Source organism: Pseudomonas saponiphila, from assembly GCF_900105185.1.
Taxonomy (GTDB): Bacteria; Pseudomonadota; Gammaproteobacteria; order Pseudomonadales; family Pseudomonadaceae; genus Aquipseudomonas; species Aquipseudomonas saponiphila.
Genome location: NZ_FNTJ01000001.1, coordinates 1,098,157 through 1,211,874, shown reverse-complemented (window position 1 = coordinate 1,211,874; position 113,718 = coordinate 1,098,157). Strand labels below are relative to the sequence as shown.

Below are 113,718 nucleotides of genomic sequence, written 5' to 3'. Positions count from 1 at the left end.
CGTCACGCAAGACCGAGATCTCGCCACATTTCTGCACGGCGAAGGCCAGCCAGCTTTTCAGTTCCGCATCCAGCTGATCTTCCCGGGACAGGTCCACCGGGCTGTGCAGCAGGGAGCAGGAACTGCTGACCCAGAGGTTGTCGCCAAAACGCTCCTGGGCCACCTGCAACTGTTGCAGGGCCTGCTCCAGTTCGCAGCGCCAGACGTTGCGCCCGTTGACCAGCCCCACCGAAAGAATCTTGTAGGTCGGCAGCCGGTCCAGGACCTGGCCGAGTTGTTCCGGGGCACGCACCGCGTCGATGTGCAGACCGTCCACCGGCAGGCCCACCGCCAGGCCAAGGTTGTCTTCCAAGCCGCTGAAGTAGGTGGCCACCAGCTTTTTCAAGGGCGAGTACTGAAGGATGTGGTAAGCCCGCTCGAAGGCGCTCTTCCATTCCTGGGGCAGGTCGAGGGTCAGGATCGGCTCGTCGATCTGCAGCCATTCCACGCCCTGGGCCTTGAGCCGGTTGAGGATCTCGCCGTACAGCGGCAGCAGGCGCTCCAGCAGGTCGAGCTTGTTGAAGGCGTTGCCCTTGGCCTTGCCCAGCCACAGGTAGGTCAAGGGGCCGATGATCACCGGCTTGACCTGATGCCCCAGGGCATGGGCCTCTGCGACCTCGTCGAACAGCTGCTCCCAGCTCAGTTGGAAAGCCTGGTCGGCGCTGAATTCGGGGACCAGATAGTGGTAGTTGGTGTCGAACCACTTGGTCAGTTCCTGGGCGTATTGCGCCTGCCCCTGCTCGCCGCAGCAACCACCGGACGCGCCACGGGCCATGGCGAACAGGGTGTCCAGGGTCGGACGGCCCTGGGCATCGCGAAGGTTGTCGAAGCGCTCGGGAATCACGCCGAAGGTCAGGGAATGGGTGAGCACCTGGTCGTACCAGGCGAAATCGCCCACCGGCAACAGGTCGATGCCGGCGTCTTTCTGCAACTGCCAGTGCCGGGCCCGCAGCGCGCGGCCAATCCCCTGCAAGGCCGCCTGATCGAGGTCGCCCTTCCAGTGGGATTCAAGGGCTTTTTTCAGTTCGCGGTCAGCGCCGATGCGGGGAAAACCGAGGGTGTGGGCCAGGGCCATGGGAAAGTGCCTCCTTGTAAAAGATGGCGCTATTGTCGACAGCCCAAGCAACATGAGACAAACTCAACCTTTTCGTGTTGATCGCAAAATTTACTCATGGAGAAACTGGTGCTCGAAATCCGTCACCTGAAGACCCTGCACGCCCTGCGCGAAGCCGACAGCCTGGTTGAAGCCGCCGAACGCCTGCACTTGACCCAGTCCGCCCTGTCCCATCAGTTCAAGGAGCTGGAAGAGCGCCTGGGCATGCCGTTGTTCGTGCGCAAGACCAAACCGGTGCGTTTCACCAGCGCCGGCCTGCGCCTGCTGCAATTGGCGGACGCGACACTGCCCCTGCTGCGCGCCGCCGAACGGGACATCGCCCGCCTGGCCGGTGGCACCGCCGGCCGCTTGCACATGGCCATCGAATGCCACAGCTGCTTCCAGTGGCTGATGCCGACCATCGACCAGTTTCGTGATGCCTGGCCGGAAGTGGAGCTGGACCTGGCTTCGGGGTTTTCCTTCGCCCCGCTGCCCGCCCTGGCCCGGGGCGACCTGGATCTGGTGGTGACCTCCGACCCTGTGGAGTTGACCGGCATCACCTATGTGCCGCTGTTCACCTACGAAGCCATGCTCGCCGTGGCCAACCAGCACGCCCTGGCGAACAAGCCCTACATAGTTCCCGAAGACCTGCTGAACGAAACCCTGATCACCTACCCGGTGGAGCGGGACCGCCTGGACATCTTCACCCGCTTCCTGGAACCGGCGGACATCGAGCCGGCGCAGGTGCGCACCTCGGAACTGACGGTGATGATGATGCAACTGGTGGCCAGCGGTCGGGGTGTGTGCGGCATGCCGCACTGGGCCCTGCATGAATACAGTTCACGGGGCTATGTGAAGGCCAAGCGCCTGGGGGAAAAGGGCCTGTTCGCCACGCTGTACGCCGCGGTTCGCGCCGACATGCTGGACGCGCCCTACATGCGTGACTTCCTGCTGACGGCCAAGGACACCTCGTTCTCGACCCTGGATGGGGTCAGCGCGGTACGCTGATCCGCCGGGCGCCGCGGCCCGGGTCAAGCTTCGACCGGCACTTCCCGCCACATATGGATCTTGTCGAAATAATCCTCCTCCACGCGCACCGCCTGGGGTTCCAGACCGAACTGGACAAAGCCGCAGCGCCGGTACAAGGACAGCGCCGGGTCATTGCCCGCCGTCACTGTCAGTTGCAGCAGACGCAGTCCTTCGTACCGCGCCGCCTCGGCCAGCAGTTGCTGCACCAGTTGCCGGCCCAGGCCGCTGCCACGTTGCTCGGCCGTGACGTAGAGGCCGAACAGGGTCGCCTTGTGCCGGGCCTTTTCCCGCAGCTCGAAGGCCAGGCCGACGATCCCCGCCAGCCGTCCCTGGACAAAGGCTCCGAGGATCAGGTCCAGCTCCCCGTCCAGACGAGCGCCCCACCAGGCCAGGGGCAGTTTCTCGCGCTCCCTGACACTGGAGGTGAACGCCTGGGGATGGCGCGCGTAGGCTTCGAGCATCAAGGCCCGGTATTGCTCGGCATCGTCAGGCGTCAGTTGCTGAATCTGCAGGCTCATGGGGGGATCGTCAGTGCGTGCTATTCAGTTGGTACGGCGTTGTTCGAACATCAACCGCACCGCCAGCCCTGCCAGCACGAACCCCATGAAGTAGCGCTGTACCGAGAGCCAGGTCGGGTTGTTGGCGAACCAGGAGGCAATGCCCGCGGCAAACAGCGCGATCAGCAGGTTCACCGAAAAGCTCACGCTGATCTGGGTCATGCCGAGAATCAGGCTCTGGGCGAACACCGAACCATGCTCGGGGTTGATGAACTGGGGAAAGATCGACAGGTAGAACATCGCAATCTTGGGGTTCAGGGCGCTGGTCAGAAAGCCCATGGTCACCAGTTTGCGCGGCGAGTCCGCCGGCAGCTGCTGGGCTTCGAACGGCGAACGGGCGCCCGGCTTGAGCGCCTGCCAGGCCAGCCACAGCAGGTAAAGGGCACCGGCCCACTTGAGCACTTCGTAGGCCAGGGGCACCGCCATGAACACCGCGGTCAGCCCCAGGGCGGCCGCGAACAGGTGGACGAAGAAACCCGCCACGACACCCAACAGCGAAGTGACGCCGGCCTTGCGTCCCTGGCAGATCGAACGGGATATCAGGTAGATCATGTTCGGCCCGGGGGTCAGCACCATCAACAGCGACGCGGCAGCGAAGATCAGATAGTCGTGGAGTGGAATCATGGCAGTCCTTGGCAAACGGAGGGGTCAGGCGAGATCCGCCTGGGCCTGGCGATAAAACGGCAAGATCAGATCCCGTGTCAACGGCGCCAGGAACAAATCGCCATCGCCGGCCGGATCGATCCAGCGCACCTCCTCGATCTCTGCCGCTGGAAGCACCGGGCCGTTTATGTGGACCAGAAATACCTCGGCCTCTACCACATGCCCCGGCTCATTGGCCGCCGGTGCGGAAAACTGCTGCAGGTAGCGGGCCTTGCTCGGGTCGATGCACACCCCCAACTCCTCTTCCAGCTCCCGGGCCAGAGCCTGCACCGGCAGTTCCCCGGCCTCGATCTTGCCACCTGGCTGCATGAAGGCCTGGGTGCCGCGCTTGCGCACCAGCAGGGTCCGACCGTCGGCACCGATCAGCAGCGCGGCGGCAATACGAATGATGGAGGGAGCAGCAACGGAAAACGACGACATGGGAACCCGGGAGCCTTGAGAGTGAGGGCGCAAGGATCCCATGGCCGGCGGAGGGCCGTCATCCGCCGCCGACACTTTTCGACGCTTCATCGCCTTGCTTCAGGCCCTCATCGGCGTCTCCTGGGGCAGCTTGACGAACACGCTGTAGCGACCGCCCTCCATGGTTTCAAAGGCGATCAGCTTGTCCACCAGGGGCATGCTCAACACCTTGCCGGCGTTGAGCAGCAGCATGCCGTTGTCGGCATTCAGGTTGCGCGCCAGAACCATGCCCGCCTGCAGCTCCCGGGTGCTCAGTACCTTGACCGAAGGGTCGCCCAGGGTCACGTCGCTCAGGTACACCGAACACACCTGGATGAAGCCTTCCACCAGTTGCGGGTCGTACAGCCGACCGGCGTACTTGCGGATGAACACCAGGGCCTCGTCGCTGTTCATGCGACGTTCGAGGATCAGCCCGCACTGCAGTTCGACAAAGTCCACCGCCAGCTTGAGCAGCCGCGAGCCCAGGGGAATCGCCTCGCCCTTGAGGTGATCGGGAAAGCCGGTGCCGTCCCAGTGCTCCTGGTGGTGACGGATCAAACGCGCGGCATCCTGCACCGGCTCCAGGGTCATCAGCAGGGACTCGCTCTGCGCCGGATAGGCCCGATAACGCTCGCGCTCATGGTGATGCAGCAGATCGGCCGGGGTGATCATCATGCTGTCGCTCCAGCTCAGCTTGCCGATGTTGTGCAGGGCCGCGGCCATGGCCAGGTCGCGCTGGGCCACGGCGTCGATGCCCTGAACCTTGCAGTAGGCGCGCACCAGTTCGATGATCCGGCGGTTGGTCTGCTTGTCGCTGGGCAGACGCTGGTTCACCAGCAGCGAGAACAGCTCGGCGCCGGTGGCATAACTGTGCTTGAGCTCTTCATAGGCCAGATCAAGCATGTCGGCAGTTTGCTGCAACTCGGCGGTACGGGCCGCAACACGCTTCTCCAGCAGGGCGTTGACCGCCTTGAGCTCGCGATTCTGCTGCTGGGCCAGGGCTTCCAGGCGCTGGCGCTCGCGTTCGGAATGCTGATGGTCCAGGGCCTGGCGCAGGGTCAGCAGCAGCTCCTGGTCGTCCCAGGGCTTGCTCAGGTAACGGTAGATTTCCCCTTCGTTGATCGCCTTGGCGATCAGCTTCAAGTCTGGATCGCCGGTCAGCAGGATCCGCGTGGTAGCTGGGTAGTCCTGGTGCAGGCGCGCCAACAGGGTCGCTCCGTCCACCTGGGGCAGATGGGCGGCGCTGATCACCAGGTCCACTTCCTCGCGGGCCATCACCTGCAGCGCCTCGCTGGCATCGTGGGCCAGGTACAGGCGGTAGTCATGGGCGCTGAGCAGTTTGTGCAGGCGTTGCAGAACAGTGTCCTGGCTATCCACCAGCAGGACCCCAGGCAAGCGTGTGACTGTGGCAACGTTCAGTTCACCCATGAGACACCTCGGGTCACCATCGATGCACATGTCCTTGATGAGTGGTGCTGGCACCCTGATCCCTGTTGCCTGATTCAAGACTAGAAGAATTTCCAGTCCGAATGATGGCTTTTTAATGCCATCCATCCGTTGCCGCGTCCAGGCGCAGCCAAGAGCAGGCGCCGCCTTCAGGCAACGCCTGCCAGCCAGGCTCTCACTTGGCCGCTTTGCCGCTGGAGCCGAAGGAAGCGAAACGCTTGTTGAAGCCGGCGATACGGCCTTCGGACTGGGTCTTGCGCTGCTGGCCGGTGTACACCGGATGCGAGGCGCTGGACACGTCCAGGGTCACGTAGGGGTAGGTCTTGCCGTCGCTGTGGGTATGCGTGCGATCGGTGTCGACGGTGGAGCCGATGAGAAAGAACACGTCGGCGGCGGTGTCGTGAAACAGCACGGTGCGATAGTCGGGGTGGATGTTGGGTTTCATCAAAGTCTCCAGCGGCTGGGGTTAAAAAACTGTTATACAGTAACAATAAAATCCCACACAAACGAGAACTTATCGCAATAAGATCCTGCAACAATGGTCTAACGCCAGCCTTGATCCGCCGATTCAGGCTTGCCCGCACGGCACCGGCGGGCCAGTATGCTGGGCTGCAACGCTCTGACACAGCCGTGAATTCCTATAAGAAATACCCGCGCAGCTCACCGTCCCAGCCGTTCGGTGGCGCTGTGGATTACCCGCTATCAAGGCTACCGCTGCCTGATTGACCCGATGAATCCGAACCAAGGAAACCGTATGAGCCTGTCACTCCTGAGCCGCTACGCCTTCTTTGCTGCCTGCGTGATCTTCACCCTCGCCAGCCTGCCCTTTCTTGAACACGACTGGCTCTGGCCATTCACCCTGGTCACCGGCCTGCTGAGCCTGCTGGGGATCTTCGACTTGCTGCAAAGCCCGCACGCGGTGCGGCGCAACTACCCGATCCTGGGCAATATCCGCTACCTGGTGGAAGGTATCCGCCCGGAGATCCGCCAGTACCTGCTGGAGTCCGACAGCGAGGCCCTGCCCTTTTCCCGCGCCCAGCGCTCGCTGGTGTACTCCCGGGCCAAGAACGAAAGCGCCGACAAACCCTTCGGCACCCTGATCGACGTCTACCAGTCGGGCTTCGAGTTCATCGGCCACTCCATGCGTCCGGCGCCCCTGAGCGATCCCAGCAGCTTTCGCGTGACCGTCGGAGGCCCGCAGTGCACCCAGCCTTACTCGGCCTCGGTATTCAACATCTCGGCCATGAGCTTCGGCTCCCTCAGCGCCAACGCCATCCGCGCCCTGAACCAGGGCGCCAAGCTCGGCAACTTCGCCCACGACACCGGTGAAGGCAGCATCAGCCCCTATCACCGCGAGCACGGCGGCGACCTGACCTGGGAACTGGGCAGTGGCTACTTCGGCTGCCGCACTGCCGACGGCCGCTTCGACCCCGAGCGCTTCGCCGCCCAGGCGCAGAACCCCCAGGTACGCATGATCGAAATCAAGATGAGCCAGGGCGCCAAGCCAGGCCACGGCGGCATCCTGCCCAAGCACAAGGTGACCCAGGAAATTGCCGACACCCGCGGCATCCGCATGGGCGAGGACTGCATTTCGCCATCCAGCCACAGCGCCTTTTCCACCCCGATCGAAATGATGCATTTCATCCAGCAACTGCGTGAGCTGTCCGGCGGCAAACCGGTGGGCTTCAAGTTCTGCCTGGGCCACCCGTGGGAGTTCATGGGCATTGCCAAGGCCATGCTGGAAACCGGCATCCTGCCGGACTTCATCGTGGTCGACGGCAAGGAAGGCGGCACCGGCGCGGCACCGGTGGAGTTCACCGACCACATTGGCGCACCGATGCGCGAAGGCCTGCTGTTCGTCCACAACACCCTGGTGGGCCTGAACCTGCGGGACAAGATCAAGCTCGGTGCCAGCGGCAAGATCGTCAGCGCCTTCGACATCGCCAGCGTGTTGGCCATCGGCGCCGACTGGGCCAATTCGGCCCGCGGCTTCATGTTCGCCATCGGCTGCATCCAGTCGCAAAGCTGCCACACCAACAAGTGCCCGACCGGCGTGGCCACCCAGGACAACCTGCGCCAGCGTGCCCTGGTGGTGCCGGACAAGGCCCAGCGGGTGTACAGCTTCCACCGCAATACCCTCAAGGCCCTGGCGGAAATGCTCGCCGCCGCCGGCCTGCAACACCCTTCGCAACTGGAAGCCAAGCACCTGGTGCGGCGCATGTCGGCCACCGAGATCAAGCTGTTCTCCCAGTTGCACGTGTTCCTCAAGCCCGGCGAATTGCTCACCGGCGAGGTCAATGGCGAGTTCTACTCGCGCATGTGGCAACTGGCCCGGGCCGACAGTTTCGAACCCAACAACCAAGCCGCGGCTTAACCCCCATTGCCTGACGCTGCCCGGTTGCCCGGGAGCGCCGGGCGCAACCCAAGGAAGATTGCAATGCTCAAGGTCATCGCTGAAGACTTCATCCACCCCGAACACCTGGACACGGTGCGCCCGTGGTACGCCGAACTGGTGGAAAAAACCCGCCAGGAACCGCTGTGCATCGCTTACGATCTGTTCGTTGATCAGCAAGACCCTGGGCACTTCATTTTCGTCGAACAGTGGCCGGACCGCGCCGCTCTCGACGCCCACTGCCAGACCGAGCACTTCACCCGCCTGGTGCCGCAGATCAATGCCTTCCAGCGCCGCGAATGCCGTGTGTTGCTGATGGACGAATTCTAGAAAGCCCGACCCAGCCCTTGCTTGACCGGACCACCGAAAGCAGCCCAAGCCTCACTGACCTTTCGGAGATCCGCCATGCCCCTGCTGTCATTCGAATACCTGTCCCACCAGTTGCCGGCGCCCTGGCAATCCACGCGGGTGGGCCAGGTCGGCCCGGCCCGCATCAAGGTGCTGCGCATGGACGAGCAGCCCTACCCGGAAGAAACCCACGACTACAACGAAGGCCTGCTGGTGACCCAGGGCTGCCTGCGCCTGGGCATTGGCCAGGCTTGCGTGGAAGTCATGGCGGGCCAGATGTACCTGGTGGAGGCCGGCCAGGCCCACAGCGTGCTGCCCGGCAGCCACGGCACCCTGGTGATCATCGACGTCTAGCCTGTCCCTCATCGAATCAATCGCGGTAACCACCTGCCCCAAGGTCGGTCCGACCCGAGGGCCCATGCACGGAGAAGCCCATGCCTCGTCGTCTGTTCGCAGTGATCGCTCTACTGATGTCCTTCAACAGCGCCTTTGCCGGCGAACGCTGGCAGACCCTGCCGCCCACCCCCGCCCCGGTGGCCGGGGCCCAAGCCGGTTATGCCGAGGTCAACGGCATTCGCCTCTACTACAGCAAGCTCGGCCACGGCTCGCCGGTGGTGCTGCTGCATGGCGGCCTGGGCAATGCCGACTACTGGGGACTACAGGCCAAGGCCCTGGCCACCCGGCACACGGTGATCAGCGTCGACAGCCGCGGCCACGGGCGCAGCACGCGAGATGCCCGGCCCTATGGCTACGACCTGATGGCCGATGACGTGATCGCCCTGCTGGACCAGTTGCAGATCCCCCGCGCCGACTTCGTCGGCTGGAGCGACGGCGCGATCCTCGGCCTGGACCTGGCCATGCGTTACCCGCAGCGGGTCGGCAAGGTCTTCGCCTACGCCGCCAACACCCAGACCTCCGGGGTCAAGGAAGGCGTGGAGAACAACCCGACCTTCGCCGCCTACATCGAACGGGCCGGCCAGGAATATGCCCGGCTGTCACCGACGCCCAAGGAGTATCCGGCCTTTGTCGAGCAGATCGGCCACATGTGGGCCAGCCAGCCGAACTGGAGCGATGCCGACCTGGCACGGATCAAGGCGCCGGTGCTGATCGTCGATGGTGACCATGATGAAGCCATCAAGCGCGAGCACACCGAGTACATGGCAGCGACCATTCCCGGCGCCGGGCTCTTGATTCTGCCGAACGTCAGCCACTTCGCCTTCCTCCAGGACCCGGGCCTGTTCAACGCGGCCCTGGAGCACTTCCTCGACGAGAAATAGCCCGGCACTCGCCCCCGGTGACGGCCACGGATGCCCCCCTTAGCGGGGACATCCACGCCCGCAACAATGCATTTATGCATCATTTAATTGCATAAACGCATAAAACCTCTAAGGTTGTCTGCAGACCCGGTCAGCGCCGGCCATCGAGGCTGGCCTGGCGCAGCAACAGCTCGCCGGGTCCGGCTACTGACCGTAGCCGACACGTTACCGCGACCCAGCCGGAGGCTGGTTTTCATTCATGGAGGATGAACATGTTAAGTAGCAACCTGACCGCCAGCAGCGCTCTCCAGGCCTTGCCCCAGTGCCTGGCCGGTACGCTGCTGGAACCACAACTGAGCGAAGCCGACACCCACGCCGAAGCGGCGCCCCAAGCTGCTGTCCGGCTGAATTTCAGCGTGCAACCGCAAACCCAGAGCAACTGGTGCTGGGCCGCCCTGTCCGCTTCGGTCGGCAACTATTACGGCACCGGTTCCTGGACCCAATGCGCCGTGGCCAATGCCGAGCTGGGCCGCAACTCCTGCTGCAGCCAGCCCGGACCGTGCAACGTCTACGGCTACCTGGACTCGGCCCTGCGCACCACCCGCTGCTACGGCGGCATGCGCGAAGACCGGATGCAGATGCCGGCCATCGACAACCAGCTGGGCATGGGCCGCCCCGTGGGCCTGCGTTGTGCCTGGTACGGCGGCGGCGCGCATTTCCTGACGATCTTCGGCAGTGAAGGCGGCTACATCCTGGTAGCGGATTCGATCTACGGCTACTCGACCCGCGCCCTGAACAGCTTCCCCGCCTCCTACAACGGCGGCGGCCAATGGACCCACACCTACTTCACCCGGAAAAACTAGGAGGCGTCATGCAACTGACTTACCCCAAGGCGCCCGTCGATGGCGTCCAGCACCTGCGTTCGGCACTCCAGGCGGCCCTGCAGACCCAGGGGTTCGGCATCAACCGCGGGTTTGCCCGGGCCCGCGCCGGCAACCTGAAGCTGTCCCAGGCCTTTCGCGGCTACACCCTGGGCCTGGAGGACCTGGCCCAGGGCAAAGGATTGGCCGAGGCCAAGGCCGGTGACTGGCACTACCTGGTGTTCGATGCCGGGGTATCGATCGCCGATGCGCAACTGAGCGAGGTGGCCGGCAAGCTCGGCTTCTCGGCGCTGAACCACGGGGCGCTGGCGGCGTCCGCAGTCAGGGCCCTGGAACTTGCCGAGCAGGCGCCTCAACTGCAGGGCCAAAGCTATGAGCTGCGCTTGCTGTTGGTTCCGGCCCTGCAAATGACCGCGATCTGGCTGCACGGCGGCGACGCAGATCAGCTGATTCCCATCGAACCCACGCCGACCACCCTGGCCGCCCGCCAGCTCTACGGCGAGACAGCATTGCTGGCCCTGCTGACGGCCCCGGCACAACAGGCCAAGGCCATCTTCGACGCCGATAGCAGCGGCACCCTGGGCGGCTGACCCGGGCAAAAAAAATCCGGCGACCTTCGCAGGTCGCCGGATTGCGTGTCTCAGCCTTTCAGCCGGGGATGCTCAAGCCAGCCGCATCACCGCAGCGCCCCTCAGGACGCCGAGCGCACCGCCCCTTGCTGGACATTGGTCGGTTGCAGCTTGAACAGGTAGAACAGCACGGTCAGCAGCACCAGGAATGCCGGGCCGACGTACAGCGCCACGCGGGTGTCCGGGAAGTAGGCCATCAGCCCCACCACCAGCACCAGGAACGCCAGGGCCAGGTAGGAACTGACCGGGTACAGCCACATGCGGTACTTCAATGCGGCCCGCTCGCTCGGGCTCAGGCCCTTGCGGAACTTGAGCTGGGCCAGAAGGATCATCACCCAGGTCCAGATCGCACCGAAGGTGGCAATCGACGTCACCCAGACGAACACTTTCTCCGGCACCAGATAGTTCAGCAGCACGCCCAGCAGCAGGGCGAAGATCGACAGCAGCAGCGCGCGACGTGGCACGCCGTTGTTCGAGGTCTTGGCGAAGCCGGCCGGAGCCTGGCCGTTCTGCGCCAGGCTGTAGAGCATGCGCCCGGTGCTGAAGATGCCGCCGTTGCAGGACGACAGCGCGGCGGTGATCACCACGAAGTTGATGATGCCGGCGGCGGTCTTGATTCCCAGACGCTCGAAGGTCATCACGAACGGGCTGCCCTGGGTGCCGATCTCGTTCCACGGGTAGATCGACAGGATCACGAACAGCGCGCCCACGTAGAACAGCAGGATGCGCCAGAACACCGAGCCGATGGCATTGGGAATGGTCTTCTGCGGGTTGCGCGCTTCGCCGGCGGTGAGGCCGATCATCTCTACGCCCAGGTAGGCGAACATCACCATCTGCAGCGACATCAGCACGCCAGTCACGCCGTTGGGCATGAAACCGCCGTGGGTCCACAGGTTGGAGATCCCCAGGGCCACGCCATCGTTGCCGAAGCCGAAGGCAATGATGCCGACGCCGCCGATGACCATGGCGATGATGGTGACGATCTTGATCAGGGCGAACCAGAATTCGAACTCACCGAAGGCCTTGACCGCGATCAGGTTGATCGAGCCCATGCTCACCAGGGCCGCCAGGGCCCAGATCCAGCGCGGCACGTCGGGGAACCAGATGCCCATGTACACCGCCACCGCAGTGATTTCCGCGACACAGGTCACCAGCCACAGGAACCAGTAGTTCCAGCCGGTCAGAAAGCCCGCCAGCGGGCCCAGATAGTCTTGCGCGTAACGGCTGAAGGAGCCGGCCACCGGGTTGTGCACCGCCATCTCGCCGAGGGCGCGCATGATCACCAGGATCGCTAGGCCGCCGATGATGTAGGACAGCATGATGGCCGGGCCGGCCATTTCGATGGCCTTGGCCGAGCCCAGGAACAGGCCGACACCAATGCAGGCGCCCAGGGCCATCAAGCGAATATGCCGTTCACCCAGTTCGCGTTTCAGCGGACCGCCCTGAGCGGACTCGCCGTGGGGCAGTTGGTTGCCAACTGACATAGAGATACAACCTCATTTTGTTATTGGATTGAACCACCGAGCCTGCGAAGCGACAGCGGATAGCCGCCGCTTGCTCAACCGTGCCGGCCTTGTGGGACGGCGCGTCTGGTAGGACAAGACCTGCCAGATCAGCGGGGTGCGCAGTATAAAAAGCTCCCGACAGGGCTTTTCACTCTATAAGTAGCTAAATTCAGAGAGAAATCTCGGCAAAAAGCGCTTTTACAAAGAAGCATTACCTGCTTTTTGCCTCAATACCTCATTCCGAAAGGGCCCGGAGTATTGCACAGCCCTGGTGCATCGTCATGCCCCTACCTAGGGCGTATTTACCTACGCAAAGGCCCTCCCCACAGAAGCGGGACCGAGTCGTTTTCACAATTTCCTCACCCATGGCCGCCACCGACTAAGCTTCAGGCAAGTCCGATCAATCTGCGTGAATGGATCAATCGACTATGGGCGCTCTGTGGCAAACCGATTCGCGTAAAACCGCAGTGCCAGGCCACAGCGAGGACGAAGCGCCTTTACCCAAAAAGCCCCGAGCGCGCCGTTATGCCTGGCGCCTGTTCTGGCTGTTGCTGCTGATTGCCCTGATCGCCCTGGGGATGGCCGCGTCCCGGGAGATGCGCACCTCCAAGCTCCAGGCCCAGGAATTCAGCCGGCTGGCCAGCGACTTGAGCTACTCCCTGCAACCCGGTCCCAGCGATGCGGTGCTCTACCCAGGCGCCGGTCCCTTCGACCGTCGCCTGGGCTACAGCGCCCTGGGGGAATTCCTGCCGCGCCTGCTCAAGCGCGGCTACCAGATCGACGCACAGACGCGGTTTTCCGCAGCGTTGATGGACTACAGCAAAAATGGCTTTTTCGTGCCCTATACCGAAAAGATCCAGGCTGGGTTGTCCATCACCGATTGCCGCGCCGCGCCCTTGTACCGGTTCAATTATCCGCAACAGCTGTATGCCAGTTTCGCCAGCATCCCCCCGTTGATGGTGCACAGCCTGCTGTTCATCGAGAACCGCGACCTGCTGGATCCCAAGCTGGCCCAGGCCAATCCGGCGGTGGATTGGCCACGCTTCGCCAAGGCCGCCTGGTCCCAGGTGGCCAAGCTCGTGCACCTGCCGGGACAGACGGCCGGCGGCAGCACCCTGGCCACTCAGTTGGAAAAATACCGCCACTCCCCCGATGGCCTGACGCTGTCCGGGGGCGAGAAGATCCGGCAGATGATTTCCGCCAGCGTGCGCGCCTATCAGGACGGCCCGCAAACCCTGGAAGCCCGGCGCCGGATCGTCCGTGACTACCTCAACAGCGTGCCGCTGTCGGCCGTCCCCGGCCACGGTGAGGTGCATGGCATGGCCGAAGGACTGCGGGTCTGGTACGGCGCCGATTTCGATCAGGTCAACCGGGCCTTGAGCAGCACCGCCAACGATGCGCAAAGCCTGGCCCAGCGCGGGTTGGCCCTGCGCCAGGTGCTGTCGCTGATGATCGCGCAACGTCGCCCTTCCCATTACCTGGCCAAGGGCCGCGCAGAGCTGGCGGAACTGACCGACAGCCATATCCGCCTGCTGGCCCAGAACGACATCATCGACCCGGCCCTGAGCGCCGCCGCCCTGGCCAGCAAGGTCAGCTACCGCGACTGGCAGCAACAGCCGACGATCCAGCCGATCGAAACCAACAAGGGCATCAGCGTGGCCCGCAGCCGGCTGGCGGCGCTGCTCAACCGGCCCCTGTACGACCTGGACCGCCTCGACCTGTCCGCCACCAGCACCCTGCAGAGCGACCTGCAACGCCAGGCCACCGAGTACCTCAAGCAGTTGGCCGACCCGGCCTTCGCCGCGCAGATCGGCGTGCTCGGCGAACGCCTGCTGACCCCCACCAGCACCACCCAGGTGCGCTACAGCTTCACCCTGTTCGAACTGACCCCGGACGGCTCGCGAGTGCGAGTGCAGACCGACAGCACCGACCAGCCGTTCGATATCAACGAAGGCAGCAAGCTGGAACTGGGCTCCACCGCCAAGCTGCGGGTGCTGACCACCTACCTGCAGATCATCGCCGAGCTGCACGACAGGCATGCCGGACAAACCCCGGCCGAGCTGAAGAAGGTTGCGGTCAATGACCAGGACCGGCTGAGCCGCTGGGCCATCGACTACCTGCTGCAGAACAGCGACCGCAGCCTGCCGAAGATGCTCGACGCAGCCCTGGACCGCACTTATTCCGCCAGTCCCGGCGAAGCCTTCTTCACCGGCGGCGGGGTGCATCACTTCCACAACTTCCGCAACGAGGACAACGGCCGCAGCCCGACCCTGCGCGATGCCCTGCGCGAATCCATCAACCTGCCGTTCATCCGCCTGATGCGCGATCTGGTGCGCTACAGCACCTACGGCGGCGACAGCGCCAGCGCCGAACTGCTCAGCGACGACGCCAACCCTCGGCGCCAGGAGTACCTGGCGCGCTTCGCCGACCGCGAAGGCACGTCGTTTCTCCTGCGGTTCTGGAAGAAGTACCGCAACAAGGACACTCAAGCGCGCCTGGACACCTTTCTCGACGGCATGCATCCCACGGCGATCCGCCTGGCCGCGGTGCACCGCTACCTGCTGCCCGATGCCAGCCAAGAAAGCTTCAAGCGCTTTGTCCGGGCCCACATGAAAAACGCCAAGACCGGCGAAAAGCTCACCGACGAACGCCTGGACAAGCTCTACGCCAGCTATGGCCCGGGGGTCTACGACCTGCCGGACCAGGGTTACATCGCCAAGGTCCATCCCCTGGATCTGTGGCTGCTGGGCTACCTGATGAACAACCCCGACGCGACCTTCAGCCAGATCGTCAAGGCCAGCGAATTCGAGCGCCAGGAGGTCTACAGCTGGCTGTTCAAGAGCCGGCATCGCAGCGCCCGGGACAGCCGCATCCGCACCATGCTGGAGGTCGAGGCGTTTCTGAATATTCACCAGCGCTGGCAGAGCGTCGGTTACCCGTTCGACCACCTGGTGCCGTCCCTGGCCACCGCCATCGGCAGCTCCGGCGACCGCCCGGCGGCCCTGGCGGAACTGGTGGGCACCATTCTCAACGACGGTGTGCGCCTACCGACCCTGCGCATCGACAGCCTGCACTTTGCCGCCGGCACGCCCTACGAAACCCGCCTGAGCAATGACCCTGGCAAGGGCAAGCGGGTCATGCCGTCGGAAGTCGCTACGGCCCTGCGCGGCGCCCTGTCCCAAGTGGTGGATGCCGGCACCGCGAAGCGGGTGTCCGGCAGCTTCAAGCTGGCGGACGGCACCCCGCTGGCCATGGGTGGCAAGACCGGCACCGGCGACAACCGTATCGAAGCCATCGGCGCCGGCGGCCGGGTGCTGAGCTCCAAGTCCATCAACCGCACCGCGACCTTCGTGTTCTATATCGGCGAACACCACTTCGGCACCCTCACCGCCTACGTGCCGGGCGCCTCGGCACAAGCCTTCAAGTTCACCTCGGCCTTGCCGGTGCAGGTGCTCAAGGGCATGGCGCCGATCCTCATGCCCTACCTGCAGCCGGGCAGCAGTACCCAGTGCCAGGGCAGCCTCGCCCAACGCTGAATCCCGGCCCGCCGTTCACTCCTTGCTCCCCGACCAACGGCCACTGGGTCGCCAGTAGAAATACTTGCGCGCCGATTAAGATATATCTTAAGTTATGTCTAAATCGAAACGGAGAAAGAGAAAATGAGCGAGCGTCACCACCCTCCCCATCGCGAACACGGGGACAGCCATGAGATGTTCGAGCGTCGCCCCGGCCGCGAGCGCGGTGGCCGCGGGCCCCGGGTCTTCGCACCTGGCGACCTGAAACTGCTGCTGTTGGCGCTGATCGCCGAGCAGCCGTGCCACGGCTACGACCTGATCCGCCAGATCGAAAGCATGTTCGACGGCGCCTACAGCCCCAGCCCCGGGGTGATCTACCCGACCCTGACCTTCCTGGAGGAAAGCGAGCTGATCCAGGGCGATGCCGAAGGCGGCAAAAAGCGCTACAGCGTGACCGACGCCGGACGTCTGTTCTTACAGGAGCAAGCCATTGCCCTGGACGGCGTGCGCATGCGCATCGAGGTCAGCAAGCGTTCCCTGCGCGGGCATGATCGCCCCGCAGAAATCCACGAGGCGGTGCACAACCTGCGCCACGCCCTGCAGATGCACCACGGCCGCTGGAGCCCGGAAGAAATCCTCCGGGTCCGCGACCTGCTGAACAACACCGCCAAGGCCATTGTCGATGGCCCCCTCAGCCACCCTGCCCAGGAGAAAAGCCAATGACTGCCAGCCCAGAACTGTCCATTCACCGGGTCATGCACGAAATCAAGCGCCGGCGCCTGGAGGTCCTGCGCGTCGTCGACCTGACCCCGCGCATGCGCCGCATCACCCTAGGCGGGCCCGAGTTGGCCGGCTTCGTCAGCCTGGGCAGCGACGACCATGTGAAGCTGCTGTTCCCGCAGAACGCCGAACAGCAAGCCGCCCTGGAAACCCTGGTGCTGGGCCCGGGCAAGGACAGCGGCCCGATGCCGGCCATGCGTGACTACACCCCACGCCGCTATGACCTGGAGTTGGGCGAACTGGATATCGACTTCGTGCTCCACGGCGACGGCCCGGCGTCGACCTGGGCCGAACAGGCCACGCCGGGGCAGCACCTGCACATCGGCGGCCCCCGGGGCTCGATGATCGTGCCGGACATCTTCGACAGTTACCTGTTGATCGGTGATGAAACGGCCTTGCCGGCCATTGCCCGGCGCCTGGAGGAACTGCCGGCCGGTCGCCAGGTACTGGCGGTGATCGAGGTGCAGAACGCCGCCGAACGCCAGCCCCTGGACAGCGCCGCCGAGGTGCAGGTGATCTGGGTCGAACGGGACGGTGGCGAGCAGGATCTGCTAAGCACGGTGCGCCAGTTGCAGGTGCCCGAAGGCAAGCTGTACGCCTGGGTGGCCACCGAGAGCAAAGTGTCGCGCCAGGTTCGTCGAATCTTGCTGGATGAACACCGGCTCAACGACGAGTTCGTCAAGGCCGCCGGTTATTGGCGCCTGGACAGCAGCGAAGCGGAATAACCCCGCCTGACCGGAGGCGCTGGCTTGCCAGCGAAAGCGACCTCAAAGGCCCTTCCGCCGGCGATCCGGTTCCTACGGAATGCCCGGAACTGCATTTCCCTTGTAGGAGCTGGCTTGCCGGCGAAAGCGATCTCAAGTGCCCTTTCGCCGGCAAGCCGGCTCCTACAGAGGCCGGGATTGGCGCCTGCCCAGCCAGTGGTCCAGGCCCAGCAGCAACAGGGACACAAGAACAAATCCGGCCAATATCCCCAGGGCATTGAGCAACACCTGGGGATACCCCAGCTTGTCCACGGCAATGAAGGGATAGGGGTACAGCCCCAGCAGATTTCCGCGCAAGAGCAGGTAGGCGAAATACAGCACCGGATAGAGCATCCACAGACCGATGTGCTTGAACCGCAACTCGCCCTTGGGCACGCAACACCACCAATAGAGCAAAAACAGCAGCGGCATCACATCGTGCAGCAGCTCATCGGCCAGCCATTGCCAGCCCTGGGGATGCCACAGGTGCCGCAGCAGCAGGCTGTAGGCCAGGCCCACCAGCACAATGCTCGCCGCCACAGCGCCACTGACCGCGGGCCTGAGCATGAATGCCTGCCCCCGGGATATCCGCAGGTTCAGGGCGCAGGTCAGCACACTGGCCACCAGGGTGTTGCTGAGCACGGTGAAGAAGCTGAAGAAATTCACCAGGCCGCCCAACAGACTGGCGCCCACCTCCCAGCGCAGCAGCAGGATCAGGTACAGCTGGACGGTCAACCCGAACCAGCCAAGGATTGCCGCCACGGCAATCAGGCCGCGCCGAGTGAACAGCCCCCGCAGCGAGAAGCCAGCCATGGGGTTCCTTAAAGCGGGCGCTTGGTGCGTTGCAACTTGACGTAAAGCTTCTCGACCTTCTCCCGCGCCCAGGGCGTCTTGCGCAGGAAGGTCAGGCTCGACTTGATGCTCGGATCGCTCTTGAAGCAGCGAATATCGATGCGCTCGGCCAGCCCCGACCACTCGTAGTGCTCCACCAGCGCCTTGAGGATCTGTTCCAGGGTCACGCCATGCAGCGGGTCGGTGTGGGTGTCGGTCATGCCAGGCCTTTGCGGGAAGAAAATGGGAAAGCCGCGCACCTTAGCCGAGGGCATGCCCCCGCGCCAGAGCACTTGAATAACTGTAGCCGCCGCTTGCCTGTGCGGCGCTCGGGCATGAGAAGCAAAAAGTTCCTGGCTTTTCGCGATAAAAGAGATGTTATATTGTATCAATCAATAACAACTCACCCGCGTTCCGGGCCCCCCGTGTCCCGTCTGCTCTCTGACTCAAAGCGCCTAGCGCCCTGCTTGCCAAGGAATGACCGATGTCCCGTTCAGCCTCCCGTCCTTCTCGCTCTGTACTGTGGCGCCTGTCGCCCCTGTCCGCCGCACTGCTGCTCGCCTCCCAGGCCCATGCCGTGGAATTGCCCCCGCAAGTCATCACCGCCAACCCCCTGGGCAACACCGAGTTGGCCGCCCCGACCACCGTGCTGGAAGGCGATCAACTGACCCTGCAACAGAAAGGCAGCCTCGGTGAAACCCTGAACAAGCAGCCGGGTGTGTCTTCGTCCTACTTCGGCCCCGGCGCCAGCCGCCCGGTGATTCGCGGCCTGGACGGCGACCGCATCCGTATTCTGCAGAACGGCGTCGGCGCCCTGGATGCTTCGTCGCTGTCCTACGACCACGCGGTGCCCCTGGACCCGGTGAACGTCGAGCGCATTGAAATCGTCCGCGGCCCGGCGGCCCTGCTGTACGGCGGCAACGCCATTGGCGGGGTGATCAACAGCTTCGACAATCGGATTCCCACCGAAGCCATCGAAGGGATTCACGGCGCTGGCGAGCTGCGCTACGGCGGCGCCGACACCACCCGCAGCAGCGCCGGCAAACTGGAAGCGGGCGACGGCACTTTCGCCCTGCACCTGGACACCAACTCCCGGCAGTTCAACGATCTGAAGATTCCCGGCTACGCCCGCAGCCGCCACGCTCCGGCCAGTGAAGACGGCGACGGCAAGAAAGGCCGCCTGGGCAACAGCGACGGACGCCAGGACGGCGGCGCCATCGGCGGTTCCTACACCTGGGACGACGGTTATGCCGGCCTGTCCTACAGCAACTACGACTCCAACTACGGCTCCCCCGCCGAAGACGACGTGCGCATCCGCATGAAGCAGGACCACTACGCCTTCGCCTCGGAACTGCGCAACCTGCAGGGCCCGTTCAGCTCGCTGAAGTTCAACGCGGGCTACACCGACTACCAACACCGCGAGATCGAGGGCGGCGAAACCGGCACCACCTTCAAGAACAAGGGCTACGAAGCCCGGGTCGAAGCCCGGCACCAGCCCCTCGGCCCGCTGGAAGGGGTAATCGGCGCCCAGGTCAATCGCAACGAGTTCTCCGCCCTGGGCGAAGAAGCCTTCGTCCCGCAAACCGATACCAACAGCGGCGCACTGTTCGTCCTCGAAGAACTGCAAGCCACCGAGCGCCTGCGCCTGAGCCTCGGCGGGCGCCTGGAACACACCACCGTGGACCCGGACGGCAAAGGCAACCCACGCTTCACCCAGGCCGACAAGTCCAGCCGCTTCACCGCCGGCAGCCTGTCCTCCGGCGCGGTCTACACCCTGACGCCGGTCTGGTCCCTGGCCGCGACCCTGGGCTACACCGAACGCGCCCCGACCTTCTATGAGCTGTATGCCAACGGCGCCCACGTCGCCACCGGCACCTATGAAGTGGGCAACGCCAAACTGTCCAAGGAAAAAGCCGTGTCCAGCGACCTGGCCCTGCGCTTTGACAACGGCATCCACAAAGGCAGCGTCGGGGTGTTCTACAGCCACTTCTCCAACTACATCGGCCTCTTGGGCACGGGGCGAACCCTCAACGATGAAGGCGAAGAGGACGCGACGGGCATTGCGGAATACGCCTACTCCGGGGTACGAGCACGTTTTACCGGGATCGAAGCCCAGGATCGCTGGACCCTGGGGGAAAGCGCCTACGGCAAGTTCGCCCTGGAACTGTCCGGCGACTACACCCGGGCCAAGAACCTCGACAACGGCCAGGACCTGCCGCGCATTGCCCCGCTGCGTCTGAACAGCGGCCTGCTGTGGGAACTGGATCGCTGGCAGGCGCGCCTGGATGTGCAGCATGCCGCCAGCCAGGGCCGGGTGCCGGACCACGAAAGCGGCACCGATGGCTACACCACCTTTGGCGCCAGTGCCGGCTATCGCTTCGACATTGGCCATAGCCAGTGGCTGGCCTTCGTCAAGGGCGAAAACCTGACCAACCAGACCGTGCGCTACGCCAGCTCGATCCTGCGGGATATCGCCCCGGCCGCCGGGCGTAGTGTGGAAGTGGGCTTGCGGACTACCTTCTAAGGGCCCGGCTTGCCGGCGAAAGCCCTAGCGATAACGACGCGGGTCGGCCTCGATCAGGCTGGCCAGCTGAGTCAGGGCAAAACGCAACTCATCCCGGGTGGTGGGCGACATCAGGACCACGCGCACACAACGGGAGCTGACGCCGCGCTCCACCTGGAACTGGCTGCCGCTCATCACCAGAACTCCATTGGCCCGGGCCAGGGTGGCGAACTCATCGCCCGTCCAGGGCTCCGGCAAGGTCAGCCACAGGTGATAGCTGTGGGGCTGAGTCCGGATCTCCAGGCCGGCAAACACTTCCCGGGCAATCGCCTGGCGCACTGCCGCTTCGCTGCGCTGGGTCTGCACCAGCTTGCGATCCAACCCCTCGACAATCACGTTGCTGGCCAATTGCGCGGTCAGGGGCGACGGCATCCACACACTGCTGCGAACCATCGAGCTCAGCCGCGACAGCAGCTTCGGCGGGCTGTACAGATAGCCCACCCGCAACGCCGGCATGATCGCCTTGGACAGGCTGGTGAGGTACACCGAACGCTGCGGCGCATAGCTGGAAAGCGGCTTGATCGACGGATCGGTGGCAAGAAAGCCGTAGATATCGTCGTCGATGATCAGGAAATCGAACTCTTCGGCAATCGCCGCAATCTGCGCCCGGCGCTGGGGCGACATGATCGCCGTGGTGGGGTTCTGGCAACTGGCGACGCACACCAGCAACGCCGGTTTTTCCCGCAGGCACTGTTCGCGCAACGCCTCGGGAATCATCCCCTGCTCGTCCATCGCCACGCCCCGCAGGCGCCGCTCCAGGCCATGGGCCACGGAGATGATGCCCGGGTAAGTCAACGACTCGCAGAGCAGCAGATCACCGGCGTTGCTCAATGCGCTGATGGCCACCGTCAGGCCGTGCTGGGCCCCGGCCGTCAGCACCACCTGTTGCCAATGGACGTCGGACAGGGAATGGCGCAACCACTGGGCACCGGCTTCGCGATGGGCCGGATGGCCACCGTCGGGGGCGTAGTCCAGGGCGCGGCCGAAGTCGCTGCTGTGGGCCATGCCCACCAAGGCACCGCGCAACCAGTACTCCAGGGTTTCGCTGTAGGGCTTGATGATCGACAAGTCCAGGACGTCGGACTGGCCCAGGGACAGCGACGGCGCACTGGAACCTTCCGGCGATGCCAGCGGCGGCCGCGCCAGCACGTAGGTGCCACGCCCAACCTCCCCCTGCACCAGCCCGCGCCGCTGGGCTTCGCTGTAGGCGCGGCTGATGGTGCCGGGGGTGACATTCAGGGTTACCGCCAGCTCGCGCAAGGTCGGCAGGCGATCACCGTCGTTCAACAACCCGCTGCCGATATCCCGCGCCAGGGCATCGGCAATGGACAGGTAGACCGGCTGATTGAACTCGCTTAACTGGGGAACCCACATGGAGGCTGATGACCATCGGCTGCGTTGAGGTGGACCGGAGCATATCACAGGCGTGCATCGGCCTTAACATCGACTCATTCGACAAATTGATTCGATCCATGTACCAGCCCGCACACCAGAATTCGCTCAATAAGTTTTTACCGAACCTATAAACCTATACAAATCAATAACTTAAACACTTAACACCAGCGCTTTTGTGCACCCACATCGAGAAACGATTGGATCGATTCAATTCATTGAAATACACTCAGCCAGCGCCAACTCAATCGACTCAATTCCTTCCACCCCACGCCCAGTCGAGATGCCATGCACAGTCTCAGCAAGGACCTGTCCCTTTCCGCCGTGATCGCCGGCCTGATCGCCGTGATCATTTCCTACGCCGGCCCCTTGATCATCGTGTTCCAGGCCGCCCGCGAAGCCCATATGCCCAGTGACCAGGTGTCGTCCTGGATCTGGGCCATCTCCATCGGCAGCGGCCTCACCGGCCTGCTGCTGAGCTGGCGCCTGAAAGTGCCGGTGATCACCGCCTGGTCCACGCCCGGCGCGGCGCTGCTGGTATCGATGCTGCCCACGGTGTCGCTGCCCCAGGCCATCGGCGCCTATGTCGTGGCCTCGCTGATCATCGCCGTACTCGGCCTGTCCGGAGCCTTCGACAAGCTCATGAGCCGCCTGCCCAAGGCCATTGCCGCGGCCATGCTGGCGGGCATCCTGTTCCGCTTCGGCGCCGGGCTGTTCACTTCGGTCACCCTGCAACCGGCCCTGGTACTGGCGATGATCGCCGCCTACCTGCTGGGCAAGCGCTTCTCGCCACGCTACGCGATTCTCGCGGTGCTGCTGGTGGGCTGCGCCGTGGCCGCGGGCCTTGGCGAGTTCAATGGCGGCTCCATCACCCTGGCCCTGGCCGAACCGATCTTCATCGCCCCCGAGTGGAACTGGCACGCCATCGTCAACATCGGCCTGCCCCTGGCCCTGGTGACCCTGACCGGGCAATACGTACCGGGCATGGCGGTGATGCGCAGCGCCGGCTACACCACCCCGGCGCGCTCGATCGTGTCCTGGACCGCCATCACTTCGGCGCTGCTGGCGCCCTTCGGCTCCCACGGCATCAACCTCGCCGCCATCACCGCCGCCATCTGCACCGGTCGCGAAGCCCACGAAGACCCGAACAAACGCTACATCGCCGGGATCGCCTGCGGCCTGTTCTACATCCTCATGGGGATTTTCGGCGCGACCCTGGCCTCGGTGTTCGCCGCCCTGCCCAAGGAGCTGATTGCGGCCCTGGCCGGCCTGGCCCTGTTCGGCGCCATCAGCGCCGGGCTCAGCGGCGCCATGGCCGATGATAAACAACGCGAAGCCGCCCTGATCACCTTCCTGGTCACCGCCTCGGGCATGAGTTACCTCGGCCTGGCTGCGGCGTTCTGGGGGCTGATCTTCGGCCTGGTGGCGCACTTCGTGTTGAGCTACACCCGGCAGAAACACGCCCTCGCCGGGGCCACCGCGCCGCGCTGAACCTGCCGGGCCCGGCCACTGTTACCGAATCCGAAACGGTTCATGTCAATAAAAGCGCTTTCTCTCCAGGAGACGGCGCTTTATCCTTCGCACCCTGAAGCTGAAACGCTTCATCTTTCCTTTTGAAATCAGCGGCATGCCGCCTCGATCCGTCGCGATCAAGGCCACGCAGCCTGCCCTTGCTTCTGCCTATTCCTAGAAAAAGACCTGACTCGAATGCCTATGCCCGTTTTTCAGCGCTTAAAAGACAGCGCTGTCCTGACACCCGTTGCCCTGCCCAAGACCCTGAGCCTGCTCGGCGCCCTGGGGTTTGCCGCCTGCACCCAGGCCGCCCCGGCCTTCGACAGCGACTCGCCCTGGATGCTCGGCGACTGGAACGGCACCCGCACGGAACTGGCGAACAAGGGCTACGACTTCAAGGTCGACTACGTCGGCGAGATGGGTTCGAACCTGCACGGTGGCTACGACCACGACCGCACCGCGCGCTACAGCGACCAGTTCGCCTTCGGCAGCCACCTGGACCTGCAGAAGATCCTTGGCTGGAATGACGCCGAGTTCCAACTGACCGTGACCAAGCGCGACGGCGACAACATCAGCAACGACCGGATCAACGACCCGCGGGTCGGCGGCTTCACCTCGGCCCAGGAAGTCTGGGGCCGCGGCCAGACCTGGCGCCTGACCCAGATGTGGTACCAGCAGAAATTCTTTGACCAGAAGCTCGACATCAAGGCCGGCCGCTTCGGCCAGGGCGAAGATTTCAACAGCTTCCCCTGCGACTTCCAGAACCTGGCGTTCTGCGGCTCCCAGGTGGGCAACTGGGCCGGCAGCGTCTGGTACAACTGGCCGGTCAGCCAGTGGGCGCTGCGGGTCAAATACCACCTGACGCCCGAGGTCTACGCGCAGATCGGCGCCTATGAACAGAACCCCTCGAACCTGGACCGCGACAACGGCTTCAAGCTCAGCGGCAGTGGCACCCAGGGCACCCTGTTGCCGGTGGAACTGGTGTGGACGCCCAAGCTCAACGGCCTGGCGGGTGAATACCGCGCCGGCTACTACTACAGCAGCGCCAAGGCCGCTGACGTGTACAAGGACGGCAACGGCCAGCCCGCCGCCCTCACCGGCGAGGCCTATCGCAGCAGCTCAAGCAAGCACGGCCTGTGGCTGGGCGCGCAACAGCAAGTCACCAGCGTCGCCAGCGACCACTCCCGCGGCCTGAGCCTGTTCGCCAACGTCACCGCCCATGACAAAAAGACCAACGCCATCGACAACTACGTCCAGGCCGGCCTGGTCTACAAGGGCCTGTTCGATGCCCGGGCCAAGGACGACATCGGCTTCGCCCTGGCCCGGGTCCACGTCAACCCGGCATACCGCAAGAACGCCCAGGCCAGCAACCAGGCCCGCGCGATCTACGACTACGACAACCCCGGCTACCTGCCGCCCCAGGACACCGAATACAGCGCCGAGCTGTACTACGGCGTGCACCTGGCCAACTGGCTGACCGTGCGCCCCAACCTGCAGTACATCCGTCATCCTGGTGGCGTGAGCCAGGTGGACGACGCGCTGATCGGCGGGATCAAGATCCAGAGTTCGTTCTAAGGCCGCGAGGCAAAAAACGACGCCATTCACAGTTTTCAGCTGAACCAAGCCCGCGCCTGATCGTCATCTACAGTGAACAAGCGCGGGTCCACTCTTAACGTCACGGAGAACCACACTATGAGCACTGAGGGTGCTTCAAGTCCGAGCCGCCTGCTGCCAGGCCTGCTCGGGATCTTGCTGCTGCTAATGGGCCTGGCCTTACTGGCCGGGGGGATCAAGCTGAGCCTGCTCGGCGGCTCGCTGTACTACGTCCTGGCCGGTATCGGCCTGACCCTGACCGGCCTGCTGTTGCTGGCCGGCAAACGCGCGGCGCTGGGCCTGTACGCCGTGGTGCTGTTTGCCAGTACCGTCTGGTCGCTGTGGGAAATCGGCCTGGACTGGTGGCAACTGGTGCCACGCCTATCGCTGTGGTTCGCCCTCGGCGTGGTCCTGCTGCTGCCCTGGTTCCGCCGTCCGCTGCTGCGCAATGGCCCCGCGCCACTGGGCACCGCGGCCCTGAGCGTGTCCGTGGTCCTGGCCGGCGCTGCCGCCATCGGCAGCCAGTTCACTAACCCCGGGGAAATTTCCGGCGACCTGGGTCGCGACAGCACCGACATGGCCAGCACCGCCCCGGCCATGCCCGAAGGTGAATGGCAGGCCTATGGCCGTACCGAGTTCGGCGACCGCTACTCGCCGCTGAAGCAGATCACCCCGGGCAACATCGGCAAGCTGCAGGAAGCCTGGCGCATCCGCACCGGCGACATGCCGACCGCCAAGGACCCGGTGGAAATCACCAACCAGAACACCCCGCTGAAGGTCAACGGCATGCTCTATGCCTGCACCGCCCACAGCAAGGTACTGGCCCTGGACCCGGACACCGGCAAGGAAATCTGGCGCTTCGACCCGCAGATCCAAGGCCCCAACGGCGACGACTTCCGTGGCTGGGCGCACATGACCTGCCGTGGCGTGTCGTACTACGACGAAGCCAACTTCAAGAACACCGACGCCATCAGCCAGCCGGCCACCCTGTCCCCCGCGGGCCAGGCCATCGCCGCCAGCTGCCCGCGCCGCCTGTTCCTGCCCACCGCCGATGCGCGCCTGATCGCCATCAACGCCGACACCGGCAAGGTCTGTGAAGACTTCGGCAACAAGGGCGCCGTGGACCTCAAGGCCGGTATCGGCCCGTTCACCCCGGGTGGCTACTACTCCACCTCGCCGGCGGCCATCACCCGCAACCTGGTGATCATCGGCGGCCACGTCACCGACAACGAATCGACCAACGAGCCGTCCGGCGTGATCCGCGCCTTCGACGCCCACGACGGTCACCTGGTGTGGAACTGGGATTCGGGCAACCCCGACGAAACCACGCCGCTGCCGGAAGGCAAGACCTACACCCGCAACTCGCCGAACATGTGGTCGCTGGCCAGCGTCGACGAGAAACTGGGCATGGTCTACCTGCCACTGGGCAACCAGATGCCTGACCAGTGGGGCGGCAACCGCAGCGCGGGCGCCGAGAAATTCAGCGCCGGCACCGTGGCCCTGGACATCGACACCGGCAAGCTGCGCTGGAACTACCAGTTCACCCACCACGACCTGTGGGACATGGACGTGGGCAGCCAGCCGACCCTGCTCGACATGAAGACCGCGGACGGCGTCAAGCCGGCGCTGATCCAGCCGACCAAGCAAGGCAGCCTGTACGTACTGGACCGTCGCGACGGCACCCCGATCGTACCGATCCGTGAAGTACCGGCCCCGACCGGCGCGGTCGAAGGCGACCACACCGCCCCGACCCAGGCCCGCTCGGACCTGAACCTGCTGAACCCGCCTCTGGATGAAAAGGCCATGTGGGGCGCCACGCCGTTCGACCAGATGCTGTGCCGCATCCAGTTCAAGCAACTGCGCTACGACGGCCAGTACACCCCGCCATCGGTGCAGGGCAGCCTGATCTACCCGGGTAACGTCGGCGTGTTCAACTGGGGCAGCGTGTCCCTGGACCCGGTCCGTCAGTTGCTGTTCACCAGCCCGAACTACATGGCCTTCGTTTCCAAGCTGGTGCCGCGCGCCGAAGTCGCCGCCGACAGCAAGCGCGAAAGCGAAACCTCGGGTGTGCAACCCAACACCGGCGCGCCTTACGCGGTGATCATGCATCCGTTCATGTCGCCGCTGGGCGTACCGTGCCAGGCCCCGGCCTGGGGCTACGTGGCCGGCATCGACCTGACCACCAACAAAGTGGTGTGGAAGCACAAGAACGGCACCAGCCGCGACAGCTCGCCGATCCCGATCGGCCTGCCGATCGGCGTGCCAAGCATGGGCGGCTCCATGGTCACCGGCGGTGGCGTGGGCTTCCTCAGCGGCACCCTGGACCAGTACATCCGCGCCTATGACGTGAAAAACGGCAAGGAACTGTGGAAGTCCCGCCTGCCAGCGGGCGGCCAGGCCACGCCGATGAGCTACACCGGCAAGGACGGCAAGCAGTACGTCCTGGTGGTCGTGGGCGGCCACGGCTCCCTGGGCACCAAGATGGGCGACTACATCATTGCCTACAAACTGTCGGAATAAGCGTTACCGGCAGGGATGAAAAAGGCGGCTACCTTCGGGTAGCCGCCTTTTTTTGTGCCGTTCGCCCCCCCCGTAGGAGCTGGCTTGCCAGCGAAGGCGTCGGCCGGGGCGCTGCATGGCTTGCGGGCCTCTTCGCCGGCAAGCCGGCTCCTACAAGGTGCCTGGTGTTTGATCCTACTCGACCAGCAGCCCCTCAAAGGGCGATCACCGAAAATTCCTACAACTCGCGTCCGATTGCATCACCTTGTCCCTCCAAGGCGGTGCCCTTAAGGTCTGGGGGTCATTGCAAATTCAGTGACAGGGGTGTGGAAGTCCTTATCTCGTTAGGCGTACAAAACGCCACCTAGTGGCCATTCCGATTCCTGCGAGAGAGCCCCACAGCAATGAACAACAACGCCGCTGACCAACCCGAGAGACGCTACATGCCCCTCACCAGCAACGACTACAACATCCCCGCCCTGCTGGTGGACACCCAGGCCCCGCTGGACGCCCTCCACGAAGCCGCCGCCCACCGCATCCGTGCGGCCACCCAGTTGCTGGAAAACATCGCCAGCCACGACAACCTGCAGAGCAACCCGGCCCTGCTCCAGGACTTCGCCCAACTCTGCATCATCCCCCTGCGCGACGGCTGCGACCTGCTGGACGTACTCGGCCGGCGCCTGCAGGAACAACTGCTCACCTGAGCCTGATCCGGGCCCGGCAGCACCGTGCCGGGCCCATCAAGCTGCCCCGATCGCCGTCCCCTGCGCCCCGTAATTGCAAAGCGACATTAGCCCATTTGTGCTAATCGACCCTCCCCCAGCCCGGGGCTATAGTGCCGAGCAACCACCCGCTCTCCCCCAACACCGCCGTTCTGTGGTGTCGGGAGCGGCTGCGCCGTTGAAAACACAACAACACCAAGGAAGAGTCATCATGAAACTCCAGTCCAGCCTCCGTCCCCTCACCCTGCTCAGCGCCCTGGCCCTCGCCCTGGGCGGTTGCGCCATCGCCAAGCCGAGCAACGACGATCTGAAGAACCGCGCGCAGATCACCCTCGGCAAGCCGGTTTCCACGGTGTCCAATGTGCGCAGCGACGCGTCCCAGACCTACTTCACCGCCAGCACCAGCGCCGGCGAATACAACTGCGTATTGCCCAGTGGCGGCATGGTCGCCTTCGCCAGCATGGGCGGAGCGGTAGCGTTGCCGGCCGAGTGCAGCAAGCAATAAAGCGCTAGCCCCTGAACAACCAGGTTCGCCGCGACGGGCTGCCCCGGTGTAGCAGCGGGACAGCGTCGGGCGAGCACCGCTCCTTCCTGAAAAGGTCCTGAGTTGATGAAACCCCGTCTCTTCATGGTGACAGGCCTGGCCCTGCTCGCCTGTACCCTGATGGCCTGTGCGCCGCGCCAAGGGCGAACCCTGGACGAATACCCTCCGGTCAAGATCCCAACCGTGCAGTACCCCGAGGTCCCCTTCGACACCCAGGCCGCCCGCGCCGCCCTGCAACCGGGCACCGCCACGCTCACCGGCAAGTTCTGCATCGTCGGCAACGACGGCATCGAGGACAGCCGCGACGTCAAGATCTATCTCTACCCGGTCACCCCGCACCTACAGGCCTGGCATAAGTTGCGTGCGTCCAAGCCCGAAGGCGCGCCGGTGAGCATGGCCCCCGAGGCCGTGGCCGTGCACCGGGTGACCCGCACCGACGGCAACGGCATCTTCCAGTTCACCGGCCTGCAACCGGGTCGCTACTTCGTCCAGGGCCAGGACATGGTCTACGGCACCAGCCGCTGGAACGAGTACGTGGGCACAGGCCAGAGCAACACCAACTACGGGCCGGTGACCACTCACTACTACACCGAGCGCAGTTCGATCTCTTCGTACTCAGGGATGCTGGATGACTTCGTCGAACTCGCCAGCGGCGAGAACAAGAAGCTGACCATGACCAACTACCCCCTGCTTATCCCGTGCCGGACCTGGTAACCGCCGCTGGCGCCGAGGCGCTGCGGGCCGACGCCAGCGGTGTTTCGCGCAGGGCCCGCAAAGTGCCCCGCAGTTCCACCGGGCGCACCGGCTTGGAGAGGATGGCGATGTTGCGATCGTGCAGGGCGGCGTGGATTTTCTCGATGTCGTGCCCGGTGATGATCAGTGCCGGCACCTCCCAGCCGCGCTGGCGGCGGATGCTGTCGATGCATTCGATGCCCGAGGCCCGGGTGCCCAGGTCATAGTCGGCGACGATGATGTCGCAGTCGGTCAGCAGGTCTTCGCCGCTCGACTCGGCCTGGACCACGCAGCCCCAGCGTTCCAGCAGCGCCGAGGTGGCCAGCAGGACGTTGCGGTCATCTTCCACCAGACAGACCCGCAACCCGGTCAGCAAGCCGCTCTGCAGTGCCTCGTCACGGCCGTGCAAACGCTGTGGCGCGGCCAGTGACAGGCCATGCAGGCTGACCGTGGTGCCGCGATCGACCCGCGAGCGGAGCGTCACCTGCAGGTCGGTCAACTGCCCCAGGCGCTTGACGATGGACAGGCCCAGGCCGACGCCTTCGACGTCCTTGTCGCGCAATTGGCGGACCCGGTAGAACTCATCGAAGATCTTCGGCAGATGCTCCTCGGCAATCCCCCGGCCCTGGTCATAAATGACAATGGCCAGGCCCGCGCCGCGCCGGCGCACGCCAATCAGCACGGGCCGCTCGGCGGCGTACTTGAAGCAGTTGGACAGCACGTTCTGCACCATGGTCGCCAGCAACCCCGGGTCGACCCGCACCCAATGGGCGCAAGGCCGCAACCGCAGCTCGACACCGGCCCAGCGCGCGGCCTCGGTGTTCTGGCGCACCAGATCACGCAGCAGCTCGCCCAGGTGCACGGTTTCGTACTTGGGCTGCACCCGCCCGTTGTCCAGGGTGTAAAGATCGAGGATCGAACGGAACAGCTGCGAAACGTTGAGCAGCGAACGGTCGATGTTGTCCACCAGCCGCCGCTCATCCGCCCCCAGGTTGGCTTCGCGCAGGCAGGCAGTGAACAGCCCGATGGAGTGGATCGGCTGGCGCAGGTCATGGCTGGCCTGGGCCAGGAAGCGGGATTTTTCCAGGTTGGCGGCAATCGCCTGTTCGGAGGCCAGGCGGGTGCGCTTGAGCAGGATATGGGCGTACACCGGAATCACCGTGCTGGTGATCATCAGCATCAGCACCATGTAGGGCTGGGCCTGCCAGTAAGGGGTCAGCAGGTAGACCATGAACAGCGCGACCTGCGCCAGCACGGTGGCGATCGCCAGGTAGCGCGAGCCGAAGCGCATGCCATTGCCCAGGTTGACCCAGACCATCACCGCATAGATCGGCAGCGCCCCCTCGCCGCCTACCACCAGGCCGTAACAGGTGCCGGTGTAGTCGTAGACCATGCCCAGGATGCGCCGCGCCGGGTAGTGCCCGGGCCAGCGGGCAATGGCCATGCGCAGGATGATCGAACCCAGCATGAACAGGGCAATGTAGATCATCACCGGCACATAGGGCTCGACCTGCTGCCCCGGCAGAAAACCGATCAGGCTAAACCAGACCAGGGCGCAACCGGCGACGATGATCCGCAGGGTGGCCTGGTCAAGTTCGCTGTCCTTCTCAACGTTCATGCGATCACCTCCTTGTGCAATCGGCGCTGTCGTGGTCTTTTGCCGCTCTGCAAAACCGCGTATCGGACACGACCAACGGGCAGTGGCAACGCCGCGCGTCAAGTTAGCATGGGCGCAGGACTGGATGTTTCAAGGAGTTTCACGACATGACGTGCCGGATTATCGTCGCCGACGACCACCCGCTGTTCCGCGAAGGCATGCTGCGCACCCTCCAGCGCCTGCTGCCCGAGGCCCTGCTGGAAGAGGCCGGCGACCTGGCCGCGGTGCTGGCCCTGACCCAGACCGGCGAAGAACCGGACTCGCTGATTCTCGACCTGCGCTTTCCCGGCCTGACCTCGGTGAGCCTGATTGCCGACCTGCGCCGCCAACTACCCCGGACCTCGATCATCGTGGTGTCGATGATCGACAATCAGGACCTGATCGGCGAAGTGATGGCCGCCGGGGCCGACGGCTTTATCGGCAAGAGCATCAGCCCGGAGGAGATCGGCCAGGCGATCCAGGCCATCCGTGAAGGCGAAGTGGTGGTCAAGTACGCGCCTTCCGGCCTGCTGCTGCCTCTGGATGCCGGCGCCGAAGTGAGCCAGTTGACCACCCGGCAACAGGAAGTCCTGCGGCTGATCGCCCAGGGCAAGACCAACAAGGAAATCGCCCGGGAACTGCAGATCTCGCCATTTACCGTGCGTATCCATGTGTCTTCCCTGCTGCACGCCTTGAAGGTGCCGTCCCGGGCGGCGGCCGCGGTGAAATACGCCGGGACCTGGTAGGCCGCGACCAGCGTCCCGCCCTCCCCCCGGCCCCCCAGCCCCGGAGTCGGCCGCGGCCATTGGTCCCGCCAGCCCCTTTAATGCTAGGAAGCCCTGTGCAAATAAGGCAGCATCGGTCCTGGCACGCCTGAATAAACGCCATGGCATTGGGCGGCAGGCCAGGAACAGCGTGCTGGCGCAGCCGTCCCACGCAGGAGAAAGACATCATGAATACGGATAAACGTGATGAATTGTTTGATCGGTTACACCACTGGTTCGGCGACTCGGAAGCTGCCAACTGGAACGAATACACCACCGAGCAGGTGGCCAAGGGCGTGCTCCACGCCTTCACCCCGGCACAATGGCAACGCCTTGGCGAAACCCTGCTGTCCCGTCCCGAGTACTGGCAGCACCGCTGCGCCGTTTCCCTCGGCGAGTTGCGCACCCCTCCGGCCATCGCCTTGTTGAAACGCCTGCTGGCGGACTCGCCGTACCTGGATGTGCGGGTCATGGCGATCTATGAGCTGGACTGGGCGGAAGCCGCCATCGAGCAGCGCTACGCGCCCTGCATCCTGGAGATCATGGACAACCTCAGCGAGGAAGGCATCGAGCCGGAATTGCACAGCCTGCTGACCAAGGCCGAGTCGGCCCGCCTCTGATCCCCCACCCCGGATGCCGGCCGCAGCCGGCATCCAACGCCCTCAGCTGGACACCCGCGCCCTCGACATCCAGCGCTCGAAGGCCTCGGTGGCCAGGGGCCGACTGATCAGGTAACCCTGCAGCGTGTCGCAGCCCCAGCTTTCCAGCAGCCTCAGGCAGTGCTCGAACTCCACCCCTTCGGCCACCACCTTGAGCCCCAGCTTGTGGCTCATTTCTATGGTGGAACGCACGATCACCGCATCACCGCTGGTTTCGTTCAGGTTGCGGATAAAGGACTGGTCGATCTTCAACTCCTGCACCGGCAGACGCTGCAACTGGGCCAGGGATGAATAGCCGGTGCCGAAATCGTCCACCGACAGGCTGATGCCACAGCCGCGCAAACGCTGCAGCACGGCCAGGGCCTGCTCCGGGTCGCGCATGATGGCGCTCTCGGTGATTTCAAAGACCAGTTGCTCGGCCGCCACCTGGTAGCGCTCCAGGCATTCGCTGACCCGGACTTCCAGGCCATCGTCCTCCAGGTCACTGGCAGAGATGTTCAACGACAGGCGCACCGGCAAGGCCCGGCGATTCCACTCGGCCAGTTGGCCGATGCAGGCCTCGATGACCCAGGACGTCAGGCTGTGCATGCTGCCGGTACGCTCGGCCAGGGGAATGAACTCTGCCGGCGATACCACGCCGAACACCGGATGCTGCCAACGCAGCAGGGCTTCGGCCTGGTGCCAATCATCCCGGTGCCGATCGAGCTTGGGCTGATACAGCAAAAACAGCTCGCCTTCGGCCGCGGCACGGCGCAAATCGCGGATCAGGCTGATCTGCCGCTGATGGGCCAGGTCGCGGTCCTGCTGGTAGACCTGCAGGTAGCCGGGGTTGAGCGAGGCGTCGTGGCGGGCGATGGCCGCGCGGCTGATCAACTCCTCGGCGGACTGGCCATCGGCGGGGTACAGCGCCATGCCCATGCAGATCTGGCGCCGCACCTCGTCGCCATGGATCCGTTGCGGCCGGCTCAACAGTTCATGGAGGCGATCGGCCACGGCAATGGCGCCATCGAGCTCGGTGTTTTCCAGCAGCAGGAGAAATTCGCTGGCGGTGATCCGCGCGGCCGTATCGCCCTGGGCCAGGACTTCCCGCAGCCGCCGGCTGAGCTCGCCCATCATCTGCTCCAGCCCTTCACTGCCGAAGCCCTCATGGATCGCCCGGTAATTGTCGATGCCCAGGTACAACAGCACCACCTTGCGCCGGGCGGCGATGGCCTGGCCCAGGCGTTCGATGGCCAGGGTCCGATTGGGCAGACCGGTCAGGGGATCGTGCAGGGCATTGTGGGCCAGTTGCCGCTCACGGGTGGCAATGGCGCTCTGCATGGCGTTGAAGGCATCGGCCAGGACCCCGAATTCATCGCTGCGCTTGATGGCGACCGCGGCCAGATAGTTGCCGGCGCCGATGCGCCGGGCGGCTTCGGCCAGGTCCTCCAGCGGCCGCGAAACCCGCCGGGCCATCAACAGTGCGCAGACCAGGGACATCACCAGGGCCACCAGGGCGATCCACAGAAATTCCCGGTCCAGTGGCGCGAAGGCCTGCAGTGCCTGCTCCAGGGGGCTTTGCAGCAAGACCATGACCCGCGGATCGCTGGAGTCCCCGGTATTGGCCAGTTGCAGGGCCTGGTTGAGAAAGCGCTGGCCATGGGCTTCGCTCAACGGCGGCAGGGACTGCCACAGCGGATCGCTCAGGGCGTTGATGATGGGTGACCAGAAAAATTCGGGCTGGGTGCTGAACAGCTCGCCGGGGCGCTGGGCGTCAACGCTCAGGAACGACACTTCCAGGTTGCTCATGGAGCGCAGCTCCCGGGCAAACAGCTCGTCCATGGGAAACCCCATGACCACCCGGGCCAGGGGCGACGAAGCCTGCACCTGCCCTTGAACCAGCAGGTAGGGACGGCCTTGGATCGCGACGAACAGCATGTGGGTGTCGTGGCGCCAGGCTCGGCGCAGGGCCTGGTCATAGGGGAAGGGTCGGTCCCGGGCCACCGCCGGCAAGGTACTGGCGATGACCCGGCCTTCGGGACTGAGCACGAACATCTCGCTGGAACGAATGCCGCCACGGTGCTGGGCCAAGGCCGCGAGAATATCCACCGGTTTGCCACTGAGCACGGCCCGGCGGAACTCCGAGTCCACCACCAACCAGTCAACCCCGTATTGCAGAGTGCGCCCCCGCAAGTCCAACAAGCGCTCGAAGACTCGGGTGCCGATTTTCAATTGCTGCTGCGCCTGCTTTTCCACCGCTTGGGTGGTCGCGGTCTTGACTGCGAAATACACCGCACCGATCAGCACCAACAGTAACAGCGCCAGCACCCCGACAATCCTTGCCTGAAAGGTTCGGCGCCACCTCATAGGGTCGTGCTCAGCGAATCTGATCGCCCCTCGGTCCAGAAACCTGGTGCAGCGGGCGACGACCGCCGAGCGCTGAAAAGTCCATTCTTCATACCCATTCCTCTGAAAAGCTGAATGCGTGCGTCAAATAAATGCCAGTATCGTTCCGACATTCCGGTCGTTCAGATTAATCCGCAAATTGCAGAAGATCACGCAATAAAAACGGTGATTAGACAGTCATTTTATTGACAATCGATCTCCGTCAGAGTGTGCAAGTGCATCTGCAGTTCCCCCTCGGTACGGCTGGACGAAGCCTGCGGCGGGTTTTCCCCCGACCGGAAAAAAGCTGAAACCTGTTGCCCATTGAAACCCGTCATGACCTGCCCCATCTAACCTGCATAGCCCATCGCGCAGGAGCCTCCATGAGCGACCAGCAAGAATTTCCCGAAGATCCCCGCGACTACGTCGATCCGGAAAATACCGAACAATCGAGTGCCCACGGCACTGGCCTGGCCCTGCCCGGACAGAGCCTGCCGGACAAGGTCTACATCATCCCGATCCACAATCGGCCGTTCTTTCCGGCACAAGTGCTGCCGGTGATCGTGAATGACGAACCCTGGGCCGAAACCCTGGAGCTGGTGAGCAAATCCGATCACCACTCCCTGGCCCTGTTTTTCATGGACACGCCCCAGGATGATCCGCGGCACTTCGACACTAGCGCCCTGCCGGAGTACGGCACCCTGGTCAAGGTCCATCACGCCAGCCGCGAGAACGGCAAGCTGCAATTTGTCGCCCAGGGGCTGACCCGGGTGCGTATCCGCACCTGGCTCAAGCACCATCGGCCACCGTATCTGGTGGAAGTCGAATACCCGCACCAGCCCAGCGAGCCCACCGACGAGGTCAAGGCCTACGGCATGGCGCTGATCAATGCGATCAAGGAACTGCTGCCGCTCAATCCGCTGTACAGCGAAGAGCTGAAGAATTACCTCAACCGCTTCAGCCCCAACGATCCGTCGCCCCTGACCGACTTTGCCGCCGCCCTGACCTCCGCCACCGGCAACGAGTTGCAGGAGGTGCTGGACTGCGCGCCCATGCTCAAGCGCATGGAAAAAGTCCTGCCGATGCTGCGCAAGGAAGTCGAAGTGGCACGGCTGCAGAAAGAGATTTCCGCCGAGGTCAACCGCAAGATCGGCGAGCACCAGCGCGAGTTCTTCCTCAAGGAACAGCTCAAGGTGATCCAGCAGGAGCTGGGACTGACCAAGGACGACCGCAGCGCCGACCTGGAACAGTTCGAGCAACGCCTGGCTGGCAAGGTACTGCCGCCCCAAGCGCAGAAACGCATCACCGAGGAAATGAACAAGCTGTCGATCCTCGAAACCGGCTCCCCGGAATACGCCGTGACCCGCAACTACCTGGAATGGGCCACGGCTCTGCCCTGGGGCGTGTACGGCGAGGACAAGCTCGACCTCAAGCACGCGCGCAAGGTTCTGGACCAGCACCATGCAGGGCTCGACGACATCAAGAACCGCATCCTCGAATTCCTCGCGGTGGGTGCCTACAAGGGCGAGATCAGCGGCTCCATCGTGCTGCTGGTAGGACCGCCGGGCGTGGGCAAGACCAGCGTCGGCAAGTCCATTGCCGAATCCCTGGGGCGGCCGTTCTACCGCTTCAGTGTCGGCGGCATGCGCGACGAAGCCGAGATCAAGGGCCACCGCCGTACCTACATCGGCGCCCAGCCGGGCAAGCTGGTGCAGGCCCTCAAGGAAGTGGAGGTGATGAACCCGGTGATCATGCTCGACGAGATCGACAAGATGGGCCAGAGCTACCAGGGCGACCCGGCCTCGGCACTGCTGGAAACCCTCGATCCGGAGCAGAACGTCGACTTCCTCGACCATTACCTGGACCTGCGCATGGACCTGTCCAAGGTGCTGTTCGTGTGCACCGCCAACACCCTGGATTCGATTCCCGGTCCGCTGCTGGACCGGATGGAAGTGATTCGCCTGTCGGGCTACATCACCGAAGAAAAACTGGCCATCGCCAAACGTCACCTGTGGCCCAAGCAGTTGGAAAAGGCCGGCGTGGCCAAGACCAGCCTGAGCATCAGCGACAGTGCCCTGCGCACGGTGATCGACGGCTATGCCCGAGAAGCCGGGGTGCGCCAGTTGGAGAAACAGCTGGGCAAGCTGGTGCGCAAGGCGGTGGTCAAGCTGCTGGATGATCCGGACGCCACGATCAAGATCGGCCCCAAGGACCTGGAAGCCTCCCTGGGCATGCCGGTGTTCCGCAACGAGCAGGTCCTGAGCGGCACCGGGGTCATCACCGGCCTGGCCTGGACCAGCATGGGCGGCGCCACCTTGCCGATCGAGGCCACGCGGATCCACACCCACAACCGCGGCTTCAAGCTCACCGGGCAATTGGGTGACGTGATGAAGGAGTCGGCGGAGATCGCCTACAGCTACGTCAGCTCGCACCTCAAGCAGTTCGGCGGCGACAGCAAGTTCTTCGACGAAGCCTTCGTCCACCTGCACGTACCGGAAGGCGCCACGCCCAAGGACGGCCCGAGTGCCGGGGTGACCATGGCCAGCGCCCTGCTGTCCCTGGCGCGCAACCAGCCGCCGAAAAAAGGCGTGGCCATGACCGGCGAACTGACCCTCACCGGCCACGTGCTGCCCATTGGCGGGGTGCGGGAGAAAGTCATCGCGGCACGGCGGCAGAAGATCTTTGAGCTGATCCTGCCGGAACCCAACCGCGGGCATTTCGAAGAACTGCCGGACTACCTCAAGGAAGGCCTCACCGTGCACTTTGCCAAGCGTTTTGCCGACGTGGCCAAGGTGCTGTTCTAACGTCCTTCGCCGGCCGGCTCCTACACGAAACAAGCGTAGGAGCCGGCTTGCCGGCGAACAGGCCATTACCGCCAACCTCCAGCCCCCTCTCCCACATAGCCCGTGATCTTCAGTTATGCTCGCCGTTCGTCATGAATGATCGGAGCTTCCTGACCCATGTCCGTACCCCGCCTGCTCGCCCTGCTCAGCCTCGCCCTGCTTGGCGCCTGCGCCAGCCAACCCAAGCAAAACGTCAGCGTGGAAAACTCGAACCAATGCCCCCTGCAACTGCACACCGGGCAAACCCTGACCCTGACCCTGCCCAGCAACCCCACCACCGGCTATCGCTGGGCGATCCAGGATTCGGCTGGCGGCGTCCTGCGCAAGGTCAGCCCCGAGGTCTACAGCAACCCCGAGGACACCGGGCTGGTGGGCAGCGGCGGACAGTCGACCTGGCGCTTCCAGGCCTTCGCCACGGGCCAGGGCCGGCTGTTGCTGACCTACCAGCAACCCTGGGCTCCGGAAGAGGCGCCAGTGAAAGCCTTCGACTGCTCGATCACGGTGAACTGACATGGGCTGGCTGATCCTGGCCCTGATGGGCGCCGCCACCTTCATCTACGGGGTCAGCGTGCATGCCACGCTGCTGTGCCTGCTGGTCAAGCCGCTGCCGGTACTGGCCCTGCTGGGCTGGCTGCACGATGCGCCGCCCGGAGACTACCGCCGCTGGATCATCCTCGGCCTGCTGTTCTCGGTGCTGGGTGACGTGCTGCTGGCCTGGCCTTCGGACCTGTTCGTGTTCGGCCTCGGGGCCTTCCTGGTGGCCCACCTGGCCTACCTCAAGGCTTACCTCAGCGACTGCCGACGCCCGGCGCTCTTGCCGCTGGCGGTGGCACTGGCCATCGGCGGGGTGTTGCTGGCGATCCTGATCGAGCACGGCCTGGGCCCGTTGCTGGTCCCGGTGATCGTCTACGCCCTGACTATCAGCGCCATGCTCTGGCGGGCCCTGGCGCGCCTAGGTTCAGCGGTGCCCAAACCCTCGGCGGCGCTGGCCGCGGCGGGGGCCCTGAGCTTCGCCTTCTCCGACAGCCTGATCGGTATCAGCCGCTTCGTGCTGGCCTTCGATGCCGCGCCCTACCTGATCATAATTTTCTACTGGCTGGGCCAGTGGGGCATCGCCGCCTCGGCATTCAGCCAGAAGCCGCGCTGACCCGCCTTCCATCGGCAGGCCGGCCCCGACAATCTGTAGGAGCCGGCTTGCCGGCGAACAGCATCACACCTTGTGTCGCCCTTGCCCCCCTGAAGGTCCCGCAGGCCTTATCGCAGCCTGCGGCAGCGGCTACAATGCCGCCCTCTTTTTTATCGCCATCGCCGGAACCGCCGTGAGCAAAGAACCCGACCGCCTATTCGCCCAGCCCCTGGCCCAGGTGCCCGACTTCGCCTTCAACGAGGATGTGGTGCGGGTGTTCCCGGACATGATCAAGCGCTCGGTGCCGGGTTACCCGACCATTGTCGAGAACCTCGGGGTGCTGGCGGCGCAATTCGCCCAGCCCAACAGCGTGCTCTATGACCTGGGCGCGTCCCTCGGCGCGGTGACCCAGGCCCTGCGCCGCCATGTACGCACGGACGGTTGCCGAGTGATCGCCGTGGACAATTCGGCGGCCATGGTCGAGCGCTGCCGGGAATACCTCAACGGCCAGGATTCGATGTTCCAGGAGCTGCTGCCGGTGCAGGTGGTCGAAGGCGACATCCTGGCCCTGGAGTTCCAGCCGGCCTCGGTGGTGGCGCTGAACTTCACCCTGCAGTTCATCGCCCCGGAGCAGCGCCTGGCCCTGCTCGGGCGCATCCGCCAGTCGTTGCTGCCCGGCGGTGCGCTGATCCTCTCGGAGAAGCTGCGCTTCAACGATGCCGAGGAACACGCCCTGCTCACCGACCTGCACATCGCCTTCAAGCGCGCCAACGGCTACAGCGAACTGGAAATTGCCCAGAAGCGCAGCGCCATCGAAAACGTCATGAAGCCCGACAGCCTCGAAGAACACCGCGAACGCCTGCTGGCCGCCGGGTTCTCGAAAGTCGTGCCGTGGTTCCAGTGTCTTAACTTTGCCTCGTTGATTGCCCTGCCATGATTGATCTGTCCCCCCTCGCCCGCCGTCTGGCGGGCACGCCCCTGGCCGCCTGGGCCGCCGGTCTGCAAGCCCAGCTCGATGCCAAGATGGAAAAGGGCCATGGCGACCTTGAACGCTGGCAGAGCGCCCTGGACGCATTGCCGAAGATCCAGCCCAGCGAAGTCGACCTGGTCAACGGCCTGCGCCTGGACACCGACTGCGACGACGCCACTCGGGCGCAGATGCGCAGCGCGCTGATGGGCCTGTCGCCCTGGCGCAAGGGGCCCTTCGACCTGTTCGGCGTGCACGTGGACACCGAATGGCGTTCGGACTGGAAATGGTCGCGGGTCGCGCCGCACCTGAACCTTGAAGGCAAACGCATCCTCGATGTCGGCTGCGGCAATGGCTACTACATGTGGCGCATGCTCGGCGCCGGCGCCCACAGCGTGATCGGCGTGGACCCCAACTGGCTGTTCTTCTGCCAGTTCCAGGCTGTGCAGCGCTATCTGTCAGAGCCGTCGGTGTGGCATCTGCCGTTCCCCTTCGAAGACCTGCCGGCCAACCTGGAAGGCTTCGACACGGTGTTTTCCATGGGGGTGTTCTACCACCGGCGTTCGCCCATCGAGCATCTGCTGGCGCTCAAGGACTGCCTGGTCAAGGGCGGCGAACTGGTGCTGGAAACCCTGGTGGTAGAAGGCGATCAGCATCAGGTGCTGGTGCCGGAAGACCGCTATGCGCAGATGCGCAACGTGTGGTTCCTACCCTCGGTGCCGGCTCTGGAGCTGTGGCTGCGACGCGCCGGGTTCAGCGATGTGCGTTGCGTGGATGTCAGCGTGACCAGCGTCGAGGAACAGCGCAGCACCGAATGGATGAAGTACCAGTCGCTGAGCGACTTCCTCGACCCCAACGATCACAGCAAGACCATCGAAGGCTTGCCGGCGCCGATGCGCGCAGTGATTGTCGCCAGAAAATAACCCCGCCCTCGCCCGTAGGAGCTGGCCGGGCGGCGTTCCGCTTGCCAGCGAAGGCGCCCGCCAGAGCGACACAAGGCTCAAGGGTCTATTCGCCGGCAAGCCGGCTCCTACGGTTTTGGTAGGAGCGAGCTTGCTCGCGAAAACCACAGACGCGTTTGCGATCAGCGCGCTCGACGCGCCTTGAAGAATTCGCTCAACACCGTGCCGCACTCTTCGGCCAGCACCCCGCCCTCGTACAGCACCCGATGATTGAGAAACCCCTGGGTGAAGAACTGGCCCTGGCTCTGCACGATGCCCGCCTTGGGTTCCAGGGCGCCGTACACCACACGGGCAATGCGCGAGTGGACGATCAAACCGGCGCACATGCTGCAAGGTTCCAGGGTCACGTACAGGGTGCTGCCGGGCAGCCGGTAATTGCTCACCGCCTGGGCCGCCGCACGGATCGCCACCATCTCGGCGTGGGCGCTGGGGTCGCTGCCGCTGATCGGGCAGTTGTAACCGCGGCCGATGATCTGGCCATCCAATACCAGCACCGCGCCCACCGGCACTTCCCCCAGGGCCGCGCCCTGGGCGGCCAGGGCCAGGGCTTCGCGCATGAAGTCCTGGTCACGGCTACGGTCGATGATCGCCGCCGGGCGTATCTGACGCATCACGCCACCTCGATGGCGGCCATCAGGCCGGTTTCCATGTGGTCGATCACGTGGCAGTGGAACATCCAGACCCCAGGGTTATCCGCCACCAGCGCCACGCGGGCACGCTCGTTCTTGCCCAGCAGGTAGGTGTCGGTGAAGTAGGGAGTGATCTTCTTGCGGTTCGAGGCGATGACCTTGAAGCTCATGCCGTGCAAGTGGATCGGGTGTTGGTACTGAGTCATGTTCTTCAATTCGAAAATGTAGCTCTTGCCCTTTTTCAAGGTGGCAATCGGGCGGTCGGCGCAGGTCTTGTCGGTGATGTCCCAGGCCTGGCCGTTGATCTGCCAAAGGCTCGGCGGCTGGCCATTGTCCACATTCACCGAGACCGAGCCAACCCACTCGAAATTGAAGTTGAGCTTCTCGGCGTTGTCGAGATCCGGCTCGGCCACCGGGTTGGCCGGCAGGGCTGGCGGCCACTGGGTCGGCGCGTCGTTGTTAGCCACCGAACGCAAAGTGCCCAGGCGCACCGGCCCGTTGCGCAGGGCCAGTTCCTGCCCCGCCGCCGGCGCCTTGATCGCCAGGCAGATACGCATGCCCGGGCCCAGCCAGTATTCCTTGCCCAAGGGACGCGGCTCGATGGGGTTGCCATCCAGCGCATAGATCTGCGCTTCGACATCGGGAATGTTGATGCGATAGGTCAGGGTGTTATCGAGGTTGAGCAGGCGCACCCGGGTGATCTGCCCCGCCGGCAGGTCGATCACTGCCTGGGACACGCCGTTGATGGTGGACAGGCGCCCGGCGGTGCCGCCCCGCGCCGCTTCCCGCGGGACGCTGAAGGGCGTGAATGCGCCCTCTTCATCCACGTGCCAGCTTTTCAGGCTCAGGGTGCGTTCGTACTGGAAGCCGGTGGGCTCGCGCTCTTCGACGATCAGCGGGCCCACCAGGCCGCGCCCCAGTTCCTCGCTGCTGTTGACGTGGGGGTGATACCAGTAGCTGCCGGCATCCGGCACGCGGAACTTGTAGTCGAAGTATTCCCCCGGCAGCACCGGTAGTTGCGAGACGTAAGGCACGCCGTCCATTTCCAGGGGCAGGCGGATGCCATGCCAGTGAATGGTGGTGGCCACCGGCAAGTGGTTGATGAAGCGCACCCGCAGCCACTCGCCCTGACGCACCCGCAGCTCGGTGCCCGGCGCCGAAGGACCGAAGGCCCAGGCCTCGGTCTTGTGCCCAGGCACCAGCTCCACATCCAGGGGGGCGGCGATCAGTTCGTAGTCGTGCCCGGCCTCGGCATCGGCCATTTTCCCCAGCCAGTAACGCGAAGCACCGCCCGCTCCCACGCCCACCACTACCAGACCGGCCAGACCACCGAGTATTTGTCGACGGGTAAAGGACATGGACTCAACTACCTCACGTATCCGCGGCGGGCCCAGACCCGCAAAAGGCGAATACGATACACCCGCAGTTGAGAAACAGTAAGGCCGGCGCGGCGACCGGACGCAGGCGGTAACGCTGGCAACGGGCCTGTTCGCTGGCAAGCCAGCGCCTACCGGCGCTTGCATCGCTCTGGCAGGAGCCGGCTTGCCGGCGAAAAAGCCCCCTTTAGCCCGGCAAGCCCAGCAGCAGATGCACCACGCCACCGGCCAGGGGCATCACCGCCGGCACCCCGGCCATTCGCAGGGCGCTGGCATCGAGCAACTGTGGGTCGTGCAGTTCCAGGCGCAAGCGGGTCAGGGCCAGGGGTTGCTGGTGCTTGATGTTGGCGCTGCCGCCCAAGGCCTGCAGCATCGCGGCATTGAGCGGGCTGGCGCTGGCCTTGGGGGCCTTCGGCTGATCAGGGATCAAGTCTGGAGTCAGGGCCTTCCAGAACGCCCGTTGCAATTTCTCGAACATCTTCAGTTCTCCAGAACCAGTGAGTCGGCGGCGATGGGCTGCCGTTGCAGGCATTCACGCACCTGAGCGGCATCTTCCAGATCGATGATCCGGGCGGCCAGGGCCTGGCACTGGTTCAGGTCCAGCTCCCGCACCCGGGCCTTGATGGCCGGGATCAACGGCACGCTCACCGACAGTTCATCCACCCCCAGACCCAGCAACAGCGGCACCGCCAGGGGCTCGGAAGCCAGCGCACCGCAAACGCCGACCCACTTGCCGTGGGCGTGGGCGGCCTGCACCGTGCGGGCGATCAGGCGCAGCACCGCCGGGTGAAAGCTGTCGGCCTGGCCGGCCAGACGCGGATGATCGCGGTCCATGGCCAGGGTGTACTGAGTCAGGTCGTTGGTGCCGATGGAGAAGAAATCCACCTCCTGGGCAAAACGATCCGCCATCAAGGCCGCCGAAGGCACTTCGATCATGATCCCCAGCTTGGGCCGCTCCGCGAGGCCCAGGGCCTGGACCTCGTCATCGAGCAATTGGCGCGCCTGACGCAGCTCCGCCAGCTGGCTGACCATCGGCAGCATGATGTGCAGGCGGGTCTGCCCGGCGCAGGCGAGCATCGCCCGGAACTGCTCGCGCAGTAGTTCGGGACGCGCCAGGCACAGGCGGATGCCGCGCAGGCCGAGAAAGGGGTTGGCTTCGCGGTCCATGGGCACATAGGCCAGGGGCTTGTCGCCACCCACGTCCAGGGTCCGCACCACCAGATTGCGCGTCGGCCCCAGGGCCTGGGCGATGGCCCGATAGGTTGCGGCCTGTTCCTCGGGGCTCGGGGCCTGGCTGCGGTCCTGGTAGAGGAACTCCGAACGCAACAGGCCGACGCCTTCGCCACCCAGGCTCATGGCCTGCTCGGCCTCCGCCAGGGAGGCAATGTTGGCCGTCACCTCCAGGTGATGACCGTCACGGGTCACCGCCGGATGCGCAGCCTGGGCCAGGTCCTGCTGCTGGCGCTGGCGTTGCTGCTGACGCAGGGCCTGCAGTTGCTGCACCCGCTGTGGGTCCGGGTCCGTATGCAGTTCGCCGCGATCGGCATCCAGCAGGACCCGGGTGCCATTGGCCAGCGATAGCACCCGAGGTGACAGGCCGCAGATCGCCGGCAGCCCCAGGGCCCGGGCCAGAATCGCCACATGGCTGGTGGCGCCGCCGCCAACGGTGACAAAACCCAGCACCTTGGCCGTATCCAGGCTCGCGGTCTGCGACGGGGTCAGTTGCTCGGCAATCAGGATCGCCTGATCCGGCAGGTTCAGGGCTTGCTCCTGCACCCCGAGCAGCAGCTTGAGCACCCGCTGGCCAACATCCGCCAGATCCACCGCGCGCTCGGCCAGCAGGCTGCTGCCCAGGCCCTTGAACAACTCGGCGGTGACTTCGATGGCGCTGTTCCAGGCAAAAGCCGCGCTCTTGCCAGTGGCGATCAGGGCGTGGGCCTGTTCCAGCAGGCTCGGGTCGTCGAGCAGCTCCTGATGAGCCCGGAAGATCTCCTGCTGCGCGTCACCGCTGGCGCTGTCCCGCAGCAGCTGTAGAGCCTCCCGGGCCTGGCCCAGGGCCTGTTGCAGAGACTCGCGCTCCTGCTGCGGGCTGGTTGCCGCTTCGCGTATCTGCAGGCGCTGCTCGGCTACCTGCAGCACCTGACCGAATGCCGAACCCGGAGACGCGCAAACGCCTCGCCACAGCGGATCCAGGGGTTCCTCCATCGCGACCCGCGGCTCGGGGCTTGCCGCGGCGCTGATCTTTTCGCCACAACCGGACGCCAGCAGCTCCACCAGCGCCTGGATCGCCTGCTCGGCATCCGCGCCCACGGCGCTGACCTGCAAGGCATCGCCCTGCACGGTCTGCAACGCCATGATCGACACCAGGGACTTGGCATTGGCCGAGTCCTCGCGCCGATGCAGGCAGATGTTCGCGGCAAAGCACTTGGCGGCCTGGGCCAGCAGCGCCGCCGGGCGCGCATGCAGGCCCTGGGGGTTGCCGAGGATCAGCGGTTGGGAAAACAGCGCCTGCCCTGCGGCCTCCGAGGTTTGCGCGGCTGCGGCGGCAGGATCGAGCCGCAACACCGGCTGCCCTGTTACCACCAGCAGGCGGTCGCTGACCAGCCCGGTCACCGCCTCGCCACTGACCACCAGCATCAGGGTCAGCAGGCTGCGGGCATGCAGGGCCAGGTAGTCGGCGTCGAACTCGATCAGCGGCTGGCCGGCCGTGACCTGCTGCCCCTCCTCGATCAGGCAGGTGAAGCCCTTGCCTGCCAGGTTCACCGTGTCCAGCCCGATGTGCATCAGCACCTGCTGGCCCTGTTCGCCGGTGATGCTCAGCGCGTGGCCGCTGCGCTGCAGGTTGCTGACCACCCCGGACAGCGGTGCGCAGAGGGTCTGGGAAGTCGGGTCGATGCACAGCCCGTCACCGATCACCCGGCTGGAAAACACCGGGTCCGGAACCTGCTCCAGGGGCAGCAGCACCCCGGACAGGGGCGCGAGCAATTGCAAGGGTTGGGTTATGGCCATGACGTCACCTGCTGTTGATTCCTTGAAGTGCCGATGGAGCGCGAGCCCCGACAGCATCGCTTATTTCCACCAGTACTCGACCTGCAAGCCGACGTTCGCGCCGTGCCGGGCGCTGCCGAACACGCCGCTGTCGGACAGCGCGGAACCGGCCGCCAGTTCATTGGCCGCACGCTTGGCGGCCTCGTTCCAGCTGGCATAGGTGTAGTACAGGCGCACCTCCGGCCGGGCCCAGAAGTCCGGGCCCTTGGGTGACCAGGTGGGCGCGAAGGTGAACTTGCTGAGTTTGCGGGTGCCCCCGGGCGCTTCCACCTGATCGTGGCCGAACTCGGTCACCAGCTTGAACTGCTCGGTGATGGCGTAGGCCGGACGCACGCCCAACGAGATCCAGTTCTGATCCTGGCCGTCAGGGCGGATGTCCTTCTGATAGACCGCCTCCACCTGGCCGCCGAAGCGCGGGGTCAGCTGCCAGTCGAAGAACTCCACCAGGCGATAGCTCTTGTTGCTGTCATCCAGGTACGGGTTGCCGGTGTAGCCCAGGCCGGTGCCGGGGCCTTCGCCGTATTGCAGGGCGAGTTTGTTCTTGCCGCCGAGAAAGTCCTTCTGCACATGCTGGGTGGTGATCGCCCAGCCATTGTGGGCGCCCCGGCGATCGGGCTTTTCCAGGTAGCTCAGGCCCAGTTCCAGCTCACCGCCGGGATTGGTCTGGAAGCCGGCGACGTTGAAGTCATGACGGCTCACCGCCTGCTTCTGATAGAGGTTGTCCTTGCGGGAGAAGGCGTAGCTGTATTTCAGATCGCCAATGCGCACGTCCTCGATCCCGCCGCCAGTGGCGCTCTGGTTCCAGTAATAGAAGTCGGAAATATGAATGTCGTTACGCTTGTAGTAACGGCGCCCGGCCCACAGCGAGCCGCCATTGAGGCTGGGCAGGTTCGACCACTGGGCGTACATCTGCGGCATCCGCGCCGAACCGTTTTCGCCCTGGAAGCTCAGGTTGCGGTCGTAGCGGTTGTAGAGCGAGGCCATGCCGTCGACGCTGAGCACCGAGCCGTCGTCCAGGGTGTACAGGTCCTGACGCAGTTCCAGCTCGGCGTACTGCTCGCACTCGTTGCCCAGGCGGTATTTGGACTGCGCGCCGGGCAACTGGAAGCACGACTGCGGGCCACTGTTGACCGAGGTGCCCAGGCCGCTGCGCAGGTAGCCGGCAAACTCCAGGGCCTGGGCCGGATAGGGCAAGGCCAGGCACAGGCAGGACGCCGCCAGAGCGCGATTCATTGTTGTTCTCATAAGCCACCCATTATTTTTATTGTGTTGTTCGAATTCGTAGGCGCCAGCTGGCCGGCGGATGCGCCGGGCCAGCAAAACCCTGCCCCGTTCGCCGGCAAGCCGGCTCCTACAGGGTCAGGTGCAGGACGAAGGATTCGTAGGGCCGCAGGTGCAAGTGCCGGCTGCGGGGCTCGTGGTCCGGGTAGTTACTGATCAGCAGGCGCTGTTGCATGCCGGCGTCGATGACCGCTTCCGGCAATTGGACCGAGCACGGCGTGCCGTAGAAGTTGTTCACCACCAGCAGGCGCTCGCCCTCGCCCTCGCGCACATAGGCCCAGACTTGCCGATGCTCGGGCAGCAACTGGCGATAGAGGCCGTGCTGGATCAGCGCCTCCTCGCGGCGCAAGGCGATCAGCCGACGGTAGTGATGCAGTACCGAATCCTGGTCGTCGATCTGGGCTGCGACATTGATCTGGCCGGCGTTGGCCGGTATCCCGATCCAGGGCTCGGCGCTGCTGAAACCGGCATTGACCCCGGCATGCCACTGCATTGGCGTGCGTCCGTTATCCCGGGACTTCTGCTGGATCGCCGCCATGATCGCCTGCGGATCTTCACCGGCCTCGCGCTTGAGGCGGTGGATGTTCAGAGTCTCGACATCGCGGTACTGCTCGATGCGCTCGAAATGCGGATTGGTCATGCCCAGCTCTTCGCCCTGGTAGACGAAAGGCGTGCCCTGGAGCAGGTGCAGCGCGGTGGCGAGCATCTTCGCCGACACCACCCGATGCTCGCCATCATCGCCAAAGCGCGAAACCACCCGTGGCTGGTCGTGGTTACACCAGAACAGCGCATTCCAGCCGCCGCCGGCCTGCATGCCGGTTTGCCAATCGGAGAGGATGCGTTTGAGTTCGAGGAAGTCGAAATCGGCCCGCAGCCACTTCTGCTGATTGGGGTAGTCGACCTTCAGGTGATGGAAGTTGAAGGTCATCGACAGCTCCTTCGACTCCGGATGGGAATAGCGGATGCAGTGTTCCAGGCACGTGGAGGACATTTCGCCGACATTCACCAGATCGTGGCCGGCGAACACTTCCCGGTGCATCTCCTGCAGGTACGGGTGGACGTTGGGGCCGTCGGTGTAGAAGCGACGGCCGTCACTCTGATCCTCGGGGAAATCCGCCGGCTTGGAGATCAGGTTGATCACGTCGAGGCGGAAGCCGCCGACGCCCTTGTCGCGCCAGAAGCGCATCATCTTGAACACTTCGGCGCGCACCTGGGGGTTGTCCCAGTTGAGGTCGGCCTGGGTGCGATCGAACAGGTGCAGGTAGTACTGCCCGGTCTGGGCCTCGTACTCCCAGGCGGAGCCGCCGAACTTGGATTCCCAGTTGTTGGGCTCATCGCGCCAGATGTAGAAATCCCGATAGGGGTTGTCCAGGCTGCTGCGGGCCTGCTGGAACCAGGCGTGCTCGATGGAGGTGTGGTTGACCACGATATCCAGCATCAGCTTGATCCCGCGCTTGCCGGCTTCGGCGATCAGCAACTCGCAGTCAGCCATGCTGCCGTAGCTGGGATCGATGGCGTAGTAGTCGCTGATGTCATAGCCGTTGTCCCGTTGCGGCGAACGCAGGAACGGCGTCAGCCACAGGCAGTCGACCCCCAGCCAGTGCAGGTAGTCGAGCTTGTCCACCACGCCCAGCAGGTCGCCGGTGGGCTGTCCTTGATGGCTGTGAAAACTCTTCGGGTAGATCTGGTAGATCACCGATCGCTGCCAGTCTTGCATGGGGGAATCCTTTGGAAAGTGCGAGGGCGTTCGCCGGCGAGCCGGCGCATGCAGGCCCGGTCAGGCCACTCGGTAGCCGGGGCGGATGATCTTCAGGCTCAGGCCGCAGGTGAGGACAAAAGGCACCACCAGGGCGATGACCATGCCGATGACAAACATCGGGATGTACTGGGGAATGATCGAGATGAACCCCGGCAGCCCGCCGACGCCGATGGCCGAGGCCTGGACCTTGTTCAGCGACAGGAACACGCTGCCCAGGGCCGAGCCGATCAGCGCGGCATAGAAGGGAAACTTGTAGCGCAGGTTGACCCCGAACATCGCCGGTTCGGTGATGCCGAAGTAGGCGGAAATCGCCGAGGTCGAGGCCATGCTGCGGTCACGGGCGTTGCGGCTCATGGTGAACACCGCCAGGGCCGCGCTGCCCTGGGCCAGGTTGGACATGACGATCATCGGCCAGATGAAGGTGCCGCCCTGGGTGGCAATCAGTTGCAGGTCGACCGCCAGGAACATGTGGTGCATGCCGGTGATCACCAGCGGCGCATAGAGCAGGCCGAAGATCGCGCCGCCGAGCATGGGCGCCAGCTCGAACAGGGTGACCACGCCTTCGGTGATGAGGATTCCCAGGTGCCGGGTCACCGGACCGATGATCGCCAGGGCCAGCACGCCGGTGACCACGATGGTGGTGATGGGCACCACCAGCAGGGTGATGGCGTTGGGCACTCGGGCCCGCAGCCATTTTTCGATCACGCTCATCACATAGGCCGCCAGCAGGATCGGCAGGATCTGCCCCTGGTAGCCGACCTTCTCGATTCGGAACAGACCGAAGATGTCGAAGTACGGCAGGCTCTGGCCATCCAGTCCGGCCACCGCCTTGCCGTAGTTCCAGGCGTTGAGCAGGTCGGGGTGGACCAGCATCAGGCCCAGGACGATGCCGAGGATCTCGCTGCCGCCAAAGCGCTTGGCCGCCGACCAGCCCACCAGGGCCGGGAGGAACACGAAGGAAGTGTTGGCCATCAGGTTGATCAGGCTCCAGAGCCCGTCGAGACCCGGGTAGGCCTCAAGCAGGGTCTTGCCTTCGATGAACATGCCCTTGGCCCCAAGCAGGTTGTTCACCCCCATCAGCAGGCCGGCGATGATCAGCGCCGGCAGGATCGGCATGAACACATCGGAGAACACCCGCACCAGACGCTGCATGGCGTGGGTCTTCTGGGCGCCCTTGTCCTTCACATCGGCAATGGTCGAGGCCGCCAGACCGGTCTGCTGGCGCAACGCCGCATAGACCTTTTCCACCTCGCCGGGACCGATCACCACCTGAAACAAGCCACCGGTGAAGAACGAGCCCTTGACCAGGTCGATCTGGTTGAGGGTGGCGCTGTCGACCAGGCTCGGGTCCTTGAGGGCCAGGCGCAGGCGGGTCACGCAGTGGGCCGCCTGTTCGAGGTTGTCGGCACCACCGAGGCTGTGCAGCAACTCGCTGGCGATCGTTGAATAGTCGTGGCTCATGCTTGTTCTTCCACCTGAGATTTTTGTTATTGGCAGCACGCCGAGGGGCAAATTACTCGTCTGTACGAGTTAAATCAACAACTCGTACAGACGAGTTTGGAATTTTCTTCCGCCAGCGCCCTGCGCCGGGCTGTTTCCGCCTGGGGAAGCCTGATCCGGGCGCATGGACAAATGCCCCGTCCAGCCCTTAAGGTGCCTGCCTTGAGCACAGTCCGGCACAGAGCCATCCCATGAGCAAATACAACCAGATCTACAGTGATCTGCTTGCCAGCATCACCACCGAACGCCTGGAGCGCGGCGCCCGCCTGCCTTCGGAAAGCGAACTGATGGACAGCTACCAAGCCAGCCGTGGCACCGTGCGCAAGGCCATCGAATTGCTGCAGGAGCGCGGTTTCGCGCAGAAGATCCATGGCAAGGGCACCTTCGTGCTCTCGCCCAATCCCATCGAGTTCCAGCTGGGCGGCATCGTCAGCTTCCAGGAAACCTATCCGCGCCTGGGGGATGACGTCAGCACCGAGGTGGTGGAGTTCAGCCAGTTCCCCCTGCAAGGCGCGCTGCGCAACCATCTGCAGGCGGAAGAAGGCAGCCTGATCACACGGATCAAACGCGTGCGACGAATAGACGGCAAGCGGGTGATTCTCGACATCAACCATTTTGTCGCCGAGCTGATTCCGGGGCTGGACCGGCAGATTGCCGAGCATTCGATCTACGCCTACATCGAACAGACCCTGCAACTGAACATCAGCTATGCCCAGCGCACCATCGAGGCCAGCCCACGGAGCAAGGACGACCAGCAACTGCTCGACCTGGACGGCCAGAGCCATGTGATCGTGGTGAGCAACCAGACCTTTCTCCAGGACGGGCGGCAGTTCGAGTACACCGAATCACGGCACACCCTGGACAAGTTCTACTTCTCCGACGTGGCCCGGCGCTAAGCCCTGCCCCGTCAGCCCAGCAGGGCCACCAGCTCACCGCTGAGGGGGCCGATGCGCTTGGACTCCTTGGCGGCATTCACCTGCTGCGCCACCCGCGCTACCTCGATCACCGGGTGCTTGAGAGGGTAGCCGCCCTTGCTGTCCAGCCAGCTCAGGACCTCCGCCAGATGCCACAACGAGGTGCTGCCCTCATGGATCGCCAGGGGAAAACTATCGGCGTGACCGAGCATCAGCTTGCGCATGTTCTGCCGTGACACGCCGACGATCTCGGCGATCTCGCTGAGGCCGACGAAATCCGGACTGGCCTCCACCAGCCGCGCCTCGGGAATGATGTGCTTGATATCCCCCAAGGCACTGAGCAGCGCCGCCTCGGCGCTCTCGGCCTCGCGGCTGAACTCCAGGGCCAGGCGCCCGGCCAGGCCGGTGCCGACCAGGACGTCGGTGCAGCCCGCCGCGCCGAGGCGCTCCACCAGTTGCAGCGGATCACAGCCCTCAAGCGGCAGCAGGTAGTTGAGGGTGAACAGGTATTCCATGGTGCTTACTCCTGACGGGCTGCCGGTGCCTTGGCCCCACGCAGCTGGTTCACGGTGCAGTTGTCGATCACCCGGCATAGCGCCCGGGCGTGCTGGGTCGGGTTCTTCGGCGTACGCCAGACACTGGTGATGCAGAACTCGCCACAGCGACACACTTCGTTGTTGTACGGGCAGTAGATCCGGCCCCAGGCATGACCACCGCCAACCTCGATACGCCAGCCCTGCCATTCGGCGTAGCGCAGGGCCATTTCAATGTCCTTCTTGGGATGAATTGCACGAGCCATCCGTAGCCTCCAGTATCGTCAGGAACATAAGGTTGTCAACCGACAACCCAATACAATCCGATCAATGCCACTCAGCGATAATTCGCTGCAAGGACAAAACAGTAGTGGCGACTTCAAAGGTACACGGCGCCCCGGAGGCTGGACGGGGCAATGTCTTTCCCGGTATTGCGCGAGCGCGAAAAAACCGGGTTTTCCAACACCTGGACATACAAATGGCGACCCACCCATGGTGCGATCGCCATTTGTCTTGCAGCGCAAAGACTTCAGTCGACAAACCGGCTGAGACGCTCAACCCCCTCTTCCGTCACTCGGGCCATGGCACTGACCACCACTGCGTCGCACCGATCGTGAGCGACCACATTCCAGCCATTGGGCATCACCCGGACATGTGGGTTTCCGGCCTTGGCCAACACCTGAACATTCAATACCTGGCCGGCCACCATGGGTTCGGAACGTCCCGCAACACGGTACCCCAATACCTGAGGCGCCTGGATCCGCTGCCTGCCCATGCCATAACCGCAGTATTCAACCACTGCACTGAAGCCCTGGGCGTCCAGTACCTCCTGGATCGCGCTGCCGATGGCCCCCAGCGACTCACCACCGCGCATCTGTCGCAAGCCCTGCTCCAGAGCGTCCTTGGCAGCGCTCAGCAAACGCAGTTGTTCTGTGCTGGCGTCGGGCGTGGCAAAGGTCCAGGACTGCGCCCCATACCCCTTGCGCGATGACACCACGACCTCGACCTTGACCAACGCACTGGCCGGCAAGAGTTTCTCCGAAGGCAGGCAACTGATCAGCTCCGCATTCACCGAGACAGGAACGGCTGCGGGGTATCCCTTGTAGCCCACCAGCGCCGGCAGTAACTGCCGGCTATCAAGCTGCTGCAGCACATGTTCCTGAATCTCCAGGCGCGACACTCCTTCCACCATGAGCGGCTTGAGCGACAGCAGAATGTCCGTCACCTCGGCAGCAAGGCGCCGCTCTTCAGCCACAATCTCCTGCTCCGGCAAGGCGCCGATCAGCGCAAAAGCTTCGCGATTGTCCGCGGCAAAACGATCAAAACGCGACAATGGCTGCGCCGTCTCGCTCGGCAGTTCAGGCGCTTCTGCCGACAGGCCCAGGGTTCGCAGCAACTTACCAAACACACTCATCTCAACATCCCTATACGATGACGGCCTCATTGGGCCGCCTAATTCCCTTAACAAAATGGCCCCTGATCTTGCGATCAGGAGCCTTATTAACGGGCCAGAACTTACTCGTCCATTTCAACCAAGACTAACTAACGTGAGACATGGACTGGAGATGTCTACGGCACCGGGGGGCAGTCCACTGAGAGATCATCCCGGCTCCATTATCGACTAAAAAATTTCAGCCGTTAAATAATGGCCTCTAGACAAAAAAAACATCCAGGACCATAGAAAACACCATGACGGATAAACAACTTGCCGATGCCGCCATTGCCAATGGCGTATTACGACAGATGATGAGTAAAGGCTCTCCCTGCCGTCGGACATTGGCCCGCCTTCATAAAGCCTGCTGGGTGGTTGTCAGCGTACTTCTCATGGCCTGCCAATCGCCACGCGAGGCGCTGCAACGACTGGCTCAAGAACACGATCGACAATGGGAGGTCCTGCCGGGACACGCCTTCCCACTCTTCATCCTTGTGCCGCGTAGTGCAGAAAAAACAACTCGCCTGCGTATCTATCTGGAAGGCGATGGGCATTCCTGGGCGACGACCACTCAACCCAGCCTGGATCCGAGCCCGCACAATCTGTTAGTGCCACGGCTGGCGGTCGACGATCCGACGCCGAACGTGTACCTCGCACGCCCCTGTCAGTTCGTCATGGTCACAGCGTGTCAAACAACACTCTGGACCCATCGACGATTTTCTCAGGAAGTACTCGACCGTCTCAATCAGGCGCTGGACCAATTAAAACAGCGATATGGCAACAGTGAGTTCGAGCTAGTGGGGTATTCTGGGGGCGCTACTCTCGCATTATTGTTAGCGGTGCAGCGCAACGATGTTACCCAAGTGCAAACCATAGCCGGCAATCTCAGTCCACGTATGTGGGCCGCGATGAAAGGGCTGTCGCCACTCGACGGATCATTGGAGCCGCTGGACTACCGCAATCGACTCGCCTTATTACCCCAGCGTCATTTCATCGGAGACGCTGACTTGATCATTCCGGGTAATTTAGCTGATAAGTACCAAGAGGCGCTTGATTCGCCCCTCTCCCAGAGCGTTCATATACCAGAAGTAAGCCACGACAGAGGATGGGAAGCGACATGGAGTCGATGGAGCAAAACTCCGATGGCACATGAGAATCCTTAGATTAAGTACAGGCACTTCCGCTTAAAACATCCGAAGATGCCCTTACATTTAGTACCTGACCCGCAGGCGATCGCAATAGCGACTCTAAAGTTTCGATTACTGCTGAATAATCCAGTAAAGCTTCAGAAAAAACTGAAACTTCGCATTTTTATGCTTTTTTCGGCATCAACTATTTTCGTGATGAATTTCCCAACCAGCATCGTGTAAATTCGGGCGCGCTTGAATCAGAACATCACTGACAAGCTGGCAGGGATGCCGAAAAACAGACGCTGACGCGCACGTTTTCCCCTGTCAGTTTCTGCCCTGTAAGGATACTGCCTTGAACATTTCACACCTGCGCCGCTCGTTGTTGGCGCTGTCCGTCGCGACTGCCACTGCCACAGTCCATGCCGCACCTGACCTGAACTACGACCTAAGCGCCGGCCCATACGTCAGCTCCGGCGATGTTTTCAACAACGCCACCTTTAGCGGAACATCTCAGAACGCGGGTGTGAAGCTAACCAACGTGACGCTGGCGGGTAGCTTGGTCAATCAGGGCACAATCAACCTGACGGCCGCGAACCCCAGTGACATACCGTCCGCCATCGCCATGATCCGTAGCTCCACCGTTGCTGGCGGTCTGGTCAATCATGGTGATATTACGGTGAGCGGCACCGGTGCCATGGGGCTGGATCTGTATCTGGCGAATATCACTGGTGAAGTCAGCAACAACGGCAACATCACGGTAACTGGCGAGGATGCCAATGGCATGATGATCACCTCGGCCCTGGCGCGCATCAATAACTCGGGCACTATCACCGCTAACGGCACCGACTCTGCAGGTATTGAGATTGAAAACGCCCGCTTTACCGGTCAAGGCACGGGCACTCCCATCAAGACTAATGTCAACAATAGCGGGACTATCTCAGCCGAAGGGGTAGGCATCCACTTTGTAAGCCTCGACACATCCAGCGGCGTTAACCTCTTCACCATCACGCAGACAGGTGGCCTGATCCAAGGCGGTACCGCAGCAATTCTAGCGAACGACAATGCATCGCCTTCGTATTTTTACTGGCAAGGGGGGCAAGTAAAGGGTGACCTGCTGGGCCTGAGTAGCGTGCTGGTGCGAGGAAACGCGATGTTCGATGGCTCGACCATCCGCACCAGTTTCGTCGACATCGACGGTGGCCGCCTAACTCTGCTCCGCCCGCAGACCACGATTGTGGGCGACCTCGACATGGATAGCGAAACTGCTCGCTTGCGCCTGCTACTGGATAACAACACGCTGCCCAACACGCCGATCTTGAAAGTCACCGGCAATACCTTCTTCTTTCCAGGCAGCCAGATCGAACTGCAGGCTCGCTCCGACGACTTCCGCACATCGGCCCAGGGCACCCGCTACACCCTCATCAACTCTGGCACTTGGGAAGATCCGCAGAACCTGTCCGTGGTTTCCTCCTCGGCACTGCTTGAGGTGAAGAACTTCGGTATTGAAGGCCAGGACGTGAAAGCACTGGTTGCCACCCGCAATGATGAGGTGATCACGCAAGATCTGCTAGGTGCCCGTGGTTCGCGCAATGCGGTGAACGCTATCAAGCCGTTCAAGAACACGATCATGGGCCAAATGGACGAAAGCGACCCGGTATTCCAGCGTTTCGCCAACGCCGCCACCCGTGAAGAGCTGGCCAAACTTGCCGAAACCCTAATCCCAGATGTCCACCGTGGGGTAATCAACGCTGCCACCAACAGCCAAAATTTGGTCACGAGCGCCATCAATCGCCGCGCAAGCAAAGCTCGCAGCGGACTGTCCTCCGGTGACGTCCTTGCAGAAAAAGGCGTATGGATACAAGCGCTGTCCAGCGATGCCGAGCAGGACAGTCGTCACGGCATCGACGGCTACGACGCCAACACCAACGGCATAGCCGTGGGTGCCGACGGCAAGCTCAACGCCGATACCACCGTGGGCCTGGCTTACAGCTACCTGACCAGCGACGTCAAATCCGACCTGGGCAACAAAACCGACGTCAGCGGCCATGCGCTGACCCTGTACGGCAACTGGGCCCGTGACAACTTCTTTGTCGACACCTCGCTGATGTATGGCTGGAATGAAAACGAATCCAAACGCTATATCGCCGGTACACGGGCCAAGGCCGACTACGACAGCGAGATCTTCGGCGTCAACGCACTGGCAGGCTACACGTTCCAGCTCGACAAGCAGTGGCTGCTGGAACCACAGATTGGTGCGCGCTATGCCAATGTATCGATGGATTCGTATCGTGAAAAAGGTAGCTCAGTCGCCCTCAACGTAGGCAGCCAGCGCTATGAAATCGGCGAAATGGGCCTGGGCGCTCGCCTGGCGGCCGCGTTTGACGTAGGCGTGGGCAGCCTGGAACCGGAAGCCAAGCTGATGGCATGGCATGACTTCATCGGCGACAAGGTCGGTACCACCTCCACCTTCGTGCTCGGTGGCACCCCATTCACCACTCGAGGCGCCACACCGGCGCGCGACAGCTACGAGCTAGGCGTGGGCGCGAACTACCGAGTGGGCGCGTGGAGCGTGGGAGGCACATACAACTACTTGACCAGCAATGGTTTCGACGCCGACACCTTCAGTGCGAACGTGCGTTACGACTTCTGATCAACGCCTTCGCCTCAAACAACAAAACCCGCATTGGCGGGTTTTGTTGTTCGAGGCTGACGGTGAAACACCTGAGCGTCTGGCGATCTCACCTGCCTAACTGAATACCACTGTGACCATAGACTTCATCAGAGCGCTCCAGTTTCCAATCAGCGCCAATAGAGATGGCCACCAAACTACGCCCCTTAGTTATTCCGATTTTCATCTGAGGAAAAGTTTTGGAATTCCCAACAAGCCCGTCTCAATGTTTTTATTCGGAGCAATTGTTTTAAAAGGCTAAGTTCGCTGCGAGTGGGGGACTCGTGGGAGCTTCCACTCTTTCGTTACTGAACATCTGCCTGCGTCTTTTTCCAGGAGTCGAGCGCCTGAACCTGCTTTAGCCATCGCTGGAGGTTGGGCCGACCTTCCATTGGTAGTTTGGCGCTGTGTTGGTCAGCTAAGGGGGCGGCAATCGCGAGATCGGCCAGTGACAAACCGGTGTCGCAAATCCACTCGCGATCTCCAAGGTGTTCATCAAGGATCTTCGCTGCATCGAGGAAAAGGCTCTCGCCACGAGCCACCTCAAGCGGATCCGCCGGGCCGATCCCGATCATTTTTTTGATCGAGTTTTCCCAATTCAGTATCGCCACACCCGGCATGAAATATTGCCCACACCAGAACAGCCAGCGATTGATATCCGCGCGACTCCGTGGGCTGATGGGATAAATTGTTTGATCAGCAACCATATCCGCCAAGTACTGCATGATTGCATATGACTCCCAGAGTACGAACCCGTCATGCTCTAGCACCGGAACCCGATGATTCGTGCGGATTTCGGTGAACGTGACCGAGCGTTTCGCTAATACGTGACCGGTGCTTCCACCCCGGTTGCGCGGGTTCTGGATTGTAATCGCATCGGTCACGATGCGGCTTGTTCCTCGGCTTTTTTTCGGCGCAGCGACTCGCCTTTCATCGTCAGTCGGTAGGCGTTGTGCACCAGGCGGTCGAGGATGGCATCGGCCAGGGTCGGGTCGTTGATCCAGCCGTGCCAGTGCTCGATGGGCAGTTGGCTCGTCAGGATGGTGGAGCGGCTGCCAGCGCGGTCGTCGATCACCTCCAGCAGGTCATGCCGGGCTCCTTCCTCCAGCGGGGCTAGCGCCCAGTCGTCCAGCACCAGGACGTCGACCTTTGCCAGCTGTTGCAGGGTACGGCCGAAGCTGCCGTCGCCATGAGCGATGCGCAGTTGTTCCAGCAGGCGCGGGGTGCGCAGGTACAGGGTGCTATAGCCCTGGCGGCAGGCCTGGTTGCCCAGGGCGCAGGCCAGCCAGGTTTTGCCGGCACCGGTCGGGCCGGTCAGCAGCAGGTTGTGCTGCTGGCGGATCCAGTCGCCACTGGCCAGGGTGGCGATCAGACGCTCGTCCAGGGCGCGTCCGGTGCGGCGGTCGAGATCTTCCAGGCAGGCGTTGGCGTACTTGAGCTTGGCCTTCTTGCGCAGCCGTACCAGGCGCTGGTTGTCACGCCAGGCCAGTTCGCGGTCGAGCAGTAGGCCGAGGCGTTCATCGAAGCTCAGGCTGTGGCTGGCCGGCAGCGTCCATTGCTCTTCCAGGGCGCGGGCCATGCCGTCCAGGCGTAGCTGGTGCAGTTGATTCAGGGTGTGTTGCGGCATCATCGAACAGCTCCTGTTGCGGGGGTTGGTAGTAGTCGGCGCCACGGACGTTCTCGTGGTCGCCGGGTAAGGTCGTTTCGGCGGCACGCTGGGGCAGCGGCTGTTGATCCAGGCCTTGCTGGAGCAGGTTGCGCACGCTGCGCCCGGTGAAGGCGCGCAGGTGTACGGCACGTTCGGCAGCGGCTTCCAGGCGTGCATTGCCATAGCGCCGGGCCAGCGAGAGCAGGCCGAGGCAGGCGCGGTAGCCCATCTCCGGGTGCGGCTTGTGGGTCAGTTGGTGATCGATCAGTTGGCGCGTGTAGGGGCCGATCCGCGCGCCCCAGTCGAGCAGGCGTTGTGGCGTCCATTCGCGATGCGCCTGGTGCGCCGCGGGCATGTGCTCGCGCTGGGTACTGTAAGCGCCGCGTCGCCCCAGCAGCAGGTGGCTGGCCACCCGCCGGTTGCCATGCAGCACTTCCAGGGTGTGTGCCGTCAGTCGCACGTCCACGTTCTGCCGGGCCAGGGCGGAGGGCACGCTGTAGAAGCTGCCATTGACCTCGATGTGGTAGTCGATGCTGACCTTGCAGCGCTTGAAGGTGGCGACCTCGTAGGGATGCACCGGCAGCGCTCGCAAGGCCGGGCGATCCAGGCGCTCGAACCAGTCGCGCCGGCAGCCATCGAGCCGCTTGAACGGGCGCCGATTCAGATCCTCCAGCAGCTCGGCGATGGCCTGGTTAAGCGCATGCAGGCTGAAGAACTGCCGATGGCGCAGCCGCGCCATGATCCAGCGCTCGACCACCTGCACCGCCACCTCGGCCTTGGCCTTGTCCTGAGGCTTGCGTGGCCGTGCCGGCAGGATCACCGTCTGGTAATGACGCGCGCACTCCAGCGTGGCCCGGTTCAGGCCCGGCTCGTAGCGATCCGGCTGGGCGACCAGGGCGCGCGGATTGTCCGGCACAACCATTTCCGGCACGCCGCCAAAGTAGGTCAGAGCCTGGCCCAGCGAGGTCAGCCAGTCCACCTGGGTTTCGCCTGGCGTCGCGCAGGCATAGGTGTAATTCGAGGCGCCCAGGGCGGCGACGAAGATGTGCGCCCGGCGCACTTCGCCGGTGGCCGGGTCGACCACCGGCAGCGTCGGCCCGGCATAGTCGATGAATAGCTTCTCGCCCGCACGGTGCAGCTGACGCATCGAACGTTTGAGCGTCTGGGCGTAGCGCCGGTAGTGCTCGACGAACTGGGTGTAGCGGTAGGTCGGCTGGCCCGCATGCGCGGCGAGATATTCCTCCCACAGCAGCTGCAAGGTCACGCCCTTGCGTCGCAACTCGCGGTGGATGCTCAGCACATCGGGCAGCACTCGCTCACCGCGCGGCTTGTTCGTCGACGTCGGTGCAAACAAGGCGGCCGCCAGCGCGGCCTCGTCCATGGCCACCAGCGCCGGCCAGTCCAGCCCGGCCACCCGCGCCGCCGCGATGTACTTGCTAACCACGCCCTTGGACAGCTGCAAGGCACGGGCAATCTTCTCGTGGGACAAGCCGGCCTCAAACTTGAGGCGCAGACATTCTTTGATGTTTCGCATGGCTACTCGCGGCGCCGCCATCTTCCTCTCCCGAAATCGGTCGAGGATGGCGGCGCATCAGGTCATGCGCAACGAAGGGGAAGGCTTTCGCTAAGTCGTGACCGGCGATTTCGGTAAGCCGTGACCACCTGTTTCGGAACAGGCGGAAAATCGGTCACGTTGCTACCGAAATGAGCGGTCACGCGTTAGCGAAATGACCGGTCACGATCAACCGAAACGGCCGGTCACGGTGCTCCGAAATCCGCAATTCGGATTTAGCTTCAAAAATTCAGGAGTGTTTTGCTGACCCTTGACTAGATCGACGAGTACGAGATCGAGTTGGATCCCGAGGCAGTGGGCCGTCATCAGAACTCGGCGCGAGCAGGTCGAAATGGGATGGTAATAAAGACGCATGACGTAAACTCCTTAGTTAGTGAGCGACGCGGTCATTGTCGCCCTGCATGCTGACAGAAAGTGGCAGTAGTGATGCAGGTGCACGGCCGCTTGCACTCTCATGGGCGCGGACGCCAAGAAAAAACTTCCCATAAAGTATCCCCCCATATTGCCAAGTAACTTGGCCTACAAGCTCACCCATCGGTTGATGGCGAATTCTTTGATTTACTGTCAATTTATGACAGCATCTTATTAAGATCACAGCACTTCAGAAACGCTCATGTCTCGCACCGAAAGATTGTTCGATCTGCTTCAGACCCTACGCGGGCATCGCTTTCCAGTGACTGGCAGTCATTTGGCAAAGGAGCTGGGGGTAAGCCTTCGTACGCTGTACAGAGATATTGCAACCCTTCAAGGACAAGGGGCCAACATCGAAGGAGAGCCAGGGCTTGGCTACGTTTTACGCCCTGGCTTTATGCTTCCGCCATTGATGTTTACCGAGGAAGAAATTGAAGCCCTTGTCTTGGGCTCGCGCTGGGTATCGGAGCGTGCTGACCTGCAACTGAGTAGTGCGGCAAAGGGAGCGCTGTCGAAAATAGCGTCTGTTTTGCCCCAAGACTTGCGAACGTCACTGGATACCAATTCATTGATGGTCGGAAAAAGTAACCACGCCGAAATAGAGGCAATCGACCTGTCTAATATTCGAAAGGCCATTCGAATTGAGCATAAGATACAGATCCAGTATCTCGACCTGAAGGGTAGTCGTTCCGAGAGAACCATTTGGCCAGTTGCACTAGGTTACTTTGACCATGTTCGAATGCTCGCTGGATGGTGTGAACTCAGACAAGAGTTCCGTCACTTTAGAACGGACCGCATTTCGGCTTTGACAATCAGCCCCGGGCGCTATCCGCGTCGCCGGCAGGTTTTGCTTAAAGAATGGCGCGAGGCGGACATTTTTCAGCGACATCGAAGCCCACCCCAGCACTTGTCTTAGCCCGCGCTACTTGGCGTTTTATGAGGTACTCCATCTATAAGTAGTAGCGCATTCAATTATCATGCAATCAGACTAAGTTTGACTGTTGATTCAGATTCAGTCGCATAAAACTAAACGCCCAAGGTGAAGTAGAAGTGGCGTATTACTATGTGTTGAATGCAACTGGCGGATCCTGCACGCACAGGATTCGCCAGCCTTTTGCGGTGCATCCGAGAAATTACGCTTTAGTGTTTATGATCTCGCCGGTTATCTGCCCGTTACCATTCACGACACCAGACGTTGGCGCCGCTGTGCTTGCGGGTTGAGGGTGGTGATGGTGCTTTTGCATCAAGCGCTGCGCCTGACGATCACCATGCCCCGCCTCTTGAGCGGTTTGCGCGGCAGTCTCAGTAGCTTCTTTCAGTGCGGCTGCGACATCGCTGGCCGCGCCAGTGGTAGTAGAGGTCGTTTCCTGATTTGCTTTCGCCTGGGGCTGACTTTGGGTGGAACTTAGCCCATTGATAGTCACTGGATTTGAAGTTGATACGGCTCCGATGGACATAGGTAAAACCTCATTGAGTAGATTGCACGCGCGTTCTTAGTCATTACTATTACGTCAACATTACCCATCAAGCCCCGCGATCAGGACTGTTTTGCCAGCCTCCTCGATATCAACCCATGGCGGCGCCCAGAGTAGGCATCCAATTGTCTGACCTCTGTCGAATCGATGTGAAAGCTTCGTGGTATTCAGTGACGATAGTTGTTAAGTGACCTGGGAAAAAGCCACGCAAGGTGCATTGGGCGGACGCTTACTGTCATGGCGACCGCTTGCCACATCAATAAGGCGCCTAGCGATGCGCGACGCTGCCAGGATTGACCAGCCCCAGAAAGCCAAAAGCCCGCAATTACGCGGGCTTCAGGGTGTTTCTTGCTAGAGAGTACCGGTCAATACCGGACGCCCAATCATTCCCACTCAATCGTTGCCGGCGGTTTGCTCGACACGTCGTAGGTGACGCGGGAGATGCCTTCGATTTCGTTGATGATCCGGCCGCTGACGGTTTCCAGCAGCTCGTAAGGCAGGTGCGCCCAACGCGCGGTCATGAAGTCGATGGTTTCCACGGCGCGCAGGGCCACGACCCAGGCGTAACGACGACCATCGCCCACCACGCCCACCGATTTCACCGGCTGGAACACCACGAATGCCTGGCTGACCTTGTGGTACCAGTCGGCCTTGCGCAGTTCTTCGATGAAGATGTGGTCGGCGCGACGCAGCAGGTCGGCGTATTCCTTCTTAACCTCACCGAGGATGCGCACGCCCAGGCCCGGGCCCGGGAACGGGTGACGGTAGACCATGTCGTACGGCAGGCCCAGCTCCAGGCCCAGACGGCGGACTTCGTCCTTGAACAGCTCGCGCAGCGGCTCGACCAGCTTGAGGTTCATTTCTTCCGGCAGGCCACCCACGTTGTGGTGCGACTTGATCACGTGGGCCTTGCCGCTTTTCGCGCCAGCCGACTCGATCACGTCCGGGTAGATGGTGCCCTGGGCCAGGTACTTGATGTTTTCCAGCTTGCAGGACTCGGCATCGAACACGTCGATGAAGGTGCGGCCGATGATCTTGCGCTTCTTCTCCGGGTCGGACTCACCGGCCAGGTTGCTGAGGAACTGCTCCTCGGCATTGGCACGGATCACCTTGACGCCCATGTTCTCGGCGAACATGGCCATCACTTGCTCGCCTTCGTGCAGACGCAGCAGGCCGTTGTCGACGAAGACGCAGGTCAGCTGGTCGCCGATGGCCTTGTGCAGCAGGGCCGCCACCACCGAGGAGTCGACACCACCGGACAGGCCCAACAGAACGTTGTCGGTGCCGACCTGGGCGCGGATCTGGGCAATGGCGTCTTCGGCGATCTTCGACGGGGTCCACAGCGCTTCGCAACCGCAGATGTCGAGGATGAAGCGCGACAGGATGCGACCGCCCTGCTTGGTGTGGGTCACTTCCGGGTGGAACTGCACGCCGTAGTAACGCAGGTCGTCATTGAACATGCCGGCAATCGGGCAGCTCGGGGTGCTGGCCAGGATGTGGAAGTCCTTGGGCATCTTGGTGACCTTGTCACCGTGGCTCATCCACACATCAAGACCGAACAGGCCATCGGCGTCGACGTGGTCTTCGATGCCGTCCAGCAGGCGGCTCTTGCCCACCACGTCAACCCGGGCGTAACCGAATTCGCGCAGGTCGGAACCTTCGACCTTGCCGCCCATTTGCTCGGCCATGGTCTGCATGCCATAGCAGATGCCGAAGACCGGAACGCCCAGGTCGAACACCGCTTGCGGGCAGCGAGGGCTGTTGGCTTCGTGCACGGACTCGGGACCGCCGGCGAGGATGACGCCCTTGGGCGCGAATTCGCGGATCGCTGCGTCGTCCATGTCGAACGGATGCAGTTCGCAGTAAACCCCAATCTCGCGCACGCGGCGGGCGATCAGTTGGGTGTACTGGGAACCGAAGTCGAGGATCAGGATACGGTGGGCGTGAATGTCGAGGGCCATGGTCAGTCTCGTCTAATTTCAGAAACGACACGGGGCTGAAAAACACAGCCCCGGTTACTAAATTCGTCAATCGCCCCCAGGCCTGGACCTGGAGGCGATCACTATCAACCTACGCGATAGTTTGGCGCTTCCTTGGTGATCTGCACGTCATGGACGTGGGATTCAGCCATGCCGGCGCCGGTGATGCGGACAAACTCCGGCTTGGTGCGCATTTCTTCGATGTTGGCGCTACCGGTGTAGCCCATGGAAGAACGCAGGCCACCCATCAGTTGATGGATGATCGCGGTCAGGGTGCCCTTGTACGGCACGCGACCTTCGATGCCTTCCGGCACCAGCTTCTCGGCACCTGCGGAGGAGTCCTGGAAGTAGCGGTCGGAAGAGCCCTGGGCCTGGGACATGGCGCCCAGGGAACCCATGCCACGGTAGGCCTTGTAGGAACGGCCCTGGAACAGTTCGATCTCGCCCGGAGCCTCTTCGGTACCGGCGAACATCGAACCCATCATCACGCAAGACGCACCGGCCACGATGGCCTTGGACAGGTCACCGGAGAAGCGGATGCCGCCGTCGGCGATCAGCGGAACGCCAGTACCGACCAGTGCCGCTGCAACATTGGCAATGGCGCTGATTTGCGGCACGCCCACACCGGCAACGATACGGGTGGTGCAGATCGAGCCAGGGCCGATACCGACCTTGACGGCGTCGGCACCGGCTTCGACCAGAGCCTTGGCGGCAGCGCCGGTGGCGATGTTGCCGCCGATCACCTGCACTTCAGGGAAGTTCTCCTTGACCCAGCGAACGCGGTCGATCACACCTTTGGAGTGACCGTGGGCGGTGTCCACCACCACCACGTCGACACCCGCGTTGACCAGCGCAGCAACGCGATCGCCGGTGTCTTTACCCGTACCGACCGCCGCGCCTACACGCAGACGACCTTGATCGTCCTTGCTGGCCAGTGGGTAAGCCTTGGCTTTCTCGATGTCGTTGACGGTCATCATGCCCTTGAGGGTGAAGGCGTCGTCGACGATCAGTACGCGCTCGATGCGGTGCTTGTGCAGCAGTTCACGGACGGCGGTCTTGTCGGCGCCTTCCTTGACGGTGACCAGACGCTCTTTAGGCGTCATCACTTCACGAACGCTGACTTCCAGGCGGCTTTCGAAACGCACGTCGCGGGAAGTCACGATGCCCACCAGATCGCCGTTGTGCAGCACTGGCACACCGGAGATGTTGTGCATGTTGGTCAGATCGAGCAGGTCACGCACGGTGGCGTCGGCTTCGATGGTGATGGGGTCTTTGACCACACCGGCTTCGAAACGCTTGACCTTGCGCACTTCAGCAGCTTGCTGCTCGATGGTCATGTTCTTGTGGATGATGCCGATGCCACCTTCCTGAGCCATGGCGATTGCCAGACGGGCTTCAGTGACGGTGTCCATGGCGGCGGAAACCAGTGGAATATTCAGCTCGATGCCACGGGTCAAACGGGTCTTTAGACTGACTTCATTCGGCAGTACTTCGGAATAACCGGGCACTAGGAGAATGTCGTCGAAGGTGAGGGCTTCTTGGCTGATACGCAGCATCGCGGGGGCTCCCGGGCGGGAAAATGGAAGCGCGCCATTATACTCAGACACCTACCCGGGCTCAATGTAAAACTCTGGCTAATATCGCCGGAGTGATAGATGGGGACATCCTGCCCCTACAACTCGACCTTCACCCAACTCACCGGCTGATCCAGCCAGTCGGCGAACTCGTCGATAAAACTCTGTTTGAACCCCGCCTCGGCCCAGTTATTGAAGATAAAACCCAAGTTGGAAAAACCACACTCCTGAAGGAACAGGAAACCGTTGATGTCATCTTCATGACCGCATTCAGGGCAAATGAAGTTATCGGTACGACCGGGCATCCACTCTTCCAGGCTTTCGAACAGCGCTTCACCGATTTCCTGTCGGCATTCGGCGCAGCCTGCTTCTTCTAGAAAGCCCTTGGCCGGGGTATAGATGCAGCGCTTGGTAATGATCTCCAGGCCGTTGATCGGCTCGCCAAAAGGCAGCGCCTCCGGACGCAGCACCACCTCCCGTGCCCCCGGCGCAATCGCATGGCCCATGCGGTTGCCGGTGCGCCCGCAAGTGCTCAGGGTTTCCTCGACAATGTTCTTGCGCACCAGCCAGCGCACGATGGCCCGGGCCCGGGGCTCGTGCACCGGCAGGGTGGAAATTTTCGGGACGAGGATGCTTTGCGAGTTCATGGATAAGCCTGAAACGTGCTGGGACAGTACGAACGCGTTCGCCGGCAAGCCGGCTCCTACCGTCAATTGTAGGAGCCGGCTTGCCGGCGAATGAATATGCAGGCCCGCAGCTTAATCCCTGAACCCCGCAGGTCAAGTACTCAGGTAGCGCCCGATCAAGGCCACGCCACTGGCCAGCACCAGCCAGGTCACCAGGCGTACAAAAGCCTCCCGAGACAACCTCATGGTCAAGCGCCGGCCCACCCACAAGCCCAACGCCATCGACGGCAACAAACACCCAGCCAACAGCAGCAGCGGCAACTCGGCATACACCCCGGCCAGGGCGAACAGGCTCAGACGCACCACGGTGCTGCAACTGATCAAGGCACTCTGGGTAGCCCGTGCCGGGTCCTTGGGCAAACGGCTGTTCAGGTAAATGGCGTATAGAAAGCCGCCACTCCCGAACAATGCGCCAAACATTCCCCCCACGACTCCCATCGGCACTGCCCAGCCGGCCGCCAGTTGAGTCGGACGCACCTTCACCCACAAGCTGTATATGGCGTAGGCACTGATAAACAGCCCCATTAATAGAAGCAGCAGATCGGACTTGAGGTTGAGCAGGAAAATCACCCCCAAGGTGCAGCCCAACGCCATGCAGGGCAGCAGGCGCAACAGCTCCGGCCTGGCCACGTCCTTTCGCGACGGCAACAGGTTGCCGAAAGCCGCGACAAAATCGAGCAGCACCAACAGCGGCACAATCTTCGACAACGGCATGAACAGGATCAGCACCGGTCCCGCCACCAGCGCCGTGCCGAAACCGGCAATGCCAAACACGATGTACGCCAGCGCGATGCCCAGGCCGACCGCCAACCAGGCACCCGGGCCAAACGACCACTGATTCAACCCCTCGATGATCACGCTCATCACTGCGACTTCCCCAACTAGATCAGCAAAGACTTTAGCCAGCGGCGAGCCTTGCGACTAATATCGTCAAGGCCTTCAACCCATCGCAAAAAGGCATGCCTTGTGATTTCAACCCGTCAACTGCGCTACTTCGTGGAAATCGCCGAGAGCGGTAGCTTCAGCGCTGCAGCAGAACGCCTATTCGTTGCCCAGTCAGCCCTCAGCCGACAGATCAAGGAACTGGAAGGCCAGCTGCAAACCCCACTGTTCCAACGTACCGCCCGCCAGCCTCGGCTGACCGCCGCTGGTGAAGCCTTCTTGCCCAAGGCCCGCAACTTGCTGAGCGAACTGCACAAGGCCGCGGAACTGGCCAGCCAAGTCGGCCAGGGGCAACTGGGTACGCTGCGCCTCAGTCATTCAAGCACCGTGCCCATGAGCGGTCGCCTGCTGCGGGGTATCAGCCAGTATCTGCAAGCGTGCCCCGGAGCTTCGATGGACATCGTCAAGCTGTCATCCGAGGCGCAGTTGCAAGAACTCGCCGAAGGCCGCCTGGATGCCGGCCTGCTACGCCTGCCGGTGCTGCGCCAACGAGAGGGAGTGCAAATCGTGCCCTTGTTCAGTGAACCCCTGCTGCTGGCCGTGCCGCCGCAGCATCCCCTGGCCGTTGATCCACCGGCCCAGGGGGTGGCGCTGGCGCAACTGCGCGATGAAGCCTTTATCTCCATCCCCCATCCCCAGCGTGGGGGCTTGAGCTATCTGTCGGCCGAGCTGTGCATGCGCCAGGGCTTCTTTCCCAAGGCTGCGCGGGTGATGTCACGCAAGACCACCCAGTTGCAGTTGATCCAGGCCGGTTTCGGCGTTGCCCTGCTGCCCGAATCGATGCAGGACATCGCCCCGTCCAGTGTGCGTTTCCTGCCTCTGGCCGATAGCGATTGCCAGAGCTGCGTCGCCCTCGCCTATCGGCAAGACCCTACGCCGCTGGTGGCACAGTTTGTCGAACAACTGCGCAATCATTGGCAATCGAATTGCGTTGTTCCATGGACTGACAGCCCCTTAAACTGCGCCCCATGATTAAAGATCCCTTTGCACGACTCGGCCTGGACCGCGAGGTCCTCACTGTCACCCAGCTCAACGGCCGCGCCCGGGTGCTGCTCGAAGACGTGTTCAGCAACATCTGGGTCGAAGGCGAGATCTCCAACCTCGCTCGCCCGGCTTCCGGCCATGTCTACTTCACCCTCAAGGACAGCGGCGCCCAGGTGCGTTGCGCGCTGTTCCGGCAGAATGCCGCGCGGGTCCGCCAGGCGCTGAAGGACGGCCTGGCGGTCAAGGTCCGGGGCAAGGTTTCGCTGTTCGAAGGGCGCGGCGACTATCAGCTGATCCTCGACACCGTGGAGCCAGCCGGTGACGGCGCCCTGCGCCTGGCCTTCGATGCACTCAAGGAAAAGCTCAGCGCCGAAGGCCTGTTCAGCGCCGAACGCAAGGTGCCGCTGCCAGCTCATCCGCAACGCATCGGCATCATCAGCTCGCCTACCGGCGCGGTGATTCGCGACATCATCAGCGTGTTCCGCCGCCGGGCACCGCAGGTTGTACTGACGCTGATCCCCACGGCCGTGCAGGGCCGCGAAGCCACGGCGCAAATCGTCCGCGCCCTGCAACTGGCCGATGCCCGGGGCTTCGACGCGCTGATCCTGGCCCGTGGTGGCGGCTCGCTGGAAGACCTCTGGTGCTTCAACGAAGAAGCCGTGGCCCGGGCAGTGGATGCCTGCGTAACGCCGATCGTCAGCGCCGTCGGCCATGAAACCGACGTCTCCATCAGTGATTTCGTGGCCGATGTCCGCGCGCCAACGCCTTCCGCAGCCGCCGAATTGCTGGCCCCGGACTCCAGCGACCTGCAACGCCGGGTCGAGAGCCTGCAGCGGCGCCTGGTGATGCGCATGCGCGACCGCCTGATGCGCGACCGCTTGCGCCTGGATGGCCTGGCCAGGCGTCTGCGCCATCCCGGCGAACGCCTGCGCCAGCAAGCACAACGCCTGGATGATCTGGACATGCGCCTGCGCCGGGCCTTCGAACGCAGCCTCAACACCCGTCGCGAACGCTTGATCCGCCTGGAAACCCGTCTCGGTGCCCAGCACCCAGGTCGACAATTGGCGCTGCTGCGCCAGCGTCTGGACAGCCTGGCCACACGGCTGCCCCGCGCCATGCGCGAGGGCCTCAAGGCTCGCCGCCTGCAATTGCACAGCCAGATGCAGACCCTGCATGTGGTCAGCCCCCTGGCCACCCTGGGCCGCGGCTACAGCATCCTGCTGGACGATCGTGGCCAGGCCATTCGCAATGCCGCCCAGACCCGCAATGGCCAGCGCCTCACCGCCCGCCTGGGCGAAGGCGAGTTGCAAGTGCGGGTCGAAGACAACCACCTGACGCCTGTCACCCTTTCTCTACTGGATTGATCCATGCCGCGTTTTCTCTGCTCCCTGTTGCTGCTGTGCCTGGCCTTCAACGCTCACGCCGACAGCTACATCACCCGCCTGTTGAACAAACCTGTGCCCGGTGGCGTCGCGGTGGTCAACCTGGGTAATGCCGCCCAGGCGCCCAAGGCCAGCTACCAGGGCAAACCGGTGCTGGTGGTCAAGGAGCAGAACGACTGGCTGGCGATCGTCGGCATCCCGCTGACGGTCAAGCCCGGTCCTCAGCAGATCAGCGCCGGTAACCGCAGCCTGAATTTCCTGGTGGGCAGCAAGAAATACCCCGAGCAGCACATCACCTTGAAGAACCAGCGTCAGGTCAATCCGAACCCCGCAGACCTGAAACGCATCGATGGCGAACTGGCGGAGCAGATTCGCGCCTACCGCAGCTTCAGCCACAACACCCCGAGCAACCTGCTGCTGGACAAGCCGGTTAACGGACCGCTGTCGAGCAAGTTCGGCGTGCGGCGTTTCTTCAACGGCGAAGAGCGCAATCCTCACGCCGGGCTGGACTTCGCCGTACCGGCAGGCACGCCGATCAAGACCCCGGCGGCGGGCAAGGTGATCCTGATCGGCAACTACTTTTTCAACGGCAATACGGTGTTCGTCGACCACGGCCAGGGCTTTATCAGCATGTTCTGCCACATGTCGAAAATCGATGTGAAGGTCGGCCAGTCGCTGGCTCGCGGGGCAGTAGTGGGCAAGGTCGGATCGACCGGACGCGCCACGGGTCCGCATATGCACTGGAACGTCAGCCTGAACGATGCGCGGGTCGATCCGGCAATCTTTATCGGGGCGTTTCAGCCCTGATTCCAAGCCTTTACCGCCGACAGACTGGCCACAACGAGGATTGCGCAGGCCAGAATGATCGCGCAATCCTTAGTATTCTTTTAAAGAATAGGCAGCATAAAATCTCGATATAGCTTCCATTTCGAGTATTCCTCTCAATTTTTTTCGACTGCTTGCCATCTCTCATCCCAGTGGTTAGGGTTGAGCGCATGAAAACCTCTCACACCCTCATTCAGCGTCGTCAACACCGGAGCCTCTGCCTCGTCAGCGCACGACTGCCAGGCTGAATCGCGGTGCCTCATCCCCCTGCGTCAACACTGCACTCTTGACTCACCGGCAGGCCGCCTCTTTTCGGCCCGGACCATAAGGATTTCTCCATGACCATGCTCAAAGACCCATCCTCCAAATACCGCGCGTTCCCGACCATCAACTTGCCGGACCGCACCTGGCCGTCGAAGACCATCACCCGCGCGCCGATCTGGTGCAGCTCGGACCTGCGTGATGGCAACCAGTCGCTGATCGAGCCGATGGATGCGGTCAAGAAGCTGCGCTTCTGGAAAACCCTGGTGGCCGTGGGCGTGAAGGAAATCGAGGCTTCGTTCCCTGCCGCTTCGCAAACCGACTTCGACTTCGTGCGTACCCTGATCGAAGGCGGCCACATCCCGGACGACACCACCATCCAGGTGCTGACCCAGGCCCGTGAAGACCTGATTGCCCGTACCTTCGAATCCTTGCGTGGGGCGAAGAAAGCCATCGTCCACCTGTACAACGCCACCAGCCCGTCGTTCCGCCGCATCGTCTTCAACCAGGACAAGGCCGGGGTGAAGGAAATCGCAGTCAATGCCGCCAAGCTGTTCGTCAAATACGCCGCTCAGCAGCCGGAAACCCAGTGGCAGTTCGAGTACTCGCCAGAGACTTTCAGCGCCACCGAGCTGGAGTTTGCCAAGGAAGTCTGCGACGCCGTGGTGGAAGTCTGGAACGCCACCCCGACCAACAAGGTGATCCTCAACCTGCCGGCCACCGTTGAAGTGGCGACACCAAACATCTACGCCGACCAGATCGAGTGGTTCTGCCGCCACATCAACCGTCGCGACAGTGTGCTCATCAGCCTGCACACCCACAACGACCGTGGTACCGGCGTGGCCGCCACCGAGTTGGGCCTGATGGCCGGCGCCGACCGTGTCGAAGGCTGCCTGTTCGGCAACGGCGAACGGACCGGCAACGTCGACCTGGTCACCGTGGCCTTGAACCTCTATACCCAGGGCGTCGACCCGGAGCTGGACTTTTCCGATATCGACGGCGTGCGCAAAGTGGTGGAAGAGTGCAACCAGATTGCCGTGCACCCACGTCACCCCTATGTCGGTGACCTGGTCCACACCGCCTTCTCCGGCTCCCACCAGGACGCGATTCGCAAGGGCTTCGCCCAACAGCAAGCCGACGCTTTGTGGGAAGTGCCGTACTTGCCGATTGACCCGGCCGATATCGGTCGCAGCTACGAGGCGGTCATCCGCGTCAACAGCCAGTCGGGCAAGGGCGGTATCGCCTACCTGCTGGAGCAGGAATACGGCATCAGCTTGCCGCGCCGCATGCAGATCGAATTCAGCCAGGTGGTCCAGCGGGAAACCGACCGCCTGGGCCTGGAAATGACCGCCCAGCAGATTCACGCGCTGTTGCACAGCGAGTACTTGCAGGCCAACACCCCGTACGCGCTGGTCAGCCATCGCCTGCAGGAAGAGAACGGCCACAGCGCCGTGGAAGTGGAAGTGTCGAGCAAGGGCCAGGGCGAAACCAACCTGCACTGGCGCGGCAAGGGCAACGGCGCCCTCGAAGCGCTGGTGGCCGGCTTGCCGGTGCCAGTGGAGATCATGGACTACAACGAACACGCCATCGGTGCGGGAACCAATGCCAAGGCGGCGGCCTACATCGAACTGCGGGTCAACGGTGAGCGTGCGGTGCACGGTGTGGGCATCGACGAAAACATCACCACGGCCAGCTTCAAGGCGCTGTTCAGTGCTCTGAATCGCTCCCTGAGCGAGCAGGAAGCCAAGGCGGCTTAACAGCAGCAATACAAAAAGGCCCCGAGGAGCTCACTTCCTCGGGGCCTTTTTGTTTTCAGCGTCACAAGCCAGAGACTGTGGACTTGCCGTCAGCTCAGGCATGCACATCAACGCTGAACATGGCCTGCACCAAAGCGGCTTGCAGTACCTGCAAGGTGCTATTGGTCACGGCAATCTGCGCCTGGACTTCCATCATCTGCTGGGCTTTCTGTTGGTCACTGGCCTGCCCTTTCTGCACATTGGCCAGTTGTGCCTGCTGTTCGGTCAGGGTTTTCTGGGTCTGCTCGATCTGTTTCTGCAGAGCCTTGACCTGATCACCACCCGCCGTGACCGCATCGATGTTGGCATCGCCAGCGTCGACCCGCAGCTCCTTGCCCTGGCCGTCCTGGCTTTCTTTCGCTGGTGCCAAAGGGCTGGAACCTTCAGCTTCAGCCGATGCGGTTTTGGGAGCAGACAAGGGATAAGGATTGGCGATGCTGGCGGTAATGGTGGTCATGATTGATTCCTCCTGGACTGTTCCGGCTATCGGCCTTCATCCTTGACGCTTGATATGCGCAATATGTAAAAAATTGTGCAGTACTTAAGCGATCCTAGGTGAACGTGAAGGTATCAGCGTCGAGATTCGCCGGGAAACGTGCACGATAGGCGGCCAGCTCCCCTGCGCTCAGACACACCTGGAACACCCCATCGGCCTCCCCGGCGCTGAGCAGGGTTTCACCCTGGTAGTCCAGTACCTGACTGTCCCCGGTATAGACAAAGCCTTTGCCGTCAGTGCCCACCCGGTTCACCGCCGCGACGTAGCAGAGGTTTTCAATGGCCCGGGCCGGCAGCAGGCGATTCCAGTGCAGGCGCCGGGCCCCCGGCCAGTTGGCGGTGTAGAGCAGCAGATCGGTGTCCTGTGCGTCTCGGCTCCACACCGGGAAACGCAGGTCATAGCAGATCAATGGGCGAATACGCCATCCCTTGAGCTCGAACTGCACCTGCCGCTCGCCCGGCGTGTAGTGGTTGTGCTCGCCGGCCATGCGAAAGAGATGACGCTTGTCGTAGTGCCAGACCTCACCGTCAGGGCGCGCCCAGAGCAAGCGATTCCGGTGGCTGCCATCCGCAGCCTGGATGATCACGCTGCCAGTAATCACCGCATCCAGTTTTTTCGCCTGGATACGCAACCATTTGCTGGTCGGTCCATTCTCCGCTTCCGCAAGGGTCGCGGACTCCATGGAAAATCCGGTGGTGAACATCTCCGGCAGGATGATCAGGTCAGCACCGCGGGCCTGCTCCAGCAACTGCTCAAAGTGTTCGAAGTTGGCCTGGCGGTCATGCCAGGCCAGGGTGGTCTGAATCAACGCCAGATTCAGATTGGGTAATGCACTCAGATCACGCATAGCTTCTCCGCTGCCTGACGCAGCGTCTCCTCGCGTTTGGCGAAACACAGTCGTACCAGACGCTGCCCCTGGGGCGGCTGCTGATAGAACACCGACACCGGAATGGCGGCCACGCCATGTTCGCGGGTCATCCATTTCGCCATGTCGACGTCATTCAAGTCCGGACGAATCTGCGCATAGTCCACCAGTTGAAAGTAAGTACCGGCCACCCGGGTGAAGCTGAAACGCGAAGCGCTCAGCAAGTCGCAGAACAGATCACGCTTGGCCTGATAGAAGGCTGGCAATTGCTCGACATGTTCCGGGCACTGGGCCATGAAATCCGCCAGAGCGTACTGCAAAGGAGTCACGCCGCAGAAGCTGACATATTGATGCACCTTGCGCAGCTCGGCGCTCAAGGCCGGTGGCGCCACGACATAACCGGTCTTCCAGCCGGTCACGTGATAGGTCTTGCCGAAGGAACTGACGACGAAGGCACGTTTATACAGCTCCTCGTGGGCCAACACGCTGACATGGGGCACACCGTCAAACACCAGATGCTCATACACCTCATCGCTGACCAGATAGATGTCGCGATCACGGATCAGGGCCGCCAGCTGATCCAGCTCGGCACGGCTGATCAAGGCACCACTGGGGTTGTGCGGCGTGTTGAGGATGATCATCCGCGTACGCGGACTCAAGGCTTCAGCAAGCCGCTGCCAGTCGATGGCAAAGTCCTCGAGCCCCAGTTGCACATGCACACAGCGACCGCCGGCCAGCTCCACCGCCGGCTCATAACTGTCGTAGCAAGGATCGAAAACGATGACCTCGTCGCCACGCTGAATCACCGCCTGGATGGCACAGAAAATGGCCTGGGTAGCGCCCGGAGTGATGGTCACTTCGCTGTCGGCATTGACCTCGACGCCATAGCTGCGAGCGATTTTCGCCGCCACCTGTTGGCGCAGAGCCGGCAAACCGGTCATGGGGGCGTATTGGTTGTGGCCATTGGCAATATGCCGGCCTACCGCGTCGCGCAAGGCCTGGGGGCCGTCGAAATCAGGAAAACCCTGGGACAGGTTGAGCGCTCCGGTTTCCACCGCGAGCTGGGACATTTGCGTGAAGATGGTGGTGCCGACATGCGGCAGCTTACTGGTGATCATGAGGGTTCCCTGCTGAACACCCGGCTCTACGGCGGCGCGGGAGGTCCCGAGAATAGCCCAAAGCGCGGCGATTAAAAAAGGGGACCCAAGGTCCCCTTCTTCAGTCGCCGCTGCAAGCTGCAAGACTTCGCCAGCCTCGCTTGAAGCTCGCCACTTGCCGCTCGCAACTGCTCTTTTAGCGCTTGTCGCGGCGCTTCTTGTCAGCCTTCTTGTGGTGCGACATCAAACGACGCTTCTTGTTGACCTGGCGGTCGGTCAGCGTGTTCTTGTTGCCTTCGTACGGGTTCTCGCCACCTTTGAACTCGATGCGAATCGGCGTGCCCACCAGCTTCAATACCCGGCGATAGGTGTTTTCCAGGTAGCGAACGTAGGACTTCGGCACCTTCTCCACCTGGTTGCCGTGAATCACGATCAGCGGCGGGTTGGCACCGCCCAAGTGGGCGTAGCGCAGCTTGATCCGACGGTTGTTGACCATGGGCGGCGCGTGCTCGCCAACGGCGTCTTCGAGGATCTGGGTCAGGCGGCTGGTCGGCCAGCGGGTGACCGCCGACTTGAACGAGTTCTGCACCGACTGGTAGAGGTTGCCCACGCCCGTGCCGTGCAGTGCCGAGATGAAGTGGATATCGGCGAAGTCGACGAAGAACAACCGGCGTTGCAGCTCGGTCTTCACGTAGTCGCGCTCGCTCGGCTGCATGCCGTCCCACTTGTTCAGGGCGATCACCAAGGCCCGACCGGCTTCCAGGGCAAAGCCCAGCAGGTTCAGGTCGTGATCCACCACGCCTTCGCGGGCGTCCATGACGAAGATCACCACGTTGGCGTCCTTGATCGCCTGCAGGGTTTTGACCACCGAGAATTTTTCGACTTCCTCATGGATCTTGCCGCGCTTGCGCACGCCGGCGGTGTCGATCAGCGTGTACTTCTCGTCGTTGCGCTCGAACGGGATGTAGATGCTGTCGCGAGTGGTGCCGGGCTGGTCATAGACGATGACCCGATCTTCACCGAGCATGCGGTTGACCAGGGTCGACTTGCCGACGTTGGGACGCCCGATGATGGCGATCTTGATCCCGTCCTTCTCGCTCGGACCCGGAATGCGCTTGGCTTCCTCGCCTTCGGCGACGATCTCTTCCTCGCCCTCCTCCGGCTCGTCGGCGTCATCCTTGGGGAATTCGCGCAGGGCGATTTCCAGCATCTGGGTGATGCCGCGACCATGGGCACCGGCGATCGGGATCGCATCGCCCATGCCCAATGGTGCGAACTCTGCGCGGGCCATGTCCGGGTCGATGTTGTCGACCTTGTTGGCGATCACGTAGGAGGTCTTGTTACGTTTGCGCAGGTGCTCGCCGATCATCTGGTCGGCCGCGGTAAACCCGGCCTTGGCGTCCACCAGGAACAGCACCACATCAGCTTCTTCAATGGCCAGCAGCGACTGCTCGGCCATCTTTTCATCCATGCCATGCTCGTCACCGGAAATACCACCGGTGTCGATCAGAATATAGGTACGCCCTTGCCACTTGGCCTCACCGTATTGGCGATCACGGGTCAGACCGGACAGGTCGCCGACAATGGCGTCGCGAGTCCGAGTCAGGCGGTTGAACAAGGTGGACTTGCCGACGTTAGGTCGGCCCACCAGGGCGATTACGGGAACCATGCGGCTCTCCACTGCGTTAATTGCGAAAATACAAAAGCCGCTGCGAGGCAGCGGCTGGTGCTCGGGGCAGCACCTTGACGTGCTGCGAACCTTGTCGAGACAAGGCCGCTTGGGGAATCAACCCCAAGCATAGTCAAACCATTACTTGATGGTCAGGGCTTCCAGTTTGCCGCTGTTGCCATACACATAAATCATGTCACCCACCACCAGCGGACGGGCGCGCAGGCCATCGCTGTCAATGCGCGTACGGCCGACGAAACGACCGTCAACCTGACTCAGCAGGTGCAGGTAACCTTCCAGGTCACCTACAGCCACGTAGCTGGAGAAGACTTCCGGTGCCGACAGTTGACGACGAGCCAGGGAGTCGTTGCTCCACAGGGCCGTGGTCGAACGCTCGTCCACGCCTTCCACGGTGCCCGAGGACAGGCTGACATAGACGCTGCCAAAACCTTGAGCCACGCCGGCATAGCTGGACGCATCACGCTGCCACAGCGGACGGCCGCTCTCCAGGTCCAGGGCAACCACACGCCCCTGGTAACTGGCGACATACAGCGTGCCACCGGACAGCAGCAGGCCGCCGTCGATGTCCACTACGCGATCCAGTTCGGAACGACCTTGTGGAATGGCGACGCGCTGCTCCCACACCGGCACGCCGTTGCGGATATCCAGGGCCACCACCTTACCAGTGGAAAGACCGGCCAGGGCCAGACGGTTGGTCGCCAAGGGGGCACTGGTGCCCCGCAGGGTCAGTACCGCCGGGGTGCTGTCGTACAGCCAGATCTGATGACCGGTGCTGGCTTCAAGGCCAATCACCCGATCATCCTGAGTCTGCACCACCACCACGTCACCGTTGGTGGCAGGCGGAGCCAGTACTTCACTGGTCACACGGGTACGCCACTTCTCTTCACCGCTGGAGGCATCCAGGGCAACCACTTCGCCTTTCAGGGTGCCGATCATGACCAGGCCATAACCCACGCCCACGGCGCCGGAAACAGGCAGTTCGAGATCTTTCTTCCATTTGACGTCGCCGTTCATGCGATCCATGGAAACCACCACACCGGTGACGTCGGCGGCATAGATGGTGTCACCATCGATGGCCGGTACCAGCATGTTGTAGGTTTCGCCCTGACCGTCACCGATCGAACGGCTCCACTGCTTCTGCAGGACCACTTCTTCTTTGAAGTCGACCAGCTCAGCCGGCGGCAGTTCTTTCTTGCTGTTGCTGCTGCAACCCGCGGCCAACAAGGCCAGAGCCAGCAATGCTGCATGTTTCCAACGGATCACGTCATGCATCCCCTTTGGCCAGGTCGTCCAGCTTGATTTGTAAGCCACCGACCGCCGCTTCATCCGAGAGCGCGGCCTTGGCTTTTTGATATGCCGCATGAGCTTCATCGACACGGCCCAACTGCACCAGCAGATCGCCCTTGAGCTCTTCACGGGTGGCCAGGAAGGCCTTGTCGGCATCGCCGTCGAGCAGTTTCAGGGCTTCGTCGGCCTTGTTCTGCGCCGCCAGCACCTGGGCCAGACGCTGACGCGCCACTTCACCCAAGGTCGGGTTCACCGGCTTGTCGGCGATGGCCTTCAGTTGCGCCGCTGCATCATCCAGCTTGCCGGTGTCTACCGCCACCTTGGCGACGAACAGGCTGCCGTACTGCGCGTAGGCGGTGCCGCCGAACTCGCTGTTGAGCTTGCCGGCCAGGTCCGCAACACGGGCGGCATCAGGCTTGCCATCCGGTGTCAGGGTGGTTTCCAGCAATTGCTGATAGAGCACCGAAGCGCCTTGCGACTGATTGTTCTGATACTTGTGCCAGGCCTGCCAGCCAAACACGATGACCAGAGCCAGCAGGCCGCCGGTCACCAGAGGTTTGCCGTTGCGCTGCCACCAGTCTTTCAATTCCGCCAGCTGTTCATCTTCGGTACTCGACACCCCAATACTCCTTATTCGCTAATTCGGCTGTTTGACAGCTTCAACCCTGCACGACGCAGGTGGCCAGGTGCGCCGCGAGCGCATCCCAGGCAATGCTTTGTTGTTCGCCCTGGCCACGCAGGGGTTTGAAACCTACCACTTGCTGGGCCAGCTCGTCGTCACCGAGGATCAGCGCGTACAACGCACCGCTCTTGTCGGCCTTCTTGAATTGGCTCTTGAAGCTGCCGGCACCGGCATTGATCTGCAGGCGCAGGTTCGGTAACTGGTCACGAACCCGTTCACTCAACGCCAGCGCGGCCAGTTCAGCCGCCTCACCGAAGGCGCAGAGATAAACGTCGACCTGACGCGAGATTTCTTCCGGGATCTGCTCCAGGGTTTCCAGCAGCAGCACCAGACGTTCGATCCCCATGGCGAAGCCAACACCCGGTGTAGGTTTGCCACCCATTTGCTCGACCAGTCCGTCGTAACGGCCGCCAGCACACACTGTGCCCTGGGCGCCGAGCTTGTCGGTGACCCATTCGAAAACGGTCTTGCTGTAGTAATCCAGCCCGCGCACCAGCTTCGGGTTGATCACATAAGGGATACCCGCGGCGTCCAGACGGGCCTTGAGCCCCTCGAAGTGCACACGGGATTCTTCGTCCAGGTAGTCGGCCAGCTTGGGCGCGTCCACCAGTACGGCTTGAGTGTCCGGATTCTTGGTATCAAGCACGCGCAGCGGATTGGTCTTCAGGCGACGCTGGCTGTCTTCGTCCAGCTTGTCCATGCGCGCCGACAGGAACGCCACCAATGCGTCGCGATAACGTGCGCGAGCCTCAGCAGTGCCCAGGCTGTTCAGTTCGAGCTTGACCGCATCACGGATGCCCAGCTCGCCCCACAGGCGCCAGGTCAGCACGATCAGCTCAGCATCAATGTCCGGACCGTCGAGGTTGAAAACCTCGCAACCGATCTGGTGGAACTGGCGATAACGGCCTTTCTGCGGGCGCTCGTGACGGAACATCGGGCCGATGTACCAGAGCTTCTGCACCTGGCCACCGCCAGTGATGCCGTGCTCGAGTACCGCGCGTACGCACGCCGCAGTGCCTTCCGGACGCAAGGTCAGGGAGTCGCCGTTGCGGTCTTCGAAGGTGTACATCTCTTTTTCGACGATGTCGGTCACTTCACCGATGGAGCGCTTGAACAGCTCGGTGAACTCGACGATCGGCATGCGGATCTGCTTGTAGCCGTAGTTATCCAGCAGACGCGCCACGGTGCCCTCGAAATAACGCCACAGGGGCGTCTGCTCGGGCAGGATGTCATTCATGCCACGAATGGCTTGCAGAGACTTGCTCACAAAAAATCCTTAAATACGTTCGGTTAGCCGCGAGCGATCAGCGCTGCGTCGGCTTCGACCTTTTCGGCCGCCTTCTGCCGGATCAGCTTTTCGAGCTCGTCCACCAGATTGTCATTGGTCAGTTTCTGTGCCGGCTTGCCGTCGATGTAGATCAGGTTCGGTGTACCGCCGGTCAGGCCGATGTGCGCCTCTTTGGCTTCACCCGGGCCGTTGACCACGCAACCGATCACTGCAACATCCAACGGCACCAGCAGGTCTTCAAGACGCCCTTCCAGCTCGTTCATGGTTTTCACCACATCGAAATTCTGCCGCGAGCAGCTCGGGCAGGCGATGAAGTTGATGCCACGGGAACGCAGGTGCAGGGACTTGAGAATGTCGTAGCCGACCTTCACTTCCTCGACCGGGTCGGCCGCCAACGAGATGCGAATGGTATCGCCAATCCCTTCGGCCAGCAGCATACCGAGGCCAACCGCGGATTTCACCGTGCCTGAACGCAATCCACCGGCTTCAGTGATACCCAGGTGCAAGGGTTGAATGATTTCCTTGGCCAACAAACGGTAGGCTTCGACCGCCATGAACACGTCGGAAGCCTTAACGCTGACCTTGAAGTCCTGGAAATTCAGGCGTTCGAGGTGTTCGACATGACGCAGCGCTGACTCGACCAACGCAGCCGGAGTCGGCTCGCCGTACTTCTTCTGCAGGTCCTTTTCCAGGGAGCCGGCGTTGACCCCGATACGGATCGGGATCCCGCGATCACGAGCGGCGTCCACCACGGCGCGAACCCGGTCTTCGCGACCGATGTTGCCGGGGTTGATCCGCAGGCAATCGACACCCAGCTCGGCTACGCGCAAAGCGATCTTGTAGTCGAAGTGAATGTCGGCCACCAGGGGCACCTTGACCTGCTGCTTGATCCGGCCGAACGCCTCGGCGGCGTCCATGTCCGGCACCGAAACCCGCACGATGTCGACACCGGCGGCTTCCAGGCGGTTGATCTGGGCGACAGTTGCCGCCACGTCGTTGGTGTCGCTGTTGGTCATGCTCTGCACCGCGATCGGCGCATCGCCGCCGACCGGTACCGAGCCGACCCAGATCTTGCGGGACTCGCGACGTTTGATTGGAGATTCGCCGTGCATGACTTATTGACCTAACTTCAGGCGAGCAGTCTCGCCACTGGTGAACGGGGCGATATCCACCGCCTGACCGTTGTAAGTGATTTGTGCGCCACGGGCATAACCCAGACGCACGGCAAAAGGTGGCTTGCCACTGACATCGACGTTCTCGCCCTTGCGCTTGAGGGCGCTAAGCAGAATCTTGCCGTTGCCATCGATGACCTGAGCCCAGCAATCGGCGCTGAACTGGATCTGTACCTGACCTGAACCTGCGACCGCAGCGCTCGGCGCTGGGGCATTGCCAGCATTCGCCGGCACAGCAGGCACGGCGGCCGGAACCTGAGCCGGCGCTACCGGTGCGCTGGCAACCGGCGCGATGGCTGGGGCGGTATGCGCAGGTGCGGTCGGTGCCGCAGGCGTCGCGACGGGAGCCGGGGTCGCAGGAGCCGGCGGATTGGCCGGTGCCTCAGCGTTCGCCTGGCTCTGGGTTTGCGCGGCGTTGTCCAGGGCTTCGCTCTGACCTTCGGCAACGGCCTGGTCTTCGGGCTCGTCAATCGGATGAATCTGCGTGGTGCCGTCGGCCCCTTCGACCTCGACGTGCTCAGGGCTCAGGGACACTGGCTCCTTGCCGCGCTGGGAGGATTGATCCTGCCACCAGACGAACCCGCCACCGACCACCGCCACCAGCAGCAGCAAGCTGACGATGCGCAGGATGGTGTGGGAAACCCGTACCGGCTCCTCGATCCGTCCCAGGGCGTGAACATTGCTGCCCTGAGAATCGGTACCGGTGTATTGATCGAACTCCTGAACCAGGATGGCCTGATCCATGCCCAGCAACTTGGCATAGGCGCGAATATAGCCGCGGGCAAAGGTATGCCCTGGCAGCTTATCGAAAGCGCCGGCTTCCAGGTTGCTCAGAGAGCTCACGGTGAGGTTGAGCTTGTGGGCCACTTCTGCCAGCGACCAACCATTGCTTTCGCGGGCCTGACGCAGGGTCTCACCGGGGTTTACGCGAGTCACTGCTTGAACTTCGGGATGCGCCGCTTTCATCATTGCTCCGACAGGTATTGCTGATATTCCGGCGTACCGGGATAAAGTCGTTTTAGTTGCAGACCGTAACTGGCGGCCTTGTCGCGATCTTCGAACACCGTTGCCAGCCGAACGCCGAGCAATAGACTACGTGCATTTTGCGCGTCGAGCAGGCTAAAACGATCGTAATAGTCGCGGGCGGGCACATAATGCCTGTCTTCGTAAGACAACTCAGCCATTTCCAGCAACGCGCGGGGCTGTTGGTGATTCAGGCGCAGGGCTTTTTCCAGTTGCAACCGGGCCAGCTCACGCTGGCCCAGCTTCGAAGCGGTCATCCCGAGGTTTTCAAACACCCGGGAACGTTCGGGGTACAGAGTATCAGCCGCGGCTTGCTCAAAACGCTGATAGGCCTCTTTGTAACGTTTTTCTTCGAACAGGAAACTGCCGTAGTTATTGAGGATTCGCGCACTGTCAGGACGGGCCGCCAGGGCCTGGCGAAAATGCTCGTCGGCCAGGGCCGGCTCCATCTCGGCCTGGAATACCAACGCCAGGGCGGCATTGGCATCGGCATTGGCAGGCGCCAATTCCAGAGCCTTGCGCAACGGAACCTTGGCGCGTTCGCTCATGCCTTGCTGCAGATAACCCAAGCCCAACTGCACATAGGCCGCACGCGCCTCATCGCGGCCCTTGCTGGTGTTCAGCGGATTGGAATCACCCGACAGAACACAGCCAGCACAGAGACTGGCAACGAGCAGGAGCAGCGCGAAGCGCAGGGCCATGGAGTTCCTCTCTCAGGTACGGGTCGCAGCGCTTTGCGGCATATCGGCGTCGGCGCTCAACTCACGCACGGCGATATAGCGTTCGCTGCGACGGGTGCGGTCCAGCACCTGCCCGACCAACTGCCCGCAGGCGGCGTCGATGTCCTCACCGCGAGTGGTGCGCACGGTGACATTGAAGCCGGCGTGATGCAGTTGGTCCTGGAAACGGCGAATGGCGTTGTTGCTCGGACGCTCGTAGCCGGAGTGGGGAAACGGGTTGAACGGAATCAGGTTGATCTTGCAAGGAACGTCCTTGAGCAACTCGATCATTTCAACGGCGTGTTCCAGCTTGTCGTTGACATCCTTGAGCAGGGTGTACTCGATGGTCAGCACACGCTTCTCGCCCAGGGCGGACATGTAGCGCTGGCAGGACTCGAGAAGCATCTTCAGTGGGTACTTCTTGTTGATCGGTACCAGCTGGTTGCGCAGCGCATCGTTGGGTGCATGCAGCGACAACGCCAGGGAAACGTCGATGTGCTTGGCCAGCTCATCGATCATCGGCACCACGCCGGAGGTGGACAGGGTCACCCGGCGCTTGGAAATGCCGTAGCCCAGGTCGTCCATCATCAGGTGCATGGCGGCGATGACGTTGTCGAAGTTCAGCAGCGGCTCACCCATGCCCATCATCACCACGTTGGTGATGGCACGGTCGACGGTCGCCGGGACGCTGCCAAAGGATTTGTTGGCAATCCACACCTGGCCGATGACTTCGGCGGCGGTGAGGTTGCTATTGAAGCCTTGCTTGCCGGTGGAGCAGAAACTGCAGTCCAGGGCACAGCCTGCCTGGGACGAAACGCACAGAGTGCCGCGCTTGCCCTGGGGAATGTACACGGTCTCGACGCAGCTGCCGGACGCCACGCGCACCACCCATTTACGGGTGCCGTCGCTGGAGATGTCCTCGCTGACCACTTCCGGACCGCGAATCTCGGCAACGGCCTTGAGCTTTTCGCGCAAGGCCTTGCCGACATTCGTCATGGCGTCGAAATCATCGACGCCAAAGTGGTGAATCCATTTCATTACCTGACCGGCACGGAAACGCTTCTCCCCGATTGAGTCGAAGAATTTCTCCATTTCCGGTTGAGTCAGCCCCAACAGGTTAGTTTTGCCGATCGATGCATTCATGGTTTCACCCCTCACGCGCAAGCCTTACTCAGCGAGCGGTTACTTCAGTAGCTGCGAAGAAGTAAGCGATTTCGCGAGCAGCGGCAGCTTCGGAGTCCGAACCATGAACGGCGTTGGCGTCGATGGACTCGGCGAAGTCAGCACGGATGGTGCCGGCAGCAGCTTCTTTAGGGTTGGTAGCGCCCATCAGTTCGCGGTTGCGAGCGATGGCGTTTTCGCCTTCCAGAACCTGAACAACAACTGGACCGGAAGTCATGAAGGCAACCAGTTCGCCGAAGAAGCCACGCTCGCTGTGCTCAGCGTAGAAGCCTTCAGCTTCAGCCTTGGACAGTTGCTTCATTTTCGAAGCTACAACGCGCAGGCCGGCTTCTTCAAAACGGGAAACGATCTTGCCGATAACGTTTTTTGCAACAGCGTCAGGCTTGATGATGGAGAAAGTACGTTGAACAGCCATGGTGTAACTCCAGAAACGGTGATTAAAGCGAAAAATTAAACCCGCGAATTATACGCGGGTTTATAGGGATTGCCTAACTGCGTAGCCCGCGGATTCAGTCCGCTTCGTCGATCCAGGCGGCCTGAATTGCTTCAAGAACCTTCTCGCCTCCGCGAGCCGGATCGTCGCTGAACTCCGGCAATGCCAGAACCCATTGGTGCAGATCGACAAAGTTCACATAACGCGGATCCACATCGGGCTTGGACTCAGCCAGCTGGATCGCGATTTCCAGTACATCAACCCACTTCAGACTCATGACGACTCCTTGAATCAGTGCGGCGCTTCGGCAGCATGGTTGAGCGAGTACTTGGGAATTTCAATGGTCAGATCTTCATCGCCGACGATGGCCTGGCACGACAGCCGCGATTGCGCTTCCAGGCCCCAAGCCTTGTCCAGCAGATCCTCTTCCAGCTCATCGGCTTCGTTCAGCGAATCGAACCCTTCACGAATGATGCAGTGGCAGGTGGTACAGGCACAGACGCCGCCGCAGGCGCTCTCGATCTCGATGTGGTTGTCGTGGGCCACCTCGAGCACCGAAACCCCAGGCTCGACCTCGACAACCAGACCGTCCGGGCAGAACACGGCGTGTGGCAGAAAAATGATCTGCGGCATCAGTTATTCCTCGATTTCATTCAGGTTGCGCCCCGCCAGAGCGGCTTTCACCGTCGAATCCAGGCGGCGGGCAGCAAAGGCATCGGTCACTTGCGACAGACGCTTGGTCTGCTGCTCGATGGCGTAACCATCGGTGCCACGCATCAATTCACTCAGTTCCTGCATCTGCAGTTCGATGACCATGCGCTCTTCAGCGTCCAGCAGGCGATCACCGTCCGCATCCAGTGCGCCTTGCACGGCCTCGATCAGCCGCTGGGCATCGACCTGCTGCTCGCGCAGCACGCGGGCCACCTTGTCGTCGCCGGCGTACTGGAAGGAGTCCTTGAGCATCTTGGCAATTTCGCCGTCGGTCAGGCCGTAGGACGGCTTGACCTGGATGCTGGCTTCCACGCCCGAACCCAGCTCCCGGGCAGAGACACTGAGCAGGCCATCGGCATCGACCTGGAAGGTCACGCGGATCTTCGCCGCACCCGCCACCATGGGCGGAATGCCGCGCAACTCGAAGCGCGCCAGGGAGCGGCAATCGCTGATCAGCTCACGCTCGCCCTGCAGCACATGAATCATCATGGCCGTCTGGCCATCCTTGTAGGTGGTGAAATCCTGGGCACGGGCAACCGGGATGGTGGTGTTGCGCGGGATCACCTTCTCCATCAGCCCACCCATGGTTTCCAGCCCTAGGGACAGCGGAATCACGTCCAGCAGCAGCAATTCGCCACCTTCGCGCTTGTTGCCGGCCAGGGTATCGGCCTGGATCGCAGCACCAATGGCCACCACTTGATCCGGATCGATTTCGGTCAACGGCTGGCGACCGAACATTTCGGCGACCGCTTCACGCACTCGCGGCACCCGGGTCGAACCGCCGACCATGACCACCGCCTGAACTTCGTCCAGTTCGACATTGGAGTCACGAACGGCACGCCGGCAGGCCTTGAGGCTGCGAGCCACCATGGGCTCGATCAGGGCATCGAAGGTTTCGCGGGTCAACGCCGCGCGCCAGTCGCCGTAAACCACTTCCACCGAGGCGGCGTGGGTCAGGGCTTCCTTGGCCGCACAGGCGGTTTGCAACAGGTTGCGCTGAGTCCCCGGATCCAGATCCGCGGACAAACCCGCACCCTCGATGATCCAGCCGGCAATGGCGTGATCGAAGTCATCGCCACCCAGGGCGGTATCGCCGCCAGTGGCCAGCACCTCGAAGACACCGCCGGTCAGGCGCAGGATGGAAATATCGAAGGTACCGCCGCCCAGGTCATAGATCGCCACCACACCCTCGGCGTGCTGGTCCAGGCCGTAGGCCACGGCAGCCGCGGTCGGCTCGTTGAGCAAGCGCAGCACATTCAGACCGGCCAGCTTGGCCGCATCCTTGGTGGCTTGACGCTGGGCATCGTCGAAATAGGCCGGAACAGTAATCACCGCCCCCACCAGCTCGCCACCCAAGGTCGCTTCAGCACGCTGACGCAATACCTTGAGCACTTCAGCGGAGACTTCCACCGGGCTTTTCGGCCCCTGGATGGTCTCGATGAACGGCATGTGCGACTCGCCGTCAACGAAGCGATAAGGCAGTTGCTCGCCCAGCTGCTTGACGTCGGCCAGGCCGCGCCCCATCAGGCGCTTGACCGACAGCACGGTGTTCAAGGGATCGGTGGGGGCGGCCAGGCGGGCGGATTCGCCCACTTCGACGCGATCGGCGTGATAACGCACGGCGGACGGCAGAATCACCTGACCCTGCGCGTCGGCCAGAGGCTCGGAAAGACCACTGCGCAAGGCAGCGACCAGCGAATTGGTAGTGCCCAAGTCGATCCCCACAGCCAGGCGACGCTGGTGCGGTTGAGGACTTTGGCCGGGTTCGGCGATCTGCAGTAGGGCCATGCTTATCTGGACTTATCTGTATATCAGGCGTGCGACCGGAGCGGCACTGGGTTAATCGTCGAGGCGCTCTTCTAACTGGCGCACTTCGTAGGTGAGCTTGTCGAGGAACTGCATGCGCCGCATCAGGCGTTCGGCCTGCTCGCGCTGCGCTGCATCATCCCAACAGGCTGCGAAGCTTTCGTTCAGCTCATCCTGGGCAATCTTCAACCGACGCTTGAAGGCCTCCACACCGGCCAGGTCGGCGCTGTTCTGCAAGTCTTCGAGCTCTTCGCGCCACTGCATCTGCTGCAGAAGAAACTCGGGATCATGCACCGTGACTTCCAGCGGCAACTCACCGCCCTTCAGCGCCAACAGATAACGGGCACGCTTGGGCGGACTCTTGAGCGTCTGATAAGCCTCGTTGAGGCTTGCCGACTGTTCCAGGGCCAGGCGCTGCTCACGTTCGGACGCATCGGCAAAACGGTCAGGATGAACCCCGCGCGCCAACTCACGGTAGCGCGCGGCCAGCTGTTCGAGATCCAGGCGGAAGCTCGGTTGCAGCTCAAATAAAGCGAAATGACAAGGAGTACCCACTGGAAGCCTCAGATGTTGAAGCTTTCGCCGCAGCCACATTCACCGCGCACGTTGGGGTTGTTGAACTTGAAACCTTCGTTCAACCCTTCCTTGACGAAATCAAGCTCGGTGCCGTCCAGATAGGTCAGGCTTTTCGGGTCGATGATCACTTTCTCGCCGTGACTCTCGAACACCTGATCGTCCTCGCCGATCTCGTCGACGAACTCCAGCACATAGGCAAGGCCGGAACAGCCCGTGGTGCGAACACCCAGACGAATCCCATCACCCTTGCCGCGCCCGTTGAGGGAGCGTCGCACGTGTTGAGCAGCCGCTTCTGTCATGCTGATAGCCATCGTGACTCCTTACTTGTCGCCAAATCTGTGAAAGCCGATCGATCAGATCAGGCCTTTCTTCTGCTTGTAGTCGCGAACGGCGGCCTTGATGGCGTCTTCGGCAAGCACCGAGCAGTGAATCTTCACGGGAGGCAGGGCCAGCTCTTCTGCCAGCTGGGTGTTCTTGATGGTTTCGGCTTCATCCAGGGTCTTGCCCTTCATCCACTCAGTGGCCAGGGAACTGGAGGCAATGGCGGAACCGCAGCCATAGGTCTTGAACTTGGCGTCTTCGATGATGCCCTGCTCGTTGACCTTGATCTGCAGACGCATCACGTCGCCGCAGGCGGGAGCGCCGACCATGCCGGTGCCGACATCCGGATCTTCCGCGTCCATCTTGCCGACGTTACGCGGGTTCTCGTAGTGGTCGATGACCTTTTCGCTGTAAGCCATGATTCTTAATCCTCACTCATCAGAGAGTCGCTCTCGGGTTCCGCAAATCGCCGTTATCGGCACGTTCTACAGAACCCTGTGCGGCGACTTAAATTCAGTGCGCCGCCCACTCGATCTTCGAGATATCGACGCCATCTTTGTACATGTCCCACAGCGGCGACAGAGCGCGCAGCTTGGTGACGGCTTCGCAGACTTTCTGCGCCGCGTAATCGATTTCTTCTTCGGTGGTGAAGCGGCCGAAGGTGAAGCGGATCGAGCTGTGGGCCAACTCGTCGTTGCGGCCCAGGGCGCGCAGCACGTACGAAGGCTCAAGCGAAGCCGAAGTACAAGCCGAACCGGAAGACACTGCCAGGTCCTTGAGGGCCATGATCAGCGACTCGCCTTCAACGTAGTTGAAGCTCAGGTTCAGGTTGTGCGGCACGCGGGCCGTCATGCTGCCGTTGATGTACAGCTCTTCCAGGTGCTCGACCTGCTTGTAGAAGCGCTCGCTCAGGGCCTTGATGCGAGCATTTTCAGCTGCCATGTCTTCCTTGGCGACGCGGAAGGCTTCGCCCATGCCGACGATCTGGTGAGTGGCCAGAGTGCCGGAGCGCATGCCACGCTCGTGACCGCCGCCGTGCATGGTGGCTTCCAGGCGCACCCGCGGCTTGCGGCTGACGTACAGCGCGCCGATGCCTTTAGGGCCGTAGGTCTTGTGGGCCGAGAAGGACATCAGGTCGACTTTCAGAGTCTGCAGGTCGATCTCGACCTTGCCGGTGGACTGAGCACCGTCGACGTGGAACAGGACGCCTTTGGAGCGGGTCAACTCGCCGATGGCGGCGATGTCGTTGATGGTGCCGATTTCGTTGTTCACATGCATGATCGAAACCAGGATGGTGTCGTCACGCAGGGCCGCTTCAACCATGGCTGGAGTGATCAGACCGTCTTCGCCCGGCTCGATGTAGGTCACTTCGAAGCCTTCACGCTCAAGCTGGCGCATGGTGTCCAGGACAGCCTTGTGCTCGATCTTCGAGGTGATCAGGTGCTTGCCCTTGGTGTGATAGAAATGCGCGACACCCTTGATTGCCAGGTTGTCGGACTCGGTGGCACCGGAAGTCCAGACGATTTCACGCGGATCGGCGTTGACCAGGTCAGCCACTTGGCGACGGGCATTTTCCACCGACTCTTCGGCCTTCCAGCCAAACACGTGGGAGCGGGACGCCGGGTTGCCGAAGTTTCCGTCGACCAGCAGGCACTCACTCATCTTCTGCGCCACGCGCGGATCAACCGGGGTGGTTGCAGAGTAATCAAGGTAAATCGGCAATTTCATGGACTCTCTCCTAAATCAGGCTGGCTGGCGTGCCGCTAGCTCTTTGGCTGTCATTCGACGGCTGACGCTTCAATCTTGTCCAGGCGCGGCGCCTTGCCATTACAACGGCGCTGATCCTGACGCTGGGCAACTTCTTGTACCTCACGGCGAGTGACAAGGTCTGCCAAGCTGATACCGCTCAGAAATTCGTGGATCTGCAGGCTCAGGTCGCACCACAGGTGATGGGTCAGACAGGTGTCGCCGGCATGGCAATCACCCAGCCCCTGGCATTTGGTGGCATCGACCGATTCGTTCACGGCATCAATCACCTGGGCCACCTGGATACCCTGCATGTCACGGGACAGCTGATAGCCGCCACCCGGGCCACGGACGCTGGACACCAGGTTACTGCGGCGCAGTTTGGCGAAAAGCTGTTCGAGGTAGGACAGGGAAATGCCTTGGCGCTCAGAGATATCGGCCAGGGAGACCGGGCCATGTTGCGCGTGCAACGCCAGATCAAGCATGGCGGTCACCGCGTATCGGCCTTTAGTAGTCAGTCGCATGGACAAGTACCACGGAGTTTCGGAATGGAGGCGAGTATGCAATACCCGAGTAATCAGGTCAACTATAAGACCAACTACTTTAGTCGGATTTACCCGCAAAAGAGCGCGCGAATCATAGCAAAGTCTGCGACGTAATGGCACAGCGGGTTGCCGACAACTGACCTGCGGGTCACTCAGGGGACATCAGCCCCCTTTCGCCTGCAAGCCGACTCCTACATAAGGAGCTGACCGGCAGGCCATCAGCCGATCTGGCTGTCGCTCTTGCCCTTGACTGCTGCGAAGTCTTCCTCGCGCAGAGCCGGCAGATCCTTGGCGCAGTAGTCACTGCCCAGATCCTTCAGAGCGCCGCACACACCCTCAAGGCGAGCGTCCACCGCTTGCAGGTGGTCGAGCAACTGACCAATGGCCCGCGCCACCGGATCAGGCATGTCTTCGCTGACACCATAGGCGTCGAAACCGAGCTTTTCCGCCATCGCCTTGCGCTTGGCTTCCTGCTCGTCACTGGACTTCATGATGATCCGCCCCGGAATGCCGACCACTGTCGCGCCCGCTGGCACCGCCTTGGTCACCACGGCATTGGAACCGACCTTGGCCCCCGCACCAACGGTAAAGGGCCCCAGCACCTTGGCACCCGCCCCCACCACCACCCCATCCTCCAGGGTCGGATGGCGCTTGCCTTTGTTCCAGCTGGTACCGCCCAGGGTTACGCCCTGATAGAGCGTGACGTCGTCACCGATCTCGGCGGTTTCACCAATGACGATGCCCATGCCATGGTCAATGAAGAAACGACGCCCCACCTTCGCCCCCGGATGGATCTCGATCCCGGTCAGCCAGCGACCAAAGTTCGACACCAGCCGCGCCAGCCACTTCCAGCCCATACCCCACAGGGCTGCGGACAAACGGTGAATCCAGATCGCGTGCATCCCCGGGTAGCAGGTCAGCACCTCGAAGGCATTGCGCGCCGCCGGGTCACGATGAAACACGCTTTGGATATCTTCACGCAGACGCTCGAACATCATTGATCCTTCCGCTTTTGTAGCTCTCCACGGGCCGCTTTCTGGGTTTCCGTGAGAATGCCACGCAATATATTCATTTCCGCCCGGCTGACCGAGCTGCGACCGTACAACCGACGCAGGCGCGCCATCAAGTGCCGCGGCTTTTCCGGATCGAGGAAGTCGATGGCCACCAGCGTCTGCTGCAGATGCTCGTAAAACCGCTCCAGCTCATCCATGGTCGCCAGCTCTTCACTGCGCGGCGAAGCCACTTCATCCTTCTCGATCTTGGTCGGCTGGCCTTGGGCCGCCAACCAGGACATGCGCACTTCATAGGTCAGCACCTGCACCGCCGTGGCCAGGTTCAGCGAGCTGAACGCCGGGTCCGACGGGATATGCACGTGGAAATGACATCGCTGCAGCTCGTCATTGGTCAGGCCGGAATCTTCACGGCCGAATACCAGGGCGATCTGCGCGCCCTGCCCGGCCTCTTCCACCACTTTCAGGCCGGATTCACGAGGATCCAGCAGCGGCCAGGGAATGCGTCGATCACGAGCACTGGTACCGAATACCAGCGTGCAACCGGCCAGGGCCTCCTCAAGGGTGGCAACCACCTGAGCGCTCTCAAGGATGTCGGTGGCGCCGGAAGCCCGCGCATCGGCCTCATGGGACGGAAACACCCGGGGTTCCACCAGCACCAGCCGCGACAGGCCCATGTTCTTCATGGCACGCGCAGCCCCGCCGATATTGCCGGGATGACTGGTATTGACCAGGACGACACGAATGTTCTGCAGCAAGGGAGGCGCTCTCGGACACGGGAAAGGGGAGCAAATCTTACAGAACAGGCAAGACTCCCGCCTCAAAAATAACCATCCGCAACTGACGACACACCAATCAAGCACAGTCGGCCAGCGAGGCGCACCCACCCCCTTGAACGGCGCCACACAGCGGATCGATGCAATCAAAGCGAACACCGACCTTCATCTGCAAAAGTTTTCTGCTAGAATGCTCGGCTTTCTTTAACAACCTTAGGTGACCTATCCATGCAGCCAATGCTGAATATCGCGCTGCGCGCCGCCCGCAGCGCCAGTGAATTGATTTTCCGCTCCATCGAGCGCCTGGATACCATCAAGGTCGACGAAAAAGACGCCAAAGACTACGTATCCGAAGTTGATCGTGCCGCCGAGCAGAAGATCATCGACGCATTGCGCAAGGCCTACCCGACCCACGCCATCCTCGGCGAAGAAACCGGCCTGCACGCCGGTAGCGGCGAAGGCGAAGACTACCTGTGGATCATCGACCCACTGGACGGCACCACCAACTTCCTGCGCGGCATCCCGCACTTCGCCGTAAGCATCGCCTGCAAATACCGTGGCCGCCTGGAACACGCCGTGGTCCTCGATCCGGTTCGCCAGGAAGAATTCACCGCCAGCCGCGGCCGCGGTGCCCAGCTGAACGGTCGTCGCCTGCGAGTCAGTGGTCGCACCAGCCTCGACGGCGCCCTGCTGGGCACCGGCTTCCCGTTCCGTGACGATCAGATGGACAACCTCGACAACTACCTGGGCATGTTCCGCGCCCTGGTGGGCCAGACCGCCGGCATTCGCCGCGCAGGCGCCGCCAGCCTGGACCTGGCTTACGTGGCCGCTGGTCGTTTCGATGCCTTCTGGGAGTCGGGCCTGTCCGAATGGGACATGGCTGCAGGCGCCCTACTGATTCAAGAAGCCGGCGGCCTGGTGAGCGACTTCACCGGCGGTCACGACTTCCTGGAAAAAGGCCATGTGGTTGCCGGCAACACCAAATGCTTCAAAGCGGTCCTGACCGCCATCCAGCCGCACCTGCCGGCCTCGCTGAAGCGCTAAGCGCCAGCAACAAAAAAGCACCCTTCGGGGTGCTTTTTTTATGCCCGCAAAACCCGACCTGTAGGAGCCGGCTTGCCGGCGAAGGCGATCTCAAAGCCCATTCACCGGCAAGCCAACCCCTGCAAGCGGGGGGTTATTGACCCGGCTGATTCTGGTTCTGACCGAGAATCAGACGCCCTTCTTTATCCACCGGGATTTGATTGCCCGGGTCACGATCCATGCGCACCTGGCCTTGCTTGCCGCCCAGGTCGTATTTCACGTCGTAACCGACGATCTTGTCACTGATGTCATTGACCGTGTTACAGCGAGTCTGCGTGGTGGTGTAGGTGTCACGCTCCTGCATGCCTTCCTGCACCTTGTTGCCCGCATAACCGCCACCCACGGCACCGGCCACGGTGGCAAGCTTCTTGCCGTTACCACTACCAATCATGCTGCCCAGCAGGCCACCGCCCACCGCACCGGCCACGGTACCGAGGATCTGATGCTCGTCCTTGACCGGGCGTTGACGGGTGACCGCGACGTCCTTGCAGACTTCGCGAGGAGTCTTGATCTGTTGCTTGACCGGCTGCACAGCCAGTACTTGCGCATACTCAGGGCCGCTTTTAACCAGGCTGTAGGTGGCAACAGCACCCCCGGCGGTGACACCGACAGCACCCAATACCGCACCAACCAGCAACGACTTGTTCACGTGAACCTCCTGACCATACAAACGGGACCTAGCCCGCGCTTCTCCCAGCCTTGGAGCAACAAAAAAGGCGCGAGTTCAACACTCGCGCCTTTTTAACTGACAGCCGGAAAAGGGCTAGATCCTCAAGGACGGTCGTCCACTTCCTTCTCGGTGTTGGCCGGAGGAATCAGGTCCTCGCTGTTCAGGTTCAGCCAGATCAGCACCACGTTGGCGATATAGATCGACGAGTAGGTACCCGCCAGAACACCGACAAACAGGGCGATGGAGAAGCCGTGCAGGTTGTCACCACCGAAGAACAACAGCGCAATGATCGCCAGCAAGGTGGAGATCGATGTCGCCATGGTCCGCAGCAGGGTCTGAGTGGTCGAGATGTTGATGTTCTCGATCAGGCTGGCCTTGCGCAGCACCCGGAAGTTCTCACGCACCCGGTCGAACACCACGATGGTGTCGTTGAGGGAGTAACCGATGATCGCCAGCACCGCCGCCAGCACCGTCAGGTCGAAGGTGATCTGGAAGAACGACAGAATACCCACGGTCACGATCACGTCGTGGATCAGCGAAACGATGGCGCCCACGGCGAACTTCCACTGGAAGCGGAAAGCCAGGTAGATCAGGATGCCGCCCAGCGCCATGAGCATGCCGAGGCCGCCCTGGTCGCGAAGCTCTTCACCCACTTGCGGGCCGACGAACTCGACACGCTTGACCTGCGCCGGGTTGTCGCCGCCGACCTTCTGCAGCGCCTCGGCCACCTGATGGCCCAGTTGCGGGTCTTCGCCCGGCATCCGCACCAGCAGATCAGTGGTCGCACCAAAGCTCTGCACGATGGCTTCGTGATAACCGGCATCGTTCAGTTGCGAACGCACCTTCATCACATCCGCCGGACGCTCGTAGGTCAGCTCGATGAGCGTACCGCCGGTGAAGTCCAGACCATAGTTCAGCCCCTTGTGGAACCAGCTGAACAACGCCAGAACGGTGAGGAGCACAGTGACGCCGAACGCAAAGTTGCGCACGCCCATGAAGTTGATAGTACGTAACATGGCAGCCCCTTAAATCCACAACTTCTTGAAGTCACGACCGCCGAAGATCAGGTTGACCATCGCGCGGGTCAGCCAGATGGCCGTGAACATCGAGGTAAAGATCCCGAGGGACATGGTCACCGCAAAGCCCTTGACCGGGCCGGTGCCCATGGCAAAGAGGATGCCGCCCACCAGCAAGGTGGTCAGGTTGGCATCGAGAATCGCGGTGAATGCCCGGCCGAAGCCTTCGTTGATTGCCCGCTGCACCGTCATGCCGGCAGCGATTTCTTCACGTATCCGCGAGAAGATCAGCACGTTGGCGTCCACCGCCATACCCATGGTCAGCACGATACCGGCGATACCCGGCAGGGTCAGCGTCGCCCCCAGCAAGGACATCAGGGCCAGCAGCAGCACCATGTTCAGCGCCAGGGCCACCGTGGCGATCACGCCGAAGAAGCGATAGATGGCGATGATGAACAGCGAAACGAACAACATGCCCCACAGCGAAGCATCGATACCCTTGGTGATGTTGTCAGCACCCAGGCTCGGACCGATTGTGCGCTCTTCGGCGAAGTACATCGGCGCCGCCAGACCACCGGCGCGCAGCAGCAATGCCAGCTCGGAGGACTCACCCTGGCCGTTCAGGCCGGTGATACGGAACTGGCTGCCCAGTGGCGACTGAATGGTCGCCAGGCTGATGATCTTCTTCTCTTCCTTGAACGCCTGGACCGGCACGTCTTTCTCGACGCCGTCGACCACCTGCTTGGTATAGGTGGTGATCGGCTTCTGCTCAATGAAGATCACCGCCATGCTGCGACCGACGTTGCTGCGGGTCGAACGGTTCATCAGTTCGCCACCGTGACCATCAAGCTTGATGTTCACCTGTGGACGACCGTGCTCGTCGTAGCCGGCCTGGGCATCGGTCACCTGGTCACCGGTGATGATCAGGCCACGCTCGATCAGCGCTGGAGGACGGTTGCCCTCACGGAATTCGAAGGACTCGGAAGTCGCCTTGGAAGCACCCGGCTCAGCGGCCAGACGGAATTCCAGGTTGGCGGTCTTGCCCAGGATCCGCTTGGCTTCAGCGGTGTCCTGCACGCCCGGCAGCTCAACCACGATGCGGTTGGCACCCTGACGCTGAACCAGAGGCTCGGCCACACCCAGCTCGTTGACCCGGTTACGCACGGTGGTCAAGTTCTGCTTGATGGAGTATTCGCGGATTTCCGCCAGCTTGGCCGGGGTCATCGCCAGACGCAGCACCGGTTGGCCATTGAGGTCGGCCGGTACGATATCGAAATCATTGAAGTTCTTGCGGATCAGCGAACGGGCCTGTTCACGGCTGTCTTCATCGCTGAAGCCCAGCTGGATGGCACCATTGAGCTGCGGCAGGCTGCGATAGCGCAGACGCTCTTTACGCAGCAGGCTCTTGACGTCGCCTTCATAGACTTTCAGGCGGGCGTCGAGGGCTTTGTCCATGTCCACTTCCAGCAGGAAGTGCACACCACCGGACAAGTCCAGGCCCAGTTTCATCGGGTGCGCACCAAGGTTGCGCAGCCATTGCGGGGTGGTTTGCGCCAGGTTCAACGCCACCACATAGTCATCGCCCAGCGCCTTGCGCACTACATCCTTGGCCGGAAGCTGATCTTCCTTGTTGATCAAGCGCAGCAGGCCACCTTTGCCGTTGGCGGCAATGGAGGAAGCCTTGACCTTGATACCGGCGTCGGTGAGCGCTTTGCTCGCACGATCCAGATCCGCCTGAGTGACCTGCAACGCAGTGCTCGCGCCGCTGACCTGAATGGCCGGATCATCAGGGTATAGATTGGGAGCGGAATAAATAAAACCGATCGCCAGCACCGCCAGGATCAGTAGGTACTTCCACAGAGGATATTTGTTCAGCATCACGCCGCCCGTTTATGACGCGGGGCGCCTTGCGCGCCCCGTCGATTGGTAAAAGATGAAACTTAGATCGCTTTCAGCGTGCCTTTTGGCAGCGTGGCAGCGATCGCGCCTTTCTGGAACTTCAGCTCAACGGAGTCCGACACTTCCAGAACCACGAAGTCGTCGGTCACTTTGTTGATCTTGCCGGCGATACCGCCAGTGGTCACAACTTCGTCGCCTTTCTGCAGGTTGCTCAGCAGGTTCTTCTGCTCTTTGGCGCGCTTGGCCTGTGGACGCCAGATCATCAGATAGAAGATGACCAGGAAGCCGACCAGGAAAATCCACTCGAAACCAGTGCCGGCAGGACCGGCAGCAGCAGGTGCAGCGGCGTCCGCATACGCGGCAGGGATCAAAAAGCTCATTTAACACTCCGATAATTGCAGAATTGGTGGCTTAACGTCTTTAGAACTTACTCTAAAGGCGGCACGGGTAACCCGCGCTTGGCATAGAAGGAATCGACAAAGGCGGCCAATGTACCTTGTTGAATAGCCTCGCGCAAACCAGCCATAAGACGCTGGTAATGGCGCAAATTATGGATGGTATTGAGCATACTCCCGAGCATTTCCCCGCACTTGTCCAAGTGATGCAGATAGGCACGGGAGAAGTTCTGGCAGGTGTAGCAATCACAAGTTGGGTCCAGCGGCGAATCATCATGGCGATGGAACGCGTTACGGATTTTCAGCACGCCTGTGTCGATGAACAGATGCCCATTGCGGGCATTGCGGGTTGGCATCACGCAATCGAACATGTCCACACCGCGGCGCACACCCTCAACCAGATCTTCCGGCTTGCCAACTCCCATAAGGTAACGAGGTTTGTCGGCCGGCATCTGGCCAGGCAAGTAGTCCAGGACCTTGATCATTTCATGCTTGGGTTCGCCCACCGACAGGCCGCCGATGGCCAGGCCGTCGAAGCCGATCTTGTCCAGGCCTTCCAGGGAACGCATACGCAGGTCCTGGTGCATACCGCCCTGGACGATACCGAACAGCGCCGCCGTGTTGTCGCCGTGGGCGTTCTTCGAGCGCTGGGCCCAGCGCAGGGACAGCTCCATGGAGATCCGCGCCACGTCCTCATCGGCCGGGTACGGCGTGCATTCGTCGAAGATCATCACGATGTCCGACCCCAGGTCGCGCTGCACTTGCATCGACTCTTCCGGGCCCATGAACACCTTGGCGCCGTCCACCGGCGAGGCAAAGGTCACGCCCTCTTCCTTGATCTTGCGCATGGCGCCCAGGCTGAACACCTGGAAGCCGCCGGAGTCGGTAAGAATCGGCCCCTTCCACTGCATGAAATCATGCAGGTCGCCGTGGGCCTTGATCACTTCCGTACCCGGGCGCAGCCACAGGTGAAAGGTATTGCCGAGAATGATCTCGGCTCCGGTGGCGACGATATCCCGCGGCAACATGCCCTTGACCGTGCCGTAGGTGCCCACCGGCATGAAGGCCGGGGTTTCCACCGTACCGCGGGGGAAGGTCAGGCGACCGCGACGAGCCTTGCCATCAGTGGCCAGAAGCTCGAAGGACATACGACAAGTGCGACTCATACAGTTTCCTCGGGGGCCAGATCCTTGGGAGCGGTCGGCGCGGGATTACGGGTGATGAACATCGCATCACCGTAGCTGAAAAAGCGGTACCCATTTTCCACCGCGGCGCGATAGGCGGCCATGGTCTCGGGATAACCGGCGAACGCCGAAACCAGCATCAACAGCGTGGATTCCGGCAGGTGGAAGTTGGTCACCAGGGCATCGACCACATGAAACGGCCGGCCCGGGTAGATAAAGATGTCGGTGTCACCACTGAACGGCTTGAGCACACCATCGCGGGCAGCGCTTTCCAGGGAACGCACACTGGTGGTGCCTACCGCCACCACCCGGCCGCCGCGAGCCCGGCACGCGGCCACCGCATCCACCACATCCTGGCCGACTTCAAGCCACTCGTGATGCATATGGTGATCTTCAATGCGTTCTACCCGCACCGGCTGGAAGGTTCCGGCGCCGACATGCAGGGTCACGAATGCCGTCTCCACACCCTTGGCGGCAATCGCCTCCAGCAGCGGCTGGTCGAAATGCAGCCCGGCGGTCGGCGCAGCCACTGCGCCCAGGCGCTGGGCGTACACGGTCTGATAGCGCTCGCGATCCGCGCCTTCGTCCGGGCGGTCTATATAAGGAGGCAACGGCATGTGCCCGACTCGGTCCAGCAGCGGCAGCACCTCCTCGGCAAAACCCAGTTCGAACAGCGTGTCGTGCCGCGCCAGCATCTCGGCCTCGCCACCGCCCTCGATCAGAATCTTCGAGCCCGGCTTGGGCGACTTGCTGGAGCGCACATGGGCCAGCACACGATGGCTGTCCAGTACCCGCTCGATGAGGATCTCCAGCTTGCCGCCGGAGGCCTTCTGGCCAAACAGACGGGCCGGAATCACCCGGGTATTGTTGAACACCATCAGATCGCCAGGGCGCAGATGCTCCAGCAGATCGGTGAATTGACGGTGGGCCAAGGCGCCGGTTGGCCCATCCAGGGTCAACAGACGGCTGCCGCGACGCTCGGCCAGTGGATGGCGGGCGATCAGCGAATCAGGAAGCTCGAAGGTAAAGTCAGCAACGCGCATGATGGGGTTCGTCTAGCAGGGCCGGAAAGTTTAGCGGAATAACTAAAAATTGACCACGAAAGCCGATTGACCAACGGTAATGGCCTCTCTATACTTCGCCGCCATTGAGCCCTGATGGCGGAATTGGTAGACGCGGCGGATTCAAAATCCGTTTTCGCAAGAAGTGGGAGTTCGAGTCTCCCTCGGGGCACCAAACGCAACAAGTAGCCGTCCCATGACGACTATGCAACACCTCGAAAGCCCGCTGACTGCGGGCTTTCTGCTTTCTGGAGGAATGTCGCCAACCCCTGTCCGGCAGATTGGCGACCGCTCTTCAATCGGCTGGGCTACACATACTCGGGCGCTGTATGCGGCGTGTAAGGTGCAGCCAGACGCACAAGCTCCTCATCCTCCAGTTCAAGATCCAGCGAACCGAGCAAATCGTCCAACTGTTCCAGGCGAGTCACACCAATGATCGGTGACGCCACGGCCGGCTGCCTGAGCAGCCAGGCCAACGCCACCTGAGCCTTGGTCACACCCCGCTCGCGGGCAATCGCCTCGACCACGGCAATGATCTGCCGGTCGCTTTCCTGTGCCGACAGATACAGCCAAGCCTGCACCTTGTCGCTATCGGCACGCAGCGAGCCCGTCTCGCCGCTCCGCGCCAGCTTGCCCCTGGCCAGCGGACTCCAGGGCGTCAGGCCAACTCCCTCGTCGACACAGTAGGGCTGCATCTCCCGTTCTTCCTCGCGGTTGAGCAGGTTGTAGTGGCTTTGCATGCTGACAAAGCGTGTCCAGCCATTGAGTGTGGCCAGGTACTGCGCCTTGACGAACTGCCAGGCATGCATCGACGAGGCGCCTATGTAGCGCACCTTGCCCATCTTCACCAGGTCATGCAGCGCTTCCATCGTCTCCAGAATGGGAGTCTGATAGTCCCACCTGTGAACGATATACAGATCGATATAGTCCGTGCGCAAACGCTTCAGGCTGGCGTCGATCTCGCGAAAGATCGCCTGCCGTGAAAGCCCTCCCGACAAAGGACCACCAGTCATGGCCTCATAGACCTTGGTCGCCAGCACCACCTCATGGCGAGCCTTGAGCTTGAACAAGGCATTACCGAGGATCTCTTCGCTCGATCCCTGGGAGTAGATATTCGCCGTATCGAGGAAGTTGATCCCCTGATCCAGGGCCCTGCCCAGAATCCGCTCGCTTTCCTCCGCCCCCAGGGTCCAGGCATGGGTTCCCCGCGCAGGCTCGCCAAAGCTCATACACCCCAAGGCCAGCCTTGAGACTCTCAACCCGCTGCGTCCGAGCTTGGTATACAACATCGACGCCTCCTCCCTCAGGCGGGATCGCGAGCCACGAGCTTGTCCCAGGAGGTCTCCGCCTCATCCAGGGGCACGTCGAGGCTGGCCAGGTACATGGCAGTCATGGCGCAGTGGCCGGCCAGATGAGTGATCTCGGCCACTTCATTCTGCGAATAGAACTCGCGCAGCGCCCAGAACGCCTCGGCGCTGGCCTTATGCTCCAGGGTGCACTCGGACACGTACACCAACAGCGCGACACGCTTGGGCTCCATGCGCTCATAACGACCCTGCTCGATGTCGTCGATTTCGTGCTCGGTCAAACCGGCCTTGATCGCCAGCGGATAGTGAATCAGCCGCTCAAAGGCACTCTCCAGCAATTTGGCCACGCGCATCACCAGCACCTCACGCTCCAGGAACGAGATCAGCCCGACCGTGAACGACCCGCCCAGGGTCAAATGCGGCCCCGCAGAGCCTTTGGTAAGCAACAGCGAGCGGGTCAGGTTGGAAGGAAACCGCGCATAGACCTCCAGTTGCTCGGGAGTCATATCGGCAGGGGAAGTTAACTCGACTCGATTTTTACTCATGACAGACACCTTGGTTATTGAAGGTTGAGGGAGTGAGGCAGCGCATTGCTGATAGCGTCGATGCCCTTCGCGTAAGCCGCCGCATCCAGCGCGACTATCGATTGGATATGCCCGTCCGGGCGCACGATGATGCTCTGCGGCCGTGCGCCCAATCGATCCAGTAACTTGCCCAGGGGCATGGCCCCCAGATTGATCACCTTGTGCCCCGGCATGGCGGCATCGAGTTCCTGGCTGAAGGCCGACCAGGTCTCGTAGACGTAGGTCTTTCCGGGCCACAGCAGGATGGAATAGGCGTCTTTGGCGAGTACCGGCGCCTGCCAGTTCTCCGTCCAGCTGAGGGGTATTCTGTCGCCTGCGCAAAAGGAGCGTTTCTTACCGGGGAACAGCCGGTTATCCGGCTTGGCGATGCTGGAATCGAGCTGCGCAAACCTTGGTGAGACATAGTTCTCCAGAACCCTGGTCAGCGAAGCGACCTTGAACGCGGCATCACGCAGGACTATCTGCGGGGTGCGCCGATACAGGCTCATCCTGGCCAGGCTGGTGGACAACGCCGATACCCGGTTGACCGACTCCAGCCTTTCCCGGGTATAGGACTCCAGGATGTCCGGCGACAGGCTGCCCCTGATCACACCACCGAGCTTCCAGCCCAGATTGACAGCGTCCTGAAACCCGGTGTTGAGACCTTGAGCGCCGGAAGGGCTCATCGCATGCGCCGCATCACCGACGATAAAAACCCGGTTCTTCTTGAATCGGTTAGCGGTACGCACATGGGCGGTGAAGATCCCGCTGAACTTCATCTCCCCCAGTTTCTTCACCCCGGGCACCCGGTGCTCCAGCAAGGTATTGAAGAACTCTCGGTCTGGCCGGTCGCCGGTGTATTCCGGCGGCACGCTGGCGCCGACCCTGAACACCCCATCGCCTAGCGGGGCCAGTACCATGTTGCCGGACCTGTGCATGTAATAGGCCGCTTCGCTGCTGGTGGTCTGCCCGGTCAGCTCGGCGTCGGTGATGGCCAGGCGGATCGGCATCGAGTAGCCGCTGAAATCGAACTCGAAGGCAGAACGCACGCTGCTTTGAAAGCCGTCGGCGCCGACCACCCAATCAAAGCTGCAACGCTGCTCGGCCCCGGACCTGTCCCTGAGGGTTACGCTGACACTGTCCAGATCCTGCTCGCCACTGACGAACTCGCAACCGTATTCGATCGCGATACCTTGAGCGGTGAGTGCCGACTCCAGTATGCGTTCGGTCTTGGCCTGGGGAATGGTGATGCCAAATGGATAGGGGGTATCGCTCAAGGTATTGAAACGTATGAGTCCAACTCTTTTCTTGTTGGAGTAATAGTTCATCTGATCGAAGTAGTGCCCCTCGCGGACAATCGCTTCGGACACGCCGGTACGGTCCATCAGTTCCAGAATCCGCGGCCAGACGATGGTCGCCTTCGAATGCGGGGAAACCCGCACGTCCCTGGAAATCACTCGGGCCTGGACGCCATACAGGGCCAGCTCCAGAGCCAACAACATGCCGACCGGACCCGCGCCAACTATCAGGACTTTCGGCTCTTGCTCTTTAGTGCGCATATTCAACACCTTTGGTGAGAGTCTGATTCGACAGTTTCAAAATGATCATCAAGCCAACCAGCGAGACGGCCGCAATCACAATCAAGGCCTCCTGCATCGCAAACGCCAGATGCTCGGTCAGCACTTCCTGGGGCTGCGACAGCAACCGGGCCGCTCTTTCCAGATCGCCCTGCACCAGAACCGAGAGCCCCGCGTTGCGGTCATCGGCCTGGCGGCCGAGTAGCGCCATGATCACCATGCCCAGCAAGGGAATGGTCAGGGCCTCGCCTCCCAGGCGAAATGTGTTGAACATGCCGGCCGCCATTCCCGAGCGCTGCGCAGGAACCACACTGACCGCCGCACCATCGAGGTAGGACAGGGACACGCCGAAGGAAGCGCCGGTGATAAAGAGCGGCACAGCCAGGTTGAGCAGCGTGGGGCTGGCAATCACCCAGGCCAGGGACAACGGACCCAGCACCATGAAGGCGAAGGTCACTACCATCAGTGTCCTGAGCGGCAATTGCTGGCGCATCAGGCTGAAGAACAGTGGAAACAGCAGCGACGGCAGGGTTGAACACATCAAGGCGATGCCGATTTCCATGGCACTCATGCCGGCAACCACCGTCAGGTACTGGGGCAGGTAGAACAACAGGCTGATGTAACCGAAACCGAGAAACACCGGCGTGAGACACACAGCCAGAAACTGTCGGTTGCACAACAGCTGAAGGTTGACGATGGGGTGGGCCGCGCGGTTCTCGACCTTGACGAAGACTGGAACCAGCAACCCGGCACCGACAAAGAGGCAGAGCACCGTCGGGTCCGACCAACCTGCAGCGGGCACCATGGAAAAGGCCGAAACCAACAGAATCAGCAAGCTGGTGAACAAAGCGCCACCACTCCAATCCACGGCCTGCCGTTCCTGGGAACGGCTTTCCGGCAACCCCAGCCCCAACAGTGCAACCACCCCCAGCACTGCGGTGATTGCGGCAAAGAACGGGCGCCAACTGTGCAGCAACGACACCAGGCTACCGGCCACCAGGGGGCCAACCGCCAGGCCCAGTCCCAGCGCTGTACCGAATACCGTAAACGCCCGGACCCGCGCCGGCCCCGTGTAGGCCAAAGCCAGGATCGCGCTTCCGGCAGTGGTCACCGCCGCCGCCCCGACGCCGGTCAGCGCCCTGGCGGCAATCAGTTGCGTCAGGCTGCCGGCGCCAGCCGCCGCCGCGCTGGCGATGGCAAACAGCACCAGGCCGACGACAAAGGACAACTTGCGGCCCAAGGCATCGGCCATCACCCCGGTCATTGCCATAAACGCCGCGTAGCTCACCATGAACGAGCAAATCACCCACTGCGTCTGCAGGTAGCTCGAGGCAAAGTCCTGGGCAATCGGCAGTAGCAGAACACCCGATCCTGTGATGGTCAGGGGTATAGCGAACAGCGCAATACAGACGACGACCAGGGCATAAATTGGTCTGGATGCAACGGCTGACGAGTCCATGTCATGACTCCTCGATCAGTCGCGGGTCAAAGAAGTCAGGCGATGGACTTCGCTGTGCTCGATCAGATGCTTGGCATTGGCAATGAAATGCTCGGTATAGGGCATGCCCATATGATCGGAAATGGCCGAATCATCTTGCCAACGTTCAACCAGAGCGAATCCGCCGGCCTCGGGCGACTGTTCGTAAACTTCAAACCGCTGACAACCCGGCTCATTCAATGTATGTGCCGCAAGTTCACTGAAGTGTCGACCAAGTTCAACTCGGTTAGCCGCGCTCACGCTGAAGAACACCACGATATCAATACTCATCACATATCTCCGAAGCTAAGTAAAAGCAGAAACTATTGACTCTGGCTGCAAGTTGAACCCCAGCAGATTCAAGTCTTTTCCTGAAGCCCTGAGCATCAGCCCATGACCATGTTCCAAAAAACTGGAAGTTGTCGGCACACCCAATACATGGTGTGCAAAAAGGGCAATAACACCGCCATGGGCAACCACCAGCGTACGTGGTTGGTGGTTTGCCGCTATTGCTTCAATTGCGCGAATAAAACGTTGTAAAGCGGCCTGTCCCGATTCACCCCCTGGTGGGGCGTAATCAAGTTCCATCAACTTCTCCGACAACTGCGGATCAAGCTGCAATTGCTCGGACTTGGCTTGGCCATCCAGTTCACCCAGGTTTCTTTCCGCCAGATCGACGCAGACGAACCTGGGTGCCCGGGCGGCGTCCGCCAAAAGGTCGGCGGAACTCATGGCGCGTCGGTAATGGGAGCTGTAGACCGAATCCCAGGGCTGTTCCCGAAGCACCCGGGCCGCACTCAGGAATCGCGCCACACCGACTTCATGCAGGTCCGGGTCGGATTGTCCCTGGAAAACGCCACTCAGATTCTGTGGCGTTTCACCGTGCCGCAAGATGACGATAAGCATCAGGCGGCATTGCTCAACAGTATGTTGTCCACCGACTTGGCGATGCTGTGCTCGGGAACGATAGTTCCATCCGGCACCTTGATATCGAAACCTCGCTCCAGCGCCATTGAAACTTCCAGCAGTGTCAACGAGTCCAGGTTCAATTCCTCATACACTGCTTCAGCGTGCAGTTGCTGGGCGGGAACCTGATACTTCTCTTTCAGCATCAAGGTAATTGCTTCAATCAGTTTGTCTTTCATTTGGCTACCCCTGTCGCGCTCATATGCTTGATGAATGGAACTCTTTGCAATTCAGGCCAGTTCAACAACGCCGAACCCCAGGTAACACCACCGCCAAAAGCGGTCAGCACTACTCGATCACGTGCTTTGAGCGTGGTGTCCATACAGGCTTGCGTCAGCGCCAGCGGTATAGAAGCGGCCGAGGTATTACCAAACCGATCCAGGGAAACCACTGCACGCTCGTAAGGCACGCCGAGTTGCTCGGCCAAGGTTCTTATAATTCTCAGGTTCGCCTGGTGCGGAACCAGACAATCCACATCCTGAATATCGAGTTGATTGCGCTGCAGCAATCCAAGCACTGAATCATTCATGCATTGAATTGCCCGCATGAAAACTTCCTTGCCACTCATTGAGAAGTAGATGTCGTCGGGGTGCTGCTGCGCCGAATTGACTTTCGACTCCACGCCGCCGGAACGAATAGTGATCAGATCCTCGAGGGAACCATCGCTGCCGGTTTCGATATCCAGCACATCATCGACATCGGACTCCTGCAGCACCACGGCCCCGGCACCGTCACCGAAAATAGGCACGGTACTACGATCCTGCTCATTGATAATCGAGGAAAACACGTCGGCACCGATCACCAATACATGCCTGGCGAATCCCGCCTTGATCGCCGCCGCCCCCAGTTGCAATGCATAGATGAAACCCGAACACACGGCATTCACATCAAAGGCCGAGATCCCCCGCAATCCGAGCTTCTCCGCGACCTTGGGCGCGGTGGCCGGACAACGGCGGTCCGGTGTGCTGGTGGCTAGGATCAACAAGTCGATGTTCAGGCCCACCGGAGCGTTTTCGATGGCCGCCCTGGCGGCCTCACAGGCCAGATCGCTGGTGCAGATGCCCTCGGTAACGACGTAACGCTTCAAGATGCCAGTACGGCTGACAATCCATTCGCTGGTGGTATCAAGCCGCTGTTCGAGGTCTTCATTGGTCACTTCCTGGGGAGGCAAGGCGCCTCCCAACCCCGCAATACGAACGCCCATGGTGCTCTCCTAGCGAGGTAACAGATGCGCGACGGAACACGACAGGGTCATGCCACTCAGATGGCCGACTATCTCCGCCACCCGCCAGTCCTCGCCCTTGACCGTCACTATGTTGGCGTCCTTGAGTTCGGTCATCAGCACCCGGGCCTGGGCACTGCGCCGGGCCGGGTCCTGCGCGGTGATGGTGGTGGTTCGCATCCACAGGGTGTTGGATTGACCCCGTTGCAGATTGTCCAGCTTGTAGAGCAGCACCTGGGCGATCTGCAGGTGACTGACGAAGGCATCGATAGGCGTCACGACCTGCGGATAGCTGGCTTCGATGCCACCTCTGGCGGAGCCCGGTTCTTCGTCGACGACCACCAGTTTCGAAATCGCCTTGAGCGGCGAATCGAAAACAATGTCGTCGATCAGTTGGGTACGCTTCCTGAAGCCTTCCACATAGTAGTTATTGCCACTGCCATCCTGGTTCGCCCTGCCGTCAGCCGCTGCGGGCCTTACGATCTCCAGTTGCAGGGCCATCGCGCCGACATGCCCGGAAAATGCCAGGCAAGTATCGCCCTGGGTATCGACCTGCGGGAGCTCCTCATGCATATGGGCCTGGATCTCGCGCAGATCTTCCTCGGGTTTCTTGCCGGCCTTTATCGATATCCGCCGGACCCAGCAACAATCGACATTTGCAAACTTCTCCAAGAGCACGTCCTGACAAAGATTGATAGCAATGGCCAATGCATCAATAGTGCTCAGGTGCGGCACTAGTTCACCACTGCCGATTTTCTTCGACCAGCCGGCCGGATAGCTCAAGCTGATACTCGAATCTACCGAAGTATCAGTAAGACTTAGATGCCTGGTGCCATATTTCACACGTTTGAAACCTGCACCGAAAAACCGGTCCGCCGCAGGTCCAAGATGATTTTCTATATGACTGAAGTTAACATCCTGCATAACCATCTCCTTTAGCAATCAAACGATTGCCAGCACGCTGCTAGACACTTCAAAAAGTCTTCGAAAACAAAGAGAGAAGGCAATAACCCTCCATATCGACGAACGACCTATCCAACCAAACACCAATGAAACAAAAAGTAACAACTGTTACTATTCATTACAACCTACTAATTCTGGTAGGTAACTAAGCGCAACCCAACAACACAACACAAAGCCTCAATAAGGAGCAATTAAAAACATCAGCGCATAGTCAAGACGCCAGTTAAGAATGACTAACCGGTCATCAAAATAAATTTAAAATAAAAAGACGCCATACAAATGGCGCCTATTAATAGTCATGAGTATTAATTTAGCAAACCACGACAACAGCCCCACGTGGGAACCCAGGGCTTGCGGGTATTAGCCTTTACTTGCGCTGTAGCCGCTCAAGCTGTGCATCCAGGTCGGCGACAGCGCCGACTGCGGCCATCACAGCAAGCCTTGCGCCGCCGCGTAGGCCGCGGCGAAGGTCTTGTTTGGGGCATGGAATTTCTTCTGGATGCTCTTGAGATGAAAATTCACCGTGTTTTCGGAAATTCTCAGGATCATGGATATTTCCCCAGAACTTTTACCATCTGCCGTCCATTGCAGTATTTCCTTTTCCCTTCTGGTCAGGCTGGCGGACTCAGCCACCAGAGCCTCGTCTTTAGTTCGGGTAAGGGTTTCTACAAGAATATCCAGCATCAACTTCAAGCCCAGCCCGATACTCGCCACTTCAGCCTCGGAAATCACGCCTTGGCTGCGCGAGAAAGATAAAAATCTCACGGTATTATCAGAACCTTTACTGGACAGTGTCACGCCCTCGCACAAACCATATTCTTTCGCCTCACTGAACAACAAAGGGTTCTCTTCACGCAACTTGTCACTCCAGGCGACTACATTGGTAGTACGCAGCGCATGTTCCACGGCGGGGTCGGCAGCAGCATAGTTTTTTACCCGATAGATATCCATCCAGGCTTCCGGATAGGTTCCACGTAACCGGGTATTGGGGCGGGTAAAGGGTGTGGACTTCTTTACACCGAATGCAAATACATCGAAGCCATGACGTTGAGTTTCGATCTCAATGATATTCAACGCCTGCACTGAAGAACTTACCGCCAACATCTGCAAGCGAAATTCCATCAACCACTGGAGAGACATACTATTGCTGCCCATAAGTTATCCCTTACACATACTTCTTACGCCAGTTAGCAATCGCTCACCCACAAACGGAGCGCGATACTGCTACAGCTGACTGCCTGAAAATTGTGTATATGACGCAATATCCAACCAACGCTTGTTGGCGATGATGTGCTCACCGCCGCCCTTCTAGCCGAAGGGCATCAATAGTGTCGCAGGTGTATCCGCCCCTCTTGAGCACACGGCCGTCACTCGGGGAACTCTTTGTTGTTGCCAGTAGCGGATCGCTCTCAGCGCATCGTCAGGCCACCATCGACCGCGTATTGGCTCCCGGTCACATAGGAGGCGTCGTCCGACAGGAGAAACAACGCCACCGCCGCCGCTTCGGCGGCGCTACCGACCCGCCGCAGCGGCAACTGGGTGGCGAGCCCATCCTCGAATTGGCGGCGAATGTCTTGCGCCAAGAAGTTGCGGAAATTGGTCTCGATCGGCCCCGGCACCAGCACATTGACCCTGATCCCCCGCGGGCCCAGTGCCGCCGCGCAACAACGGGCCATGGAAATCATCGCTCCCTTGGTGGCGGCATAGACGCTGGTCAAGGGCGAGGATTCATAGGCGGAGGTCGAGGACGTCAGCACCACTGACGCATTAGGCCGCAGCAAGCCGGTCAACCCAGCCAGTTGCAGCAAAGGCCCCCTGGCATTGGCGTTCATCATGCGATCGAAAAAACCGGCATCAACCTCTTCGATCGGCCCCACCTGTGCATAACCGGCATTGAGCCAGAGCCCGTCGAGCCCACCCAGTTGTCGGACCTGCTCCACCAGTTGCTGCACGGCTTCAGGGTCGGCCGCATCGTTCTTGAAAATCAGCGCATCTGCCGGAAGCAGCCGCGCAGCCTCCTCCAGATGCTCGGCGCTGTAGCCCGTCACGGCCACCTGACCGCCCTCATCGGCGATGCGTTTGGCTCCTGCCAGGCCCATGCCACTGGTACCCCCGGTAATCAGGACGCGCTTTCCGGAAAATCTGCCCACAGGTCAACCTCCGCTGTTAACTTGAAATGTTCAGTGCGCAGGAAGTATTGCGTATGCGGGGTCAATTGATAATGCATAATTATCCGCATGACCCATTAAGGAAGTGGACATAATGCGAGGCAATGAATACGCCCAACTCCAGGCGTTCGCCGCTGTCATTCAACAAGGAAGTTTTGTCCGTGCCGCCGCCCACCTGGGCATGTCCGCATCCGCTCTCAGCCAAACCATCCGCAACATGGAAGAACGCCTGGACGTGCGCCTGCTCAATCGCACCACGCGCAGCGTCTCGCCCACCGAAATGGGCGCCAGGCTTCTAGCGGACCTGCTGCCTGCACTGGCATCCCTGGATGCAGCGCTGGCCAGGCTCAAGACCTCCAGCGAAGGCCCTCACGGGCTGCTGCGCATCAATACCACCCGAGTGGCGGCCATTCACTACCTGGCCCCGCTGATCGGCCCTTTTCTCCAGGCCTACCCCGGCATTCAGTTCGATGTAGTCACCGACGAGCGCCTGGTGGATATAGTCGCCGGCGGTTTCGATGCCGGGGTCCGGCTCGGCAAGAAACTCGACAAGGACATGGTCGCCCAGGGGCTGGGCGGTGATCAGGAAATGATGGTGGTCGCCTCCGCCGCCTATCTGGAACGCTGCGGAATACCACGCACACCACAGGAGCTGATACACCACCAGTGCCTGACTTACCGCTGGCCCACGGACGGCAGCCTGTATCGCTGGGAATTCGAGCGCAATGGCGAACTGCTGGAGATCGAGGTCAAGGGCCCTCTGGTGGTTACCGAGCCGGAAATGCTCACCCGCGTGGTCCTCGACGGAGTCGGCATCGCCTATCTGTTCCGCCATCAGGTGGCCGCCCTGGTGGAAAGCGGCCAACTGATCCACCTGCTCAAGGAATGGACACCGGCTTTCCCCGGGTTCTACCTGTATTACCCCAGCCAACGGCAAATGGCGCCGTCACTGCGAGCCTTCATCGACTTCGTCATGCAACGCTCGCAACCGCAGCCTGGCGCAGCCGGTACTCGCGGGGAGAACAGGCCATCACCCGCTTGAAGGCATTGCTGAAAGCGCTGTCGGAGTCATAGCCCAGCGCCTGTGCGATCGAGGAAATACTGCCCTGATGCCTGCGCAGTTCCCGAGAGGCCAGTTGCATGCGCCAACGCAGCACGTAGGCCAGTGGCCCCATGCCGACCTTCTGCTTGAAACGCAGCGCCAGCGTCGAACGCGACATCCCCACCCGCCTGGCCAGCAGATTGACCGTCCAGCGGTGCTCGGGCTCGGCGTGTATGGCTTGAATGGCGGCATTGATCTTTGGGTCCGAGAGCGCCGCCAGCCACCCCGGCGGGTGCTCCTGGGACGCCGCCAGATACAGCCGCAGTACCTGCACCAGCATCAGGTGCCCCAGTTGCCGCACGATCAACGACGAGCCCGGCAGGCTGCTGGGTAGCTCGGTTTTCAGTTGCTGCAATGCCCACTGTAGGACCCCAGCCTGGCCCGACTGGCCATTGACCGTGACCACCGCGGGCAGACCGTCCAGCAACAGCCTGGCCTCGTCACAATAGGCAAACCGCCCGCCGATCAGGAAAAAGCCCTGGCCTTGCCGATAGTGGGCGATCCCGTTCCTGGCATCGCGGTAAACCAGGTGCGAGTCGATGGGCTGCAGGCTCAAGTCGCTGGCCAGAATGAAGGGCCGCGCCTTGGACAGAAGAAAACAGTCGCCCTGGTGCAACTCGATCGGGCGCTCGCCTTCCACCAGCAACCAGCACGAGCCTTCGATAACCGCGTTGAACTTGATGCCTTCCGGGGCCGGAAAGCAGATGGACCAGTCTCCCCCGGCCTGCAGTCCGGCGAAAACCGAACTGTGGCTATCGAGTTGAGACAGCACATCGGATAAGGGATCCATAGGCAACTCCGGATGATCTCGACAGAAAATAGGACGTGGCTGCATTCACAGTCTGACCGAGGTTTTCCAGAATTCCACCTGCCTGACGCACATGCTGCTTCCGGAGTTCAGGTGCCGAATGCAATAACCGGAGCGGCCCCATATCCAGACAGGAAGGATACAAACCATGCGCTATAGACCCTTGGGCAAGACCGGACAGTTCGTTTCCGAGCTGTGTCTGGGCACCATGACCTTCAGCGGCGGCCAGGGCTTCTGGCGCACCGTGGGCACGGTTGACCAGCGCGGCGCGACCGCGCTGGTGGCCCGCGCCCTCGAGGCCGGCGTCAACTTCTTCGACAGCGCCGACGTCTATTCCGAAGGACAGTCCGAGGTCCTGCTGGGGCAGGCCTTGCGCGAAGTCGATGTACGCCGCGAAGACGTGATCATCGCCACCAAGGTATTCGGCAGGACCGGCCCGGGCCCCAACTCGGCGGGGCTCTCACGGGGCCATATCATGGATCAGGTGGGCCTGAGCCTGAAGCGCCTGGGTACGGAACACATCGACCTGTACCAGATCCACGGCTTCGACTCCCAAACGCCCATTGAAGTGACACTGCGCGCCCTCGACGACTGCGTGTCGCGGGGCATGATCCGCACCCTTGGCTGCTCGAACCTGGCCGCATGGCAGATCATGAAAGCCCTGGGCATCAGCGAGCGACGAGGCTTTGCCCGCTTCGAAACGGTACAGGCCTACTACAACCTGGCCAGCCGCGACCTGGAGCGCGAAATAGTCCCGCTCTGTGAAGATCAGGGTCTGGGCATCATGATCTGGAGTCCCCTGGCCGGCGGCCTGCTGTCTGGCAAATTCACCCGCAACGGCCATCTCCCCGAAGGTGCGCGGCGCTCGACCTTCGACTTTCCGCCCGCAGACGGGGAACGGGTCTTTGACCTGGTCGAGGCCATGGCGCCCATCGCCAAGGCCCACAACGACTCCATCGCCGCTATCGCCCTGGCCTGGCTGCTGCAGCGCAACGCTGTGATGAGCGTGATCATCGGCGCCAAGAGCCTTGATCAGCTAGAGGACAACCTGCACGCCACGCAAGTGCGCCTGAGTCCCGAGGATATCGCCAGACTGGACGCCATCAGCGCCCCCGAGATCGAATACCCGGGATGGATGATCGAGTACCAGGCCAAGGAGCGCTCGCCACTACAGGATTGACGCCGGGTGGCACTGCGACCCAGCTACTGCCATTGGCCGAGTGGCTTGCATTGCCATCGACGGCACGCTGTTTCGAGCTGCAACTACCCGGGCCCTTGAGCGCAATACTGGGCCTACCCGCCATGAGCCATCATTGATCAGCCTGCCACCAGAGAGCCGCCTGCCTGAAACGGCCTCCCGAGGCAGGCAAGCGCAAACTCAGGTGTTGCTCGGGCATCGCTTGAGCAAGCCGTTCCGGACGCTGCGTCATGGTTGCCCGATGTCAGCCTTCAAACCTGTTTCCGCGAGGCGTCCAGGTAATCCGCGCCGGCCTTGGGCAAGGCCTGCTGCGGCGTCACCGGCGGCTGCCAGTGCAGCAGTTTCCTGGCTTTGCTCGAGTCGATGGTCAAGGACTGGAACAGTTGCTCGAACATGCCTTTGACACCCAGCAGCCTGGCCCCCAGGGCCATCATGGAAAGCGGCACCGGCCAGAGTCTCGAGGGACGACCCAGGCCTTGTGCAAGGTACTGGGCAATTTGGCTGATGGAGAGATCGACGCCATCGGCAATCAGGAAGGTTTCGTTGGCCGCCAATGGGTGGCGGGTACAGCAGATAATAAAGTCCACCAGGTTTTCCAGAGCGACCATGCTGCGCGAGTTCTCGACCCGGGCGAAAGGCAGCGGCAGGCCGGTATTCACCAACTGCATCAGGCGCCTGAAGTTTCCCGGAGCATGGCCGGCGTACACCAGCGGCGGGCGGATGATCACCAGTTCCATCGCCGAGCCTTGCAGCAATGCCTGCAGAGCAATCTCGGCCTCCAGCTTGGAGACTGCATAGTCCGCCT

106 protein-coding genes, 1 tRNA gene and 1 pseudogene (2 of these 108 cut by a window edge) are annotated in these 113,718 nt (G+C 62.0%); 36 read left to right on the top strand and 72 right to left on the bottom strand.

Translation table 11 applies throughout. The features are described 5' to 3' along the window. Positions 1 to 1,114: pseudogene (metE, locus tag BLV47_RS05805) on the bottom strand (5-methyltetrahydropteroyltriglutamate--homocysteine S-methyltransferase); it reaches 1,195 nt to the left of the window's first position. A gap of 108 nt (positions 1,115 to 1,222) precedes the next feature. Between metE and metR the strand changes: the two are divergent. Next, positions 1,223 to 2,140, top strand: a complete 918-nt coding sequence (gene metR / locus BLV47_RS05800; RefSeq protein WP_092317061.1) for a transcriptional regulator MetR — start codon at positions 1,223 to 1,225, stop codon at positions 2,138 to 2,140. A gap of 23 nt (positions 2,141 to 2,163) precedes the next feature. Here the strand turns inward: metR and BLV47_RS05795 are convergent, their stop codons facing one another. From BLV47_RS05795 to BLV47_RS05775, 5 genes are all read right to left on the bottom strand, one after another. Then, positions 2,164 to 2,673: a GNAT family N-acetyltransferase gene (locus BLV47_RS05795; RefSeq protein WP_092317058.1), complete on the bottom strand. Its 510-nt coding sequence runs from the start codon at positions 2,671 to 2,673 to the stop codon at positions 2,164 to 2,166. Between the two features lie 30 nt (positions 2,674 to 2,703). Beyond that, entirely contained in the window at positions 2,704 to 3,342 is a 639-nt protein-coding gene (locus BLV47_RS05790; RefSeq protein ID WP_092310937.1) for a LysE family translocator, read from the bottom strand. A gap of 24 nt (positions 3,343 to 3,366) precedes the next feature. Beyond that, entirely contained in the window at positions 3,367 to 3,801 is a 435-nt protein-coding gene (locus tag BLV47_RS05785; protein WP_092310934.1) for an NUDIX hydrolase, read from the bottom strand. 99 nt (positions 3,802 to 3,900) lie between these two features. Continuing rightward, positions 3,901 to 5,247, bottom strand: coding sequence for a response regulator c-di-GMP phosphodiesterase, NosR family (gene nosR, locus BLV47_RS05780; protein WP_092310931.1), 1,347 nt, complete (start codon positions 5,245 to 5,247; stop codon positions 3,901 to 3,903). 193 nt (positions 5,248 to 5,440) lie between these two features. Further along, complete coding sequence (locus BLV47_RS05775) at positions 5,441 to 5,710, bottom strand: type B 50S ribosomal protein L31 (RefSeq protein WP_092310928.1); 270 nt, start codon at positions 5,708 to 5,710, stop codon at positions 5,441 to 5,443. Positions 5,711 to 6,019: 309 nt separating this feature from the next. Here BLV47_RS05775 and BLV47_RS05770 point away from each other — a divergent pair, with 309 nt between their 5' ends. The 6 genes from BLV47_RS05770 (at position 6,020) to BLV47_RS05745 (ending at position 10,732) form a co-directional block, all read left to right on the top strand. Beyond that, complete coding sequence (locus BLV47_RS05770) at positions 6,020 to 7,639, top strand: FMN-binding glutamate synthase family protein (protein ID WP_092310925.1); 1,620 nt, start codon at positions 6,020 to 6,022, stop codon at positions 7,637 to 7,639. A gap of 63 nt (positions 7,640 to 7,702) precedes the next feature. Continuing rightward, positions 7,703 to 7,987, top strand: coding sequence for a putative quinol monooxygenase (locus BLV47_RS05765; protein WP_092310922.1), 285 nt, complete (start codon positions 7,703 to 7,705; stop codon positions 7,985 to 7,987). 75 nt (positions 7,988 to 8,062) lie between these two features. After that, the gene (locus BLV47_RS05760) at positions 8,063 to 8,359 is read left to right on the top strand and encodes a cupin domain-containing protein (protein ID WP_092310919.1); all 297 of its coding nucleotides are present in this window, start codon (positions 8,063 to 8,065) and stop codon (positions 8,357 to 8,359) included. An 80-nt stretch (positions 8,360 to 8,439) separates the two neighbouring features. Then, positions 8,440 to 9,282: an alpha/beta fold hydrolase gene (locus BLV47_RS05755; protein WP_092310916.1), complete on the top strand. Its 843-nt coding sequence runs from the start codon at positions 8,440 to 8,442 to the stop codon at positions 9,280 to 9,282. A 251-nt stretch (positions 9,283 to 9,533) separates the two neighbouring features. Then, positions 9,534 to 10,124 (top strand): papain-like cysteine protease family protein, encoded by a 591-nt coding sequence (locus BLV47_RS05750; RefSeq protein WP_092310913.1) that lies wholly within the window; start codon positions 9,534 to 9,536, stop codon positions 10,122 to 10,124. Between the two features lie 8 nt (positions 10,125 to 10,132). Further along, positions 10,133 to 10,732 (top strand): hypothetical protein, encoded by a 600-nt coding sequence (locus BLV47_RS05745; RefSeq protein ID WP_092310910.1) that lies wholly within the window; start codon positions 10,133 to 10,135, stop codon positions 10,730 to 10,732. A gap of 101 nt (positions 10,733 to 10,833) precedes the next feature. Here the strand turns inward: BLV47_RS05745 and BLV47_RS05740 are convergent, their stop codons facing one another. Further along, positions 10,834 to 12,255: an amino acid permease gene (locus tag BLV47_RS05740; RefSeq protein ID WP_016968550.1), complete on the bottom strand. Its 1,422-nt coding sequence runs from the start codon at positions 12,253 to 12,255 to the stop codon at positions 10,834 to 10,836. Between the two features lie 449 nt (positions 12,256 to 12,704). Between BLV47_RS05740 and BLV47_RS05735 the strand changes: the two genes are divergently transcribed. The 3 genes from BLV47_RS05735 (at position 12,705) to BLV47_RS05725 (ending at position 17,296) form a co-directional block, all read left to right on the top strand. After that, on the top strand, positions 12,705 to 15,812 hold the full coding sequence (locus tag BLV47_RS05735; protein WP_092310907.1) for a transglycosylase domain-containing protein: 3,108 nt from the start codon (positions 12,705 to 12,707) through the stop codon (positions 15,810 to 15,812). A 123-nt stretch (positions 15,813 to 15,935) separates the two neighbouring features. Then, positions 15,936 to 16,514 carry a PadR family transcriptional regulator gene (locus BLV47_RS05730; protein WP_092310904.1) on the top strand — a complete coding sequence of 193 codons (579 nt, stop codon included), beginning with the start codon at positions 15,936 to 15,938 and terminating at the stop codon, positions 16,512 to 16,514. After that, entirely contained in the window at positions 16,511 to 17,296 is a 786-nt protein-coding gene (locus BLV47_RS05725; protein ID WP_092310901.1) for a siderophore-interacting protein, read from the top strand. Before BLV47_RS05730 ends, BLV47_RS05725 begins: the two co-directional genes overlap by 4 nt. 162 nt (positions 17,297 to 17,458) lie before the next feature. On the opposite strand, the gene BLV47_RS05720 is transcribed toward BLV47_RS05725, so the two are convergent. Together BLV47_RS05720 and BLV47_RS05715 are read right to left on the bottom strand one after the other, a co-directional pair. Next, positions 17,459 to 18,127, bottom strand: coding sequence for a Pr6Pr family membrane protein (locus tag BLV47_RS05720; RefSeq protein WP_092310898.1), 669 nt, complete (start codon positions 18,125 to 18,127; stop codon positions 17,459 to 17,461). Positions 18,128 to 18,135: 8 nt separating this feature from the next. Beyond that, the gene (locus tag BLV47_RS05715) at positions 18,136 to 18,366 is read right to left on the bottom strand and encodes a VF530 family protein (protein WP_019093117.1); all 231 of its coding nucleotides are present in this window, start codon (positions 18,364 to 18,366) and stop codon (positions 18,136 to 18,138) included. A gap of 263 nt (positions 18,367 to 18,629) precedes the next feature. Here BLV47_RS05715 and BLV47_RS05710 point away from each other — a divergent pair, with 263 nt between their 5' ends. After that, entirely contained in the window at positions 18,630 to 20,669 is a 2,040-nt protein-coding gene (locus BLV47_RS05710) for a TonB-dependent receptor (protein ID WP_092310895.1), read from the top strand. A 24-nt stretch (positions 20,670 to 20,693) separates the two neighbouring features. Here the strand turns inward: BLV47_RS05710 and BLV47_RS05705 are convergent, their stop codons facing one another. Then, complete coding sequence (locus BLV47_RS05705) at positions 20,694 to 22,082, bottom strand: aminotransferase-like domain-containing protein (protein WP_092310892.1); 1,389 nt, start codon at positions 22,080 to 22,082, stop codon at positions 20,694 to 20,696. 306 nt (positions 22,083 to 22,388) lie between these two features. Between BLV47_RS05705 and BLV47_RS05700 the strand changes: the two genes are divergently transcribed. The 6 genes from BLV47_RS05700 to BLV47_RS05675 all read left to right on the top strand — a co-directional run bounded on the left by BLV47_RS05700 (position 22,389) and on the right by BLV47_RS05675 (position 29,684). Then, positions 22,389 to 23,591, top strand: a complete 1,203-nt coding sequence (locus BLV47_RS05700) for a benzoate/H(+) symporter BenE family transporter (RefSeq protein ID WP_092310889.1) — start codon at positions 22,389 to 22,391, stop codon at positions 23,589 to 23,591. A 222-nt stretch (positions 23,592 to 23,813) separates the two neighbouring features. Further along, entirely contained in the window at positions 23,814 to 25,187 is a 1,374-nt protein-coding gene (locus BLV47_RS05695; RefSeq protein ID WP_092310886.1) for a carbohydrate porin, read from the top strand. Positions 25,188 to 25,304: 117 nt separating this feature from the next. Beyond that, a complete protein-coding gene (locus tag BLV47_RS05690) occupies positions 25,305 to 27,725 on the top strand; it encodes a glucose/quinate/shikimate family membrane-bound PQQ-dependent dehydrogenase (protein ID WP_092310883.1) in 2,421 nt (806 codons plus the stop codon). Positions 27,726 to 28,108: 383 nt separating this feature from the next. Further along, positions 28,109 to 28,408 (top strand): hypothetical protein, encoded by a 300-nt coding sequence (locus BLV47_RS05685; protein ID WP_092310880.1) that lies wholly within the window; start codon positions 28,109 to 28,111, stop codon positions 28,406 to 28,408. Between the two features lie 229 nt (positions 28,409 to 28,637). Continuing rightward, entirely contained in the window at positions 28,638 to 28,931 is a 294-nt protein-coding gene (locus BLV47_RS05680; protein WP_092310874.1) for a hypothetical protein, read from the top strand. 105 nt (positions 28,932 to 29,036) lie between these two features. After that, positions 29,037 to 29,684, top strand: a complete 648-nt coding sequence (locus BLV47_RS05675) for a carboxypeptidase-like regulatory domain-containing protein (RefSeq protein ID WP_092310871.1) — start codon at positions 29,037 to 29,039, stop codon at positions 29,682 to 29,684. Here the strand turns inward: BLV47_RS05675 and BLV47_RS05670 are convergent. Beyond that, positions 29,662 to 31,320, bottom strand: coding sequence for an ATP-binding response regulator (locus BLV47_RS05670; protein ID WP_092310868.1), 1,659 nt, complete (start codon positions 31,318 to 31,320; stop codon positions 29,662 to 29,664). The genes BLV47_RS05675 and BLV47_RS05670 overlap by 23 nt on opposite strands. A 146-nt stretch (positions 31,321 to 31,466) precedes the next feature. Between BLV47_RS05670 and BLV47_RS05665 the strand changes: the two genes are divergently transcribed. Beyond that, positions 31,467 to 32,084, top strand: a complete 618-nt coding sequence (locus tag BLV47_RS05665; protein WP_092310865.1) for a LuxR C-terminal-related transcriptional regulator — start codon at positions 31,467 to 31,469, stop codon at positions 32,082 to 32,084. Between the two features lie 206 nt (positions 32,085 to 32,290). After that, positions 32,291 to 32,722: a hypothetical protein gene (locus tag BLV47_RS05660; RefSeq protein WP_092310862.1), complete on the top strand. Its 432-nt coding sequence runs from the start codon at positions 32,291 to 32,293 to the stop codon at positions 32,720 to 32,722. Positions 32,723 to 32,764: 42 nt separating this feature from the next. Here BLV47_RS05660 and BLV47_RS05655 read toward each other — a convergent pair whose 3' ends face one another. Then, the gene (locus BLV47_RS05655; protein ID WP_092310859.1) at positions 32,765 to 35,107 is read right to left on the bottom strand and encodes a putative bifunctional diguanylate cyclase/phosphodiesterase; all 2,343 of its coding nucleotides are present in this window, start codon (positions 35,105 to 35,107) and stop codon (positions 32,765 to 32,767) included. Between the two features lie 401 nt (positions 35,108 to 35,508). On the opposite strand from BLV47_RS05655, the gene lon reads away from it, so the two are divergent. The 5 genes from lon to cmoB all read left to right on the top strand — a co-directional run bounded on the left by lon (position 35,509) and on the right by cmoB (position 40,984). Then, entirely contained in the window at positions 35,509 to 37,929 is a 2,421-nt protein-coding gene (gene lon / locus BLV47_RS05650) for an endopeptidase La (RefSeq protein ID WP_092310856.1), read from the top strand. A gap of 156 nt (positions 37,930 to 38,085) precedes the next feature. Further along, the gene (locus tag BLV47_RS05645) at positions 38,086 to 38,478 is read left to right on the top strand and encodes a protease inhibitor I42 family protein (protein WP_092310853.1); all 393 of its coding nucleotides are present in this window, start codon (positions 38,086 to 38,088) and stop codon (positions 38,476 to 38,478) included. A gap of 1 nt (position 38,479) precedes the next feature. Further along, a complete protein-coding gene (locus BLV47_RS05640; RefSeq protein WP_092310850.1) occupies positions 38,480 to 39,115 on the top strand; it encodes a lysoplasmalogenase in 636 nt (211 codons plus the stop codon). Positions 39,116 to 39,287: 172 nt separating this feature from the next. Further along, the gene (gene cmoA, locus BLV47_RS05635; protein WP_060840854.1) at positions 39,288 to 40,031 is read left to right on the top strand and encodes a carboxy-S-adenosyl-L-methionine synthase CmoA; all 744 of its coding nucleotides are present in this window, start codon (positions 39,288 to 39,290) and stop codon (positions 40,029 to 40,031) included. After that, positions 40,028 to 40,984, top strand: coding sequence for a tRNA 5-methoxyuridine(34)/uridine 5-oxyacetic acid(34) synthase CmoB (gene cmoB, locus BLV47_RS05630; RefSeq protein WP_092310848.1), 957 nt, complete (start codon positions 40,028 to 40,030; stop codon positions 40,982 to 40,984). The genes cmoA and cmoB overlap by 4 nt, the downstream gene beginning before the upstream one ends. A gap of 161 nt (positions 40,985 to 41,145) precedes the next feature. Here cmoB and tadA read toward each other — a convergent pair whose 3' ends face one another. From tadA to treP, 7 genes are all read right to left on the bottom strand, one after another. After that, complete coding sequence (gene tadA, locus BLV47_RS05625) at positions 41,146 to 41,634, bottom strand: tRNA adenosine(34) deaminase TadA (RefSeq protein ID WP_092310846.1); 489 nt, start codon at positions 41,632 to 41,634, stop codon at positions 41,146 to 41,148. After that, positions 41,634 to 43,010 carry a multicopper oxidase family protein gene (locus BLV47_RS05620; protein WP_092310844.1) on the bottom strand — a complete coding sequence of 459 codons (1,377 nt, stop codon included), beginning with the start codon at positions 43,008 to 43,010 and terminating at the stop codon, positions 41,634 to 41,636. The genes tadA and BLV47_RS05620 overlap by 1 nt, the downstream gene beginning before the upstream one ends. 205 nt (positions 43,011 to 43,215) lie before the next feature. After that, complete coding sequence (locus tag BLV47_RS05615; RefSeq protein WP_092310842.1) at positions 43,216 to 43,506, bottom strand: PTS sugar transporter subunit IIB; 291 nt, start codon at positions 43,504 to 43,506, stop codon at positions 43,216 to 43,218. Positions 43,507 to 43,508: 2 nt separating this feature from the next. Further along, a complete protein-coding gene (ptsP, locus tag BLV47_RS05610) occupies positions 43,509 to 46,037 on the bottom strand; it encodes a phosphoenolpyruvate--protein phosphotransferase (protein ID WP_092310840.1) in 2,529 nt (842 codons plus the stop codon). A gap of 60 nt (positions 46,038 to 46,097) precedes the next feature. Beyond that, positions 46,098 to 47,321, bottom strand: a complete 1,224-nt coding sequence (locus tag BLV47_RS05605; RefSeq protein ID WP_092310838.1) for a maltoporin — start codon at positions 47,319 to 47,321, stop codon at positions 46,098 to 46,100. A 106-nt stretch (positions 47,322 to 47,427) separates the two neighbouring features. Beyond that, the gene (gene treC, locus BLV47_RS05600) at positions 47,428 to 49,074 is read right to left on the bottom strand and encodes an alpha,alpha-phosphotrehalase (protein WP_092310836.1); all 1,647 of its coding nucleotides are present in this window, start codon (positions 49,072 to 49,074) and stop codon (positions 47,428 to 47,430) included. Between the two features lie 60 nt (positions 49,075 to 49,134). Next, positions 49,135 to 50,577, bottom strand: coding sequence for a PTS system trehalose-specific EIIBC component (treP, locus tag BLV47_RS05595; protein WP_092310834.1), 1,443 nt, complete (start codon positions 50,575 to 50,577; stop codon positions 49,135 to 49,137). Positions 50,578 to 50,807: 230 nt separating this feature from the next. Here treP and treR point away from each other — a divergent pair, with 230 nt between their 5' ends. Next, complete coding sequence (treR, locus tag BLV47_RS05590) at positions 50,808 to 51,512, top strand: trehalose operon repressor (protein WP_092310832.1); 705 nt, start codon at positions 50,808 to 50,810, stop codon at positions 51,510 to 51,512. An 11-nt stretch (positions 51,513 to 51,523) separates the two neighbouring features. Here the strand turns inward: treR and BLV47_RS05585 are convergent, their stop codons facing one another. The 3 genes from BLV47_RS05585 to BLV47_RS05575 form a co-directional block, all read right to left on the bottom strand. Then, positions 51,524 to 52,045: a helix-turn-helix transcriptional regulator gene (locus BLV47_RS05585; protein WP_092310829.1), complete on the bottom strand. Its 522-nt coding sequence runs from the start codon at positions 52,043 to 52,045 to the stop codon at positions 51,524 to 51,526. 5 nt (positions 52,046 to 52,050) lie between these two features. Beyond that, positions 52,051 to 52,329 carry a hypothetical protein gene (locus BLV47_RS05580; RefSeq protein WP_092310826.1) on the bottom strand — a complete coding sequence of 93 codons (279 nt, stop codon included), beginning with the start codon at positions 52,327 to 52,329 and terminating at the stop codon, positions 52,051 to 52,053. 263 nt (positions 52,330 to 52,592) lie between these two features. Further along, the gene (locus BLV47_RS05575) at positions 52,593 to 53,477 is read right to left on the bottom strand and encodes a M24 family metallopeptidase (protein ID WP_167365625.1); all 885 of its coding nucleotides are present in this window, start codon (positions 53,475 to 53,477) and stop codon (positions 52,593 to 52,595) included. Positions 53,478 to 53,809: 332 nt separating this feature from the next. On the opposite strand from BLV47_RS05575, the gene BLV47_RS05570 reads away from it, so the two are divergent. After that, positions 53,810 to 54,658 (top strand): alpha/beta hydrolase, encoded by an 849-nt coding sequence (locus BLV47_RS05570; protein ID WP_092317055.1) that lies wholly within the window; start codon positions 53,810 to 53,812, stop codon positions 54,656 to 54,658. A gap of 319 nt (positions 54,659 to 54,977) precedes the next feature. Next, entirely contained in the window at positions 54,978 to 57,275 is a 2,298-nt protein-coding gene (locus BLV47_RS05565) for an autotransporter family protein (RefSeq protein ID WP_092310821.1), read from the top strand. A 323-nt stretch (positions 57,276 to 57,598) separates the two neighbouring features. On the opposite strand, the gene BLV47_RS05560 is transcribed toward BLV47_RS05565, so the two are convergent. From BLV47_RS05560 to BLV47_RS36840, 4 genes are all read right to left on the bottom strand, one after another. After that, positions 57,599 to 58,177: a glutathione S-transferase family protein gene (locus BLV47_RS05560; protein WP_244168844.1), complete on the bottom strand. Its 579-nt coding sequence runs from the start codon at positions 58,175 to 58,177 to the stop codon at positions 57,599 to 57,601. Continuing rightward, positions 58,174 to 58,923: an IS21-like element IS1474 family helper ATPase IstB gene (istB, locus tag BLV47_RS05555; RefSeq protein ID WP_062838242.1), complete on the bottom strand. Its 750-nt coding sequence runs from the start codon at positions 58,921 to 58,923 to the stop codon at positions 58,174 to 58,176. Before istB ends, BLV47_RS05560 begins: the two co-directional genes overlap by 4 nt. Beyond that, complete coding sequence (gene istA, locus BLV47_RS05550) at positions 58,811 to 60,496, bottom strand: IS21 family transposase (protein ID WP_062838241.1); 1,686 nt, start codon at positions 60,494 to 60,496, stop codon at positions 58,811 to 58,813. The genes istB and istA overlap by 113 nt, the downstream gene beginning before the upstream one ends. 186 nt (positions 60,497 to 60,682) lie before the next feature. Next, positions 60,683 to 60,868 carry a thioredoxin domain-containing protein gene (locus BLV47_RS36840; protein ID WP_143038243.1) on the bottom strand — a complete coding sequence of 62 codons (186 nt, stop codon included), beginning with the start codon at positions 60,866 to 60,868 and terminating at the stop codon, positions 60,683 to 60,685. 259 nt (positions 60,869 to 61,127) lie between these two features. Here BLV47_RS36840 and BLV47_RS05540 point away from each other — a divergent pair, with 259 nt between their 5' ends. Further along, on the top strand, positions 61,128 to 61,841 hold the full coding sequence (locus BLV47_RS05540) for a helix-turn-helix transcriptional regulator (protein ID WP_092310818.1): 714 nt from the start codon (positions 61,128 to 61,130) through the stop codon (positions 61,839 to 61,841). A 217-nt stretch (positions 61,842 to 62,058) separates the two neighbouring features. Here the strand turns inward: BLV47_RS05540 and BLV47_RS35265 are convergent, their stop codons facing one another. The 5 genes from BLV47_RS35265 to BLV47_RS05520 form a co-directional block, all read right to left on the bottom strand. Continuing rightward, the gene (locus BLV47_RS35265) at positions 62,059 to 62,382 is read right to left on the bottom strand and encodes a hypothetical protein (RefSeq protein ID WP_143038242.1); all 324 of its coding nucleotides are present in this window, start codon (positions 62,380 to 62,382) and stop codon (positions 62,059 to 62,061) included. Between the two features lie 401 nt (positions 62,383 to 62,783). Further along, positions 62,784 to 64,361 (bottom strand): glutamine-hydrolyzing GMP synthase, encoded by a 1,578-nt coding sequence (gene guaA, locus BLV47_RS05535; RefSeq protein WP_092310815.1) that lies wholly within the window; start codon positions 64,359 to 64,361, stop codon positions 62,784 to 62,786. A gap of 104 nt (positions 64,362 to 64,465) precedes the next feature. Beyond that, the gene (gene guaB / locus BLV47_RS05530; protein ID WP_092310812.1) at positions 64,466 to 65,935 is read right to left on the bottom strand and encodes an IMP dehydrogenase; all 1,470 of its coding nucleotides are present in this window, start codon (positions 65,933 to 65,935) and stop codon (positions 64,466 to 64,468) included. Between the two features lie 116 nt (positions 65,936 to 66,051). Next, entirely contained in the window at positions 66,052 to 66,600 is a 549-nt protein-coding gene (locus BLV47_RS05525) for a sugar ABC transporter ATPase (RefSeq protein ID WP_092310809.1), read from the bottom strand. Positions 66,601 to 66,732: 132 nt separating this feature from the next. Continuing rightward, positions 66,733 to 67,503, bottom strand: a complete 771-nt coding sequence (locus tag BLV47_RS05520; RefSeq protein ID WP_092310806.1) for a sulfite exporter TauE/SafE family protein — start codon at positions 67,501 to 67,503, stop codon at positions 66,733 to 66,735. Between the two features lie 102 nt (positions 67,504 to 67,605). Here BLV47_RS05520 and BLV47_RS05515 point away from each other — a divergent pair, with 102 nt between their 5' ends. The 4 genes from BLV47_RS05515 to leuA all read left to right on the top strand — a co-directional run bounded on the left by BLV47_RS05515 (position 67,606) and on the right by leuA (position 72,790). Next, positions 67,606 to 68,553, top strand: a complete 948-nt coding sequence (locus BLV47_RS05515; protein WP_092310804.1) for a LysR family transcriptional regulator — start codon at positions 67,606 to 67,608, stop codon at positions 68,551 to 68,553. Next, a complete protein-coding gene (xseA, locus tag BLV47_RS05510) occupies positions 68,550 to 69,929 on the top strand; it encodes an exodeoxyribonuclease VII large subunit (protein ID WP_092310801.1) in 1,380 nt (459 codons plus the stop codon). The genes BLV47_RS05515 and xseA overlap by 4 nt, the downstream gene beginning before the upstream one ends. Positions 69,930 to 69,932: 3 nt before the next feature. Next, positions 69,933 to 70,754: a M23 family metallopeptidase gene (locus tag BLV47_RS05505; RefSeq protein ID WP_092310798.1), complete on the top strand. Its 822-nt coding sequence runs from the start codon at positions 69,933 to 69,935 to the stop codon at positions 70,752 to 70,754. A gap of 356 nt (positions 70,755 to 71,110) precedes the next feature. Further along, positions 71,111 to 72,790 (top strand): 2-isopropylmalate synthase, encoded by a 1,680-nt coding sequence (leuA, locus tag BLV47_RS05495; protein WP_092310795.1) that lies wholly within the window; start codon positions 71,111 to 71,113, stop codon positions 72,788 to 72,790. 94 nt (positions 72,791 to 72,884) lie between these two features. Here leuA and BLV47_RS05490 read toward each other — a convergent pair whose 3' ends face one another. The 22 genes from BLV47_RS05490 to trmJ form a co-directional block, all read right to left on the bottom strand. Beyond that, positions 72,885 to 73,286, bottom strand: a complete 402-nt coding sequence (locus tag BLV47_RS05490) for a hypothetical protein (RefSeq protein ID WP_092310792.1) — start codon at positions 73,284 to 73,286, stop codon at positions 72,885 to 72,887. Between the two features lie 94 nt (positions 73,287 to 73,380). Then, positions 73,381 to 74,172: an amidohydrolase gene (locus tag BLV47_RS05485; protein ID WP_092317052.1), complete on the bottom strand. Its 792-nt coding sequence runs from the start codon at positions 74,170 to 74,172 to the stop codon at positions 73,381 to 73,383. Further along, entirely contained in the window at positions 74,160 to 75,308 is a 1,149-nt protein-coding gene (locus tag BLV47_RS05480; RefSeq protein WP_092310789.1) for a pyridoxal phosphate-dependent aminotransferase, read from the bottom strand. Before BLV47_RS05480 ends, BLV47_RS05485 begins: the two co-directional genes overlap by 13 nt. Before the next feature lie 175 nt (positions 75,309 to 75,483). Beyond that, entirely contained in the window at positions 75,484 to 76,956 is a 1,473-nt protein-coding gene (gene der / locus BLV47_RS05475) for a ribosome biogenesis GTPase Der (RefSeq protein ID WP_016968329.1), read from the bottom strand. Between the two features lie 141 nt (positions 76,957 to 77,097). After that, positions 77,098 to 78,249, bottom strand: a complete 1,152-nt coding sequence (gene bamB / locus BLV47_RS05470) for an outer membrane protein assembly factor BamB (protein WP_092310786.1) — start codon at positions 78,247 to 78,249, stop codon at positions 77,098 to 77,100. Continuing rightward, positions 78,242 to 78,883: a tetratricopeptide repeat protein gene (locus tag BLV47_RS05465; protein WP_092310783.1), complete on the bottom strand. Its 642-nt coding sequence runs from the start codon at positions 78,881 to 78,883 to the stop codon at positions 78,242 to 78,244. The genes bamB and BLV47_RS05465 overlap by 8 nt, the downstream gene beginning before the upstream one ends. Before the next feature lie 40 nt (positions 78,884 to 78,923). Beyond that, complete coding sequence (gene hisS, locus BLV47_RS05460) at positions 78,924 to 80,213, bottom strand: histidine--tRNA ligase (RefSeq protein ID WP_016968332.1); 1,290 nt, start codon at positions 80,211 to 80,213, stop codon at positions 78,924 to 78,926. 23 nt (positions 80,214 to 80,236) lie between these two features. Then, the gene (gene ispG, locus BLV47_RS05455) at positions 80,237 to 81,346 is read right to left on the bottom strand and encodes a flavodoxin-dependent (E)-4-hydroxy-3-methylbut-2-enyl-diphosphate synthase (RefSeq protein WP_016968333.1); all 1,110 of its coding nucleotides are present in this window, start codon (positions 81,344 to 81,346) and stop codon (positions 80,237 to 80,239) included. Positions 81,347 to 81,349: 3 nt separating this feature from the next. After that, positions 81,350 to 82,372, bottom strand: coding sequence for a RodZ domain-containing protein (locus tag BLV47_RS05450; protein ID WP_092310780.1), 1,023 nt, complete (start codon positions 82,370 to 82,372; stop codon positions 81,350 to 81,352). Further along, a complete protein-coding gene (gene pilW, locus BLV47_RS05445; RefSeq protein ID WP_092310777.1) occupies positions 82,372 to 83,130 on the bottom strand; it encodes a type IV pilus biogenesis/stability protein PilW in 759 nt (252 codons plus the stop codon). The genes BLV47_RS05450 and pilW overlap by 1 nt, the downstream gene beginning before the upstream one ends. 12 nt (positions 83,131 to 83,142) lie before the next feature. Continuing rightward, positions 83,143 to 84,291, bottom strand: a complete 1,149-nt coding sequence (gene rlmN, locus BLV47_RS05440; RefSeq protein ID WP_092310774.1) for a dual-specificity RNA methyltransferase RlmN — start codon at positions 84,289 to 84,291, stop codon at positions 83,143 to 83,145. Positions 84,292 to 84,319: 28 nt separating this feature from the next. Continuing rightward, positions 84,320 to 84,745 (bottom strand): nucleoside-diphosphate kinase, encoded by a 426-nt coding sequence (gene ndk / locus BLV47_RS05435; RefSeq protein WP_025129556.1) that lies wholly within the window; start codon positions 84,743 to 84,745, stop codon positions 84,320 to 84,322. A 94-nt stretch (positions 84,746 to 84,839) separates the two neighbouring features. Further along, positions 84,840 to 85,040: a Fe-S cluster assembly protein IscX gene (gene iscX / locus BLV47_RS05430; protein WP_011063212.1), complete on the bottom strand. Its 201-nt coding sequence runs from the start codon at positions 85,038 to 85,040 to the stop codon at positions 84,840 to 84,842. Between the two features lie 14 nt (positions 85,041 to 85,054). Continuing rightward, a complete protein-coding gene (gene fdx, locus BLV47_RS05425) occupies positions 85,055 to 85,396 on the bottom strand; it encodes an ISC system 2Fe-2S type ferredoxin (protein ID WP_092310772.1) in 342 nt (113 codons plus the stop codon). 3 nt (positions 85,397 to 85,399) lie between these two features. Further along, a complete protein-coding gene (gene hscA, locus BLV47_RS05420) occupies positions 85,400 to 87,262 on the bottom strand; it encodes a Fe-S protein assembly chaperone HscA (protein WP_060844529.1) in 1,863 nt (620 codons plus the stop codon). 51 nt (positions 87,263 to 87,313) lie between these two features. After that, entirely contained in the window at positions 87,314 to 87,835 is a 522-nt protein-coding gene (gene hscB, locus BLV47_RS05415) for a co-chaperone HscB (RefSeq protein WP_092310770.1), read from the bottom strand. An 8-nt stretch (positions 87,836 to 87,843) separates the two neighbouring features. Beyond that, on the bottom strand, positions 87,844 to 88,167 hold the full coding sequence (iscA, locus tag BLV47_RS05410) for an iron-sulfur cluster assembly protein IscA (protein ID WP_007929524.1): 324 nt from the start codon (positions 88,165 to 88,167) through the stop codon (positions 87,844 to 87,846). A 42-nt stretch (positions 88,168 to 88,209) separates the two neighbouring features. After that, positions 88,210 to 88,596, bottom strand: a complete 387-nt coding sequence (gene iscU, locus BLV47_RS05405) for a Fe-S cluster assembly scaffold IscU (RefSeq protein WP_003443374.1) — start codon at positions 88,594 to 88,596, stop codon at positions 88,210 to 88,212. Positions 88,597 to 88,690: 94 nt separating this feature from the next. Next, the gene (locus BLV47_RS05400; protein WP_092310768.1) at positions 88,691 to 89,905 is read right to left on the bottom strand and encodes an IscS subfamily cysteine desulfurase; all 1,215 of its coding nucleotides are present in this window, start codon (positions 89,903 to 89,905) and stop codon (positions 88,691 to 88,693) included. A gap of 50 nt (positions 89,906 to 89,955) precedes the next feature. After that, positions 89,956 to 90,447 (bottom strand): Fe-S cluster assembly transcriptional regulator IscR, encoded by a 492-nt coding sequence (gene iscR, locus BLV47_RS05395; protein WP_011063217.1) that lies wholly within the window; start codon positions 90,445 to 90,447, stop codon positions 89,956 to 89,958. A 239-nt stretch (positions 90,448 to 90,686) separates the two neighbouring features. Next, positions 90,687 to 91,463, bottom strand: a complete 777-nt coding sequence (gene cysE / locus BLV47_RS05390) for a serine O-acetyltransferase (RefSeq protein WP_092310765.1) — start codon at positions 91,461 to 91,463, stop codon at positions 90,687 to 90,689. Further along, complete coding sequence (gene trmJ / locus BLV47_RS05385) at positions 91,463 to 92,236, bottom strand: tRNA (cytosine(32)/uridine(32)-2'-O)-methyltransferase TrmJ (RefSeq protein WP_092310762.1); 774 nt, start codon at positions 92,234 to 92,236, stop codon at positions 91,463 to 91,465. Before trmJ ends, cysE begins: the two co-directional genes overlap by 1 nt. Positions 92,237 to 92,482: 246 nt before the next feature. Between trmJ and suhB the strand changes: the two genes are divergently transcribed. Then, positions 92,483 to 93,298 (top strand): type III secretion system regulator SuhB, encoded by an 816-nt coding sequence (suhB, locus tag BLV47_RS05380; RefSeq protein ID WP_011063220.1) that lies wholly within the window; start codon positions 92,483 to 92,485, stop codon positions 93,296 to 93,298. A 133-nt stretch (positions 93,299 to 93,431) separates the two neighbouring features. Here suhB and BLV47_RS05375 read toward each other — a convergent pair whose 3' ends face one another. The 6 genes from BLV47_RS05375 to queA all read right to left on the bottom strand — a co-directional run bounded on the left by BLV47_RS05375 (position 93,432) and on the right by queA (position 99,544). Beyond that, positions 93,432 to 93,986: a glycine zipper 2TM domain-containing protein gene (locus BLV47_RS05375; protein ID WP_092310759.1), complete on the bottom strand. Its 555-nt coding sequence runs from the start codon at positions 93,984 to 93,986 to the stop codon at positions 93,432 to 93,434. 122 nt (positions 93,987 to 94,108) lie between these two features. Then, on the bottom strand, positions 94,109 to 95,023 hold the full coding sequence (gene secF / locus BLV47_RS05370; RefSeq protein WP_060840886.1) for a protein translocase subunit SecF: 915 nt from the start codon (positions 95,021 to 95,023) through the stop codon (positions 94,109 to 94,111). A gap of 9 nt (positions 95,024 to 95,032) precedes the next feature. Then, positions 95,033 to 96,901 (bottom strand): protein translocase subunit SecD, encoded by a 1,869-nt coding sequence (secD, locus tag BLV47_RS05365; protein WP_092310756.1) that lies wholly within the window; start codon positions 96,899 to 96,901, stop codon positions 95,033 to 95,035. A gap of 62 nt (positions 96,902 to 96,963) precedes the next feature. Next, complete coding sequence (yajC, locus tag BLV47_RS05360; RefSeq protein ID WP_060840888.1) at positions 96,964 to 97,302, bottom strand: preprotein translocase subunit YajC; 339 nt, start codon at positions 97,300 to 97,302, stop codon at positions 96,964 to 96,966. Between the two features lie 47 nt (positions 97,303 to 97,349). Continuing rightward, on the bottom strand, positions 97,350 to 98,465 hold the full coding sequence (gene tgt, locus BLV47_RS05355; protein ID WP_162470478.1) for a tRNA guanosine(34) transglycosylase Tgt: 1,116 nt from the start codon (positions 98,463 to 98,465) through the stop codon (positions 97,350 to 97,352). A gap of 14 nt (positions 98,466 to 98,479) precedes the next feature. Next, on the bottom strand, positions 98,480 to 99,544 hold the full coding sequence (queA, locus tag BLV47_RS05350; protein WP_060840889.1) for a tRNA preQ1(34) S-adenosylmethionine ribosyltransferase-isomerase QueA: 1,065 nt from the start codon (positions 99,542 to 99,544) through the stop codon (positions 98,480 to 98,482). 108 nt (positions 99,545 to 99,652) lie between these two features. Between queA and BLV47_RS05345 the strand changes: the two genes are divergently transcribed. Then, positions 99,653 to 99,737: transfer RNA gene (locus tag BLV47_RS05345), tRNA-Leu, on the top strand. A 133-nt stretch (positions 99,738 to 99,870) separates the two neighbouring features. On the opposite strand, the gene BLV47_RS05340 is transcribed toward BLV47_RS05345, so the two are convergent. The 11 genes from BLV47_RS05340 to BLV47_RS05290 form a co-directional block, all read right to left on the bottom strand. Continuing rightward, entirely contained in the window at positions 99,871 to 100,851 is a 981-nt protein-coding gene (locus BLV47_RS05340; protein WP_092310753.1) for an aldo/keto reductase, read from the bottom strand. A gap of 14 nt (positions 100,852 to 100,865) precedes the next feature. Next, positions 100,866 to 101,414, bottom strand: a complete 549-nt coding sequence (locus BLV47_RS05335; protein ID WP_143038241.1) for a carboxymuconolactone decarboxylase family protein — start codon at positions 101,412 to 101,414, stop codon at positions 100,866 to 100,868. Between the two features lie 14 nt (positions 101,415 to 101,428). Then, positions 101,429 to 102,991 (bottom strand): FAD-dependent oxidoreductase, encoded by a 1,563-nt coding sequence (locus tag BLV47_RS05330; RefSeq protein WP_092310747.1) that lies wholly within the window; start codon positions 102,989 to 102,991, stop codon positions 101,429 to 101,431. Continuing rightward, positions 102,981 to 104,468 (bottom strand): MFS transporter, encoded by a 1,488-nt coding sequence (locus BLV47_RS05325; protein ID WP_092310744.1) that lies wholly within the window; start codon positions 104,466 to 104,468, stop codon positions 102,981 to 102,983. Before BLV47_RS05325 ends, BLV47_RS05330 begins: the two co-directional genes overlap by 11 nt. Positions 104,469 to 104,483: 15 nt before the next feature. Further along, positions 104,484 to 104,777, bottom strand: coding sequence for a putative quinol monooxygenase (locus BLV47_RS05320; protein ID WP_092310741.1), 294 nt, complete (start codon positions 104,775 to 104,777; stop codon positions 104,484 to 104,486). Between the two features lie 15 nt (positions 104,778 to 104,792). Continuing rightward, positions 104,793 to 105,392: a histidine phosphatase family protein gene (locus tag BLV47_RS05315; protein WP_092310738.1), complete on the bottom strand. Its 600-nt coding sequence runs from the start codon at positions 105,390 to 105,392 to the stop codon at positions 104,793 to 104,795. Further along, a complete protein-coding gene (locus tag BLV47_RS05310) occupies positions 105,392 to 105,631 on the bottom strand; it encodes a phosphopantetheine-binding protein (RefSeq protein ID WP_092310735.1) in 240 nt (79 codons plus the stop codon). Before BLV47_RS05310 ends, BLV47_RS05315 begins: the two co-directional genes overlap by 1 nt. Further along, the gene (locus BLV47_RS05305) at positions 105,628 to 106,656 is read right to left on the bottom strand and encodes a beta-ketoacyl-ACP synthase III (protein ID WP_092310732.1); all 1,029 of its coding nucleotides are present in this window, start codon (positions 106,654 to 106,656) and stop codon (positions 105,628 to 105,630) included. The genes BLV47_RS05310 and BLV47_RS05305 overlap by 4 nt, the downstream gene beginning before the upstream one ends. Before the next feature lie 9 nt (positions 106,657 to 106,665). Then, entirely contained in the window at positions 106,666 to 107,598 is a 933-nt protein-coding gene (locus tag BLV47_RS05300; RefSeq protein ID WP_092310728.1) for an AvrD family protein, read from the bottom strand. Between the two features lie 468 nt (positions 107,599 to 108,066). Next, positions 108,067 to 108,792, bottom strand: coding sequence for an autoinducer binding domain-containing protein (locus BLV47_RS05295; protein WP_143038240.1), 726 nt, complete (start codon positions 108,790 to 108,792; stop codon positions 108,067 to 108,069). A 254-nt stretch (positions 108,793 to 109,046) separates the two neighbouring features. Beyond that, positions 109,047 to 109,787 (bottom strand): SDR family oxidoreductase, encoded by a 741-nt coding sequence (locus tag BLV47_RS05290; RefSeq protein WP_092310725.1) that lies wholly within the window; start codon positions 109,785 to 109,787, stop codon positions 109,047 to 109,049. A gap of 112 nt (positions 109,788 to 109,899) precedes the next feature. Between BLV47_RS05290 and BLV47_RS05285 the strand changes: the two genes are divergently transcribed. Further along, positions 109,900 to 110,847, top strand: coding sequence for a LysR family transcriptional regulator (locus BLV47_RS05285; RefSeq protein WP_092310722.1), 948 nt, complete (start codon positions 109,900 to 109,902; stop codon positions 110,845 to 110,847). Here the strand turns inward: BLV47_RS05285 and BLV47_RS05280 are convergent. Beyond that, positions 110,777 to 111,697: an AraC family transcriptional regulator gene (locus BLV47_RS05280; RefSeq protein WP_092310719.1), complete on the bottom strand. Its 921-nt coding sequence runs from the start codon at positions 111,695 to 111,697 to the stop codon at positions 110,777 to 110,779. The genes BLV47_RS05285 and BLV47_RS05280 overlap by 71 nt on opposite strands. Before the next feature lie 166 nt (positions 111,698 to 111,863). Between BLV47_RS05280 and BLV47_RS05275 the strand changes: the two genes are divergently transcribed. After that, complete coding sequence (locus tag BLV47_RS05275; RefSeq protein WP_092310716.1) at positions 111,864 to 112,895, top strand: aldo/keto reductase; 1,032 nt, start codon at positions 111,864 to 111,866, stop codon at positions 112,893 to 112,895. A 269-nt stretch (positions 112,896 to 113,164) separates the two neighbouring features. On the opposite strand, the gene BLV47_RS05270 is transcribed toward BLV47_RS05275, so the two are convergent. Further along, positions 113,165 to 113,718: the 3' portion of an NAD-dependent epimerase/dehydratase family protein gene (locus BLV47_RS05270; RefSeq protein WP_244168842.1), read on the bottom strand. Its footprint extends 499 nt past the window's final position; the window shows 554 of its 1,053 coding nt (coding positions 500-1,053); the start codon falls outside the window, past its right edge; its stop codon occupies positions 113,165 to 113,167.

What these genes read in the sequence shown, in the direction of transcription:
- yajC (WP_060840888.1), bottom strand. Translation starts at nt 97,302, where the DNA reads ATGAGCTTTTTGATCCCTGCCGCGTATGCGGACGCCGCTGCACCTGCT.
- BLV47_RS36840 (WP_143038243.1), bottom strand. Translation starts at nt 60,868, where the DNA reads ATGCGTCTTTATTACCATCCCATTTCGACCTGCTCGCGCCGAGTTCTG.
- iscR (WP_011063217.1), bottom strand. Translation starts at nt 90,447, where the DNA reads ATGCGACTGACTACTAAAGGCCGATACGCGGTGACCGCCATGCTTGAT.
- hscA (WP_060844529.1), bottom strand. Translation starts at nt 87,262, where the DNA reads ATGGCCCTACTGCAGATCGCCGAACCCGGCCAAAGTCCTCAACCGCAC.
- BLV47_RS05685 (WP_092310880.1), top strand. Translation starts at nt 28,109, where the DNA reads ATGAACAACAACGCCGCTGACCAACCCGAGAGACGCTACATGCCCCTC.
- treP (WP_092310834.1), bottom strand. Translation starts at nt 50,577, where the DNA reads ATGAGCCACGACTATTCAACGATCGCCAGCGAGTTGCTGCACAGCCTC.
- istB (WP_062838242.1), bottom strand. Translation starts at nt 58,923, where the DNA reads ATGATGCCGCAACACACCCTGAATCAACTGCACCAGCTACGCCTGGAC.
- BLV47_RS05660 (WP_092310862.1), top strand. Translation starts at nt 32,291, where the DNA reads ATGAATACGGATAAACGTGATGAATTGTTTGATCGGTTACACCACTGG.
- BLV47_RS05580 (WP_092310826.1), bottom strand. Translation starts at nt 52,329, where the DNA reads ATGGCTCGTGCAATTCATCCCAAGAAGGACATTGAAATGGCCCTGCGC.
- istA (WP_062838241.1), bottom strand. Translation starts at nt 60,496, where the DNA reads ATGGCGGCGCCGCGAGTAGCCATGCGAAACATCAAAGAATGTCTGCGC.
- BLV47_RS05300 (WP_092310728.1), bottom strand. Translation starts at nt 107,598, where the DNA reads ATGCAGGATGTTAACTTCAGTCATATAGAAAATCATCTTGGACCTGCG.
- BLV47_RS05730 (WP_092310904.1), top strand. Translation starts at nt 15,936, where the DNA reads ATGAGCGAGCGTCACCACCCTCCCCATCGCGAACACGGGGACAGCCAT.
- BLV47_RS05285 (WP_092310722.1), top strand. Translation starts at nt 109,900, where the DNA reads ATGCGAGGCAATGAATACGCCCAACTCCAGGCGTTCGCCGCTGTCATT.
- BLV47_RS05750 (WP_092310913.1), top strand. Translation starts at nt 9,534, where the DNA reads ATGTTAAGTAGCAACCTGACCGCCAGCAGCGCTCTCCAGGCCTTGCCC.
- BLV47_RS05670 (WP_092310868.1), bottom strand. Translation starts at nt 31,320, where the DNA reads ATGAACGTTGAGAAGGACAGCGAACTTGACCAGGCCACCCTGCGGATC.
- BLV47_RS05710 (WP_092310895.1), top strand. Translation starts at nt 18,630, where the DNA reads ATGTCCCGTTCAGCCTCCCGTCCTTCTCGCTCTGTACTGTGGCGCCTG.
- treR (WP_092310832.1), top strand. Translation starts at nt 50,808, where the DNA reads ATGAGCAAATACAACCAGATCTACAGTGATCTGCTTGCCAGCATCACC.
- ptsP (WP_092310840.1), bottom strand. Translation starts at nt 46,037, where the DNA reads ATGGCCATAACCCAACCCTTGCAATTGCTCGCGCCCCTGTCCGGGGTG.
- BLV47_RS05735 (WP_092310907.1), top strand. Translation starts at nt 12,705, where the DNA reads ATGGGCGCTCTGTGGCAAACCGATTCGCGTAAAACCGCAGTGCCAGGC.
- leuA (WP_092310795.1), top strand. Translation starts at nt 71,111, where the DNA reads ATGACCATGCTCAAAGACCCATCCTCCAAATACCGCGCGTTCCCGACC.
- BLV47_RS05340 (WP_092310753.1), bottom strand. Translation starts at nt 100,851, where the DNA reads ATGTTGTATACCAAGCTCGGACGCAGCGGGTTGAGAGTCTCAAGGCTG.
- BLV47_RS05720 (WP_092310898.1), bottom strand. Translation starts at nt 18,127, where the DNA reads ATGGCTGGCTTCTCGCTGCGGGGGCTGTTCACTCGGCGCGGCCTGATT.
- BLV47_RS05725 (WP_092310901.1), top strand. Translation starts at nt 16,511, where the DNA reads ATGACTGCCAGCCCAGAACTGTCCATTCACCGGGTCATGCACGAAATC.
- iscA (WP_007929524.1), bottom strand. Translation starts at nt 88,167, where the DNA reads ATGGCTATCAGCATGACAGAAGCGGCTGCTCAACACGTGCGACGCTCC.
- BLV47_RS05575 (WP_167365625.1), bottom strand. Translation starts at nt 53,477, where the DNA reads ATGAGTGTGTTTGGTAAGTTGCTGCGAACCCTGGGCCTGTCGGCAGAA.
- BLV47_RS05505 (WP_092310798.1), top strand. Translation starts at nt 69,933, where the DNA reads ATGCCGCGTTTTCTCTGCTCCCTGTTGCTGCTGTGCCTGGCCTTCAAC.
- tadA (WP_092310846.1), bottom strand. Translation starts at nt 41,634, where the DNA reads ATGCGTCAGATACGCCCGGCGGCGATCATCGACCGTAGCCGTGACCAG.
- BLV47_RS05655 (WP_092310859.1), bottom strand. Translation starts at nt 35,107, where the DNA reads ATGAGGTGGCGCCGAACCTTTCAGGCAAGGATTGTCGGGGTGCTGGCG.
- BLV47_RS05520 (WP_092310806.1), bottom strand. Translation starts at nt 67,503, where the DNA reads ATGAGCGTGATCATCGAGGGGTTGAATCAGTGGTCGTTTGGCCCGGGT.
- BLV47_RS05275 (WP_092310716.1), top strand. Translation starts at nt 111,864, where the DNA reads ATGCGCTATAGACCCTTGGGCAAGACCGGACAGTTCGTTTCCGAGCTG.
- BLV47_RS05740 (WP_016968550.1), bottom strand. Translation starts at nt 12,255, where the DNA reads ATGTCAGTTGGCAACCAACTGCCCCACGGCGAGTCCGCTCAGGGCGGT.
- BLV47_RS05335 (WP_143038241.1), bottom strand. Translation starts at nt 101,414, where the DNA reads ATGAGTAAAAATCGAGTCGAGTTAACTTCCCCTGCCGATATGACTCCC.
- BLV47_RS05305 (WP_092310732.1), bottom strand. Translation starts at nt 106,656, where the DNA reads ATGGGCGTTCGTATTGCGGGGTTGGGAGGCGCCTTGCCTCCCCAGGAA.
- cmoB (WP_092310848.1), top strand. Translation starts at nt 40,028, where the DNA reads ATGATTGATCTGTCCCCCCTCGCCCGCCGTCTGGCGGGCACGCCCCTG.
- BLV47_RS05585 (WP_092310829.1), bottom strand. Translation starts at nt 52,045, where the DNA reads ATGGAATACCTGTTCACCCTCAACTACCTGCTGCCGCTTGAGGGCTGT.
- BLV47_RS05675 (WP_092310871.1), top strand. Translation starts at nt 29,037, where the DNA reads ATGAAACCCCGTCTCTTCATGGTGACAGGCCTGGCCCTGCTCGCCTGT.
- BLV47_RS05525 (WP_092310809.1), bottom strand. Translation starts at nt 66,600, where the DNA reads ATGAACTCGCAAAGCATCCTCGTCCCGAAAATTTCCACCCTGCCGGTG.
- BLV47_RS35265 (WP_143038242.1), bottom strand. Translation starts at nt 62,382, where the DNA reads ATGTCCATCGGAGCCGTATCAACTTCAAATCCAGTGACTATCAATGGG.
- treC (WP_092310836.1), bottom strand. Translation starts at nt 49,074, where the DNA reads ATGCAAGACTGGCAGCGATCGGTGATCTACCAGATCTACCCGAAGAGT.
- suhB (WP_011063220.1), top strand. Translation starts at nt 92,483, where the DNA reads ATGCAGCCAATGCTGAATATCGCGCTGCGCGCCGCCCGCAGCGCCAGT.
- BLV47_RS05680 (WP_092310874.1), top strand. Translation starts at nt 28,638, where the DNA reads ATGAAACTCCAGTCCAGCCTCCGTCCCCTCACCCTGCTCAGCGCCCTG.
- BLV47_RS05325 (WP_092310744.1), bottom strand. Translation starts at nt 104,468, where the DNA reads ATGGACTCGTCAGCCGTTGCATCCAGACCAATTTATGCCCTGGTCGTC.
- BLV47_RS05785 (WP_092310934.1), bottom strand. Translation starts at nt 3,801, where the DNA reads ATGTCGTCGTTTTCCGTTGCTGCTCCCTCCATCATTCGTATTGCCGCC.
- cysE (WP_092310765.1), bottom strand. Translation starts at nt 91,463, where the DNA reads ATGTTCGAGCGTCTGCGTGAAGATATCCAAAGCGTGTTTCATCGTGAC.
- BLV47_RS05620 (WP_092310844.1), bottom strand. Translation starts at nt 43,010, where the DNA reads ATGTCCTTTACCCGTCGACAAATACTCGGTGGTCTGGCCGGTCTGGTA.
- rlmN (WP_092310774.1), bottom strand. Translation starts at nt 84,291, where the DNA reads ATGAATGCATCGATCGGCAAAACTAACCTGTTGGGGCTGACTCAACCG.
- BLV47_RS05330 (WP_092310747.1), bottom strand. Translation starts at nt 102,991, where the DNA reads ATGCGCACTAAAGAGCAAGAGCCGAAAGTCCTGATAGTTGGCGCGGGT.
- bamB (WP_092310786.1), bottom strand. Translation starts at nt 78,249, where the DNA reads ATGCATGACGTGATCCGTTGGAAACATGCAGCATTGCTGGCTCTGGCC.
- BLV47_RS05310 (WP_092310735.1), bottom strand. Translation starts at nt 105,631, where the DNA reads ATGAAAGACAAACTGATTGAAGCAATTACCTTGATGCTGAAAGAGAAG.
- BLV47_RS05400 (WP_092310768.1), bottom strand. Translation starts at nt 89,905, where the DNA reads ATGAAATTGCCGATTTACCTTGATTACTCTGCAACCACCCCGGTTGAT.
- BLV47_RS05615 (WP_092310842.1), bottom strand. Translation starts at nt 43,506, where the DNA reads ATGTTCGAGAAATTGCAACGGGCGTTCTGGAAGGCCCTGACTCCAGAC.
- BLV47_RS05690 (WP_092310883.1), top strand. Translation starts at nt 25,305, where the DNA reads ATGAGCACTGAGGGTGCTTCAAGTCCGAGCCGCCTGCTGCCAGGCCTG.
- BLV47_RS05700 (WP_092310889.1), top strand. Translation starts at nt 22,389, where the DNA reads ATGCACAGTCTCAGCAAGGACCTGTCCCTTTCCGCCGTGATCGCCGGC.
- BLV47_RS05280 (WP_092310719.1), bottom strand. Translation starts at nt 111,697, where the DNA reads ATGGATCCCTTATCCGATGTGCTGTCTCAACTCGATAGCCACAGTTCG.
- BLV47_RS05485 (WP_092317052.1), bottom strand. Translation starts at nt 74,172, where the DNA reads ATGCGTGATCTGAGTGCATTACCCAATCTGAATCTGGCGTTGATTCAG.
- BLV47_RS05745 (WP_092310910.1), top strand. Translation starts at nt 10,133, where the DNA reads ATGCAACTGACTTACCCCAAGGCGCCCGTCGATGGCGTCCAGCACCTG.
- BLV47_RS05540 (WP_092310818.1), top strand. Translation starts at nt 61,128, where the DNA reads ATGTCTCGCACCGAAAGATTGTTCGATCTGCTTCAGACCCTACGCGGG.
- guaA (WP_092310815.1), bottom strand. Translation starts at nt 64,361, where the DNA reads ATGGCCCTCGACATTCACGCCCACCGTATCCTGATCCTCGACTTCGGT.
- BLV47_RS05605 (WP_092310838.1), bottom strand. Translation starts at nt 47,321, where the DNA reads ATGAGAACAACAATGAATCGCGCTCTGGCGGCGTCCTGCCTGTGCCTG.
- secF (WP_060840886.1), bottom strand. Translation starts at nt 95,023, where the DNA reads ATGTTACGTACTATCAACTTCATGGGCGTGCGCAACTTTGCGTTCGGC.
- BLV47_RS05665 (WP_092310865.1), top strand. Translation starts at nt 31,467, where the DNA reads ATGACGTGCCGGATTATCGTCGCCGACGACCACCCGCTGTTCCGCGAA.
- nosR (WP_092310931.1), bottom strand. Translation starts at nt 5,247, where the DNA reads ATGGGTGAACTGAACGTTGCCACAGTCACACGCTTGCCTGGGGTCCTG.
- BLV47_RS05295 (WP_143038240.1), bottom strand. Translation starts at nt 108,792, where the DNA reads ATGGGCAGCAATAGTATGTCTCTCCAGTGGTTGATGGAATTTCGCTTG.
- tgt (WP_162470478.1), bottom strand. Translation starts at nt 98,465, where the DNA reads ATGTCCTTCGAGCTTCTGGCCACTGATGGCAAGGCTCGTCGCGGTCGC.
- BLV47_RS05790 (WP_092310937.1), bottom strand. Translation starts at nt 3,342, where the DNA reads ATGATTCCACTCCACGACTATCTGATCTTCGCTGCCGCGTCGCTGTTG.
- xseA (WP_092310801.1), top strand. Translation starts at nt 68,550, where the DNA reads ATGATTAAAGATCCCTTTGCACGACTCGGCCTGGACCGCGAGGTCCTC.
- ndk (WP_025129556.1), bottom strand. Translation starts at nt 84,745, where the DNA reads ATGGCTGTTCAACGTACTTTCTCCATCATCAAGCCTGACGCTGTTGCA.
- BLV47_RS05640 (WP_092310850.1), top strand. Translation starts at nt 38,480, where the DNA reads ATGGGCTGGCTGATCCTGGCCCTGATGGGCGCCGCCACCTTCATCTAC.
- lon (WP_092310856.1), top strand. Translation starts at nt 35,509, where the DNA reads ATGAGCGACCAGCAAGAATTTCCCGAAGATCCCCGCGACTACGTCGAT.
- ispG (WP_016968333.1), bottom strand. Translation starts at nt 81,346, where the DNA reads ATGCACGGCGAATCTCCAATCAAACGTCGCGAGTCCCGCAAGATCTGG.
- pilW (WP_092310777.1), bottom strand. Translation starts at nt 83,130, where the DNA reads ATGGCCCTGCGCTTCGCGCTGCTCCTGCTCGTTGCCAGTCTCTGTGCT.
- BLV47_RS05775 (WP_092310928.1), bottom strand. Translation starts at nt 5,710, where the DNA reads ATGAAACCCAACATCCACCCCGACTATCGCACCGTGCTGTTTCACGAC.
- BLV47_RS05320 (WP_092310741.1), bottom strand. Translation starts at nt 104,777, where the DNA reads ATGAGTATTGATATCGTGGTGTTCTTCAGCGTGAGCGCGGCTAACCGA.
- fdx (WP_092310772.1), bottom strand. Translation starts at nt 85,396, where the DNA reads ATGCCGCAGATCATTTTTCTGCCACACGCCGTGTTCTGCCCGGACGGT.
- secD (WP_092310756.1), bottom strand. Translation starts at nt 96,901, where the DNA reads ATGCTGAACAAATATCCTCTGTGGAAGTACCTACTGATCCTGGCGGTG.
- BLV47_RS05770 (WP_092310925.1), top strand. Translation starts at nt 6,020, where the DNA reads ATGAGCCTGTCACTCCTGAGCCGCTACGCCTTCTTTGCTGCCTGCGTG.
- BLV47_RS05760 (WP_092310919.1), top strand. Translation starts at nt 8,063, where the DNA reads ATGCCCCTGCTGTCATTCGAATACCTGTCCCACCAGTTGCCGGCGCCC.
- BLV47_RS05570 (WP_092317055.1), top strand. Translation starts at nt 53,810, where the DNA reads ATGAGTAAAGGCTCTCCCTGCCGTCGGACATTGGCCCGCCTTCATAAA.
- BLV47_RS05765 (WP_092310922.1), top strand. Translation starts at nt 7,703, where the DNA reads ATGCTCAAGGTCATCGCTGAAGACTTCATCCACCCCGAACACCTGGAC.
- iscX (WP_011063212.1), bottom strand. Translation starts at nt 85,040, where the DNA reads ATGAGTCTGAAGTGGGTTGATGTACTGGAAATCGCGATCCAGCTGGCT.
- BLV47_RS05755 (WP_092310916.1), top strand. Translation starts at nt 8,440, where the DNA reads ATGCCTCGTCGTCTGTTCGCAGTGATCGCTCTACTGATGTCCTTCAAC.
- BLV47_RS05480 (WP_092310789.1), bottom strand. Translation starts at nt 75,308, where the DNA reads ATGATCACCAGTAAGCTGCCGCATGTCGGCACCACCATCTTCACGCAA.
- BLV47_RS05715 (WP_019093117.1), bottom strand. Translation starts at nt 18,366, where the DNA reads ATGACCGACACCCACACCGACCCGCTGCATGGCGTGACCCTGGAACAG.
- queA (WP_060840889.1), bottom strand. Translation starts at nt 99,544, where the DNA reads ATGCGCGTTGCTGACTTTACCTTCGAGCTTCCTGATTCGCTGATCGCC.
- BLV47_RS05315 (WP_092310738.1), bottom strand. Translation starts at nt 105,392, where the DNA reads ATGCTTATCGTCATCTTGCGGCACGGTGAAACGCCACAGAATCTGAGT.
- BLV47_RS05695 (WP_092310886.1), top strand. Translation starts at nt 23,814, where the DNA reads ATGCCCGTTTTTCAGCGCTTAAAAGACAGCGCTGTCCTGACACCCGTT.
- iscU (WP_003443374.1), bottom strand. Translation starts at nt 88,596, where the DNA reads ATGGCTTACAGCGAAAAGGTCATCGACCACTACGAGAACCCGCGTAAC.
- BLV47_RS05705 (WP_092310892.1), bottom strand. Translation starts at nt 22,082, where the DNA reads ATGTGGGTTCCCCAGTTAAGCGAGTTCAATCAGCCGGTCTACCTGTCC.
- BLV47_RS05645 (WP_092310853.1), top strand. Translation starts at nt 38,086, where the DNA reads ATGTCCGTACCCCGCCTGCTCGCCCTGCTCAGCCTCGCCCTGCTTGGC.
- der (WP_016968329.1), bottom strand. Translation starts at nt 76,956, where the DNA reads ATGGTTCCCGTAATCGCCCTGGTGGGCCGACCTAACGTCGGCAAGTCC.
- BLV47_RS05490 (WP_092310792.1), bottom strand. Translation starts at nt 73,286, where the DNA reads ATGACCACCATTACCGCCAGCATCGCCAATCCTTATCCCTTGTCTGCT.
- guaB (WP_092310812.1), bottom strand. Translation starts at nt 65,935, where the DNA reads ATGCTGCGTATCAGCCAAGAAGCCCTCACCTTCGACGACATTCTCCTA.
- BLV47_RS05450 (WP_092310780.1), bottom strand. Translation starts at nt 82,372, where the DNA reads ATGAAAGCGGCGCATCCCGAAGTTCAAGCAGTGACTCGCGTAAACCCC.